119 protein-coding genes and 2 pseudogenes (2 of these 121 cut by a window edge) are annotated in these 115,343 nt (G+C 50.4%); 36 read left to right on the top strand and 85 right to left on the bottom strand.

The genetic code is table 11. The features are described 5' to 3' along the window. The 4 genes and pseudogenes from H8B09_RS01115 to H8B09_RS31165 all read right to left on the bottom strand — a co-directional run. On the bottom strand, positions 1-69 hold the start of the coding sequence (locus tag H8B09_RS01115; RefSeq protein ID WP_191201647.1) for an SDR family oxidoreductase. Its footprint begins 630 nt before the window's first position; the window shows 69 of its 699 coding nt (coding positions 1-69); the start codon lies at positions 67-69; the stop codon falls past the left edge of the window. 13 nt (positions 70-82) lie between these two features. Beyond that, positions 83-1,075, bottom strand: a complete 993-nt coding sequence (locus tag H8B09_RS01110) for an NADP-dependent oxidoreductase (RefSeq protein ID WP_191201646.1) — start codon at positions 1,073-1,075, stop codon at positions 83-85. Positions 1,076-1,169: 94 nt separating this feature from the next. Next, on the bottom strand, positions 1,170-1,748 hold the full coding sequence (locus tag H8B09_RS01105; RefSeq protein ID WP_191201645.1) for a TetR/AcrR family transcriptional regulator: 579 nt from the start codon (positions 1,746-1,748) through the stop codon (positions 1,170-1,172). A 266-nt stretch (positions 1,749-2,014) separates the two neighbouring features. Further along, positions 2,015-2,083: pseudogene (locus H8B09_RS31165) on the bottom strand (hypothetical protein); the annotation flags it as partial. Between the two features lie 273 nt (positions 2,084-2,356). Here H8B09_RS31165 and H8B09_RS01095 point away from each other — a divergent pair. After that, entirely contained in the window at positions 2,357-3,052 is a 696-nt protein-coding gene (locus tag H8B09_RS01095) for a DUF3888 domain-containing protein (protein ID WP_191201644.1), read from the top strand. Between the two features lie 153 nt (positions 3,053-3,205). Here H8B09_RS01095 and H8B09_RS01090 read toward each other — a convergent pair whose 3' ends face one another. The 3 genes from H8B09_RS01090 to H8B09_RS01080 all read right to left on the bottom strand — a co-directional run bounded on the left by H8B09_RS01090 (position 3,206) and on the right by H8B09_RS01080 (position 4,611). Next, positions 3,206-3,478 (bottom strand): barstar family protein, encoded by a 273-nt coding sequence (locus H8B09_RS01090; protein ID WP_191201643.1) that lies wholly within the window; start codon positions 3,476-3,478, stop codon positions 3,206-3,208. Continuing rightward, positions 3,475-3,942, bottom strand: coding sequence for a ribonuclease domain-containing protein (locus H8B09_RS01085; protein ID WP_397376044.1), 468 nt, complete (start codon positions 3,940-3,942; stop codon positions 3,475-3,477). Before H8B09_RS01085 ends, H8B09_RS01090 begins: the two co-directional genes overlap by 4 nt. A gap of 279 nt (positions 3,943-4,221) precedes the next feature. Then, positions 4,222-4,611: a phytoene desaturase family protein gene (locus H8B09_RS01080; RefSeq protein WP_224753385.1), complete on the bottom strand. Its 390-nt coding sequence runs from the start codon at positions 4,609-4,611 to the stop codon at positions 4,222-4,224. Between H8B09_RS01080 and H8B09_RS01075 the strand changes: the two are divergent. From H8B09_RS01075 to H8B09_RS01055, 5 genes and pseudogenes are all read left to right on the top strand, one after another. Further along, positions 4,559-4,801: pseudogene (locus H8B09_RS01075) on the top strand (nitroreductase family protein); the annotation flags it as partial. The gene H8B09_RS01080 and the pseudogene H8B09_RS01075 sit on opposite strands and share 53 nt — an antisense overlap. Positions 4,802-5,095: 294 nt before the next feature. Then, the gene (locus tag H8B09_RS01070) at positions 5,096-5,794 is read left to right on the top strand and encodes a response regulator transcription factor (protein ID WP_191201641.1); all 699 of its coding nucleotides are present in this window, start codon (positions 5,096-5,098) and stop codon (positions 5,792-5,794) included. A 4-nt stretch (positions 5,795-5,798) separates the two neighbouring features. After that, entirely contained in the window at positions 5,799-6,743 is a 945-nt protein-coding gene (locus H8B09_RS01065; protein ID WP_191201640.1) for a sensor histidine kinase, read from the top strand. Positions 6,744-6,818: 75 nt separating this feature from the next. After that, the gene (locus H8B09_RS01060) at positions 6,819-7,742 is read left to right on the top strand and encodes an ABC transporter ATP-binding protein (protein WP_191201639.1); all 924 of its coding nucleotides are present in this window, start codon (positions 6,819-6,821) and stop codon (positions 7,740-7,742) included. Then, the gene (locus tag H8B09_RS01055; RefSeq protein WP_191201638.1) at positions 7,735-8,424 is read left to right on the top strand and encodes an ABC transporter permease; all 690 of its coding nucleotides are present in this window, start codon (positions 7,735-7,737) and stop codon (positions 8,422-8,424) included. The genes H8B09_RS01060 and H8B09_RS01055 overlap by 8 nt, the downstream gene beginning before the upstream one ends. 103 nt (positions 8,425-8,527) lie before the next feature. On the opposite strand, the gene H8B09_RS01050 is transcribed toward H8B09_RS01055, so the two are convergent. From H8B09_RS01050 to H8B09_RS01040, 3 genes are read right to left on the bottom strand one after another with little or no spacing between them, the layout of a single operon-like run. Then, positions 8,528-9,160 carry a DsbA family oxidoreductase gene (locus tag H8B09_RS01050; protein ID WP_191201637.1) on the bottom strand — a complete coding sequence of 211 codons (633 nt, stop codon included), beginning with the start codon at positions 9,158-9,160 and terminating at the stop codon, positions 8,528-8,530. A gap of 48 nt (positions 9,161-9,208) precedes the next feature. Continuing rightward, positions 9,209-9,853, bottom strand: coding sequence for an NAD(P)-dependent oxidoreductase (locus H8B09_RS01045; protein WP_191201636.1), 645 nt, complete (start codon positions 9,851-9,853; stop codon positions 9,209-9,211). Between the two features lie 16 nt (positions 9,854-9,869). Further along, complete coding sequence (locus H8B09_RS01040; RefSeq protein ID WP_191201635.1) at positions 9,870-10,529, bottom strand: SDR family NAD(P)-dependent oxidoreductase; 660 nt, start codon at positions 10,527-10,529, stop codon at positions 9,870-9,872. A 197-nt stretch (positions 10,530-10,726) separates the two neighbouring features. Between H8B09_RS01040 and H8B09_RS01035 the strand changes: the two genes are divergently transcribed. Further along, complete coding sequence (locus tag H8B09_RS01035) at positions 10,727-11,320, top strand: TetR/AcrR family transcriptional regulator (protein WP_191201634.1); 594 nt, start codon at positions 10,727-10,729, stop codon at positions 11,318-11,320. Positions 11,321-11,457: 137 nt separating this feature from the next. Here the strand turns inward: H8B09_RS01035 and H8B09_RS01030 are convergent, their stop codons facing one another. Continuing rightward, positions 11,458-12,027: a TetR/AcrR family transcriptional regulator gene (locus tag H8B09_RS01030; protein ID WP_191201633.1), complete on the bottom strand. Its 570-nt coding sequence runs from the start codon at positions 12,025-12,027 to the stop codon at positions 11,458-11,460. A 149-nt stretch (positions 12,028-12,176) separates the two neighbouring features. Between H8B09_RS01030 and H8B09_RS01025 the strand changes: the two genes are divergently transcribed. Continuing rightward, the gene (locus H8B09_RS01025; protein WP_191201632.1) at positions 12,177-13,106 is read left to right on the top strand and encodes a ketopantoate reductase family protein; all 930 of its coding nucleotides are present in this window, start codon (positions 12,177-12,179) and stop codon (positions 13,104-13,106) included. A 261-nt stretch (positions 13,107-13,367) separates the two neighbouring features. Here the strand turns inward: H8B09_RS01025 and H8B09_RS01020 are convergent, their stop codons facing one another. The 3 genes from H8B09_RS01020 to H8B09_RS01010 form a co-directional block, all read right to left on the bottom strand. Further along, positions 13,368-14,387 carry a carboxymuconolactone decarboxylase family protein gene (locus H8B09_RS01020; RefSeq protein WP_191201631.1) on the bottom strand — a complete coding sequence of 340 codons (1,020 nt, stop codon included), beginning with the start codon at positions 14,385-14,387 and terminating at the stop codon, positions 13,368-13,370. Between the two features lie 23 nt (positions 14,388-14,410). Continuing rightward, positions 14,411-14,836, bottom strand: a complete 426-nt coding sequence (locus H8B09_RS01015; protein WP_191201630.1) for a DUF6220 domain-containing protein — start codon at positions 14,834-14,836, stop codon at positions 14,411-14,413. Positions 14,837-14,949: 113 nt separating this feature from the next. Further along, entirely contained in the window at positions 14,950-15,399 is a 450-nt protein-coding gene (locus H8B09_RS01010; protein WP_224753309.1) for a MarR family winged helix-turn-helix transcriptional regulator, read from the bottom strand. 137 nt (positions 15,400-15,536) lie between these two features. Here H8B09_RS01010 and H8B09_RS01005 point away from each other — a divergent pair, with 137 nt between their 5' ends. The 3 genes from H8B09_RS01005 to H8B09_RS31160 all read left to right on the top strand — a co-directional run bounded on the left by H8B09_RS01005 (position 15,537) and on the right by H8B09_RS31160 (position 18,547). Beyond that, positions 15,537-16,985, top strand: a complete 1,449-nt coding sequence (locus H8B09_RS01005; RefSeq protein ID WP_191201628.1) for an MFS transporter — start codon at positions 15,537-15,539, stop codon at positions 16,983-16,985. Next, positions 16,982-18,073: a saccharopine dehydrogenase family protein gene (locus tag H8B09_RS01000; protein WP_191201627.1), complete on the top strand. Its 1,092-nt coding sequence runs from the start codon at positions 16,982-16,984 to the stop codon at positions 18,071-18,073. The genes H8B09_RS01005 and H8B09_RS01000 overlap by 4 nt, the downstream gene beginning before the upstream one ends. Before the next feature lie 225 nt (positions 18,074-18,298). After that, positions 18,299-18,547: a DUF6597 domain-containing transcriptional factor gene (locus H8B09_RS31160; protein WP_191201626.1), complete on the top strand. Its 249-nt coding sequence runs from the start codon at positions 18,299-18,301 to the stop codon at positions 18,545-18,547. Positions 18,548-18,637: 90 nt separating this feature from the next. On the opposite strand, the gene H8B09_RS00990 is transcribed toward H8B09_RS31160, so the two are convergent. Further along, positions 18,638-19,315, bottom strand: coding sequence for a TetR/AcrR family transcriptional regulator (locus H8B09_RS00990; protein ID WP_191201625.1), 678 nt, complete (start codon positions 19,313-19,315; stop codon positions 18,638-18,640). Positions 19,316-19,477: 162 nt separating this feature from the next. On the opposite strand from H8B09_RS00990, the gene H8B09_RS00985 reads away from it, so the two are divergent. Then, positions 19,478-20,461, top strand: coding sequence for an aldo/keto reductase (locus H8B09_RS00985; RefSeq protein ID WP_191201624.1), 984 nt, complete (start codon positions 19,478-19,480; stop codon positions 20,459-20,461). A 77-nt stretch (positions 20,462-20,538) separates the two neighbouring features. Here the strand turns inward: H8B09_RS00985 and H8B09_RS00980 are convergent, their stop codons facing one another. The 11 genes from H8B09_RS00980 to H8B09_RS00930 all read right to left on the bottom strand — a co-directional run bounded on the left by H8B09_RS00980 (position 20,539) and on the right by H8B09_RS00930 (position 29,383). Then, positions 20,539-21,153, bottom strand: a complete 615-nt coding sequence (locus tag H8B09_RS00980) for an MBL fold metallo-hydrolase (protein WP_224753308.1) — start codon at positions 21,151-21,153, stop codon at positions 20,539-20,541. A 583-nt stretch (positions 21,154-21,736) separates the two neighbouring features. Next, complete coding sequence (locus H8B09_RS00975; RefSeq protein WP_191201623.1) at positions 21,737-22,702, bottom strand: NAD(P)H-binding protein; 966 nt, start codon at positions 22,700-22,702, stop codon at positions 21,737-21,739. 99 nt (positions 22,703-22,801) lie between these two features. Next, positions 22,802-23,323: a TetR/AcrR family transcriptional regulator gene (locus H8B09_RS00970; RefSeq protein ID WP_191201622.1), complete on the bottom strand. Its 522-nt coding sequence runs from the start codon at positions 23,321-23,323 to the stop codon at positions 22,802-22,804. 18 nt (positions 23,324-23,341) lie between these two features. Next, entirely contained in the window at positions 23,342-24,838 is a 1,497-nt protein-coding gene (locus tag H8B09_RS00965; protein ID WP_224753189.1) for a multicopper oxidase family protein, read from the bottom strand. Continuing rightward, entirely contained in the window at positions 24,831-25,400 is a 570-nt protein-coding gene (locus tag H8B09_RS00960; protein WP_191201620.1) for an NAD-dependent epimerase/dehydratase family protein, read from the bottom strand. The genes H8B09_RS00965 and H8B09_RS00960 overlap by 8 nt, the downstream gene beginning before the upstream one ends. A 23-nt stretch (positions 25,401-25,423) precedes the next feature. After that, positions 25,424-26,866, bottom strand: coding sequence for an MFS transporter (locus H8B09_RS00955; RefSeq protein WP_191201619.1), 1,443 nt, complete (start codon positions 26,864-26,866; stop codon positions 25,424-25,426). A gap of 250 nt (positions 26,867-27,116) precedes the next feature. Continuing rightward, positions 27,117-27,638, bottom strand: coding sequence for a TetR/AcrR family transcriptional regulator (locus H8B09_RS00950; protein WP_191201618.1), 522 nt, complete (start codon positions 27,636-27,638; stop codon positions 27,117-27,119). A 255-nt stretch (positions 27,639-27,893) separates the two neighbouring features. Next, the gene (locus H8B09_RS30835; RefSeq protein WP_318152508.1) at positions 27,894-28,136 is read right to left on the bottom strand and encodes an SRPBCC domain-containing protein; all 243 of its coding nucleotides are present in this window, start codon (positions 28,134-28,136) and stop codon (positions 27,894-27,896) included. Beyond that, complete coding sequence (locus H8B09_RS00940) at positions 28,078-28,452, bottom strand: VOC family protein (RefSeq protein WP_191201617.1); 375 nt, start codon at positions 28,450-28,452, stop codon at positions 28,078-28,080. The genes H8B09_RS30835 and H8B09_RS00940 overlap by 59 nt, the downstream gene beginning before the upstream one ends. 46 nt (positions 28,453-28,498) lie before the next feature. Continuing rightward, positions 28,499-29,014 carry an SRPBCC domain-containing protein gene (locus H8B09_RS00935; protein ID WP_191201616.1) on the bottom strand — a complete coding sequence of 172 codons (516 nt, stop codon included), beginning with the start codon at positions 29,012-29,014 and terminating at the stop codon, positions 28,499-28,501. Positions 29,015-29,038: 24 nt separating this feature from the next. Further along, positions 29,039-29,383: an ArsR/SmtB family transcription factor gene (locus H8B09_RS00930; protein WP_191202737.1), complete on the bottom strand. Its 345-nt coding sequence runs from the start codon at positions 29,381-29,383 to the stop codon at positions 29,039-29,041. A 231-nt stretch (positions 29,384-29,614) separates the two neighbouring features. On the opposite strand from H8B09_RS00930, the gene csaA reads away from it, so the two are divergent. After that, positions 29,615-29,944 (top strand): chaperone CsaA, encoded by a 330-nt coding sequence (gene csaA, locus H8B09_RS00925; protein ID WP_191201615.1) that lies wholly within the window; start codon positions 29,615-29,617, stop codon positions 29,942-29,944. A 63-nt stretch (positions 29,945-30,007) separates the two neighbouring features. Here the strand turns inward: csaA and H8B09_RS00920 are convergent, their stop codons facing one another. The 3 genes from H8B09_RS00920 to H8B09_RS00910 all read right to left on the bottom strand — a co-directional run bounded on the left by H8B09_RS00920 (position 30,008) and on the right by H8B09_RS00910 (position 33,492). Next, positions 30,008-31,819 (bottom strand): LamG domain-containing protein, encoded by a 1,812-nt coding sequence (locus H8B09_RS00920; protein WP_191201614.1) that lies wholly within the window; start codon positions 31,817-31,819, stop codon positions 30,008-30,010. Between the two features lie 166 nt (positions 31,820-31,985). Then, positions 31,986-32,822, bottom strand: a complete 837-nt coding sequence (locus H8B09_RS00915) for a 1,4-dihydroxy-6-naphtoate synthase (protein ID WP_191202736.1) — start codon at positions 32,820-32,822, stop codon at positions 31,986-31,988. A 13-nt stretch (positions 32,823-32,835) separates the two neighbouring features. Next, positions 32,836-33,492 carry a futalosine hydrolase gene (locus H8B09_RS00910; RefSeq protein ID WP_397376034.1) on the bottom strand — a complete coding sequence of 219 codons (657 nt, stop codon included), beginning with the start codon at positions 33,490-33,492 and terminating at the stop codon, positions 32,836-32,838. Between the two features lie 416 nt (positions 33,493-33,908). Here H8B09_RS00910 and H8B09_RS00905 point away from each other — a divergent pair, with 416 nt between their 5' ends. Next, positions 33,909-35,141: an aminopeptidase gene (locus H8B09_RS00905; RefSeq protein WP_191201612.1), complete on the top strand. Its 1,233-nt coding sequence runs from the start codon at positions 33,909-33,911 to the stop codon at positions 35,139-35,141. 71 nt (positions 35,142-35,212) lie between these two features. Here the strand turns inward: H8B09_RS00905 and H8B09_RS00900 are convergent, their stop codons facing one another. Continuing rightward, positions 35,213-35,788, bottom strand: a complete 576-nt coding sequence (locus H8B09_RS00900; protein ID WP_191201611.1) for a hypothetical protein — start codon at positions 35,786-35,788, stop codon at positions 35,213-35,215. Positions 35,789-35,900: 112 nt separating this feature from the next. Continuing rightward, the gene (locus H8B09_RS00895) at positions 35,901-37,028 is read right to left on the bottom strand and encodes a kanamycin nucleotidyltransferase C-terminal domain-containing protein (RefSeq protein ID WP_191201610.1); all 1,128 of its coding nucleotides are present in this window, start codon (positions 37,026-37,028) and stop codon (positions 35,901-35,903) included. A gap of 229 nt (positions 37,029-37,257) precedes the next feature. On the opposite strand from H8B09_RS00895, the gene H8B09_RS00890 reads away from it, so the two are divergent. The 3 genes from H8B09_RS00890 (at position 37,258) to H8B09_RS00880 (ending at position 41,157) form a co-directional block, all read left to right on the top strand. Further along, complete coding sequence (locus tag H8B09_RS00890; protein WP_191201609.1) at positions 37,258-38,475, top strand: hypothetical protein; 1,218 nt, start codon at positions 37,258-37,260, stop codon at positions 38,473-38,475. Between the two features lie 249 nt (positions 38,476-38,724). Further along, complete coding sequence (locus tag H8B09_RS00885) at positions 38,725-40,608, top strand: prenyltransferase/squalene oxidase repeat-containing protein (RefSeq protein ID WP_224753187.1); 1,884 nt, start codon at positions 38,725-38,727, stop codon at positions 40,606-40,608. A gap of 219 nt (positions 40,609-40,827) precedes the next feature. Further along, a complete protein-coding gene (locus H8B09_RS00880) occupies positions 40,828-41,157 on the top strand; it encodes a DUF1904 family protein (protein ID WP_191201608.1) in 330 nt (109 codons plus the stop codon). 106 nt (positions 41,158-41,263) lie between these two features. On the opposite strand, the gene H8B09_RS00875 is transcribed toward H8B09_RS00880, so the two are convergent. Both H8B09_RS00875 and H8B09_RS00870 read right to left on the bottom strand, forming a co-directional pair. Continuing rightward, entirely contained in the window at positions 41,264-41,506 is a 243-nt protein-coding gene (locus H8B09_RS00875) for a hypothetical protein (protein ID WP_191201607.1), read from the bottom strand. Between the two features lie 52 nt (positions 41,507-41,558). Beyond that, a complete protein-coding gene (locus H8B09_RS00870) occupies positions 41,559-42,317 on the bottom strand; it encodes a GNAT family N-acetyltransferase (RefSeq protein ID WP_224753306.1) in 759 nt (252 codons plus the stop codon). A 156-nt stretch (positions 42,318-42,473) separates the two neighbouring features. Here H8B09_RS00870 and H8B09_RS00865 point away from each other — a divergent pair, with 156 nt between their 5' ends. Together H8B09_RS00865 and H8B09_RS00860 are read left to right on the top strand one after the other, a co-directional pair. Then, positions 42,474-42,695 carry a hypothetical protein gene (locus H8B09_RS00865; RefSeq protein WP_191201605.1) on the top strand — a complete coding sequence of 74 codons (222 nt, stop codon included), beginning with the start codon at positions 42,474-42,476 and terminating at the stop codon, positions 42,693-42,695. A 116-nt stretch (positions 42,696-42,811) separates the two neighbouring features. Next, the gene (locus H8B09_RS00860) at positions 42,812-43,156 is read left to right on the top strand and encodes a hypothetical protein (RefSeq protein WP_191201604.1); all 345 of its coding nucleotides are present in this window, start codon (positions 42,812-42,814) and stop codon (positions 43,154-43,156) included. Positions 43,157-43,293: 137 nt separating this feature from the next. Here H8B09_RS00860 and H8B09_RS00855 read toward each other — a convergent pair whose 3' ends face one another. Next, complete coding sequence (locus H8B09_RS00855; protein ID WP_191201603.1) at positions 43,294-43,800, bottom strand: ferritin; 507 nt, start codon at positions 43,798-43,800, stop codon at positions 43,294-43,296. 284 nt (positions 43,801-44,084) lie between these two features. Between H8B09_RS00855 and H8B09_RS00850 the strand changes: the two genes are divergently transcribed. Further along, positions 44,085-45,974 carry an LTA synthase family protein gene (locus H8B09_RS00850; protein WP_318152507.1) on the top strand — a complete coding sequence of 630 codons (1,890 nt, stop codon included), beginning with the start codon at positions 44,085-44,087 and terminating at the stop codon, positions 45,972-45,974. A gap of 108 nt (positions 45,975-46,082) precedes the next feature. On the opposite strand, the gene H8B09_RS00845 is transcribed toward H8B09_RS00850, so the two are convergent. Beyond that, positions 46,083-47,534 carry a S41 family peptidase gene (locus H8B09_RS00845; RefSeq protein ID WP_191201601.1) on the bottom strand — a complete coding sequence of 484 codons (1,452 nt, stop codon included), beginning with the start codon at positions 47,532-47,534 and terminating at the stop codon, positions 46,083-46,085. A 59-nt stretch (positions 47,535-47,593) separates the two neighbouring features. Then, positions 47,594-48,583, bottom strand: a complete 990-nt coding sequence (locus H8B09_RS00840; RefSeq protein ID WP_191201600.1) for a Gfo/Idh/MocA family protein — start codon at positions 48,581-48,583, stop codon at positions 47,594-47,596. Between the two features lie 204 nt (positions 48,584-48,787). Here H8B09_RS00840 and H8B09_RS00835 point away from each other — a divergent pair, with 204 nt between their 5' ends. Together H8B09_RS00835 and H8B09_RS00830 are read left to right on the top strand one after the other, a co-directional pair. Further along, entirely contained in the window at positions 48,788-49,915 is a 1,128-nt protein-coding gene (locus tag H8B09_RS00835; RefSeq protein ID WP_191201599.1) for a hypothetical protein, read from the top strand. Positions 49,916-50,020: 105 nt separating this feature from the next. Then, entirely contained in the window at positions 50,021-50,851 is an 831-nt protein-coding gene (locus H8B09_RS00830) for a Cof-type HAD-IIB family hydrolase (RefSeq protein WP_191201598.1), read from the top strand. 264 nt (positions 50,852-51,115) lie between these two features. On the opposite strand, the gene comI is transcribed toward H8B09_RS00830, so the two are convergent. The 14 genes from comI to H8B09_RS00765 all read right to left on the bottom strand — a co-directional run bounded on the left by comI (position 51,116) and on the right by H8B09_RS00765 (position 63,399). Beyond that, positions 51,116-51,211, bottom strand: a complete 96-nt coding sequence (gene comI / locus H8B09_RS30290; protein WP_219930283.1) for a competence inhibitor ComI — start codon at positions 51,209-51,211, stop codon at positions 51,116-51,118. A gap of 92 nt (positions 51,212-51,303) precedes the next feature. Then, on the bottom strand, positions 51,304-51,807 hold the full coding sequence (locus tag H8B09_RS00825; protein ID WP_191201597.1) for a DUF6933 domain-containing protein: 504 nt from the start codon (positions 51,805-51,807) through the stop codon (positions 51,304-51,306). After that, positions 51,794-52,312, bottom strand: a complete 519-nt coding sequence (locus H8B09_RS00820) for a P-loop NTPase family protein (protein WP_191201596.1) — start codon at positions 52,310-52,312, stop codon at positions 51,794-51,796. The genes H8B09_RS00825 and H8B09_RS00820 overlap by 14 nt, the downstream gene beginning before the upstream one ends. Positions 52,313-52,361: 49 nt before the next feature. Further along, positions 52,362-54,845 (bottom strand): ATP-dependent DNA helicase, encoded by a 2,484-nt coding sequence (locus H8B09_RS00815; protein ID WP_318152506.1) that lies wholly within the window; start codon positions 54,843-54,845, stop codon positions 52,362-52,364. A 151-nt stretch (positions 54,846-54,996) separates the two neighbouring features. Then, positions 54,997-55,650: an L-threonylcarbamoyladenylate synthase gene (locus H8B09_RS00810; protein WP_191201595.1), complete on the bottom strand. Its 654-nt coding sequence runs from the start codon at positions 55,648-55,650 to the stop codon at positions 54,997-54,999. Between the two features lie 340 nt (positions 55,651-55,990). Then, complete coding sequence (locus H8B09_RS00805; protein WP_191201594.1) at positions 55,991-56,215, bottom strand: hypothetical protein; 225 nt, start codon at positions 56,213-56,215, stop codon at positions 55,991-55,993. A gap of 27 nt (positions 56,216-56,242) precedes the next feature. Continuing rightward, a complete protein-coding gene (locus H8B09_RS00800) occupies positions 56,243-56,452 on the bottom strand; it encodes a hypothetical protein (RefSeq protein ID WP_191201593.1) in 210 nt (69 codons plus the stop codon). A 27-nt stretch (positions 56,453-56,479) separates the two neighbouring features. Further along, on the bottom strand, positions 56,480-57,166 hold the full coding sequence (locus tag H8B09_RS00795) for a hypothetical protein (RefSeq protein WP_191201592.1): 687 nt from the start codon (positions 57,164-57,166) through the stop codon (positions 56,480-56,482). A 198-nt stretch (positions 57,167-57,364) separates the two neighbouring features. Continuing rightward, positions 57,365-58,450: a sulfate ABC transporter substrate-binding protein gene (locus tag H8B09_RS00790; RefSeq protein ID WP_191201591.1), complete on the bottom strand. Its 1,086-nt coding sequence runs from the start codon at positions 58,448-58,450 to the stop codon at positions 57,365-57,367. Between the two features lie 40 nt (positions 58,451-58,490). Beyond that, the gene (locus H8B09_RS00785) at positions 58,491-59,555 is read right to left on the bottom strand and encodes a sulfate/molybdate ABC transporter ATP-binding protein (protein WP_191201590.1); all 1,065 of its coding nucleotides are present in this window, start codon (positions 59,553-59,555) and stop codon (positions 58,491-58,493) included. Positions 59,556-59,558: 3 nt separating this feature from the next. Then, positions 59,559-60,356: a sulfate ABC transporter permease subunit gene (locus H8B09_RS00780; protein ID WP_191201589.1), complete on the bottom strand. Its 798-nt coding sequence runs from the start codon at positions 60,354-60,356 to the stop codon at positions 59,559-59,561. Then, positions 60,353-61,168, bottom strand: coding sequence for a sulfate ABC transporter permease subunit CysT (gene cysT / locus H8B09_RS00775; protein ID WP_191201588.1), 816 nt, complete (start codon positions 61,166-61,168; stop codon positions 60,353-60,355). Before cysT ends, H8B09_RS00780 begins: the two co-directional genes overlap by 4 nt. A 249-nt stretch (positions 61,169-61,417) precedes the next feature. Then, positions 61,418-62,050, bottom strand: a complete 633-nt coding sequence (locus tag H8B09_RS00770) for a YigZ family protein (protein ID WP_191201587.1) — start codon at positions 62,048-62,050, stop codon at positions 61,418-61,420. Beyond that, a complete protein-coding gene (locus H8B09_RS00765; RefSeq protein WP_191201586.1) occupies positions 62,050-63,399 on the bottom strand; it encodes a glucose-6-phosphate isomerase in 1,350 nt (449 codons plus the stop codon). The genes H8B09_RS00770 and H8B09_RS00765 overlap by 1 nt, the downstream gene beginning before the upstream one ends. Positions 63,400-63,506: 107 nt before the next feature. Here H8B09_RS00765 and H8B09_RS00760 point away from each other — a divergent pair, with 107 nt between their 5' ends. Next, positions 63,507-64,406, top strand: a complete 900-nt coding sequence (locus H8B09_RS00760) for an NAD(P)-dependent oxidoreductase (protein WP_191201585.1) — start codon at positions 63,507-63,509, stop codon at positions 64,404-64,406. A gap of 144 nt (positions 64,407-64,550) precedes the next feature. Here the strand turns inward: H8B09_RS00760 and ppnP are convergent, their stop codons facing one another. The 4 genes from ppnP to H8B09_RS00740 all read right to left on the bottom strand — a co-directional run bounded on the left by ppnP (position 64,551) and on the right by H8B09_RS00740 (position 69,610). Then, positions 64,551-64,868, bottom strand: a complete 318-nt coding sequence (gene ppnP / locus H8B09_RS00755; protein ID WP_191201584.1) for a pyrimidine/purine nucleoside phosphorylase — start codon at positions 64,866-64,868, stop codon at positions 64,551-64,553. A 108-nt stretch (positions 64,869-64,976) separates the two neighbouring features. Then, positions 64,977-66,995: a transketolase gene (gene tkt / locus H8B09_RS00750; RefSeq protein ID WP_191201583.1), complete on the bottom strand. Its 2,019-nt coding sequence runs from the start codon at positions 66,993-66,995 to the stop codon at positions 64,977-64,979. 530 nt (positions 66,996-67,525) lie between these two features. Beyond that, positions 67,526-68,425, bottom strand: coding sequence for a formyltetrahydrofolate deformylase (purU, locus tag H8B09_RS00745; RefSeq protein WP_191201582.1), 900 nt, complete (start codon positions 68,423-68,425; stop codon positions 67,526-67,528). A 57-nt stretch (positions 68,426-68,482) separates the two neighbouring features. Beyond that, a complete protein-coding gene (locus H8B09_RS00740; protein ID WP_191201581.1) occupies positions 68,483-69,610 on the bottom strand; it encodes a deoxyribonuclease IV in 1,128 nt (375 codons plus the stop codon). A gap of 322 nt (positions 69,611-69,932) precedes the next feature. On the opposite strand from H8B09_RS00740, the gene H8B09_RS00735 reads away from it, so the two are divergent. The 3 genes from H8B09_RS00735 to H8B09_RS00725 all read left to right on the top strand — a co-directional run bounded on the left by H8B09_RS00735 (position 69,933) and on the right by H8B09_RS00725 (position 71,889). Next, the gene (locus H8B09_RS00735) at positions 69,933-70,367 is read left to right on the top strand and encodes a DUF2621 family protein (protein WP_191202733.1); all 435 of its coding nucleotides are present in this window, start codon (positions 69,933-69,935) and stop codon (positions 70,365-70,367) included. A 70-nt stretch (positions 70,368-70,437) separates the two neighbouring features. Further along, positions 70,438-70,935 (top strand): LytA/YqiH family protein, encoded by a 498-nt coding sequence (locus H8B09_RS00730; RefSeq protein ID WP_191201580.1) that lies wholly within the window; start codon positions 70,438-70,440, stop codon positions 70,933-70,935. A 48-nt stretch (positions 70,936-70,983) separates the two neighbouring features. Next, entirely contained in the window at positions 70,984-71,889 is a 906-nt protein-coding gene (locus H8B09_RS00725; protein ID WP_191201579.1) for a TIGR01777 family oxidoreductase, read from the top strand. A 94-nt stretch (positions 71,890-71,983) separates the two neighbouring features. Here the strand turns inward: H8B09_RS00725 and H8B09_RS00720 are convergent, their stop codons facing one another. The 25 genes from H8B09_RS00720 to H8B09_RS00600 form a co-directional block, all read right to left on the bottom strand. Beyond that, positions 71,984-73,702, bottom strand: a complete 1,719-nt coding sequence (locus H8B09_RS00720; RefSeq protein ID WP_224753186.1) for a DUF6382 and FHA domain-containing protein — start codon at positions 73,700-73,702, stop codon at positions 71,984-71,986. A gap of 101 nt (positions 73,703-73,803) precedes the next feature. Continuing rightward, positions 73,804-74,286, bottom strand: a complete 483-nt coding sequence (locus H8B09_RS00715; RefSeq protein ID WP_224753185.1) for an A24 family peptidase — start codon at positions 74,284-74,286, stop codon at positions 73,804-73,806. A 72-nt stretch (positions 74,287-74,358) separates the two neighbouring features. Continuing rightward, positions 74,359-75,402 carry a hypothetical protein gene (locus tag H8B09_RS00710; RefSeq protein ID WP_191201576.1) on the bottom strand — a complete coding sequence of 348 codons (1,044 nt, stop codon included), beginning with the start codon at positions 75,400-75,402 and terminating at the stop codon, positions 74,359-74,361. Beyond that, positions 75,368-77,770, bottom strand: coding sequence for a hypothetical protein (locus H8B09_RS00705; protein WP_191201575.1), 2,403 nt, complete (start codon positions 77,768-77,770; stop codon positions 75,368-75,370). Before H8B09_RS00705 ends, H8B09_RS00710 begins: the two co-directional genes overlap by 35 nt. Next, entirely contained in the window at positions 77,697-78,404 is a 708-nt protein-coding gene (locus H8B09_RS00700) for a TadE/TadG family type IV pilus assembly protein (RefSeq protein WP_191201574.1), read from the bottom strand. The genes H8B09_RS00705 and H8B09_RS00700 overlap by 74 nt, the downstream gene beginning before the upstream one ends. A 14-nt stretch (positions 78,405-78,418) precedes the next feature. After that, positions 78,419-78,640: a Flp1 family type IVb pilin gene (locus H8B09_RS00695; protein ID WP_224753184.1), complete on the bottom strand. Its 222-nt coding sequence runs from the start codon at positions 78,638-78,640 to the stop codon at positions 78,419-78,421. Positions 78,641-78,701: 61 nt separating this feature from the next. Beyond that, entirely contained in the window at positions 78,702-79,649 is a 948-nt protein-coding gene (locus H8B09_RS00690; RefSeq protein ID WP_191201573.1) for a type II secretion system F family protein, read from the bottom strand. Positions 79,650-79,689: 40 nt separating this feature from the next. After that, complete coding sequence (locus H8B09_RS00685; RefSeq protein ID WP_318152505.1) at positions 79,690-80,556, bottom strand: type II secretion system F family protein; 867 nt, start codon at positions 80,554-80,556, stop codon at positions 79,690-79,692. Then, positions 80,537-81,811, bottom strand: a complete 1,275-nt coding sequence (locus H8B09_RS00680) for a TadA family conjugal transfer-associated ATPase (RefSeq protein ID WP_191201572.1) — start codon at positions 81,809-81,811, stop codon at positions 80,537-80,539. Before H8B09_RS00680 ends, H8B09_RS00685 begins: the two co-directional genes overlap by 20 nt. After that, positions 81,811-82,986, bottom strand: coding sequence for a hypothetical protein (locus tag H8B09_RS00675; protein WP_191201571.1), 1,176 nt, complete (start codon positions 82,984-82,986; stop codon positions 81,811-81,813). Before H8B09_RS00675 ends, H8B09_RS00680 begins: the two co-directional genes overlap by 1 nt. A gap of 139 nt (positions 82,987-83,125) precedes the next feature. Next, the gene (locus H8B09_RS00670) at positions 83,126-84,067 is read right to left on the bottom strand and encodes an aldose epimerase family protein (RefSeq protein WP_191201570.1); all 942 of its coding nucleotides are present in this window, start codon (positions 84,065-84,067) and stop codon (positions 83,126-83,128) included. Positions 84,068-84,218: 151 nt separating this feature from the next. Continuing rightward, on the bottom strand, positions 84,219-85,862 hold the full coding sequence (locus H8B09_RS00665; protein ID WP_318152504.1) for a DUF3502 domain-containing protein: 1,644 nt from the start codon (positions 85,860-85,862) through the stop codon (positions 84,219-84,221). 76 nt (positions 85,863-85,938) lie between these two features. Beyond that, a complete protein-coding gene (locus H8B09_RS00660) occupies positions 85,939-86,838 on the bottom strand; it encodes a carbohydrate ABC transporter permease (protein ID WP_191201569.1) in 900 nt (299 codons plus the stop codon). Between the two features lie 48 nt (positions 86,839-86,886). Then, positions 86,887-87,789: an ABC transporter permease gene (locus H8B09_RS00655; protein WP_191201568.1), complete on the bottom strand. Its 903-nt coding sequence runs from the start codon at positions 87,787-87,789 to the stop codon at positions 86,887-86,889. A gap of 519 nt (positions 87,790-88,308) precedes the next feature. Then, entirely contained in the window at positions 88,309-89,892 is a 1,584-nt protein-coding gene (locus H8B09_RS00650) for an ABC transporter substrate-binding protein (protein WP_224753183.1), read from the bottom strand. 23 nt (positions 89,893-89,915) lie between these two features. Next, a complete protein-coding gene (locus H8B09_RS00645) occupies positions 89,916-91,706 on the bottom strand; it encodes a sensor histidine kinase (RefSeq protein WP_191201567.1) in 1,791 nt (596 codons plus the stop codon). Beyond that, complete coding sequence (locus H8B09_RS00640) at positions 91,703-93,304, bottom strand: response regulator (protein ID WP_191201566.1); 1,602 nt, start codon at positions 93,302-93,304, stop codon at positions 91,703-91,705. Before H8B09_RS00640 ends, H8B09_RS00645 begins: the two co-directional genes overlap by 4 nt. A 467-nt stretch (positions 93,305-93,771) precedes the next feature. Beyond that, positions 93,772-95,295, bottom strand: coding sequence for a family 43 glycosylhydrolase (locus H8B09_RS00635; RefSeq protein ID WP_191201565.1), 1,524 nt, complete (start codon positions 95,293-95,295; stop codon positions 93,772-93,774). 234 nt (positions 95,296-95,529) lie between these two features. Further along, positions 95,530-96,174 (bottom strand): fructose-6-phosphate aldolase, encoded by a 645-nt coding sequence (gene fsa, locus H8B09_RS00630; protein WP_191201564.1) that lies wholly within the window; start codon positions 96,172-96,174, stop codon positions 95,530-95,532. 41 nt (positions 96,175-96,215) lie between these two features. Next, positions 96,216-96,617, bottom strand: a complete 402-nt coding sequence (ndk, locus tag H8B09_RS00625; RefSeq protein ID WP_191201563.1) for a nucleoside-diphosphate kinase — start codon at positions 96,615-96,617, stop codon at positions 96,216-96,218. A gap of 126 nt (positions 96,618-96,743) precedes the next feature. Beyond that, positions 96,744-97,712 carry a class II fructose-bisphosphatase gene (gene glpX / locus H8B09_RS00620; protein ID WP_191201562.1) on the bottom strand — a complete coding sequence of 323 codons (969 nt, stop codon included), beginning with the start codon at positions 97,710-97,712 and terminating at the stop codon, positions 96,744-96,746. Positions 97,713-97,759: 47 nt separating this feature from the next. Further along, a complete protein-coding gene (locus H8B09_RS00615; RefSeq protein WP_191201561.1) occupies positions 97,760-98,584 on the bottom strand; it encodes a pyruvate, water dikinase regulatory protein in 825 nt (274 codons plus the stop codon). Positions 98,585-98,601: 17 nt separating this feature from the next. Beyond that, positions 98,602-99,213 (bottom strand): helix-turn-helix transcriptional regulator, encoded by a 612-nt coding sequence (locus H8B09_RS00610; RefSeq protein ID WP_191201560.1) that lies wholly within the window; start codon positions 99,211-99,213, stop codon positions 98,602-98,604. A gap of 633 nt (positions 99,214-99,846) precedes the next feature. After that, positions 99,847-101,451, bottom strand: coding sequence for an MDR family MFS transporter (locus H8B09_RS00605; protein WP_191201559.1), 1,605 nt, complete (start codon positions 101,449-101,451; stop codon positions 99,847-99,849). Between the two features lie 42 nt (positions 101,452-101,493). Then, on the bottom strand, positions 101,494-102,099 hold the full coding sequence (locus tag H8B09_RS00600; RefSeq protein ID WP_191201558.1) for a TetR/AcrR family transcriptional regulator: 606 nt from the start codon (positions 102,097-102,099) through the stop codon (positions 101,494-101,496). Between the two features lie 289 nt (positions 102,100-102,388). Between H8B09_RS00600 and H8B09_RS00595 the strand changes: the two genes are divergently transcribed. Further along, on the top strand, positions 102,389-103,279 hold the full coding sequence (locus H8B09_RS00595) for an ABC transporter ATP-binding protein (protein WP_191201557.1): 891 nt from the start codon (positions 102,389-102,391) through the stop codon (positions 103,277-103,279). Beyond that, on the top strand, positions 103,276-104,088 hold the full coding sequence (locus tag H8B09_RS00590) for an ABC transporter permease subunit (RefSeq protein ID WP_191201556.1): 813 nt from the start codon (positions 103,276-103,278) through the stop codon (positions 104,086-104,088). The genes H8B09_RS00595 and H8B09_RS00590 overlap by 4 nt, the downstream gene beginning before the upstream one ends. Positions 104,089-104,341: 253 nt before the next feature. Here the strand turns inward: H8B09_RS00590 and H8B09_RS00585 are convergent, their stop codons facing one another. The 3 genes from H8B09_RS00585 to H8B09_RS00575 form a co-directional block, all read right to left on the bottom strand. Then, a complete protein-coding gene (locus tag H8B09_RS00585) occupies positions 104,342-104,938 on the bottom strand; it encodes a hypothetical protein (RefSeq protein WP_224753182.1) in 597 nt (198 codons plus the stop codon). 169 nt (positions 104,939-105,107) lie between these two features. Next, on the bottom strand, positions 105,108-105,482 hold the full coding sequence (locus H8B09_RS00580) for a VOC family protein (RefSeq protein WP_191201554.1): 375 nt from the start codon (positions 105,480-105,482) through the stop codon (positions 105,108-105,110). Between the two features lie 506 nt (positions 105,483-105,988). Continuing rightward, the gene (locus H8B09_RS00575; protein WP_224753181.1) at positions 105,989-106,708 is read right to left on the bottom strand and encodes an RNA polymerase sigma factor; all 720 of its coding nucleotides are present in this window, start codon (positions 106,706-106,708) and stop codon (positions 105,989-105,991) included. 141 nt (positions 106,709-106,849) lie between these two features. Here H8B09_RS00575 and H8B09_RS00570 point away from each other — a divergent pair, with 141 nt between their 5' ends. After that, positions 106,850-107,407, top strand: a complete 558-nt coding sequence (locus tag H8B09_RS00570; RefSeq protein ID WP_191201553.1) for a DUF2569 domain-containing protein — start codon at positions 106,850-106,852, stop codon at positions 107,405-107,407. A 119-nt stretch (positions 107,408-107,526) separates the two neighbouring features. Here the strand turns inward: H8B09_RS00570 and H8B09_RS00565 are convergent, their stop codons facing one another. Beyond that, on the bottom strand, positions 107,527-109,335 hold the full coding sequence (locus H8B09_RS00565; RefSeq protein WP_191201552.1) for a M3 family oligoendopeptidase: 1,809 nt from the start codon (positions 109,333-109,335) through the stop codon (positions 107,527-107,529). A 226-nt stretch (positions 109,336-109,561) separates the two neighbouring features. On the opposite strand from H8B09_RS00565, the gene H8B09_RS00560 reads away from it, so the two are divergent. Genes H8B09_RS00560 through H8B09_RS00540 form a run of 5 tightly spaced genes read left to right on the top strand, consistent with a single transcriptional unit; the run spans position 109,562 to position 111,857 of the window. Continuing rightward, positions 109,562-109,762: a YycC family protein gene (locus H8B09_RS00560; protein ID WP_191201551.1), complete on the top strand. Its 201-nt coding sequence runs from the start codon at positions 109,562-109,564 to the stop codon at positions 109,760-109,762. Beyond that, the gene (locus H8B09_RS00555; protein ID WP_191201550.1) at positions 109,759-109,989 is read left to right on the top strand and encodes a hypothetical protein; all 231 of its coding nucleotides are present in this window, start codon (positions 109,759-109,761) and stop codon (positions 109,987-109,989) included. Before H8B09_RS00560 ends, H8B09_RS00555 begins: the two co-directional genes overlap by 4 nt. 23 nt (positions 109,990-110,012) lie before the next feature. Continuing rightward, the gene (locus H8B09_RS00550) at positions 110,013-111,017 is read left to right on the top strand and encodes an extracellular solute-binding protein (protein WP_191201549.1); all 1,005 of its coding nucleotides are present in this window, start codon (positions 110,013-110,015) and stop codon (positions 111,015-111,017) included. Beyond that, the gene (locus H8B09_RS00545) at positions 111,010-111,624 is read left to right on the top strand and encodes a carbohydrate ABC transporter permease (RefSeq protein WP_224753180.1); all 615 of its coding nucleotides are present in this window, start codon (positions 111,010-111,012) and stop codon (positions 111,622-111,624) included. The genes H8B09_RS00550 and H8B09_RS00545 overlap by 8 nt, the downstream gene beginning before the upstream one ends. After that, entirely contained in the window at positions 111,606-111,857 is a 252-nt protein-coding gene (locus H8B09_RS00540; RefSeq protein WP_191201547.1) for a hypothetical protein, read from the top strand. The genes H8B09_RS00545 and H8B09_RS00540 overlap by 19 nt, the downstream gene beginning before the upstream one ends. 435 nt (positions 111,858-112,292) lie before the next feature. On the opposite strand, the gene H8B09_RS00535 is transcribed toward H8B09_RS00540, so the two are convergent. Next, a complete protein-coding gene (locus H8B09_RS00535; protein ID WP_191201546.1) occupies positions 112,293-112,976 on the bottom strand; it encodes a DUF2225 domain-containing protein in 684 nt (227 codons plus the stop codon). 21 nt (positions 112,977-112,997) lie between these two features. Beyond that, positions 112,998-113,378, bottom strand: coding sequence for a globin domain-containing protein (locus tag H8B09_RS00530; protein ID WP_191201545.1), 381 nt, complete (start codon positions 113,376-113,378; stop codon positions 112,998-113,000). Between the two features lie 526 nt (positions 113,379-113,904). On the opposite strand from H8B09_RS00530, the gene spoVV reads away from it, so the two are divergent. Further along, on the top strand, positions 113,905-114,963 hold the full coding sequence (gene spoVV / locus H8B09_RS00525) for a dipicolinic acid transporter SpoVV (protein ID WP_191201544.1): 1,059 nt from the start codon (positions 113,905-113,907) through the stop codon (positions 114,961-114,963). Between the two features lie 82 nt (positions 114,964-115,045). Further along, positions 115,046-115,343: the 5' portion of an NAD kinase gene (locus H8B09_RS00520; RefSeq protein ID WP_191202727.1), read on the top strand. It continues 500 nt past the right edge of the window; the window shows 298 of its 798 coding nt (coding positions 1-298); it begins with the start codon at positions 115,046-115,048; the stop codon falls past the right edge of the window.

Raw genomic sequence — 115,343 nt, 5'->3', positions numbered from 1 at the left:
CATAGCAAGTTGGCGGCCTAAACCTCGGTTTGCGCCGGTGACAAATGCGGTTTGTTCAGAAATTTTCATTATAAGATGCTCCTCACTTTATCTTTAATATTAACTTCCCTTTTGCTCTGCCCGATTCTGAGTACTCCATCGCCTTTTGAGCTTCTTCAAAAGGAAAAGTTCGATCGATAACAGGCTTTATTTTCCCTGATTCAATCCATTGGGAAAGGATCTCCAGTTGCCTGCCGTTCGGTTTCATGAACAAGAAGCTGTATTTGACATTGTGTTTTTTCTCTAATTTTGTGATCTTACGGGCAATCAATCGAAATAGATTTGTTTTGACAAAGCCAGCCCTCTCCTCTTCACCGAACCGCGCATTCGGCGGCCCTACTACGGATACGATTTGACCTTGCTTTCTGACAATTTTAAAGGCCTTCTCTAGAGTCTCTCCGCCTTTAGTATCGAAAACGGAATCATAATCTTGTAACAAGGTATCGAATTGTTCTGTTTTGTAATTGATAATTTGATCGGCTCCAAGCGATTCGACCAATTTGGCTCCAGCTTCGCTTGTCGTTGTTGCGACATAAAGTCCCATCGCTTTGGCGAGTTGGATCGCAAACGTACCGACGCCGCCCGATCCAGCTTGAATCAATACCTTCTGTCCGGCCGATAATTTCAATCGTTCATGCAATACTTGATAGGACGTAAGTCCGACCAATGGGATTGACGCTGCTTCCGCAAAGGATAGGTTTTTGGGTTTTTGGGCGATATCGTTTTCATGTACGGAAATATATTCAGCGAAGGCTCCGCCCTTACTTGGCCGTCCGTATATTTCATCGCCTATGTTGAATTTTGTAACCTTCCTTCCCACTTGAATGACAATGCCCGAGAAATCATATCCTAGAACATGCGGCATGTCGTTTTTCATCAGTACGCGTACTTTGCCATCCCGCACTAAGAGATCAAGAGGGTTAATACTTGCCGCATGGATTTCCGCCAACACATCATGATCTCCTACTGCAGGCATTGGAATATCAGCCAACTTAAGCGGGTGTTTTCCGTATTTTTCAATTATCATGGCTTGCATCATGACCCCTCCATTTGCTTCGACTCTTATTGGGAACGATCATTCTAAAAAGGGCAAAAAAAAATTGTTTTTTATCGGGGAACAAATGAATCTGTTATTTTTCTAAAAATTTTATTGATATTTGAGCGATACGGTGAAGTTTCTCTTTTGCAACCGAGGTTCTTGCCATTACCCTTAACCCCACCCATGCATTATGCAGATATTCCGCCAATTCAACAGCCTCATAATCAGTGGTAAATTGACCGTCCCGTTGCCCCCAAGCAATAATGTCCTTGAGAAGCTGCTCTGCAGTAGCGAACGCTTCAGTGGACTTTGTATCCACATCGGCATCTCGTGCTGCCAACTCCACGGCCGAATTCACCATTAAGCATCCTGGAGGCGAGTCCTCTTCTCCCTCAATCATGAGTTCGAAAATAAACTGAAGAGCTTCCACTGCAGTCTTGGAGCGCTTAACTCCTCCTTCAAGAGAGGCGCTAATTTTATTGTCGAAGCGATCCATCGCTTTTAGAAACAACTGATGTTTATCTCCAAATGTGTCGTACAAACTTCTTCGATGGATTCCCATGTGCTCGACCAGATCAGTCATGGACGTCTTCTCGTAGCCCTGTTGCCAGAAGAGTCTCATTGCTTTATCCAATACCGCACTCTCTTCAAACTCTTTGCTCCTGGCCATTTCATTCCCTCCCCGTCATCAATATAGCATATTGAGAACGATCGGTAAAGAATCGAAGGCTTCCTTATCTTTCCGATGCATCTCTAATCATACCCCTTGTATTGTCAGAATAATTATGGCCGTTTCCAATTTAGGTTTCCTCTGAAAATTCGCCGTTACTTGTGATACGGTTCAGCGTATCGGCTATAGAGCGAAATCGAAAGGCACCCTGAGCGGGTGCCTTTGCGTACTTATATAATTCCCTTTTTAGACATGGTTTGAGTTGCTCATTGTAGAAACGTTCCTTTCCGATAACTTTCGAACGCTTCTCTGATTTCTTCTTCCGTATTCATGACGAACGAAGATGAATGTTTCGTTTAACACCAAAAATGGTGCCTTGATGTTTCTCGGACCCGAATTGGGCGTATAGAACACCCTCTTTAATCCATCCGACTTAACATGGATTTTCTTTATTAACTCTGGTACAACACTCTTACTGTTTTCGATTTTAACAAGGCGATTGATTGATATTGCGGGAAGTGACCAAATTTGTATTTTTTTTCAACAAATAGCGCATTAGCTCCGTCAAATTGTTTCGATGAACTTATATTTGAAGAGGAGAAGACAAATTGAAGAAACAATTCCTTGCAGGTGTGTTGTGTGGTGCCTTCTTAATGGTAACAACTTCTGTATTTGCTTCGAGTGTAATCGAAACAACCATTTTCCCAAGTAAAATTACTTTTTTTCTAGCTAATGGAGTCTCCAAAGAGGTACAACTACAGGAAGATGAAGAGGTGCTTAACTATAATAATAAGGCATATGTACCTCTTCGTTTATTCGCTGAGAGCAGTGGTGCTCTTGTAAAATACGCACATGCCTCTTCAGGGTCGGATGATAACAAACAAAAAATAGATATTTACTATGCTGCTGAAGAGACTCTATCAGAGCAAACTTCAAATGCGGTTGGTAATAAGCCACTTGTGGACTCAAGGGAATTACAGCTACAAGATATGCTTGTCGTAAGTCTACTTCCGAATATGCAAGAGAAACTTGTTGAGGCATATTCAGATGTAATTACAGTACCACCAATTATTCATCCGGATTATGTAAACGTGAAGAGTATTGAAAGGGTAGCTGCTTTCCGTGGTTTTGATTTTTTGATCACAATAGACGCTCAACCAATAGTCGGTCCTCATATACCTGTCGGCGAGGATGTTTTTACATATCGGATCTCGGCGGCTGGAGTTGAGCTTAAAAATTATGAACATCTTAGAGGACCCGATAAAGATGACTTCCTCCCTAATTACCAAAATCTTTTGAAGTAATGGCGTGCGTTAGTTCAATAAAACAGCGACAAGTCTAGGACTTTTTCTCGTCCTGGGCTGTCGCTGTTTAACACTTATTTTATGAAGTTTGATTGTTACTACACAGTTAATAATCGTCAATACGATGTCCCGTGTTCGCGCACCTCAGTCTTCTTACCAATCATGCACGTACTCAAAGCTAATGTTATCGAATTGGTCAGAGGCCTCCTTAAAAACTTCCAAGATCGCGGCATAGCGGTCATCGTGCTCCGAATTCGCGATCCATCGGATCTGCAAGGGCAACGGTAAATATCCGGTGACACAATCCCATAGGGCGTCCAAATTATAGCCGTACCAGTCCGGCAAGCCGAGCTCCCGCTTCAGCCATTCATGGACGTTCTCATGACGATCCGCCTCCGACTGTCTCAGTTCAGTGACTTTGCTCATTTCGGGACACTGCCTTCCTTCGTAATATCCGTAAACGACTTGTAATGGTCTGTCGTCATATAAATCAGTCCGTCGTTCGAATAGAGAATTCGGTCCGCTCCGCGCGGCCCTTTCTTATAATTTATGTCCGCTTCATACCATGTCCGGTTTTTGGCCTTTGGCAGCAGTCCTTCCCTGTTCCCGAAGCGGTCGCCTCCGATGCTTTTCCCGGGTGCAACCTTATCCAGATTGCCTTGGGCAGGTACCCAGCCGAGCTGCTCGGCTTCTTTTTTCGTAATGAAATTATCAGGAAGCCGTTGGTGCTTTCGTATATGGTCTGACACTTCCTTAAAGCTGATAAGCGGGGGTTGGGCTTGCTTCTGCCCCTCGGCGAACGATGTAGACGGGGAAGGATTGGCGGCCGAAGAAGGCCCCTCGTCCAGATTCCCGCAGCCGGTCAGCATAATGGCCAGAATGACGATCATCGCGGACAGGAACGAGCACGACTTCCGACCGATTTGTTTCATGAATACGTCAAGCATTTTCTTCCTCATTTCCAAACATGTTTAATTACCGTTCTCATCATAGCATGACATTCGCATAAAGGTCATCTCACACCTAAATAGCATACGTAAGAACATGCAGCGCTGTCGAAGCCAAAGGAGCAGATGGCCGCGAACAAGGTGCTCGAAGGCTTTGAATTTCGGAACGATCTAAAGAACGTTGCCAGCTTAACCCCTTTCGGCGAGTTCGCCGAAGCTGAATTAGAGGTAGCTCATTACCTCCGAAGCAGCTTGTTTAGCACTTGCCATGCCTGCATCGGCGAGCCGTCCTTCCGCACCGACCCAGTCTCCGGCAACGTACAAACCGCGGACTTCCGGCACAGTCGTTCCGGGAGCCGGCCCAGCCCCATGATGGCGAATCGTGCGTGAATCATGAGAGACAAGGACATTCGGCGTGAATCGAATGGCTACAACTTCCCGCTCCCAGCCAGGCTCCAGAAGATCAAGAAGACGGGTGAGCTCCGCTTCATCTGCCTTGCCATCTCTTGCCGATTCGTTGTCGTTATATCTCATGACATGGAGTACGTGCGCGCCGTTATCAAAAGTTGAAGTTGCAAAAATCGATAGCAGCCTTTTTGCCATGCAATTCATGTTGGTAGCCCGTGCGCATGGGTATGATACGAACCCAATGGCAGGCTTTGAGGTAGATCAGGTGGCTAATGCATTTGATCTGGATGAAGAACGCTATGCTCCGGTAATGATGATCTCAATAGGAAATGCCAAGGCAGACGGGTATGAATCCGTACGATTAAGCTCGGACAAGATTACATTCTGGCGTTAACCTCCAAAAGCACATATAAGCTTAAACACCGGTTTGGTTTGGGTCAGATAGATTGAACGTTAAATAGCAGCCCCTTCCACCAAAACGACGAAGGGGGCTTTGCTTTGTGAAAGCAACCCCCCCCCTAAAGATTCCCCATCAACTCCCCGGCAAGTCAGCAATTAAACACAAGTACCCTAAATTGAACAGGGCTATTGCTTTCTCTTTGCTCATAAAAAGTCGAATCATGAACAAGCTGCTCAGCCTCCTTTTTTGGTAAGATGGATAAAAAGGATTGGAAGTGATGAGTGAATTATGACTAGAGCACATCGGATCTTAATCATAGAAGATGACCCTTCCATCGTCGAGATGCTTCGTAACGCCTTGAGCCGCGAAGGCTTCCTGATCGATGCAGCAGCAGATGGCATGGAGGGAATGGCGCTGTTCTCAAACAAGGAGTACGACCTTGTCCTTGTCGATCTGATGCTGCCGGAACTGGACGGTATGGAGGTCATTCGCAGGGTCAGAGAGAGAAGCAAGGTTCCGATTCTCATCATGTCAGCTAAGGACAGGGACATCGATAAGGCGCTGGGCCTCGGATTCGGAGCGGACGATTATATCCAGAAGCCTTTCTCGACGATCGAGCTGACTGCAAGGATGAATGCGGCTATTCGAAGAGCCACGGTGTATTCCAACGCGGAACGACAGGTAGAGCCATCCGCTATCATTGGCGACCTAGAACTAGACTTTGAGAAGTATTCGGTAAAGAAAAAAGGCCACGAAGTACGGCTGACGGCCAAGGAGTTCGATATTTTAAAGCTTTTTGCGACGAATAAAAACCGGGTTTTCACCAAGTCCCAACTCTACGGATTGATCTGGAATGACGATTATATGGGAGACGAGAACGTCATTAACGTTCATATCCGAAGATTAAGAGAGAAGATTGAAGACGATCCTTCCCATCCGACCTACATCAAGACCTTATGGGGAATCGGCTACAAATGGGAGGGCTGATGAGATGAACGTCATCCTTCTCTGCGTTATCGTCATTCTCGCGAGCTTCCTCGCCACACGACTTCGATCGAACGTACGAAGAACCTCTGAGTTGCAGCAAATTCGCAGCAAGTTGGGGAAGATTATGGAGAGCCATTCCCGAGAGAGGCTTCTTCACATGACCCGAGACTCTGAGCTTCAGGCACTCATGACTGGTATCAACGAGTTGCTCGAAAGCAACTTGAAAGTTTCTGCTGAGCATGCAAGAACCCAAATCGCGTCTCGCAAGATGCTTGCGAATGTCTCACACGATCTCAGAACGCCGCTGACGGTCGTTCTCGGGTATGCGGAGACACTTCATATGTGCCCTCCTATCGAGGAGAATGAACGGAACGAGCTGTTAGCCAAGCTCTTCAATAAGACGAAAGAAGCCATCCAATTGATTGATACTTTCTTCGACTTGGCCAAGCTCGAATCCGATGATGTCGATATCCCCCTGAGCCGAATCAACGTTAGCGAGTCCTGCAGACTTAGCATCCTTCAGTTCCATGAACAGATAGAAGATTGCGGACTCGAGGTATCACTCAATATTCCTCCAGGAGATAAGCATGCGCTAGGCAATAATGACGCCTTGAAGCGAGTCTTAGACAACCTGATCTCCAACGCACTCCGTTACGGAGCGGACGGCGGAATCATTGGCCTTACGCTGAGGGAAGAAGAAGGATTCATTCTCATAGAAGTGTGGGATCGGGGCAAAGGAATCGAGAAGGCGCATCAAGATCGTGTATTCGAACGATTATACACGCTGGATGACTCTCGGAATAAGAAGATCCAGGGAAGCGGTCTCGGGCTTGCGATCGCCCGAAGGCTTGCAGAAGGCATGGGCGGATCGATCGAGCTAATCAGTATGCCTTACATGCGAACCGTCTTCTCGCTTCGGTTAAAGAAGTTCAACTTAAGAAACTCGTAAGGAACGAGTAAGGAAAATACGCCATTTCATCCGTTATGATTTGCTTAACAACGTAAGGAAGGGAAGAGGATCACAATGACATACGTTCTGCAGACGCACCGATTAACCAAGACGTTCAAAGGGAAAGAATCCGTATCCGAAGTGAGCATGAGGGTCAAAACGGGGGAAATCTATGGTTTCCTTGGACCAAACGGAGCAGGTAAGACCACGATTATGAAAATGCTGACTAATCTTATCAAACCGACATCCGGGGAGATTGAGCTGTTCGGCGAGAAGTTGACACCAACCTCTTACTCCATGCTAGGCAGGATGGGCTCGATTATCGAATACCCTATTTTCTACGACAAGCTGACTGCCCGAGCCAACCTGGAGCTCCATTGTGAATACATGGGTTATTACAACAAGAGAGCAATTGATGAGGCGTTGGATTTAGTTCAGCTGCGAGGCATCGACGGCAAATCCGTCAAGGACTTCTCGCTCGGAATGAAACAACGCTTGGGCATCGCAAGGGCCATCGTGACGAAGCCGGAATTGCTCATCCTCGACGAACCGATTAACGGGCTGGATCCGATCGGTATCAAGGAGATCCGGCAACTGCTGCGTATCCTCTCCCAAGAATACGGGATCTCCATTCTGATCTCGAGCCACCTCCTTGCGGAGATTGAACAGCTGGCGGATACGATCGGGGTCATCAACCATGGTCGGCTGATTCAGGAAGTCTCTCTCAAGCAGGTCCGCGAGACGAACACCGAATACATTGAATTCCACACGAACGACTGTGTGAAGGCGGCTTACGTACTATCTCATCATCTTAACATCTCGAATATCCGCGTCATCGGGAATGAGACGATTCGGATCTATGACCTCACGACTCCGCTTCCCCAAGTCAATAAGGTTCTTATCTTGAACGACGTAGCCGTGGAGGCGATCCATCAGAAGAACAGCTCTCTGGAAGATTACTTCCTCAGCTTATTGAACGGAGGTGGGCAGAGTGCTTAAGCTAATCCAACTCGAGATAAAAAAATTCAAGATCACCGGTTATGTTATTGGAGCTTTTATCGCGATGGCTTGTATTTTTGGCTTCGTATGCGCAATCTCCTTTGACCCATCGTCAGTTGAGGATCTTTCTGACTTTGAGGCGCTGTTCAGTACAATCGACCTTCTCACAAGAGGCGTATTCATCGTGTTCGCCGCGGTCCTGCTCTCGCGCTTCATTATTGAAGAATACCGGACCAAATCGATCTCCGTGTTGTTCACGTACCCGATTAACCGCAAGAAACTGATAATCGCGAAGCTACTCATTGTGTTCTCGTTCACGTTCATCTCCATCTTGATTGCCGATTCGATCGTCAGCATCCTTATGCTTGTCATCAACCATTATCACGAATTCATACATGAGACGTTAACGAAGGACGTTGTCATCCGGCAAACGATTGCCTTCCTCATGAACGCCATTGCAGCCAGCTTCATGAGTCTAATCCCACTGATCTTCGGAATGAGGAAGTATTCCACAGCGGCGACAGTTGTTGCGTCCATTCTGATTGTCTTTATCGTCTGCAGCAATTCGAACGGCTTCTCCCTTAATTCAATAATCGCTATCCCCATCACCTTGTCATGGATCGGAGCGATTATCGCCTATACATCGTTCCGCAATATCGAGCGCAAGGATATTAACCCGTAACCGCATATTCGTACAAAACCGCCCAAAGCCCGATAAGGATTTTGTGCGGTTAATTGTTCTGCCTATTTCGTTTGAGCTGCCTGACCGTTCACGGTCTTCCAGTCTATTGAGATGCTTGGTTAAGGGCACTTAAGAATACCTCAATTGGTTGTGCACCGGAAATTGCGTATTTTCTATCAATGACAAAGAAAGGTGCTCCTGTTATTCCCAATTGTTTTGCTGTGGCTTCATCTGAACGCACATCGTTAGCATATTTGGATGAATCACGGAGAATTGCCATCGATTCGTCCCTATTCATTCCAACAGATTCTGCAATATCTGCTAATGTATCATGATCGCTTATTAGCTTGGAATCCGTGTAATAAGAATAGAACAGCTTTTCTGATAAATCCTTATCTTTACCAACAGATTTGGCATATTGGGTTAAACGATGAGCATCAAACGTATTGGTGGGCTTCATTTGGTCGAAATTATATACGAGACCCATCATAGCCGCTTGTTGTCCAAGTTCAGCATTTGCTTTTTTCGCTTGCTCGATACTCATACCATATTTCTCAGAGAGCATTTGATGCATATTTTTACCTGAGTACATGGATGCTTGCGGATTAAGTTCAAAGCTTCTATATTCAATAACCACTTCATTCTGATGAGCGAATTGCTCCAGTGCAGACTCTAATCGTCGTTTGCCAATATAACAAAATGGACAAACATAATCCGACCATATCTCGATTTTCATTTTGAATGCTCCTTCACTACAAATTATCAAAAAACCTGGGAAGTGAGCTTATTTGTTATAAATAATAGGCATTTTTCCAATCAATCGGTTGTTACGAGCGGCAGAGTACATGAATTCAGCAACATTTTCTCTAGAAACAGATAATTTAGCCGATTTATCTCCGAATGAATAGTCATAAGATTGCCCTTTGTGTTTAACATTGGGGTTAATAATTCGAACGACTGTCCAATCAAGATTCGATTGTTTAATAACCCCTTCCATTTTCTTCATTTCTGCATGACCGTTTGGAAGGAAAACTTTGGCTAATACACCTGGAAGTATCGTCGAAATGTTTTTCTTATCGTCATCTGATTGCAAAGCTGGTGTGGCAAGTGTAATTAACCTTTTTTTGTTAAGTTTCTTCATCGCCCTAATAATTAGTTCGTGTCCGTCGGCAATCGGCGTGCCTTTAAGCTTTCGTGACATGTCAGACGCTGGTCCCAGTGTGCTGATTACGACATCCGCTTCAGCGACTGCCCTCTCGATGGTTGAAGCATTCGAAAGTTCCCCTTGTACAAGGGTCAAATTGGGATGTTTGAGGCTAATTTTTTTGGGGCTTCTAATATATGCCGTTACGAAATCTCCGTTTTCTAAAGCTAATTGTGTTACAAGCTGTCCAATTGCACCGCTTGCACCGAAAATAGTGATATTCACATTTTTACTCCATTAATTATATTTTATCTTCAGTTATAAACTCTTCAACGCGATCTCTCTTGGAATACATGTCGTACCAAATATCAGCGATTTTATCCTGAACTCCTGAATTCGGTTGCATCCAAATTCCGATCGAAAGGTGACCCGCATAAATACCTTTGTCGGCTAATTCGCTGTTCAAATTAAAGATATAATTACGAAGACCTGAAACTGCAATTCCGACATTCCCCATCCTCGGTACTGGGTGGATTGCAGCGCCTCCAGTCGTAAATAATAGAGCACCGCTTTGCTTATCCAACATTTCCGGCAGCACTTGTCGAACACTGGTTAACGCACCTAGAACATTAAATTGAAATTGGTATAACGCATTTTCTTCTGTTACATCTAGTGATGGCGCTACTGTGTCGATGCTCGGAGTTGGACTGTATTCAAGAACATCAATAAATCCGTATCTCTCTTTAATAGCGGCAAATGCCATCTCAATTTGTTCTTTATTTAATATGTCCGCTTGAAATGAAGCAGCTTCGATTCCCAATTGTTCTAATTCAATAACCAGTTGGTTCAACTTTTCTTCATTTCGAGCAATAAGAGCTACGCGAAAGCCATTTTGTCCGAATTTCTTCGCAATGGACATTCCTAAACCTGCTCCTGCTCCAACAATTGCTATAGTTTTCACTTAATATCTCCCTTTCAATTAGAGTTAATTATCAATAAGATAAATAATGGTCAACGTGTTGTATATTTATCTTTTGTTTATTATGATTAATAAAAGCTTAGCATTCAATGTTTAATAATTTTGATTTTGAGAGATAAAATACAGTTTCAACTCAAATGTCGTATATCTAACAAAAAAATATAAGGGAACGAGTCATAATGAACAAAAAAACTGATTTGCGGGTCATCCGCTCCAAGCATTCGATTAAAAAGGCGTTTATAGAGCTTCTTAATGAGAAGGGATATGAAGGGATTACGATCCAAGATATTGCCGATAAGGCGATGATTAACCGGAATACATTTTACCTTCATTATCAGAACAAACCCGATTTGTTAAATGCGTCTATGGATGAATTATTAGAAGAACTAAATCGTACACTCAATCTTTGTTCGAGCAGCAAATCTCCTGTAAGTGGCTCTATGCTTGAACAACTAATGCAAACAATACTGGAGAAAATTAAGGACAATACTCCCTTTTACAAAGCATTGTTGCTTGATGAGAATAGAATTTATGGTTTTCAATCAAAAATGGAGGAAATAATAAAAAATACAGTGGAAGATGGCTTGGATAGTACACCCCTGAAGATTTCAAAGGAATTATTACTCCAATATATCGCATCTACTTTTATGGGCATTGTAATATGGTGGGTTAAAAATGATTTTTCTTATACGCCAAAGGAACTCGCTTCTCAATTCGGAAAAATTCTAACTCATGGACACTTAAAAGCCGCAGGTATTTCAATCGATGATTAAAGTGATAAATGCTTACGAACAGTAGATGGGAAGATAGAGAAAGCATGAAGGAGCCATCGAATGATAGCTCCTTTATTCGTTGCCTCCGCTCTTCGCTTTACCACTATTTGTGATACGGTTCTCTATATCACGACATTTTACTCATTCTTGACCGTGCCAAAGATGTGAAACGGCGTTATCCCATTTGCGAATAGGCTATCTATCAGCTTGACCAATTCTTCCGACGATAAATCTTTGCCGTTGCGTATCCAAAGGCGAAACAGAGATATTAATGTTGATATGTAAAACTCAATCAGGTAGGGCGTTAAGATATCATTTGTTGGAAGATTCACAATCAATCTCTCAAAGGGAATTTCTCTTTTCAGGCGTTCAACAAAATGAACAGAACCATAGTCACCCAGGAGGGCTTTTAGGACAGAAATATCTTCTGTACTTTCCAAGCATTGAAGCGCATCTTGGAAAGTATGCGTAGAAAGCTCCCTGCTTGCCATTTCCTCGTTAATGGATTTCAAAACCTTCTCTTCAACGTAGTTCAGCAACTCATAAATATCTGTAAAGTATTGATAAAATGTACTGCGGTTATATCCTGACTTGTTGGCAATCTCTTGAATAGATATTTTTTCAATTGGCTTTTGGCTATATAAATCACAGAACACATTTATAAAGGTCTGCCTGGTTTTGTCTGTAATTTCAGGTTGCTTGTTCATCATTTGCCTCCATTTCCGGTTCGATAGACGATCCGACAAATATTAAAAATCTGATGGTTGATGACCGTATAGTGAATCCATACAATATTATCATACAACACGTTGTTTGATCATCAATAAGGATTATCAACTCTTTGGGGGAGTCTAACATGAAAATTTTATTCTTCGGTAGAGGTGTAATATCGACCCAATATGCGTGGGCTTTCGAACAGGCAGGGCATACAGTTGACTTTTACGTTAGAAAGGGGAGGAAAGAAACCTTCGGAAGCAGTATAGAGCTTGAAATGTGGGACGCACGAAGAGGGAAAAAGCTAATAAAAGAAAGCTGGAACGTTAACCTGCATGAGGAGATCCTTCCAAATTATGAACTCATTATTGTGAGCGTCAACACGGAACAACTTCCAGGAGCAGCACGATTCCTATCAACTGCTGCAGGAAATGCCCCTATCCTCATATTCAATAACATTTGGCAAGATTTGAAATCATCGATCGCACCATTGTCTATGAACAATGTTGTCTTTGGCTTCCCCGGAGCAGGAGGCGGCATAGCGGACAATAAGCTTAGGGGCGGCTTTTTGAAAATGGTATTTCTAGAGAAACCACGGGCAGGCACTGAGCATATTAACAACAAGGTCAGAGAACTATTTGAAAGTGCCCAATTTAAAATTAGTTGGATAAAGGATATGCAAAACTGGCTATGGAATCACTTTGCCATGAATGCAGCGATGGAAGCCGAGGTGTTAAAACGGGGAAGTTTTCCAGCGCTCATGAACCATAGTGACTCATTTTCCAATCTTGGGTTGAATATGAGGGAAATGATTCCTGTACTTAAAGCAAGAGGTGCAAAGCTTGATGCCATTTCTCTCCTGCTGACTAAAATTCCACCTGGACTTCTCGGCACACTTTTTAATAAAATTATTTTTGCAAAAGGCAGCTTACCGCGACTTTTTGTGGAATACAACAATAGTAAAGCAGGGTTTGCGGTTCTTGAAGTTGTGAGAGAAGCAAAAAAGGTAAGCATACCTTTGCCACGTCTTACGATGGCATTTGAAAATACTGAATATGCAAAAGAAATTTAAAGAAGCCTTCGATGGCTTTGAGCGTAAGCCGAATCTGCTTCTTGGCCTATGCTATCGGAGGGCGATTACAGCGTATTAGATCGGTTAGTCCTTTCGAGGAACGGTTCACCGTAACGGGCGTATCGGCGAATTTTTAGGGCATCCGATGTTGGATGCCCTTTTACAGTATCATCGGAACCGGCCAGCATCAGTACAACCCACAATTGCCTCGACATTTACTAAGATGAGTTCCTTTTGACGAGGGGAACGCCAGAGATTAAATTATCCAGGTACCGTCAGATGTGCCCCGATTTTTCGAGCAACCGTAAAACTGGCCCAGGCAAGCACATTCAGAAGCTGTCTATCCTCTTTAAAGAAAGCGCGAAATTCATCAATAAGCGTATCATCGATTTGATAAGGTGCAGTCGCAGTCAACAGGCAAAGTCTAGCTGCGGCCCGAGACGGGGCATCGAGTGGTCTTACGACTTGTTCAACCCAGCCCCTGCCTAGTGCGGGTTTAGCTCCATCCCATTCATCTATATATTGCTTAACGACGGAACGTGTTGCATCATCCAGATCAGCTTCCCCCGCCTGATCCGCGGCTGCTGAAAGATTCGCGAATGCCTTGCTGATGACTGGACTGGAGCTCGCCCAAGATAGATCGTCCGGCAATTGAGCATCGCGCAAGAATACGAGAGAATCGCCGATTGTTTTTTTCTTTTTCAAGTTCGATGAGAATAACAAAGCTACAAGCCGTTTTGTAATTTTAGAAATAAATTGGTTTTTCACAGGAATGAGTGACTTATTCGTCAGCAGTACATCAACCATTCGGGTAATGTAGTTGTTGATTACGAGTGTGCCGATGATTTCCGGTGCCTCTTTTGCAGTAAATGGCAGCTCTTGCAAGATGGGGGAATTCGGTACACGCGTCGCGAGCGTCCATTCCACAATGGATCTGAGTTTTCTATCCTGGATTTCCCCGATACGACCACCAAAGATTTGACGTGCCACATCACTCTCTCCTGCGGCCATGAGCATAGTGCTATGCGCATCCATGCAAAACGGGCATTCATTCCCTTTCGCAACCGCCGTGGCAACAGCCTCCTTAATCGCTCTCGGTACAATCCCCACCATTTCCGTCTCTCGTAAAGATGCCCAAACCCCCGCAAGCAATGAGGGAGAGAGGGAGTGCATAACAAACAGGTCCCCCACTAAACCAAAATCCCTTTTGATTTGCTTGAACATGTCAAAAACTATGCCTTCGGCTGCGGAAACGGGCGTTGATCGAATATATTTGATCATGTTGTTCTCCACCTTCCATTCCGTTAGCCGATTGTCTCGACGGTCCGAATCAGAGCCATTGTCCGAAAGAATAAAAAGACGGCGATGACCGGGTGAATCGCAGCGAGCCAGCCTATCTGCTCTGAATAAATTGCGCTGAGAAACATGAGAACGATCATGCCGACCAATGCCGCACATTGCACACGAATTGCCGCAGGATGTTTCTTCACCATTGCAATGATCAACATGATGAGCGGCAGCACGGCAAAAACGTCGGCAAAACGCGAATGTTCCGTCCATCTCGCGGAGTCCGAAAACACGGCCAAACCCGCCAAAAATGCTTGTGCGATCAAACATATCGCGAATACCCAGGCCAGCGTTTTTAAGAACATGGCCGGACCGGACAACCTTTGTTGCATCACTTTTTCCTCTCTAGTATCCAACCGGTTATTCAGTTCGTTCCTGGACATACCATCACGCCCTTCAGATAATTGTAATTACACAACTATTATATTTATACAACTATTTTGTGTCAACAAATAAAAAGAAAGTCCGCCGATTGGCGGACCCTCCTTGGTTCGATTCAAATCCCGTGAAACGTAGTTTGTTTGAAAGCATGCAATAATGCGCGGATTCCGGCTTCGACCCGGTCCATGTCGTCGTCGGGAACTTTCTCCAGAACAGCGTTGCAGACGTGAAGCATTTTGCCATGAAGCTCCTGAAGCATCCCTAAGCCATGCTCGGTCAATTGGATCAAGATCTCCCGTCGATTATCCGGATTCAGGTTGCGGGATACGACTCCGTTCTTAACCAGGGGATCAAGTAAACGGGTCAGCGTCGAAGGTTCGATGCCTAGACGGGCCGCCAAATCTCCATTGCGGTAACTCCCCTTGTCGAGCAACATGACGATGTGCGCTTGGCGGGGCGTCAGCCCTTCCACGAAGGATTTGTCCGAGCTCAGTATTGTCGATTTGACCAGAACCTCATTGATCAGCTCGTTTAAAATGATTGGATCGATACAGGCCACCCCCATCAACGTTTAGCCCCATTGTAGTTGAAAAAGTTGTATCTTTGCAACAATTTCCGAAAGAACCATTGACAACGAGGCCGACATCATTTAATTTGTACTTATACAATTATTGTGTTAATACAAATTAGGAGTGGTGATGGATGAATGTCATTGCAGAAAACAAGCAGGCGCTACCCCAAACCGGAAATGGAAAATGGCTCGCGCTGGCCGCGCTGATGGTCGCGCAATTCATGGTGGTGATCGATATTGTCGGATTGAACGTAGCCCTTCCTTCGATTCAACGTTCGTTGCATTTCTCGAACTCCAGCTTGGAATGGGTGATGAGCGCGTACCAGATCGCGTTTGGCGGTTGCCTGCTGCTCGGGGGTAGGATCGCCGACCTCTTCGGGCGAAAGCGGATGTTCCTGATCGGTGCAGCGGCTTTCGCAACGACTTCGCTCTTGTGTGGTTTGGCCCCGACAGCACTCTCGCTAATCCTTTTCAGGGTAATACAAGGTCTCGCTGCGGCTATTCTGTCGCCGACTTCGCTCTCATCGGTGACCCGAATGTTTCCGGAAGGCCGCGAGCGCAACATCGCGCTCGGCATCTGGGGGGCCGTATTCGGGGCTGGAGGCGCAATCGGCAGCTTACTTAGCGGCTTGATCACGACGACCTTGGGCTGGCAGTGGTTTTTCTTCCTGAATCTCCCGCTCGGCTTTTTTGCGCTGCTGATCGGGCCGAAGCTGCTTCCTGCTGATCCAATCGCCGAGAAGCGGCAAGGGTTCGATATCGCCGGCGCGGCCACCGTTTCGTTGGGCTCCGGTCTGCTTCTTTATGCACTTAGCACAGCTTCAGGATCAGGGTGGAACTGGAACGTCTTCCTTCTTCTCGCCGCAGCTCTGATTCTCTGGGTAAGCTTCATCCTCATTCAAAGAAACGCTTCCTTCCCTCTCGTTCCCAAGGCGGTCATACGGATCGCCACGATGCAGGTCGGCGTCGTTATCGGGATATTGGCCGGATCTTATCATTTCTCCATGTTTTTTCTGCTGACGCTTTATATGCAAGACGTCTTGCATTTATCGGCCATCCAGACATCTCTCGGTTATTTGGCCGCCGCGTTGCCGACGATCGTATGCGCTAATCTGTCATCACGGTTCATTCGGCGCTTCGGGGTAAAGTCAGTGCTGGTTGCCGGGCAATTGCTGGTCATGCTCTCCTTATTCTATTTGTCCCGCATGCATGTTGACGGGACTTACATGTACGATCTATTTCCCGCTCTTCTTGTCGGGGGAATCGGTTGGGGCTTACTCTTCCCATCGATCAATATCATGAGCTTCTCCCGCGTGGAAAAAAGCCAAACCGGCAGCGCCGCCGGCATCATCACCATGAGCGAACAGCTTGGCGGCGCCATCGGCTTAACCTTAGCCGCAACCGTCGCAGCCTCTCGAGCCGCCGATTACGCCCGGACGCACTCGGGCTTCGCCATTCATACGCCGGAAGCGATGACGGCCGGATTCTCGGGAACATTTCAGTTGACTGCTGCTTTAGCTTTGCTGGGTTTCCTGCTCTCCATCCTCTTGATTCCTTCCCGTCGGGAGGAGCAGAAATGATGAAGGATGATATTGTCGTAGTCGGCGGCTATGGGAGGGTAGGGCGCATCATCTGCGAAGAGTTGGCGAACCGATGGCCCGGAAAGGTGGTCGCCGCCGGCAGAAGTTTGGAGAAATCGCAGCGCTACTCTTTAGAGACCTCCGGGAAAGTGAAGTCGATGCAGCTTGATGTCCGCGACATCCCGGAGCCCGGGTTCTTCGAACGAACCCGGCTCGTGATCATGTGCCTGGATCAGACGGACATTTCGTTCGTTCGAGCCTGCTTGGAAAGCGGCACTCGGTACGCCGATATCTCCGCTGATGACGAATTTCTCCAAAAAGTCGAAACGCTGCAAGCCCTCGCGCAGCGCAGTCGGACTGCCGCATGGCTGAGCGTTGGACTGTCCCCTGGCCTTACAAACGTTATGGCGGCGCATGCCCACCACATGATGGATCGTACAGAACGGGTCGACATTTCCATGCTAAGCGGGCTGCGAGATAGCCATGGCAAAGGGGCAATCGAATGGACGGTCGACAACCTCGCTCGCCCCTTTCGGCACACATTCGAAGGCAAGCAGGTCATCCGCCACAATTTCTCAGATGGGCGAACGATTGATTTCGGCCAAGCGTTCGGCCGTTGGAAGGCATATCGCTTCAACTTCTCGGATCAGCACTCACTTGGCCGCACATCAGGCATTGCCAATATTTCTACGAGGCTTTGCTTCGATAGCCGCTTACTGAATCAAAGCTTGTTCGCGCTTCAAGCGACCGGGTTGAATAGGCTGTTACGAAACAAGACCGTGCGCAACGCAACAGTCGGCTTGTTCGCGCGTATCAAGATGGGCCGCGAATTCATCGCCGTGAAGGTAGATGCTTACGGACTGCGCGGAGATAAGGAAGCCCATGTGGAACTGTTCGGCTCTGGAGAGAATGAGGCTGTTATTACGGGGAAGGCTGCAGCTTACGCGGGAAGTCGGCTCTATTGCGAAGCGAATTTGCCGGACGGCGTCTACCACCTTGAGCAGCAGGAGAAGCTCGGTAACCTGGCTTCTGCTTTGCGCGAGTGGGTTTCGATCCAGACTGCAGTAAACGGGAGGTTTGTGGAATAGTCGGCATGAGAAATGGCTCAACGCCTCTAGCCCCTTCGACTCCTAATTTTTTGCCGTCACTTATGGTAAGATTCACCGCGCTGTCTGTAACGGCAAAAAATTAATGGCCATCCTTTTATGGGATGGCCTTTTCATTTGTTGAGCTAGTTTGATCACTCTCCAACTTCCACAAAAATTATCAGTCGCCATTACTTGTGGAAGGGTTCACTACGCTGTCGAAGCAAAATGCCCAATATCTGGTATAACGAAACAAATCCGCCGCACGCGAGAAGGCTCACCCTACCCGACGGCTCGATCGATCTCGTCATTGATCTGTATGATCGTAAAACCCGTATACATAATCGATATGACAGCGAGACAACACTCGCATCTTCCATAATTAGCGGGCCCCACACCGACTATTATATAACGGATTCTTCAAGCGAGCGGTTCATGATTGGTGTGCACTTCAAGCCCGGCGGCGCTGGTTCATGACTGGCGAGGGTGACTAAGACGTTAGTCTTGGGGCACCCTGTTCTATCCGTTTCATTGTGTATTGGTAATCTACCGACCCGGGCCTTCGGATTACCCCCTATATAAGTTCTTGGTAATTTTTTGTGCCAAGTCCTCAATTCTAGGCAACATCTTTAAATCGTCTACTGCTTGAAGTTTCTCAGGTTTGAATAATTGAAGTTTTTTCAACATGTAATAATCATGAAGAGCCTGGGCAAGGGTTAAGTTATTTACCATTAAAAATTTGATATCGAATATCTTTTGCAGTAATTCGTCTTGCTTGATGAAAAGCGTACCATTGATCTTATTAAATATGCCTTCTTGTATTCCTTCATCAAGAAAAACCATTATTTGTTGTTCCCGCAGCCTCAAAGCTTCCCTTAATCGATCATAAATTTCAGGATAAACGCTTTCGAGTTCCACTAAAAAGACATCTGTAATGTATTCAGCAACTAATACGGATCGTTCGAAAAGTTTCTGGAATCGAATACTAAACTTTTGATCTGCATCCAGTGAATCCACCATATGTTCATTAATATAATCGACATAGAAATTCACAACAGTCTGAACAACCTCTTCTTTTGATTGAAAATACTTATATAAAGTAGCCCTGCTTACATCCATAATTTTTGCAATCTCTTCCATGCGCAAGAATTGAAAACCGTTTTTCCTCACATACGGTATTAGTTTCTGTACTAACCTGGTTCTTGCCGCGTTTTGTTTGTCCGTTACTCTGTTTTCTTCGCCCATTTATATGCCCCCCTTATCTTTTTATTCTACCTAATGCCAACTAAAATTAAAACACCACAGTCAAAATAAGCATACAAGACACTTTTTGTATTTTGTGTTTACATTTGATTAAATCGGTGTTACCATAAATTTAGGCTTTAGGATAAGAAAGGAAGATCCATTATGAAAACGAGAACAATGGGAAATAGTGATCTGGTTGTTTCCTCTATTGGTTTAGGTTTGATGGGAATGTCGGGAAGTTATGGTCAAACGGATGATGAACAGTCCATTACAACCATACATCGCGCTCTGGAACTTGGCATTACGTTGCTCGATACCGCCGATATTTATGGTAATGGTCATAATGAGGAATTGCTTGGGAAAGCCCTCAAAGGCCGTAGGACTCAAGCGATCATTGCTACAAAGTTTGCTTTCCTTCCTAATTTTTCGGGAATCAACGGTCATCCGGATTATGTGAAGAAAGCAGTGGATGAAAGCCTTCGTCGATTAGGGACCGAATATATTGATCTGTATTACCAACATCGGGTAGATCCTAATGTTCCGGTTGAAGAAACGGTAGGAGCAATGGCTGATCTAGTTCAAGCTGGGAAAGTTCGTTATCTTGGACTTTCGGAAGCTTCTTCATCTGACATTCGCCGTGCACATGCAGTACACCCCATATCTGTTTTACAAACCGAATATTCTCTTTGGAGCCGGGAAATCGAAGATGAAATACTGCCTACCGTAAGAGAATTAGGAATTACCCATATAGCTTATAGCCCACTGAGTAGAGGATTTATATCCGGAGAACTTCGCAAATTCGAGGATCTGGAAGATAATGACGTACGCAGATATATTCCGCGTTTCCAAGGGGAGAACTTTTCCAAAAATGTGGAACTGGTAGATAAAATTAAAGAAATCGCAGAAGAGAAAAACTGTACTCCTTCTCAATTGGCACTAGCATGGACGATGGCAAATGGTGCTTTGCCAATACCGGGAACTAAGCGGATCAAGTATTTGGAGGAAAATGCAGCTTCCGTTCATGTTGAACTAACGCCTGATGAGTTAATTCGTATAGAATCTGTTAGTCCGAAAAATGTAGTACACGGTGGTCGACTTATCGATGGCGAATCATATCGGAGAAATTTGAAGAAAGTAAATGACTGACTGTACGCTTGATTGAGATAGTACGTACAAAAAGCGAAATCGAAGGGCGCCCGACCAAGTGCCCCCCTCTTACGATTCTATTCATACTGCATAGTAACGACGCCAGCATATTGTTCAAGGCTTTCCTTGGACACGTTCAACGTCTTTACGTCTGTCGTCCGTGTCCCGGCAGCCTCGAGGAATTTGTCCACCTTAGCGAAGAAGATCCTTCCGATAATTCCCAATGCCTTCGTGCTATAATGCATCGGAATCGCTACGGTCGCATGCAATTGACGCATCACTTGAGCGGCTTCCGCCCCAGCGAGCGTCGCCCTTCCTCCTACGGGCACGATAAGTACGTCCACTTTGCCGATTTCTTTGACTTGTTCTTCTGTAAGCAGATGCCCCAGATCCCCGCAATGGCAGATCGTCAGTCCATCCATCCGAAAGCGGAAAACAATATTGGGCCCTCTTTTCTTGCCGTTCACCTTATCGTGGAAAGTCTTGAACCCACTAATGCTCACATCGCCGCGACTGTATTCTTTCGGCTCGTTCACTAGCAAGTAATCACCCGATGCGGCGTTAACTTTATTGTGATCGCCATGATTGTTCGTAACCACGACAATATCCGAATCAACCGGAACCGGCATGCGATAGCCAAGAAACTTAAAGTAGGGATCGATGAGAATCCTCGTTCCGGCATCCGAAGTCAGCAGAAAAGAAGACCATAACAGGATAGGAAGTGATGATATCGTGTTTGATTTGGAGGCTGAACGCTTTATCGCCGCTATCGTAACAAAAGCGAACTATGTCAGGATTTAATGAATCTACCAATCGGTCTAGAACGCGAACAGCCCCAACCGAACAGCGTCTTCAAAGAGGATATGCTTCTGATGGCTTTAAGCAGCGATTCCTATTCCTTTCAAAAAAGACGAGCGCGGCTATTCCCCCGAGATGTTTTTGGAACAGATTCGTTTGACCTTCCACTTGTATCCGTGAGTATTCATGTTCGTTTATTTGTTCGTTAGTCATCAAGTTTTGGAATGATTTTCTTTCAGAAAAAGCGGCAGCCTTGAACAAAAAAAGTCCAAGACTGCCGCTTTTTTTATAGTCCCGCTAAATCTCGCCGCACCAAGTTTCGTCGTTACTTATGATACGGTTCAGCTTAACGGGTCTATCGGCGAAATTTTTAAGGCACCCAATCTGGTGCCTTGCTATTCTGTATAGACTTATTATAGCGACGACTCAGCGTTTTGGTCTGAAAATTTATTGCACATTACCCGAGCGCTTAGGCAATCATTTATTTGCTCTCTGCAGTGCTTTTATCGTTGAGGCGATCCCTTCATGGAATGGTGTTGCCACGACCGGGCCGATGGAACGTTCGTACTTGTCTCGGCTTAATGTTAGCGGTTCTTCGGTCAAGTAAAGCATCTCAACGACTTCTTTCATGACGGGCAAGCCGATTCCGAGCAGGGACAAGCCCAGCTTCTTCAACGGAATGACCGGTCTGACACTGCCGCTCGCCGATTGCGCAATCTTCACGATCTCTCGTCCGGCGATCATTCCGGCGCCCGGAATATGCCAATTCTGCTCGTAGGCGAAGTCTCTACCGGCCAATTCGACAATCATGGCCGCCGCATCCGGCAAATAGACGAACTCGCGAGGAATATGCATATTCCCAATATAAAATGCCAATTTGCCGGCCGCGATCGCCTCCAGGGTCGAGCCCAAATAAGAAGCTTCGTTGGCCGTAGGTCCGTAATAATCCGGCAATCGAGCGATCAAAACCTTGGCCTTGTTCCACCGCTTGTTGAACAACATTCTTTCGTAATCTAGGCGGGCTTTACCTTTGCGAGTATGCGGCTCTTTGGGATGCTCCTCGGTTACGAGGTCGGATTGTCTCCTGCCGTACGGATATATACCGTCAATTGCGACGACTCGGACAGCCATGCGCTCGGCCGCCTCCATCACCGACTCGCCCAGCGGAATCAACTTGCTGGTCATTTCATGATAGGGAACATTCGCGCAATGGAACCATACATCAGCTCCACCTGCTTGAGAAGTGATATCTTCGGGTCGCATAGCGTCCCCTACGGCAAGCGTCAGATGCTCGGGGTTGCCTAACCGACTCGCGAACTGCTCTAATTTCTGACGCGATCGCCCGAATGCAATGGTATCGATCCCGCGTCTCACCAGTTCTTCCGTAATTGCGGCGCCCGTTCCGCCGGTTGCTCCAATGACCATTGCTTTTGTTATCGTCATCTTTATCTCGACCTTCCTATGCAATATTTGTGATTGATTAATCACTAACCTGACGCTGCACTTTATAGATTTGCTGTCAATAAGGATTACTTTTGGCCCTTAGGCCTCCTTCAATTCCGGCATCTCGATTGCCTTCGCAATATTACACAGCATCCCTCGGGCAAGGAACAGCATCGTCCTCTCTTCGGGATTCGGAAGCTTAGCTTGACGGAAAGCCTCGAGCAACATCTTTCGCACTTCCCCAAATCCATACCGCATGGCATTTTGAATGGCTTCTTCCTGCATCGTCTGCGCCTGCATCTGCAGGAGCACTTCGTTGTGATAGCTATCGGCGACTTGCTCGTAGGCTGTGATCAGTTCGGACTCCAGGAGCTCCGAAGATGCAGAATCAACTACTTCACGGAAGGACGCGATGATCCGCGACCAGGATACCTCAAGCGCCGATAGAAGCAGCTCTTCTTTAGACTGGAAGAAGTGGAATACGTAAGGCTGCGAGATTTGCACCCGCTTCGCAATCTGTGACGTGGTCGCTCTGTAATAGCCGATTTCTGCAAATACTTCAATAGCTGCAGAGGTAATGTCGGCCTGGCGATTGGCGAATGACTTGGCATCTCTCGTCACGAATTTGGCTCCTCTGCTTTAAAGGTCGGGTAGATTGCCTGATCGGGTTCCGACCCGGTATGGCGTCGTAACGCCTTCGTAATTCAGCATCATGCTCATCCCCATCGAGGCATGCTTGAGATTGTGGCAATGCACCATCCAGAGGCCGGGGTTATTAGCTTCCAGGTATATCTCATAGGTCTCTCCCTTCTTCGTTAAGAGCGTATCCAGATACACCGGACTGCCTCGCAAAGCAATGCCGTTCTTGCTCAATACGCGGAACACATGTCCATGAAGGTGAAACGGATGGTCACCTCCGCCTGTGTTGGAGACAGTGATGCGCACATGTTCCCCTTCCTTGACTATCATTGGGGGAATGTCCGTAAAGGCTTTGCCGTTAATCGATTTGACGAAAAGCGTCTGCCCTAGGTTAAGCTCGAAATGTCGATCCGGTTGAACTTGCAGATCAGCATCGTTAGGCAGCGGAGTGCCATAATCGATGAACGAGAACACTTCCCCGTTTTCCGAATGCTGCGGCTCGCTTCCGCTGCCGATTGCAATCGGCAAGCTGTTGGCCGTAGGACTGCTGATAATGACTTTGCCCGTCCTCGGAACTTGAATGAGCAGATCGTAGCGCTGACCCGCTCCGATCGGAACGATCGTTCGTTCCAGCAGTCCGGGTTCATGCAACTCGTGGCCATCCATGGCCACAACCCGGAAAGGTGCCCCGTCGACATTGAATTCCATCGTTTCATTACCCGCATTAATCAGCCTAAGCCTGACCTGTTCGCCTGGTTTGCCTGGGACGGCTAGACCCTTCGTGCTTCCATTCAACAGTATGGAGGATCCCAGTTGTTGATAAAGCGCGGTCGCCTCCATTATCGGAGAACCGGATTCGGATGCTGCTTTGGCTTCGACAATCAGCGCACCCAGCAGTCCCTTGCTTACCTGGATTGAACTCATCTGGTGGGAATGGTACCAATAAGTGCCCGGAGTCGTCGGTGCGATGAACGTGTAGGTAAACTGACCGCCCGGAGCAACGGCATCTTGCGTCACTCCCGCGATGCCGTCCTGCGAACACGGAACCGCAATCCCATGCCAATGGATCGAAACGCCATCCTCGATGTCCTTGTTATGAAGGGTAATGACCACTTTATCGCCCTCCGTCACGCGAAGCTCCGGCCCCGGCGAAGAACCATTGAAGGTCCAAGCCTTAACTGTCTTGCCGTTATCCGGCTTAACTGTCGTCTGTTCTGCTATCAGATCGAAGTTGCGAATGGGGGCTGTTGATTCCGGTGCCGTTAGCGAATCGCAAGATACCCCGCCTTCTGAAGAAGAACCCTCCATGCCGGCCATGTGCTCCATATGCTCCATCCCCGCCATATCACCCATCGTATGGTGAGCCATATTCATCTCTACCGGCTTCTGAAGCCGCATTTGCGAGAAATAGGTGATTGCCGCCGCACCTATCAGAAGCGCCAATGCCACAGGAATTCCGATATAAACCAGCCTCTTTACCTTTTTCCTTCTAGTCAAGAAGCATACCTCCTTGCCATTTTTGTTTGGCGGCATCCTCTACGTACAAATAGTCTCTTCTAACAGATGGATCGACGAGCTTCTTGATCGGTTTTCCTTGAACGATTTTACGAAGCGCATAATGAATGATCGTGTTGGAAATGCCCTCGCCATACAGCTCTGGAATGGAGATTCTCATAGCCTTTTTATCCGGAGAGCTTAGAGCTTCCTCGGCTGGCAAATAAACGCCTTCGAGAATAACCGTTCTAGCTCCGGTCACGGCAGAGACTCTCTTCACCGCTTCCAGCATCATCCGCACCTTCTCCGGCTTATCATCGTAGGTCAAGCAGACTCCGCAGAAGATCACATCAACTCCTTGCGCTGCCGCAAGCAGCTCGCCCTGGTTTCCGGCATCTCCATGTACGGTCTGTAGAAGCGATGAAGATGAGAAAGTCTCCCCCAGCGCCTCCAGCTTCTGCTTAGAACCGGAATAGGCAACGACTGCGAAATTTGAACCAATTAATTGCTTGATCAATGCTCTTCCCCAACCGTTACCTGCTCTCACTACCATTGCTTTTACCACTTAGACCGCTCCTTTGTAATTGATTAATCACTAACTTTGTAAATCGAAGATGGACGTACAATCGCAAGAACCACGATCGCGCCGATTATGGCGAACCCGGCTGCGCCAAGGTATACCCAGGAGAATCCGCCAGTTAACGCTTTTGCTTCAGCTACCCCTTTTCCCATTAGATGGTCGATGCGAGACGACGCCGTAGTTGTCAGTACCGCGAGTCCAATTGCGCCGCCGATTTGTTGGCTCGTATTAATCAAGCCGCTTGCAAGCCCTGCTTCTCCGTCGGTTACACCATGCACGGACAACTCCGTTCCGGAGACGAAGGCACCGCCTAATCCGATCCCTATCAAGATGGATGGCCCAAGCAGATCAATGGTGAACGAAGCGTCGCTCGGCGATAAAGACAGCCAGATCAGCCCGCCGGCCAGCAGGATGAGCGATGCAGCCAGCGTATTGCGTGTACCGACGCTTTTGATTATTGCGGGAACGGCACCAGCGATCAAGACCAATGCGCCGGCCAGCGGGAGCTGAGTGAGTCCTGCTTTTAACGCGTCGTAATGAAGAACTTGCTGCATGTAAACCGAGAGCGCGAAGAACAGTCCTGTTGTCGCTCCCCCGATGAGGAGCATAGCCAGATTGCCGCCCGCAACCGACTTGTTGCGGAAAATTCCTAACGGCATAAGTGGGTTCGAAGAGCGCTTCTCGATAAAGATAAACGATCCAAGCAGTACAATCGCGAGGCCTATGAGAAGCAGCGTCTGAGGAGCTGCCCAACCGACCTGCTCCGTACCAGAAAGCGCAGCTACGAGCGCTACAATGCCAGCCGTTACCGTAGCTGAGCCCGGTAAATCAAGACTTACACGTTCTCCGAGTGAGTCTTTCGCGATAAGGATGGGAACTGCCGCCAGAACCAAAGCGGCTACAGGGACATTCACATAGAACACGGATGACCAGCCAAGAGAAGCTGTCAGTACGCCGCCTAACAGAACACCTGCAGCACTGCCGATGCCCGCGACCGCGCCCCAGATGCCGAGCGCCTTCGCCCGATCACGCGGATCTGCGAACAACTTGGTGACAAGAGCAAGCGCGGCCGGTGCCAGCAATGCGGCTGATGCGCCTTGAACCGCTCTCGCGGTGAGCAGCCAGGCTCCCGAGGTCGCAAGACCTGCTGCGGCTGATGCCAGCGCGAATCCGGCGACTCCTAGCATGAACGTTTTTCGATGCCCCATTCGGTCCGATAATCTTCCTCCGAGAAGCAGCAGTCCCCCGAATGGAAGCACATAGGCGGTAATAACCCAGCTTAGCGTATTCGTGCTTAGGTGAAGCTCCGAGCCGAGCGAGGGAAGTGCGATGTTAACGATCGATGCGTCCAGCACCACTAGGAATTGCGCGAGCGCCAGCGCGATCAGCGCCCACCACCGATAAGATATCGCGCGAGGACTCGTAATTGCCGTTTGAACCGTTGAACTCATTTTAATCTCCTCCTGTTATTGATTGATCAATCACAATCAAGTAAATTTTTTTTGAACCTACAAGCAACCCGATTGTGATTATCCGGTCCAATCTTTTTGCCGGATTTGTCCAATTGCTTCAATAAGTAAAAACGACTTGGTCACCCCGCATTTCGTTTGGTTAGTGATTGATCAATCACTACTTTGTTGAAACTAATATAGCACATGGTTAGTAATTGATCAATCACTTTTGTGAAAAATTTTCCTCCTCTCATCCCTTCATTAGTTCGGGCATGTTTAGAGCGAGGGCTACATTACATAACACTCCACGGGCGAGGAACAGCATCGTCCGCTCTTCGGACTTCTCGATACCCGCTTCACGGAACGCCGTTAATACCATTTCTCGGACTTCCTTAAAGCCGTCCTGCATCGTATTCCGGATCGCTTCTTCCCGCATAGTCTGCGCCTGCATCTGCAAGAGTATCTCATTCTGGTGCTTCGCCTGAATGTTCTCATACTCGCGAATGAGCGTTATCTCCAGCAATTCCGGGGATGTCGTATCCACAACCTTACGGAACGATTCGATCACTCTGGACCATGAGACCTCCAACGCATTTAACAGCAGTTGCTCCTTCGTCGAGAAAAATCGGAATACGTAAGGCTGCGAAATGTTTGCCCGTTCTGCCACTTGTACCGTCGTTGCTCTGTAGTAACCCACCTCCGCAAAAACTTCAATCGCCGCGGAAAGAATGTCTGATCTTCGATTAACGGACGTTGCATCTGATTTAGCCATTTCTAGACTCCTCCTGCTGATAGTGATTGATCAATAATATGGTCAGTATACATCGGTTACCTGAGCTGTGCAACAGCATATACACTTATATTTCGCCGTCACTTATGGTACGGTTCTCCGCGATTAATCTTTAACCCGCCATTCGTCTTGTACGCCTGATCTTCCTCACAAGAAAAAAGCATTACCGTGAGCAGCCCCCTGCAAAGGGGCATGCCTCCTGATAACGCTCTAACAAATCGCTTCACACACACTTCGTTACTGAGTCTCCACCAAATACTGTTCCAACTGATCGAATGTCCCTCCGAAGCCTTGCTGCATGGATTCCAACATGCCTTCAAAGAAGCTTCGCTCCTCATCGGAAGCGTTGAACGGTTGGCTGCGGATGGTCATTTTGGTCGTACCGTCATGATTGTCCGTGAAAATAACTTCGTTATGAACATTATTTCGTTTCCATGACTGCGAAGTAGTTCTCTTCGTCGTCTGCGAAGTTGAACACACGGCCAGACGGAAGATTCACGATATCGCCGACTTTCACGTTTTTATTCTTCAAATCACTGTACAGCGAGTCGAAGCTGTCGGAGAAGAACATGAGAGATGGCGTTCCGAGATTCATGCCTGGGTTCATCTTCGCAACAGTCTCTTTGCTATGAAGGATGATCGTCGTCGCTGCGCCCTTCGGTGCAATCTCGATCCAACGCATTTCGCCCATGTTTACTTCGTTCACCACTTCGAATCCAGCTTTCTCCGTCCAGAAATCGCGACATGCGTCTTGGTTATTAACGTACAGCATAATTTGTCCAACTTTATTGATCATGGTTAGATACACTCCCTTGATAGACAGGTTTATTCAGATTTACTATTTACTTCACCGAATCCAAACGTTCGCTCAATCGGTTCCAAGTCTCCGTAATGCCTTGCAGCATACCCATATCGAGCACCGTTTGCAACGCTTCAGCCGAAGCATATACCCCGCGGTTAATGAGCTTCGTGCTGCCGCCAAGATCAACGAATTCAAGCGTTACTTGAGTCGATGGCAGTTGTTCGTTCACATTGCCCTCTGCATCTGAGAAAAAGTCCGTGTACACAATCTTCTCCGGTTCATCAATTTCGCCGTATATAGCTTTACCCCAAGATTCCATGCCGAAGAAATCGCCTTGGTTCTTATCGACGCACTTCATGCAATAATGCCATACGCCGCCTGGACGAAAATCAACATTGCACACCGGAAGCTCCCAGCCCCTCGGTCCCCACCAGTGTTTCAAATGTTCCGCTTCTTTAAACATTCGGAACACAAGCTCGCGCGGCGCGTTGAACTCCCGCTCCAGTACCAGAACCCGATCATTCTCTACCGTAGATACAATCGCTTGATTTGTCATTGTGTTGGCCTCCCAAGGCTCAATTTATTGGTTATCCTTGCTCTGCAGTTCGCGCAAGTAGTTGTCTAAATTATCGAAACGCTCTTCCCAGACGTGACGGAACGATTTCACCCATGACTGAAATGTTAGGAATGGTTCTGACCGCAGCTTATATATTCGTCGATTCGCGTCCGCCGTTACTTCCACCACTCCGCTATCGCTGAGCACCTTCAGATGCTTCGAAGCTTGAGGCTGGCGCAGCCCTAACCGATCCGCGATTTCTCCTACTGTCAGAGGGCCTTCTCGCAATAACTCCACGATCTGCATCCGATTCGGCTCAGCCAAGGCGCTTAGTGCTGCCATATCAATCCCTGGATTGCCGCCTGACATGTTGTTCACCTCGTTAGATTAAGAATGGTCGTGTAATCATCCCCTTCTTCATGAGGATTAACTTCTTATGGTTATAATATACCTCATAGGGAATATTCCTGTAAAGGTATATTTAAAAATCTTTTCCCCTCAGATTTGGTTCAAACCGTATCAACCAGCACTCTTTCATAGCTTTGCAGACAAACATTATAGTAAGATAACGAGAATGAAGAATGAATGGAGTGACTCAACATGGCAACGATCGAAGACTTTTTGAACCTGGACATCCGTATCGGTACGATTATCGAGGCAGAGCCTTTTCCAGAAGCGCGCAAGCCTGCAATTAAACTAACGATCGATTTTGGCGATCTCGGCATTAAGCAGTCATCCGCTCAGATCACGCACAGATATACGCCCGAGCAATTGATCGGCACGCAGGTAGCAGCCGTCGTTAATTTCCCCGTCCGACGCATTGCTGGCTTCAAATCCGAGGTACTCGTCATTGGCGGCGTTCCGGAGGAAGGCGACGTTGTGCTGCTGCGGCCGGATGTGCCGGTGAGCAATGGAACCCCCATCGCATAGAGAGTGCGGTGCACGGTGAAGAGGGCTATCCGTCCGTGGACAGCCCTCTTTGACATGTACATTTTAGACCAATATATTAGCATCCGTATGAGATTCGATTTCAGCTGCAGGTGTAAGGTGGTTAACGATCTCATGCAGAACTATCAGCCCCGCCGCCTCAGCTTCACGCGCATCATGCAGCAAACGCAGCGCCTCCGACCTCAATTGAGGTTCGGCCGTATCTGCGCCATGCGGGAACGGGAACAGTTCTCTTAGGCCCACCCATGCCCGATAACTGCACATATATACATCTGCCGCCTTCAACATCAGCTGCTGAAGCGTGATGTCCTGAATGGACATGCAGTGTGTAATGGCCGATTGCATGAAGAATGGTGCTAAATACTGCCTCGACGACGTAATCCACAGCAGGTTATAGCTCGTATCGAATGGCGGTGCCGAGCCTGTCTCGAATGCCTCGATCCAGGCATCAATAGCAGCTATGCCATTGCGACGGGATGAGCCCTCCATGCCAACATTCTCAATATGCTGAATACCTAACGCTAATGCCGTACGCAACGTTTTCCGATAGCTCGCATCCTCTTCCTGTGTGTAACGTGTTACACCCAAATGCGGCTTTTCTTCCCTCTCCTTTAGGACGAGCACGAACATCTCTGGATTAATGGGTTGTCCTTGCAGCGGCCGCCTGCCGAAATCATCATAAGCAAGCTCTCCGCCTTCACGCGCATGAATATCATGAATATTCAATAGCTGACGTTTGTCATCGTAGCCATATATAAGGCCATGCTCATAGTTATCGAGATTCCAGCCGATTGCGGCATAGCCGCGCTGAATACTGTCTCCGACCATTAGCAGTGCTCTGTCGATCGTATCGTCCGCCCAGTCTCCACCATAGATGTTCGCCGTGAGCACGTCCATGTCATAGCCCAGATTGTCGAGTGCAGACCGCAGCAGACTGCCATCCCCGAACACATCCATCGGTACGATCTGCTTTGCCCCTGTGTTAATGGCGAAAGCTTGTCCTGTATAAACCAATACCTGCGGCAGCGTTATCGGCTTATTCGAATATTGCATAACGCCATACAATGCGAAGGCAAGCGAGTTATAGCAATCATTCCAGTTAAAGGTTTGACGCTCGAGCAGCTTCCGCACAGGTCCCCGCTTCCTTGCCGACCTTTTCTGACGCGGCGCCTCCAGCGAAACAGGCACAAGGTTCGGATCGCCCTCGTAACCATGTTCGGTATATAGTTCCGAAATCTCTTGTTCGAGCAGGACCCGGTTATAGATCCGAATATCGTCAATCGCACCATTGAACCAGAATCGCGGCTCATCCGAGTTCTTTTTCCCGATATAGATAGGTTCCTCATCATTAGGCTTGAAAGTACCTGTCTGGCAGTCATTCAGCTCTCCGTTCACGTAAAGTTTATGATCACTGCCATCATAGCTAGCTGCCACATGATACCATACACCGGGTTGGATCGGATATTTGCCGACCGCATCTTGTCCGCCCATCATTCGGTGCCAGACGAATCTATCGCCTTTGGTGCTCAATTGGAACACTCGCCGCGATCTATCTGCTTGAAGGCCATGGTCGTCCTGTGAAATAATCGCGTTGCTCCATCCCTTGAACGCGACGTTCTGATCATACTTCACCCAGACGGAAACCGAAAATGCATCCGGGTTGAGCGACAGCGGAGGGTCCAGTACAATATGTTCACCTTGACCTGAGAAAACATAAGCGCGGTTATCTTCACCGAATCGATTCGCCGCCGCTACGACTGTACCCTCTGCTTGCGAATGTCTGCCTTGCCCACTCGTATCCTCCGTACTCCCGTTAAACAAATATTCGGCGGTTAGTCCTACTCGCAACTGACTCAAACAAGCTTCCCCCTTCGTTTGAAATCGCAGTTATATCTCCTATAATCTTCCTATTAAATATACCATATTAAGTGCTGGTTCATATGCAAAAAAAGACCAAACCTGCCCCCACCGAATGAGTTGGGGATGCAGGTTTGGTCTATTGGCATTAACTGTGGCCCGTATGTTACAGCAGCTTCTCCGGATCGATGTGCGGAACAAGTCCCTCATCTGCCGCACGGCCGAGCAGCGCTCGGATCGCGCCGAAGCCGTCCTCGCCTAGATTGCGGGTAAACTCATTCACATACAGCTCAATATGCTGCTTCGCAACGTCAGGAGACATCTCCTGCGCGTGACACATGACATACTCGCTTGATGCTTCAGGATGCGCCCAAGCGTACTCAACGGAAGCACGAACCCAGTTCGTAATCGCGTCGCGGTCCAACGAGCGCTTCACAATGATCGCGCCGAGCGGAATGGGAAGGCCTGTATCTGCTTCCCACCAGCTGCCAAGATCCTGCATTAGCGTAAGTCCGTAGTTCTGGTACGTAAACCGCGCTTCATGAATAACGAGGCCTGCGTCGATCTTCCCATCGCGTACAGCCGGCATGATCTCATGGAACGGCATCACGATAATATTCAAGCTGCTGCCCCCACCTGGCACATGGTCTGCCGCCCACAAGCGGAACAGCATATAAGCGGTCGAGCGGTCGCTCGGCACTGCAACTGTACGGCCAGCGAGCTTCGCCGGATCCGTATTGCCGCCGTTGGTCAGCACAAGCGGCCCGCAGCCGCGGCCAAGCGCGCCGCCACAAGGAATTAGCGCATATTCGTCAAGCACATAAGGAAGCGCTGCGTAAGAGATTTTGAGTACCTCTGGCCCTTCGCCTTTTGCTGCCCATTTGTTCGTAATATCGATATCCGCGTACGTTACATTCAAGCTTGGCGCACCCTCTACTAAGCCATGCGCCCAAGCATGGAACACGAATGTATCGTTCGGACATGGGGAATAAGCAATGTTCATCGTCGTCATAATGCTAGAATACCTCCTTCAATACAGAAACCGCTTGTGCCAATCGGCCAAGCGCCTCTCCGATTCGCCATGCGGATTTATCTCTCGGGCCTACCCGATTCGAGATCGCACGCAGCTCGAGTACAGGAACGCCTGCCAATTGCGCAGCCGCTGCAACACCGTAGCCTTCCATCCCTTCGGAAGCCGCTCCCGGCACACGAGCAGCCAGCCGAGCAGCCTGCTCTGCAGAGCCAGTCGCCGTCGAGACGGTCAACGCTTGTCCTGCACATGCACGCATGTCTGCCGTTAATAGTGCTTCCGTCAAACGGTGCGCCAGCCCCTCGTCCACTGCCACGCGAGCAGAGCCGAAGCCAAGCTCGTCCACGCTAAGAAACCGCTCGCCATCCGGCGTCTCTGCGCCAAGATCAGCAGCGGTAATGCCTGTCGATACGACAATATCGCCGATGTCGGCTTGTCCGTCGAAGCCGCCGCCGATGCCCGCGCTGATGACGAGCCGATAGCTGCCAGCAGCTGTTGTCAATGCTGTCGCCGTGCTTGCCGCAATGATCGCGGGACCAACGCCGCCAGCGATAACAACGAATCGCTCATCGCCTTCCAGACCGCGCAATACCGCATCTCGTTCCGCTTCAACTGCGGTTACGATCAAAATTTTGTTGCCCATCATTCCATCTCCCGTTGCTTGCGTCTACATGCTGAGTTTACATGAATGCGACGGATGAGACAAGAAACGACGTAGGTAGACACCAGTTACTTACAGTCGGGTACAGCCCTAACGGCGCGACTATTTGATCCCCAGCTACGAACGTATCACTGACTGCGGTTATCGTTTCGAGGACAGTCGATAGTCGGGAACACGAATATGCAGCAACAGTGGTTCAATCGCATGATTAGCGCAATTTACCATATACTATGGTAGGCTAACGCTTGTTCAACACATCACGACCTTCATCCGTTCGCTTGTTGCCGCCATTCGCGTTACAATAAGACTATCGGCAATTAGACGATACATACAGATCTCTTAATTAGCAGAGTGACTTTGAGCTCCACTCAAAGATCCAGATGTCAGGAGGAATACGAATGCCAGTTACATCACAGCAATTAGACAAATACGCGGAGCTGATCGTCAAGGTCGGCGTCAACATTCAGCAAGGACAGGATCTATTCGTTACCTGCTCGATTGAACTCGTAGAGCTGGGCAGACAGATCGCCGCGCAGGCTTATGCAGCAGGCGCATCCAACGTTCATATCGATTGGACGGACGACGTTACCGCTCGATTGAAATATGAGAAGGCGGCAGATGAAGTATTCAACGTATATCCGGAGTACGAGAAGCTTAAGCGCAATACGTTCGTCGATCGCGGAGCCGCATTCGTCGCCGTCGTATCGGCAAGCCCGGATCTGTTGAAAGGCATCAACCCTGCCCGAATCGCAGCGTTCCAGAAAGCGTCCGGCGAAGGACTCAAGCATTACCGCCGCGCCATTCAATCCGACCAGAACAGCTGGACGGTCGTCGCTGGCGCTTCCCAGGCTTGGGCTGCCAAGGTGTTCCCGGATGCATCGCCTGATGAAGCAGTCGATAAGCTGTGGACGGCGATCTTCGAATCCGTGCGCCTGAATACGCCGGACCCCGTTGCAGCTTGGCAGACACACAACGAGAACCTGCATGCGAAGGTCCATATTCTTAATGAGCGCAAATATCGCAAGCTCCACTATCGTGCTCCAGGCACCGATCTCACGATCGAGCTGCCGGATAAACATCTGTGGGTTGGCGCGGCAAGCGAGAACAAGAACGATATTCCGTTCATGGCGAATATGCCAACGGAAGAAGTGTTCACCGCTCCTTATAAGAATGGCGTGAACGGCTATGTATCCAGCACGAAGCCGCTCAGCTACGGCGGCAACATTATCGACGGTTTCAAAATCACGTTCGAGAACGGCCGTATTGTAAAGGTTGAAGCCGAGCAAGGGCAGGACATTCTGCAAGGTCTCGTCGATACGGACGAAGGCTCCCACTACTTGGGCGAAGTGGCGCTTGTGCCTCATCAGTCGCCGATCTCGAACTCGAACATCCTGTTCTACAACACGTTGTTCGACGAGAACGCATCGAACCATCTCGCAATCGGCAGCGGCTATGCCTTCAACGTCGAAGGCGGCAAAACGATGTCGCCGGAAGAACTCGAAGCAGCCGGCGTCAATACGAGCATTTCGCATGTCGACTTCATGATCGGCTCGGCCGAGATGGACATCGACGGCATCCGCGATGACGGTACAGTTGAGCCTGTGTTCCGCAGAGGCAACTGGGCGTTCTAAATTCGATAAGACAAAAACAGCGACAACCCGGGACAATAACGTCCAAGGTTGCCGCTGTTCTACAGTTAGGCTTAAACCTTAATTACATTTTTGTAGAATTCATCGTTTACATCTATAGAATCAGCGGAAATCCAAGCATAATTGGAAATGCCCAGCTTCTCCGCAATCTGATATGCACTAGGGGTCTCCATCGCGAAAATAACTTCCTCATCCTTTGTGAATAGAGATTCTAAGTCAGCTGCCTCATTACCAGCCTCTTCAACGAGTTTCCTGACAACCTTCAAGTCGAATATTTCGTCCGCAGGGGCTCGTAATTGTCCACTGTCGTACATCTCAGCTAACTCTTCTTCTGTTAAACCAAAGTCCTCCATGTTGTCCCAAGAGCAGTCAAATTTAAAAACTAGCTCCGATTGCTTGAAAATGGACATATTCCAACCATGGTCTTCCGCGTATACATAATGGACAAGCAAACCTTGATTAGATTCAGTAATGGCGTCTGACGGAACGAATTGATCTCCTAAGATAACAAACGTTGTCCATTGATTAGCTTTTTCAAATACAAATCCTTCTTCTCCTGCACGATTGATAAGTCCGATTGCTTCTTCTACGCTGCCCAACAAATGATAGCTCTGGCTAAATTCACTCATTCTGTTGCTCCTCAGAATTATTAGGCATAATCAATATGTATATAATTGCCTAACCAAATAATAATTGGATCAACTTGCCTTCTCAACTACAAAGTCGCATTCTAAATCCTTTTTATGAAAAGCTATTCCTCCCCCTCAAATAGCTCTCGAACTCCCCAACATCTGCAAATCGATTGATCCGAACCCCCTTCGATCGCAGTAGCTCTTCCAGTTGTTCGCTAAGGCGTTCCGTCGCTCGCTGCAAAGGGGTCATATCTTGTGGGTTAAGGCAGGCAATCAGCTCTGGGAGATCCAGCTGCATATAAGCCTGTTGAACGGTCGAAGTGCTTACCAGGCTGCTATTCCATTGTCCCGTCCCCGCATATGCAATGAAGTGGGCAATCTCCTCCTGCACATGAACAGCAGCGAAATAAGCCGTATCGTAATCATTCGTCTCGCACGCCGTGATGATTTTGTCCAGCACCCCTTTAAACTCTTCATAGATGCCTTTCATCCTCGTCTCGTAGGAAGGCTCTGTATGGTGCCGTGCCTTCTGCTCCAGCACAAGACTTGCCGTCTCCGCTACCAATTCCTCACAAGCTGTCACCATCTCGGCGCTGGAACGGCTCCGCATGATCGTCTGCATGAGCGGCATTAGTCGAATGGGTTTAAGCGGCAGTCGGATGATTTGCTCCATGTTCCTTCCGAACCCCTTCGTGTAATATGTCCGGTTAAGCAGAGCAAGGCTTTGCAGCACCTTCGTAAGCACGCTGCTGGCTTCTATCCGATAAGAAGTGATTGATTCGGTATTTCCAGCGCGAGTCATTCGGTACAGATGGGGATATACCTTCTCCAGCTCCGATTCCGCCTTCTGAATCATAGTGAGTTCTTGTTCAACCGCCTGCATTGAACTTGTCTTCTCACGCAGCTTCATGAATTGTTCGAGATCCGTATCGGATCGAACGTACAGCAGCTTGCAGTCCGCGATGATTGTCGTCTGCGGCTCCTGAAACGATGCCATTCGTTCAGCCCGCTCCCAGCTTATCGGCCAGAAGTCAAAGCTTATATCGTCCACAATAAACTGTAGGCTTGCTTGATAACCTCTTGGTGAGGCAGGAATGAAGAAGAAATCCAAGTCCGAACGCTTCGTTGCGGTTCCCTGCGCATAAGAACCGTAGTAAGCCGCAATTGCAATATCTTCAGCGAAGGCTTGTTTTATATGATCGATGAGAGCATCGGCAACTTTAAATACGTCCAACATCGTTGTAAGTCCCCCTTAATTGTAAGCTTGTAGGCTATCTCCATCTTACAATTGCCCCCATAAATTTAGTATGTAAAAAACAATTATATGTAAATGCGCAATTTTAAGCTGAATTAAAGGCTATGTTCATCCCCTGTTCATATTGACAGGGTAAATTAAGGATGTTCATGAACCCGTTTCCTGTGTTGGTTAACCAGTCACTCCATTTCCACACGAAAGGCGGTAGACAATGAAATCTCGTTCCGCAACCATTCGTCGCTACGGAAAAACGCTTAGTGCGTTAGTTCTCAGTCTCACGCTTACGGGGGGCCTCGCTGCAACGAGCAGCGTATTCGCAGCCTCTGACGACTCAACAACCTCTACGACTCAACAGGCAGGCAAGTCAGGCAAAGGCATGTTCGGCAATTCCGGCAAACGCGGCGGCGGTCAAGGTCATGAGGCACATGGCTTCCAAACGGCAGCTATCGAGCAAAAGATCGCAGACTATCTGAAGCTCAGTCTTGCTGATCTGCGCGAGAAGCAGCAAACGCAGTCGCTCGCTGAAATCGCAGCTTCTCTGAATATTAACCGCGACACGCTTAAGGCGCAGCTCGTTGCATGGATTGAAGCCGCTCTGCCGGCTGGTTCGTCGACGTCGACATCCTCGAACCAAGACAAGCCTGCAATCGATGCATCCACTATCGCAGACAAAATGCTCGACTCGAAGGGGGCTGCCTTCAAGGGCGGCGACTTCAGGGGCAAAGGCGGCGGCAGAGCGGGCTTCGGCTTCGGTATTGCAGCCGACGAGCTTGCGAGTTTGATCGGCATTACGGCCGATCAGCTCAAAGAAGAGCAAGAAGCCGGCAAGACTGCAGCGGAAATCGCTGAAGCAAACGGCGTTACGCGCGAAGCGCTGAAGGCGAAGCTCGTAGCTTGGTTGGATGAGCACAAGTCTACTGCACCTGCCGCAAGTACAGATACAACAACAACCGATACGAAGAAACAGCCAGCTTGGGATTCTTCCGCAATCGCTGACCAAATTCTCGACAACGGCCCACGCCAAGGCGGCGGACATGGTCGTGAATTCGGAGGCGGTCACGGCGGCTTCGGCTTCGCTTATGACTCCGCAGCGATTGCATCGGCGCTCGGCGTGACCGAAGACGAACTGAAGACTGCACGCCAGTCTGGCAAGTCCATCGCTGACGTTGCTGTCGACAAGGGCATCGCCGTCGATAAGGTCGAGCAAGCGATCGTTGGTTCGCTTACAGCAAAGCTCGATTCTGAGCTCAGCAGCGGCAAGATCACGCAAGAGCAATATGACAAACAAGCAGGCCAACTCTCTGCAATCGCAGAGAAGATTGTGAATCGCTCAAAGCCTGCCGGCGATAAAGCCGGCAGGCAGCAAGAGAAACGCGGACATAAAGCGAATAGCGCTGCCGACTCCGCGAGCACCGATACCTCAGCGTAATGAAGTCGCTCTCGTTACTCTGGTGTGGATGCATGCTCGACACATAGGACGAAGCCCCGGACCACTGGTCTGGGGCTTTGTTATTTGTTGTAAGCAACCTGCGATTTCACTGGCTTCATATTCGTAGTCGGACCAACTTACTACATGCACTTTCGCAAGCTTCTTAGTCGAGGTCTCCCTACACCGACTTTCCATCTCAAGCGCCGCATATATATTGCAAATAGAGCGACGAATAGGAGGTCGGCATTAATGGATTGGCAAGCAATTAACAATCGGATCAATCGGATGACGGAGCAGCTGCAAGCCATGCAATCGCCGGACGGCTCGTGGCGGATGTGCATCGATTGCGGCACGATGAGCGACTGTTATTTTCTAACTACTTTACGGTTGTTAGATGTTCGAGACGAGCCGCTTATCCGCTCATTAGCCGATCGAATTATATCCCGCCGCGAGGCGGAAGGCTCGTGGAAGCTGTTCCCTGATGAGCATGAAGGCAGCCTCGACGCAACAACCGAGGCGCTGCTTGCGCTGATGATCTCCGGCCTCTATCAAGACGGCGACCCGATCATCGACGAAGCGAAGCAGTTTATCCGATCGCGCGGCGGCTTGAACAAGGTGCAGTCATTGCTTACTCAAACGCTGCTCTGCGTGACCGGACAGGCGGAGTGGCCTCAGTCATTCCGTATCCCCCTCAATGCGATGTTCTCGAAGGACGGCCCGCTGCCGAGCTTGTTCCAGATGTCCGGTCATGCCCGTGTCCATCTTGTGCCGATCATTATGATGGCGAACAAACGGTTCTCGTTGCGCACCGCACATACGCCAGATCTGTCCAGCTTGTTCCTCGGCGGAAGCCGTCGCTTCCATAACGATGCCTCCATTATCGGTGTATTGAACGGCTTATTCGGATCACTAATCGGATTGCTGTCGCCAGACGATGACAGCCTCTATCGTCAAGCAGAATCATTCCTTCTTGAACGGATCGAGCCTGACGGCACGCTTCTCACTTACTCCACTGCAACTGTGCTCATGCTGCTTGCCCTCGTCTCGCTTGGCCGCTCTCCATCCGACCCTATCATCAACGAAGGCATTCGCGGCACACGAACGCTGCTGTGCAGCGAACCTCCGATGGTCCAGATTGCAACCCCGACGGTGTGGGATACCGGTATGCTCGCCTATGCGCTTGGCAAAGCCGGCCTCCCATCATCCCACGACGCGATGCAGCGCGCCGCCCGTTACCTGCGGCTCCGCCAGCATACCCGCTACGGTGACTGGGCTATACGTGCGCCGGACACAGCGCCAGGCGGCTGGGGCTTCTCGAACGTCAGCACCCGCTATCCCGACTGCGACAGTACGGCAGCGGCGCTCCGTGCGTTCGTGACGGACCCATCAGCCGCTCAGCCGCATAAACCTGCCTCGATCGCTGCAGAAGATTGGGACCGCGGCCTTCATTGGCTCGTCGCCATGCGCAACGACGACGGCGGTTGGCCCGCTTTCGAACGGAACGGCAAGCCGCTGCCAGTCGGACTATTCAATTACTCCGGCACAGCCGATATTGTGAACGACCTATCCCATGCGGACCTTACTTCCCGCGTGCTTCATTTTCTAGGCGAGGATCTTGGCATGACGACCAAGCAGCAGTGGATCGACCGTTCAGCCCGCTGGGTATTGTCCCAGCAAGAGAAGGATGGCAGCTGGTACGGAAGATGGGGCATTACGTATACACACGGTACTGGCACCGTTGTACTTGGATTAACAGCAGTCGGCATAAAACCTGACCACCCTGCCATCACCAAAGCCGTCCGTTGGCTGCTCTCCGTCCAGAATGAGGATGGCGGCTGGGGCGAGTCGTGTTACAGCGACCAGCAGCGCCATTACATTCCGCTCGGCAGCAGCACGCCGTCACAGACGGCATGGGCGCTTGATGGGCTCATTGCCGCGCTGCCCGCCCCAACGAAGGAGCTGGAGCGCGGCGTCAACGCGCTGCTCCATTCTCTCGATGTGCAGCCAGCGCAGTTGAACCGCTACCCGACAGGTGCCGGTCTGGCTGGTATGGTGTACGTGCACTATGAGAGCAACAACTGGATCTGGCCGTTGCTTACCCTTGCCCGTTTACGTCACAAATTCCACACATAGGGCATACACCGCGCACTGGGGCTAGCCGCCCCTCGCACTCATATGATGCATCTCTGCATCTTATCTCGCTCACGGCGGGCTGCCCGCCCCCATATGATGCAGTTCTGCATCTTATCCCACACACTGACATGCTATAATGAAGCCATTCCGGGCGCGCGGAATGGCTTCTTCTTCAGTTGCCGCACTAGCCGCCCTATTCGAGAGGAGCTAACAGAAGTTATGCCGCATTTACTATTTCGAGGAATTGCTCCTGAGCAGCTTCGTGAAGCAGCTCAACCCCTTGCCGAGGAGCTTGCCGTTATATGCGATTGTGGAACTGACAACTTTACGATGGACTGCCTGCATACGACGTCCGTATTCGGTGGAACGGGGGATCGTTCTTTCCCATTCGTAGAAGTCGCTTGGTTCGAACGCGGCAGCGAAGCTCGCGGCCAATTCGCGTCTGCCGTCACCGCTCAGCTAGCCAAGCTCGGCTTGACCGAGATCGAAGTTGCGTTCCGAACCTATCGTGAGGACAGCTACTACATAGATGGGCAGCCCTGCGGCTAAACACAGCAAGTGCTGCCTCACCATCTAACGCCTCACCCTACGACAAAGCGGTCCTCAGCAGCGCTTCACGCGCCTCTGAGGACCGCTTTCATTTTGCCCACAAGCATCATCTGCTCGATCGAATCAATAAGTACACAATCAGCCCGATAATCGGGAAGAAGAATATCAATGCCGCAACGCCTAGCGCGAACAGCGGCTCATTCCCCTTACGTATCGCGTCCCGATAGGCCCATACGATCGAGATGATATGAAACACGAAGAATAACAAGCTAATAAGCACAAAGAACAATACGATCCCAATTCCGATTCCGCTCACCGCCGACGCACCTGCCCCTCCATCCACTAACATTACGTATACCTCTTCTCATATGTATTCCATATGTAAGGGTTATACGCCAGAATCAGGAAAGAGTTGCAGCCGACTTCAAACGATACCAGTACCGATAGGCGTCAGTAAACCCAACTTTGCTATACAGACGAACTGCTGGTGCATTGTCTTGAACAACCGCAAGATAAGCTTCCGATGCGCCGCTCAGTTTCGCCCACTTGAGCAAATTCAGCACAAGCTGCTCCCCATATCCTTGATTCCGATAAGCCGGCGAAGTCACAATGCTGTACAGTCCGGTGTATCCGTCCTCCAATACGGCATAGCCGCAAGCAACGTCTTGATCTCCTTCATACAAAATAACAAAGCATGCCGGCTTCTCGATCCGCGCCAGCATCTGCTGCATGATCGCCATATCCATCTTGCTGCTGCCGCTCATCTCGGCATAACGAGCCAGCCACCTAGCCGTCGGCTGCATCGTCATCTCCACCGTCTGCTTCGCAGGCTCCGCCACCTGCCCGAGCGAGCAGGTTAATACCGCCGTTGCTCCTTCCTTCTCATAACCGTTGACCGACAGCTGTTGGTCGAGAAGCGACAGTCTTGGCTCATCCGTCATTTTGAAAATCGAAGGCAACCCCTGCATCGCATACATCCGCTCGACCGCACCGATCTTGCCCGCCCAATCATTCTGATCACCAGCTATATCATGCAGCGGATATACAGCATTCGCCCGTTTCGTAAAGCCGCTCGCAAAGCATACTTTCCAGCCGTCATAATCAACGGTATGCAGCGCCGGCCAAGCATTCATCATCATTTGTTCCACCTTCGATTGCATCTTCAATTGCCTCATCCTCCGTGTTTGCTGATGAATATAATATACAACTATATGAATAAATATTCAACACCTAAAGGATGGCTTTTGTCCCCCTTGACCTGCGCTGCAAGACATGCTAATGTTCCATTATTAAGACGTTGACAAAGGAGTGCCCCTATGAGCGAACATATCGAACCAACAACAGAAGCAACGCAAGAAACAGCAGCAGCTGAGACGAAGAAGATGTCGCAGGCCGAGAAAGCGAAGGCGCTGCTCGCACAGAAGAAGCAAGGCAAGAATGGCGGCCAGCAGCAGCATCAAGGTACCGGCGGCGTTAACGCGATGAAGAGCCAGAATAATGCCAAACCGCAGAACCATCGGAGAAAAATGGGTGTGTAGCGTAAAGCTTCACGCCTTTTTTCTTTCTATAGCCCGATATCCCTATTTGCGTGCAGCAGTGATCGTGCTATAATGTAAGCGCTGACAATACTTCCGACGAGGGGGCTTGAGGAAGAATGCGTGTAGCGCCGAATTCTATTCGTAATTTGTATGACTTTGAGGTCGAACGGGATATTTTATTTTTCAAGGTCAACAGGCAGGGGCTTGTTAGCTTCCATGGGGTTAATTACAATCTTAAGAAACCTATGACCCGTGAGCAGCTGACGAAGCTGACGAAGGAAGGTACTTTCGCCGAGGTGGCATCGAACTGTTATGTCAATCTGCTGAAGGTGCTGGCAATGAACGAAGATAGTGTTTGCCTAGGTGCAGCTTCGACGGGTGCGAAGAACCTTCCGCTCACGAAGCGCCAGCTGCAAGGGCTGAAGTCGAGAATGATGGCGTCCCGCCGCGTTCCGTCCTAACCCGATGAAGCGCACATAACCGCATCGCTTCACAATAAAAAGCTGCTCCACAGGACTCATGAATCCATGACCTGTGGGCAGCTTTTTTCAATATCTTCAAATTTCAGTAACTTCTTAGCGATTTGGGCGTATTACTATTATTCACCTGCAGGAGGCGTAAAGCTGCGAGCTGCGAATGCTTCATCCATCGTGTAGAACGCATTGCTGTCTTTGTCGATCCGCTTCAGCTTCTGAATAATGCTATCGAACAGAGCTTCTTCTTCAACCTGCTCGTCGATGAACCATTTCAGGAAGCCGATCGTCGCATGCTCGCGGTCATTCCAGGCAAGGTCGGACAAGTGGTAGAACCGCTGCGTGTTCACCTGCTCATGATGGTAACCGTCCTCGAACGCTTCGAGAATCGAGCTGTAGTCGTTTTTCGGTGCGCCAAGCGCGTCCAGCGTCGCGCGTTTACCGCGGTCGTTAAGGAACTTATAAATTTTCATCGCATGGAACCGTTCTTCCTCGGCTTGTACGATGAAGAAATTAGCGAATCCGTCAAGGTTCTCTCCAGAACAATAAGCAGCCATAGCCAAGTAGACGTGCGCCGAGTAGAATTCGAAGTTCATTTGCTCATTAAGTGCTTTATATAACTCGTCTTTCATGGTAAATCAGCTCCTTCCAATCTTTTCTTGCGCTTGCTTGAACCTAGTATAGTATACGCCAACAGCAGTCGACAATGAAAAATGCCACAAATCAGACAAAATTCATAGATGAAGAGAAGTGTTATCATTGCTTCATAAATGATAAATTTAGTTAGGCTAAGTAACCAAGTTTTTAGTCCATTTACAATTCCGTGCCTTATTGGGAGTTTATAAATATTGACATGAGTACGCGGAGTTGTAAAATACACTATAGACATTTGGCAAAGAGCAAGGAGTGCATACAAGTGGCCTTATTGAATCGGATACTGCATCGAAGGTTTTTTTATTTTACCGTCCTCATACTGATCAAGAGCATCATCGCTTGGTTTGTTGTATTCAACGAAGGACCGTCGATTATGACGCTGGTTACGGAAATTCCGTTCTTCTGGGCCGTGTTCTGCATTATTGAATGGTTGGCGGGCAAAAGAAAGCTGCTGTACTATATGATTACGAACCTGCTGTTGACCCTGCTATACTTTACCGTACTCATGTACTACAAGTATTATGGCGTCATCGTCACGTATCATGCAATCGCTCAGGCAGACAAGGTAACGAAAGTCGGCAACAGCACATATTCGCTGCTTGATCCTTATTATTTGCTTATTTTCATCGATGTTATCGTTCTGGCCATTCTCGTGTACAGACCAAAGTACAAGTCGGTTCGTCATTCGATCGGCATGAAGCCAGTCAACCGCAAGGTGCTCACGTACGTATTCGTCTTCTCCGTGGGTCTGTGCCTGTTCAACATCTGGCCGAACCGTGCCAGCATGAATGAGAACAAGCAAGCGGAAGAAATGGGCATTCTCAACTATGAGGTGTACACGATCTTCGCCGATACGAGCGAGGACCTGGAAGTCGTCGATAAGTCAGAAATTACACAAGCTGCGATCGACGAGCTGAAAGGTGTAGCACCATCGCTGAATCCGCAGTACTATGGCGCCGCCAAAGGCAAAAACTTGATCATTCTTCAAATGGAGTCGTTCCAAGACTTCCTTATCGGACTGAAGATTGATGGTCAAGAAGTAACGCCGAACATGAACAAGCTTGTTAACGAAACATTCCACTTCAATCATTTCTATACGATGGTTGGCCAAGGTACAACATCAGATGCTGAGTACGTCGTCAATACGTCGATGTATGTGCCGAAGCACGAAGCAGCCACCGAACATTTTGTAGATAAGGCGCTGCCAAGCTTGCCGAAGCTGATGCAGGCTAACGGCTATACAACGGCAACATTCCATACGAACAGCGTAGAGTTCTGGAATCGCAAAGAGCTGTACCCATCCATTGGTTGGGAGAAATATTATGACCAGTCGTTCTTCGGCGACGATGACCATGTTGCATTCGGTGCATCCGATGCCATCCTGTACGAGAAAGCGCTGGCGAAACTGACGGAGATGGATCAGAGCGAGCAGCCGTTCTACGCTCAAGTGATTTCGATGAGCGCTCACCATCCGTTTGATATTCCCGAAGAGAAATACCATATGACGCTTCCGACTGAGCTGGAAGGTACGCTTGTAGGCAACTATCTACATGCGCAGAACTATGCGGACTATGAGCTCGGCAAGTTCCTCGATGGACTGAAGAGCAGCGGTTTATGGGATGACAGTGTCATCATGTTCTATGGCGATCACCAAGGCTTGTCCCTCTACTCGCTGAAGAACAACGAGAAAGAAATGCTTAAGAATCTGCTTGGACACGAGTATGGTTATACCGATATGTTCAAAATTCCGCTCGTCATTCACGCCCCTGGCGTAACGTATCAATCGACGATCGAGAAGACAGGCGGCGAGATCGATATCGCGCCAACGGCTGTTAACCTTCTCGGTATTTCCTATGGAGACCAGATTCATTTCGGTCAAGACTTGCTGAACAATGAATCCAACGTTCTGCCGATGCGGCATTTCCTGCCGACAGGTTCGATCGTAACGGATTCCACCATGTTCCTTACTGGCAAAGCCTTCGAGGACGGTACAGACTACAAGCTTGAAGACAGCACAGAAACAACAGAGAACACAGCGAATGAGCAGCAATACTTGAATGGTCTTCGCTTGCTGCAGCTGTCGGACAGCTATATCAAGCAGTTGCCTGATAAGTCGACAACGACCCTCATTACGAAGTCTGGCGTGGAATAATCCTTTATTTTCTTCAAAAATGCGAAACGGCGGTGCAGATCTAGTCTGCGCCGCCGTTTTTGTTTGAATGCCGTGTAGGCTATAGGTGTGTAAAGGCTGACCGATCGGTTACTTGCTGCTGCTCGTCCCTTTAGCGATAAGTCCTTTCAGCAGCTCGGTTCCCTTCTGCTCCTGATAGTCCTCTTTCTTCAGCTTCTCCCGCAGACGCTCCATCAGCTTGTTCATCGTGCTGTCAGCCGTTTCACCATTTGCTGGCTCGATTCCCTCCGCCTTCTGCAATCGGATGACCGCTGACTTCGTCGCTTCGTCATAGACGCCTGCAGAAGCCCCTGCAGGATCGTAGCCGAGCGCTGCCAGCATCTGCTGCAGCGTCTTCACAGAATCACCGTAGTCGCCCAGCTTCATGACCGTGCCCGACGGCAGCGCCGACAGCTCCGTGTAGGCTGGCAATGACACCTTAACGTCTGGCTCAACACCTTTGCCGTTAATCCAGTTGCCCTTAGGCGTTCGCCACTGCGCTTCTGTGAGGCTAAGCACCGACAAGTCCTTGAACTGGCTGAACCGCTGTACAACGCCTTTACCGTACGTCGTCTCCCCAACGATCGTTGCCCCAGCCGACTCCTTCAGAGCAGCCGTAAGCACCTCTGCAGCGCTCGCTGAATGGCGATTCGTCAGCACAACGATCGGCAGCTTCCATTCAGCCGCCTGTTTAGACTTGTACGTCTGTGTGCTTCGCTCTTCCTTGGATACAACTTGAAGGATCGTCTTTCCTTTCGGTATAAGCTGATCTGCGATCGTAATGGTCGGTACAAGCAGACCGCCCGGGTTGCTGCGAACGTCGAGCAGAAGGCCTTTCATTCCCTGCTTCGTGAGATCATCGATTGCCGTTTTGAATTGATCGGCCGTCTTCTGAGCGAATCGTGAAATAACGACATAACCGATACCATCCGGCTTCATTTCGTACGATACGGTCATTACCGGAATTGCAGCGCGCGTCATCGTCACCGTGATTGGCTCCGTCTGCTTCGGACGCGTTACCGTAATGCTGACCTTCGAGCCGATCTCGCCGCGAAGGAGCTCGATAAGCTTATCCAAGCTGACCCCTTTGACAGTCGCGCCCTCGACAGCTGTCAGTATATCCTCTGCTTTGAGGCCTGCCTTCTCAGCAGGTGAATCTTTAATGACTGTATCGATAATAAAGACATTGTCTTCTTCTCGAAGCTGGATGCCGATGCCGACAACCTCGCTCTCATAGTTCTGCACATAGGCTTCGCCGGAATCGCCGATCAGGTACTTGGAATATTTGTCGTTAAGCGACTTTACCATACCTTCCGTTGCCCCATCGATAAGATCCTTTGGCTCTGCGCCGTTCAAGTACTCACGCATAATTTCATTGTAGGAGGCCGACAAGTTGGTGAACGTTGCCTCCTTCAGAATGGGATTGCGCTCCTTCACCCATAAGACCCCGCCTGCGAAGCCTGCTCCACCAGCCAACACAGCTCCTAGCAGACAGATGACCGCGAAGCGTTGACGCGCAATTTGTGATGCGAATATTTTCATTGGCCTAACCAGCTTTCTTCTCGATCTGTTCTCGATGATACGAAGGGAATACGACGATATTAGCGGTCAAGCACGACTCGCGTACGTGTACGAGCCGATTGCAGGCATGCATCAACGAGCTTCATGTTTGCGATTGCATCCTCAGGCGGATATGGATAGGGTGACTCGCCGAATACCGCCTGTGCAAAATGATCCGCTTGCAGCGTGTAGTTATTATAACCCTCGAACGGTCCTTCGGCACGCGAGCCGTCGTTCGTATGTACGATGAGTGGATCTGCGTCCGTGAACGCACCCTTCAATTCAATTCGGCCATTGGTGCCGAGAATCTCTATCCCTTGGCGATAAGCCGCCCACATGCCGCAATCGAACGTAAGCGCTACACCGCCTGCGAATTCGATCAAACCAGATGCCTGCATATCAACGCCGTCGTGCTGGTCTGAGAAGAACGCATGAACGGTCGCCGCCTCAGGCTCAGATCCGATAATCCAGCGTGCCGCACTAAGCGGATATACGCCAACATCATAGATCGAGCCGCCGCCCCACTCCTGGCGATAACGCACATTGCCTGCATCACCCGCGTTATTGAACGTAAAGCAGCCGTTAACGGCCCGCAACTCGCCGATCTCCCCAGATGCAAGAATCTCCTTCACACGTGCCACACGGGGGTGCAGACGATACATGAACGCCTCTGCGAACAATACGCCGGCCTTCTTGCATGCTTCGACCATTTCGATCGTTTCTTCGGCATTAAGCGCTGCTGGCTTCTCGCATAGCACATGCTTGCCAGCTTCTGCCGCCTTGATTGTCCATTCCTTATGTAGATGATTCGGCAGCGGAATATATACCGCATCGATATCGGGATCAGCCAGCAGTTCCTCATACGAGCCATATGCCTTCGGAATGTTCAGCTTCGCTGCCGTTTCCTGCGCTTTCTCAATGCCCCGACTTGCGATTGCCGTTACCTCGCCACGCTCCGATTTCTGAATCGCGGGAATAACGCTATTCACTGCAATATAAGCACAGCCAAGCACGCCCCAACGCAATTTCATCGCTTTCTCACTACCTCTCCTGTATGAATAAATCCGGTGCAGCTGCCGGATGAAGCCAATGGCTCATTCTGCCACATCGATAGAGCTGTACTCATTATAAAGGACAATCGTTCGATATAAAAATTGTGAACGAATCGTTCACCACATCATGCAGTATCTTCCAGTTATAATGTCGTTAATAACCTTAATCAGAGGTGATTATCCATGCATTCTGCGGATGCACGAAACCCATTCACGAGCCCCTCTTATTCACGCGGCAGCCTGCTTCTATTCATTGTTATAGCCGCATGCATCTACACCATCGATATGCTGCTTGTCCGCATTGTACCGCACACTTCATCGGAACTGTCTGATCGCTGGCTTATTGGCGCGATATGCTTCGATTACGTTGTCGTTGTGCCGCTGCTGTATTATGCGCTTGTAAGCCGGAAACGCTGGCATCGCTGGGCTGCTTGGAAGCCTATTATTCCAGTTGCAGCACTTGGCGGCCTTATCATTCTTGCCGCTCTTCCTTCACACTTACGGGGTGCCGTCATCGTCGCAGAAGCGCTTCTGCTTCCGATTGAGGTTCTGTTCCTGACCATAGAGCTTCGTATGGCGCTGTCTGTCTGTCGCTCAGTTAGACGCTTGAGGCGTGAAGGCATTCCATTCCCGGAAGCGCTGCAGGCTTCGTTAAGCTCGGGCAAGCTTGCTGCTTACATTCGTCACGATGTAATGGTGTTCTATTATCTGTTTGCTTCATGGCGGAAGCGGATTGGAAAGGCTGTTCAATCGCCGCTCGCGGCACGGGAATCAGCTTCATTAGCTGCGCCAAGTGATCAGAAGTTCACTTATCATCGCAATACCTCCCTGTTTCTGTTCGCTGCCATGCTGACCAAAGTGCTCGTCATTGAGAGCATCGTCGTTCATCTGTTCGTCCGAATGCTGAATGAGTATGCAGCATGGATCATGACCGCCGGCTCGCTCTGGATCATCGCCCTGCTCTGGGCGGATTGCCGCCGCTCTGTACTGGAGCCCATTCGTCTGACACAAGATGGCTTAGTCCTTCGGTACGGCTTGAGGCTGAATGGTGATCTTCCTTATTCCGCTATTGCCGATGTTCAGAGCGGCATGGATCTTCAGCCGACGAAGGAAGAGCGCAAGCGGTCCGCTGTTGCGCCAATGGTGACACCTAACGTAATAATTACGATGAGGAGCACCGTGACGTTAGAGGGACTTCTATGCCAACCCCATGAAGTTCATACGGTCTACATCGCCGTTGACGATCCGACTGATTTCGTCGAAGCACTTCGCAAACGACTGTCGGCGGGTTCCGTCAGACAGGATGATTGACCCTATTCGTTCCACCTCTTTCAGAGAAACACTATTGCTGTAAGCGCAACACATGCGCTACAATCTCCGTAACCGCAACAAACAGAGAGGGAGAAACCGTTCACGATGTACAAACTCATTGCAATCGATATTGACGATACGCTGCTCAACGATGAATTGGTTGTTACCGAAGGAACGAAGCAAGCGATGGCTGCTGCCATCGAGCAAGGGGTTCTCGTAACGCTGGCAACAGGCCGCATGTACGCTTCTGCTCGCAAGATCGCGAATCAGATTGGCTTGAACGTACCGATCATTACGTACCAAGGCTCACTCATCAAGACGCTTATCGACGGCGAAGTGCTCTATGAACGCAGCGTTCCAACCGATGATGCGAAGCTGTTGAACGAATACTGCCTGAAGCACGGCCTGCATCTCCAGCTGTATGTCGACGATGTTCTGTATGTGCGCGAGGATAATGACAAAGCGAAGATGTACTCCAATTTGTCCAAAATCCCATACGTCGTTGCATCCGACTTCGACGCGCTGCTGAACGAGCCGCAGACCAAAATGCTCATCATCGACGATCCGGATCTGCTCGATCGGGTAGCCGAAGAGCTGAAGCCTCTCATCGGCGAACGCGTGCACATTACGAAGTCGAAGCCGCATTACTTGGAATTCACACATAAAGAAGGAACGAAAGGTCACGCGCTTCGCTTCCTGGCTGAACATATCGGCAGCACCTCCGAACATGCGATTGCTATTGGCGATGCTTGGAACGACCGCGAGATGATCGTGGAAGCGGGACTTGGCGTTGCGATGGGCAATGCATTGCCGGCATTGAAGGAAATCGCTAACTACGTGACGCTCACGAATAACGAGGAAGGCGTCCGTCATGTTATTGAGAAATTCGTTTTGAACGCCGCTTCCGCTTCTTCACCTACGGTTGTTCACTCCTAGAATAAGAAAGCCGGTCCCAGGAGGACCGGCTTTCTAGCAAGGGCAAGGCTTCTTTGTAAAATTTAAGGTGTGTGAGCCGCATAGTCTATGCGTATCGGATTCAGCACACACCTGGTTCACTTCTTTTTCCAATTATGCTATCATATCAGTAAAGAAGCCGAGTGCTGCGAACACCCGGCTTAACAATTGGCTTGGATGGGTTATCCCTTCTAAAGTTGCTCAGGAAAGAGCCCACCTTCGGCGGAGAACCTTGGGGTGGGTTTTTTACTTTCTCTTGTTGTTGGAATTGATGTAGGTTAAAAGTGCAAGGATAAACGATCCGAACAGAAACATGATCGTTAACGCATCCTTAACTTCCATGGCATCACCTCCTTTCGAAGGGAAACCATGACCACCCAAGATTCAATTGTCCTCTATATTGTACCATCATCTTCCACTTGAATCATCATACCCTAGGTCGTGTATCTGTGCTTGAGTGCATGAGTAAATACCTCAATCGGTTCCTTGTAATCGATTGGTTTATAAATCATTCTATTGTTCCATTTATGTCTTTCATCCGTGTCATCGAATCCTTCTTTGTCAATTTCGAGGGATTTCATAATGAGCATAATTTCATTGGATGTGCTGATCACGCTTCTGCTATCCGTTTTGGCAATGATCGATTCCGTGCATTCGTCTATGTAGGACTGAATCAGATGAGCTGGCAGATCTTCTTTCACTAGATAATCGCTAAGGCAATTCACGACTAACTCTCTGAGCTTATGACTCTGTCCTGTTCTTATGCCGGTTACGGTCAGACTCAGTCTAGATAGATCATTCATAAATACATAATGCTTCTTCCGATATAAAGTAAAAATGTTTACATGCCAGCACATAAGCAAGTCTAAGTGTTCATTCAGATCCGGCTGAACCTTAAGATCCTTTAAGGTATCTTTCGTTGCTTTAAAAATAATCATGATGGATTGTACCTCCTTCTCTTCTCAGAAATCCCCTCGAATCCTTGATTCGAACAATCTTCGAATGATACGGCCGCAACCTTGAATCGAATTCCTCCCGGCTTTGCTCGAAATCTCTCGTCCACCTATACATATTGCGCAGCATATTCCAATCCGACTTATAGCTGCACTTCTCGATGCCCAACTGCTGCTTGATATAGCGTGCGAAAATGCGATACTTCCTCTTCCATAATGGCGGGTCTAATACAATGATCGTATCGGCCATTTCATAGAGGCATCGATACGACGAGCGGTCGACACCTTCGAATATCCAGCCGCCGCTGCGGTCAATATCCGCGATAACCGCCTGCTGTTCTTCCGGTGTCCGCTTGATGCGCCCCTCAACCGTCTGATGATGCACAACGTTATCCAGTTCATGCCACGGAATATTCAACTGTTCCGATAACTGCCTTGCCATAGTCGTCTTGCCGCTTGCTACAATGCCGATGATAAAAATTTTCCGCATTTCGTGACGTCCTCCTCGATCAGCTTCAGCCAGCATGTAACGGTCAAGATCAGTTGAGGCTATTAACCCGAATCACCGTATAGCCGCGCCATTCCGCAGGCAGCAGCCGATTATAAGGCTGCGCCAAATAACGGTCGTCGATCAACAGCAGCCTGCCATAATCCTTCTCCGAGCGGATTAATCGTCCGCCCGCCTGCAATACCTTGTTCATTCCGGGATAGACATAAGCATAGTCGAAGCCGCTTCGTTCCGAGCGCTCGCAATAATCGCGTATCATATCCCGTTCCAGCCCTACCTGCGGCAGTCCTACGCCAACGACGGCCACACCGGTCAACCTATCCCCGACAAGGTCAACGCCTTCGGAGAAAATGCCGCCCATAACAGCGAAGCCAACAAGCGACTCCGTGCTGCCCGCTTGGAACGAAGCAAGGAACGACTCGCGCTCCTCCTCGCTCATAACGCCAGTTTGCACAATGGTTCGAATGGATAACGCAGTCGGTTCGGATGCGAGCAGCGACATGAACGGCTCGTACACATGGTTCATGTAATCATAGGAAGGGAAGAACATAAGTGAATTGCCTGCCTGCGCGCTAACCATCTCATACAGCGCCCTCGCAATGGGTTGATAGCTTCGGTCACGATCCCGGTATCTCGTCGAGAGCGGCATAATCTTAACCTCCAGCTGCTCATGCGAGAACGGGGACGGAACAGACAACGAGTAGTCCTGTTCATTATCGCCGCCAAGCATATCGATGTAGTAAGGCATTGGCGACAGCGTCGCGGAGAAGAAAATCTGCGAGCGGAATCCTTTGCCCGCCTGGCGCAGCAGATGCGACGGATCCAGACAAAACAGCTTGAGCCGTACTTCGCTCTTCCAATGCTCCACAATCGTAACGTAACGCTCATCGTACAACTTCGCGATACGGGTCAGCTGCTGGGCCGCATAATACGTGTCCAGCAGCAGCGCCGCGGCCTCAGGCCCTGCGGCTGACGCTCCGTCGGAAGAGGATGCCAATTCTTGCGCAGCCTCATCTGCGAACGATTCTATAAGCGTGATAAGATCCGCCGGCATCGCCTGCGACACCGCTTGTCCATTGCCGAGCGTAGTCCATGACACTGGCATATTCGCCCTTTCTGGAGCAGACCCATCCCCATTGTCCGCGAATAAATCCCCACCGCCTATCTCCGCGGTCTCTACTGCACGAGCACCATCGCCGTCTTGCGACAAGCTTTTGCGCAGCTCAAGCAGCCAGTCATTCACCGCTTTCGCTGCTTTATGTACACCTGTATTCACACTCTTGTATGCGCGCGTCAGCTGCAAATAAGCATCTTTATTCATAGCTGCCGAGTACATCTCACGACCTCTATCGACCAGGTTATGCGCCTCGTCAACAAGCACCGCTGTCTGCTTCTTGCGCTCCTCGAACATCCGTTTCAGACTGATCCGCGGATCAAAAATATAGTTGTAATCGCCGATAATCGCATCCGATGCATAAGCGGCATCAAGCGACATCTCGAATGGGCATACCCGATGCTTGTGCGCATACTGCTCAATGACGGTTCGCGTCATCATCGTCTCATTGCCCAGCATATCGAGAAGCGCGTCGTTAATGCGGTCATAATAACCTTCCGCATACGGACAATGCTCCTTGGAGCAGCGCACTTCTTCTTGGAAGCAGATTTTGTCCTTCGCCGTGAGCGTAACGCTGTGCATATGCAGACCGCTCTCCTGCATGAGACGGAACGCATCCTCTGCCGCTGTCCTCGTAATCGTCTTGGCAGTCAAATAGAACAGATGCGCAAGCCGTTCCTCGCCAATCGCCTTCACCGCCGGAAACAACGTCGACATCGTCTTGCCGATCCCCGTCGGCGCCTTCGCGAACAGCTTAGCTCCATCCGTCACCGCTTGATAGACAGCGCCTGCGAACTTACGTTGACCTTCCCTATACTGGGCAAAAGGAAACGCCAGCGCCTTCGCGCTCGCAAGCTTCCGCTCCGTATGCTGAATCAGCATGCGTGCATAAGGCGCGTACAGGCGCACTGCGTCCAACACCGTGTCACGCAGCATACTGCTGTCGAGCACCCTCACGAATGCGCGCCGTTCGTCTGTCGTCGTGCTCACATATGTGAGCCGAACCCGCATCTCATCCAATTGACGATCAAGAGCATAGATGTACGCATAACAAATCGCCTGTGCCCAATGGACAACAGGCGCCATATCTCCGTCCTCTGGCAGCGTCCCTGCCGTTGACTTGATCTCATCAATCATGACGCCTTCATCTGTATGCAGCAAGCCGTCACATCGGCCTTCGATGAGAAAGCGGACGCCCTCATAATCCAGCCCCGTCTTAAGCTCATACTCTCGCTCATCTTGAGGGCCGTATTCCGTTTGAAGCGATTGATGTATTCTCGTTCCTTCTGCCAGCGCAGCAGCAGAGCGAAAGCCGGATACGATATCACCGCTTCGGTATGCATATTCAACCAGTTGTCGGACGGACAGCTGAACAGACGGTAAAATATAGGCGTTCTCCACGTTGATACACAGCTCCTAACGGCAGCCTGCCAGAACATTCGTTCCTCTTATTGTAGCATGCCGCCACCCTTATGTGCACATCCTCTACCCGCTCTGGTTGCAAAAGAGGAGGCTGTTCCAATGAACAGCCTCCAGGATTCAACCCAATGACCTATACAATTTCCTTGAAAATCGGCGCGATTGCGTTCAACTGTGCTGCCGTTACATCGCCATATCGTGTAATACGTGGTTCGGTGCCGCTCAGATCGATAATTGTGCTGGACTTCGTCGTGCCCTGCGCCTCGCCTTTCAGAACATAATCGACCTTATCGCCCACTTGGCGCAGCGACAGATCCAGATCGACAAGCACGCCGTCCGCTTGGCCCGACAGATTCGCCGACGTCATCGCGACCGGCATATTCGTATACTTCATCATACCGCGCCATACCGGATTGCTGAGGCAGCCAAGCGATACCGTTGCGCCTCCGCATACCATACGGTCAGAGATCGTGGACTTTCTTGGCAGAATCATGTTGAGCGGCCCTGGCCAGAACGCCTCCGCGAAAGCTTGCACAAGTCCAGGGTCCGGTGCATCGGCATATTCTTTCCATTCGTCCGGCTCCAGGAAGAACAATGTCAGCGCGGAAGTCGCAGGACGGTTCTTAATGGCGAAAGCCCGCTCAATCGCTTCATCCTTCCAAGGGTTCAACGTCAATGCCAGGTTCGTATCGCTCGGCGCAATGACAATCCCTCCATTAACAATACATTCTGCAGCTGTACGGAAACTTGCTTCGTTAGCCTCTAATACTTTCGATTGAGCATTCATGATGATTCACTCCCCTTCTCATTTGCTGCTGTATATCCAAATTAACATCCGTTACCAGAGGAAGCCAATATATGCTATCTATCTTTTTATAGAAAGAAACTATAATGTACGGTTATGTTATTCAATATGATGTTAAGCTCTACATTTCTCAATGCTGCTGCTCTGCCAAACCAAATCCTTCGCGCAGGCGAATGCACAGACTTGTCCACACTTATGGAATAAAGACGAACTCCCCAATAAGCATGTACCGCGCTGCTTGCTGGGGAGTTATATTTATTTACTATCAATCTTAATAATCCTTCAGTCGGGGCCTTGGGCTATTGACCGAACTCAATCGCTGCTAAGCTCCTGGAATAATGACAGACTCTACAAAGCCGAGCACAACATATTCCGCATCGCCATCAGACTTCCGTATGGTCGCATACGACTGCTGTATGGCTTCCAAGACTCCCGTAACAACAACAGCTGCCGTGGATAGGATCACTGTCTCCCCAATGTGGCCCAGCAGTAATTTGTAGATAGCCGTACCCGATTGAGCCGCCAAGTTGTTAATCTCAATGCCCATCCGAATACCTCCCTTCTGATGTACTAGTTAGATCGGGTTCTGGTGCACGTATGCGATATTGACGAAGGGGATGTTGAGATTGTAGAAGACGCCCGAGTCTTCGAACGATACCGTCGCATAGTCGCTGCCCACCTGCGTCAATGTGCCGATGACGGACAGCTGTCCGTAAGCAATCGTAACGACCGTCACCTCATTGCCCAACAAATTACTCAACTGTCCTGATAATGTCATCCCCATGACCGCACGCTCCTTTCAGTCCCAGCCTCACTCTATCGAAGGCGTGCCAATGACTTCAACATTGGTAATAAAATAATACGGGATCGTCATCGTCGTACCGGTCTGCGTGTTGAATTGAAGTTGTAGGTCACTCAGCGAAGAGACAGTGCCGATCGCACCTCCGGTCGGCTGCCCTGTCGTTGTGATGACGAGCGTCTGACCGAAGTTAAGCGCGTCGGTCAATACAGCAATAAGCTCGGAGTAGTCACGTTCTCCTCCTGCGCCTGTCGGCCCAGCTGGTCCTACTGGACCTTGCGGCCCTGCCGCTCCTTGAGGTCCCGCTGCACCGGCAGCGCCTGCTGGACCCTGTAGACCTTGTGGTCCTTGTGGTCCTGCCGCACCAGCTGCACCCGCTGGCCACACCAGTCCCATCGGACCTGCTGGTCCGACTGGACCCACAGTTCCCGCTACCCCTGCCGCGCCAGCTGCACCCGCTGCACCAGCAGACCCTATAGCGCCCGCCGCCCCCGCAGCACCTACCACAGTCTGTTGGAATGGAATAAGCGTTTTGCAATGACGGATGATTCGAACACAACGTCTAACCCGGTGTTTCGTCATCCTTTTTCTCCGATGCGCCTTGGCTCGTCCGCATGCCAGCACTTTACTGCCGCTCCGCCTCATTTGCCGTTTGCGGCTTCTCGATCGATTGCGCAGCTGAGTTCCTATTATGGTCACGCTTACTCTCCTCCACTTGTGTATGCTGTTTCACATTGAACGACTTCTATAAGATATGGAAACAGTTGGCCGGTTGAATAGATCAATGACAAGTAGGCTATCCCCCGATTTTGTGAACAGCACACAAAAAAGCTTCGATGCGGCAGCCTGCCGAACATCGAAGCTTTATGTTGTATATAACCCATTGCTGATGCAAACCTAGATTCCCGCCAATACCTGATACCATACGCCCTTCTTGGAATAAAGCGTATCGCGTACATTTTTCCAGCCGCCCAAGTATTCAATATCGAACAAGCCTTTCGGCTGTTCGAACTGATCCTTAACCTTTGCAGCCGTCTTCTCATTCACCGGACGGAAACCGTATTCTGCGAAGATCTCCTGCGCTTCTTCGGACACTAAGTAGTCGACGAATGCTTGTGCCGCCTCTTCAACACCGTGCTTCTTGGCGTTCTTATTAACAACAGCAGCCGGATTCTCGATCAGAATCGTGTCATCCGGAATAACGATCGTATACGGCACACCTTGCCGAATCCGTGCGCGAAGCTCGTTCTCATACGTTACAATAACGTCGCCAACGCCATATTCGAATGCGGCCATCGATGCCCGGCCGCTCTTATCGAGCGACTCTACATTATGATGGATGCTCTTCAAATACTGCTTCGCATATTCAGCGTCTTTGGTGCCTGTTTCCCGTTCCGCCTTCTTGAGACCCGCGCCATAGATCGCGTTAATATCCCATTGTGCGCCGCCTGACGTCTTCGGATTCGGGTATAGCACCTTCACGCCTTTGTTCGTCAAATCGTCCCAGCCTTTAATGCCAAGCGGATTGCCCTCACGCGTTCCGAGGACAACGACGGAGTCGGTAATCATCCCTTTGTACGCGTTGTCTGCCCAATTATCATTGATAAGTCCGGCTTTCTGGATTTTCTCGATATCGGTTGACATCGCAAGAGCCGCAACATCCGCATCGAAGCCGCCGATTATCGATCTCGCTTGTGTACCCGACGCTTCATACGATTCCTGGAACACAATCTTCTGTCCTGTTTTCTGCTTCCACTGCTCCTGGAACTTCGGCAGCAGCTCTCCGAAAGCATCCTTCACGACTGAGTAAGCACCGATAACGAGCGTGATGTCGCCTTTATTCTGTCCGTTCTGCTCCCCTTCTGCGTTCGTGTTCGTCTCAGAACCACTACCGCAGGCGGTCAGCAGAAGGAGTATGCTGATTCCCGTCAATACGATCTGCACCCGTTGACGGGCAGCTTTGTTAGCTATCCATTTCCACATGAATATTGCCCCTGACCGCATTCTAGTAAACCGAGCCGGATTAGATGAAAATCGGCATCGGATCTTCTTTCAGCTTGTTCTCCATAATCCAGCTGTCATTGTCGTTGAACATATACGCGCGATGAACGAGTACGCTTAGCGCGTCGCCTGGATGAAGCACTTCCTTCTCCAACGAACGGTACGTAATCAACTTCGCATTGCCTGCCTCGATCTCAACCATCCACTCGCTGCCGCGGAAATGCAGCTGCTTCACGCGACCCTCCATCGCAGCGGATGCAAGGCCAATCTCGCCTGGCTTGCCGATCTCGATATATTCCGGACGGATAAGCGCCTTCGTGCCGTGCCAAGCCGCAGCTTCCTCGAAGCCGCGGATCGAACCGATGTTCTCGATAATCGTCGATTCACCAATGAATCCGGCCACGAATGGCGTCTCTGGACTTTTATAAATATCCCAAGGCGTGCCCTTCTGCTCCAGGCGGCCCTTGTTAATAATCATGATCTCGTCGGCAACCTCAATGGCTTCCTCTTGATCATGCGTAACGAAGATCGACGTAATGCCTACGCGCTCAATCAGGTCTTTGAGCCAAGCGCGCAGCTCCGAACGAATCTTCGCGTCAATTGCAGCGAAAGGCTCATCAAGCAGCAGCAACTGCGGCTCTGGCGCAAGCGCACGAGCGAATGCAACACGCTGGCGTTGTCCGCCAGAGAGCTGGTGCGGATAACGATGTTCGAAGCCGAGCAGTCCCGTCAGTTCAACAAGCTCCATGACGCGCTTCTTGATTTGCTCTTTGGACTGTTTCTTAATTTTGAGTCCAAACGCGATATTATCGAACACTGTCATATGCTTGAACAGCGCATAGTTCTGGAATACGAAGCCAATGCCGCGCTCTTGCGGAGGCAGATCGTTCACGCGTTGTCCGAGAAACTCGATATCGCCGGACGTTGGCGTTTCCAGGCCTGCGAGCATACGCAGAATCGACGTTTTACCGCCGCCGCTTGGACCAAGAAGACCGATCAGATGGCCTTTCTCAATCGTAAAGCTGACATCGCGTACTGCGTGAAAATCGCCAAACTGCTTATTTAAATTCCGCACCTCGATATGCATCGTCTAATGCACTTCCTTTCGTTTCTTCGCCCATTCCATGAGCAAAAGCAATCCGACGGAGAAAGCTGCCAATACGAGTGCAACGCCGTTGGCTGCTGTTACATTAAAGTTCTCAACGTCCTGATAGACGAGCGTTGTCGCCGTCTGAGTCTTATTAATAATATTGCCTGAAACGACCAGCACTGCCCCGAATTCACCGAAACATCGTGCGACCGTCAGAACAACACCGTAGATGACGCCCCAGCGAATGGCCGGCCAAGTGACCTTCCAGAACGTGTACCACGAGTACGCTCCTAGCGTCGAGGCCGCTTCCTCCTGGGAACTGCCAATCTCCTGAAGCACCGGCATGATCTCGCGAACCATCATCGGGAACGTCACGAATAAAGTGGCGATAACCATCCCTGGGAATGCGTAAACAATGCTGATGCCCGCATCATTAAGCAACGAGCCCAATGCCGTGTTTGGTCCAAGCAGCAGGACGATCATAAGACCGCCAATGATTGGCGATACGGCAAACGGCAGATCCAGAATGCTGTTAAGCAGCTGCTTCAGCTTGCCCGGCATCCATTCTGCCCGGACGAGATAGAGCGACAGCATAACCCCGAACAACGTGTTGATGATCGTGACAACGATCGTGATAAGTCCGGTCATCATAAGCGCATGCAGCGCTTCAGGTCGGCTCAGCGCATCGGAGAAGCCGCCCCAGCCATCCCCCATAGCGCCGGTAAAGATACGAATTAACGGTATAATTATAAGAATAATAAAAATGATATAAGTGATCGGAATCCATAATTTCTTCATTTGGCGCTCCTCCTCGCTTGAACTCTGCTAACGATCCACAGAATGAGGAAGGAGAAGGTTAACAACAAAATGGAAACCGCCGCTGCTCCTTGCGAGTTGTCGCTCTCGATTTCACCATAAATATAAACGGAAGCGATGAGCGTCTTACCCGGGATGTTGCCAGCTACCAGTACGACTGCGCCAAACTCAGCGAGCGCACGAGAGAATGCAAGCATGCCGCCGCTCAATACGCCTGGCAATAAAGATGGAAAGATAATTCGAATAAACGTCTTAGCTTTCGTCGCGCCCATCGTGTAAGCTGCTTCTTCCTCCGATTTGTCCAGCTCCTCTAGAAGCGGCTGTACGGCACGGATGACGAACGGGAACGTAACGAATACCATTGCAACAACGATTGCAGGCTCATGGAACACAATCTCGAAGCCTAGCTTCTCAGCAAGCGATCCAACCACACTGTTCGGTCCAAGCAGCAGCAGAATCATTAATCCGCCTACTGCGGTCGGCAATGCGAACGGCAGATCGACAAGGCTGTTAAGCAGCCGGCGTCCAGCGAACTTGTAACGGTTCAACGTCCAGCCAATCATTGTGCCTATAAGAATATTGATGATCGCTGCTATAATAGCCAGCTTGACGGTTAACAGCACAGCCTTCCATGCAAGTGGATCGGATATGCTTTCGTAGAATGGTGTCCATCCCAGCGAGAATGATTGCGTGTAAATGCCAATAATCGGGATCACGATTAACATGATGAAGTAGAGCATAACTGTACTTCGGAAACCGAAGCTCCACCATCGGCTGCGGAACTTTAAATTCATATCAGTGGACAGACCTCCAAACCATCGGCTCGAGCCGTAGGACAACGTAGCTTGCCTTGCTTGATATACAATTCCTATTAAAGTACTTGGTATTCTTAATTTAGCAGACGTAAAGGCACCCCGTCAATGCTTTATGTAGAAAATTGATACGTTACATTAGAAATAGTCATATATGTAGAAAAAGAGCCGCTCCATCCGATTGTTATCGAAAATGGAACGGCTCTTCCGCACCCTGTTACTTGCTTATCGTTATTCGCCGTCGATTCGGTAGACTGCCTCGCCTTTCATGATGACGGCCTGCCCTTGCGTCAGATCCGTCACCCATGCGATGAACGAATCGGCTTCATCATCAACTGGCAGGCAGGTCACGGTCACGCGATCGGTAAAATCAGTTCCCTCAACGCGCAGCTCGCGGCCGCGGAACTCATTCTCCAGCTTCCCGTACCACGTGTAATCAACGTCAACGATTACTTCGCGGTGAAGCACATATTCAATCGCTTCGCCTGCCTCTGTGGCAGCAACAGCGCCATCTGCATAGGCACGAATGAGGCCGCCAGCGCCGAGCAGAATGCCGCCGAAATAGCGGGTGACGACGATGGCTACATTTTTGAGACCCTGATTCTTGATGACCTCGAGAATGGGCTTACCTGCAGTGCCGCTAGGCTCACCGTCATCCGATGCCTTCTGAATCTCGTCGCGTTCGCCAATCACATAGGCCGAGCAGTTGTGCGTCGCCTGCCGATGAAGCTTCTTGATCCGTTCAATGAAGGCGATCGCCTCCTCCTCGGAGGCGACCGGCGTGCCATACCCGATAAAACGCGACTTGCGGATGACGATTTCCTTGTCGCCCTCGCGTCTTAGCGTTCGATATCTAGGCAGCATTACAGACGAGCTTCCAGCTCCGCTTTTTCTTTCTCGTAGCCAGGCTTGCCGAGCAGTGCGAACATGTTCTTCTTGTAAGCTTCAACGCCCGGTTGGTCGAACGGATTCACGCCCAGCAGGTAGCCGCTGATGCCGCAAGCTTTCTCGAAGAAGTATACCAGGTAGCCGAACGTGTATGGCGTCATGTCGGCGATGTTAACAATCAGGTTCGGCACTTGACCGTCCGTGTGAGCAAGCAGTGTGCCTTCGAACGCTTTTTTGTTAACGAAATCAAGCGTTTTGCCTTCGAGGAAGTTCAGACCGTCAAGGTCTTCTGCATCGCGCTGAATCGTAATGTGCTCCGCGACTTCCTTCACTTGGATAACCGTCTCGAAGATGTTGCGGTTGCCCTCTTGGATGAATTGGCCCATCGAATGCAGGTCTGTCGAGAAGTCAACAGATGCTGGATAGATGCCTTTGTAGTCTTTGCCTTCGCTCTCGCCGAACAGCTGTTTCCACCATTCCGATACGAAGTGAAGCGATGGCTCGTAGTTCACGAGAATTTCCGTTGCTTTGCCTTTGCGATACAGGGCGTTACGAACAGCTGCGTATTGATAAGCTTCGTTCTCAGCCAGGTTCGGGTTGCTGTATTCAGCGGATGCATCAGCTGCGCCTTTCATCATCGCATCAACGTCGATGCCAGCAACTGCGATTGGCAGGAGGCCTACAGCCGTCAGCACGGAATAGCGTCCGCCCACGTCGTCTGGAATGATGAACGACTCGTAGCCTTCAGCCGTTGCCAGCGTCTTCAGTGCGCCTTTTGCTTTGTCCGTCGTAGCATAGATGCGTGTGCGAGCTTCTTCTTTGCCGTATTTCTTCTCGAGTGCGTCTTTGAAGATACGGAAAGCGATTGCCGGCTCCGTCGTCGTACCCGATTTGGAGATGACGTTGATCGACCAGTTACGGCCTTCAAGCAGCTGCAGAAGGTGCGTTACATAAGTCGAGCTGATGTTGTTGCCTGCGAAGAAAATTTGCGGCGTTTTGCGGTTAGCGTCCGTCTGAACGTTGTAGAACGAGTTCGACAGCATTTCGATCGCTGCGCGAGCGCCGAGGTACGAACCGCCGATACCGATAACGATCAGTACTTCGGAATCGGATTGAATCTTCGAAGCCGCTTGTTTGATGCGTGCGAATTCTTCTTTGTCATATGCCGTAGGAAGGTCGATCCAACCAAGGTAGTCGGAACCTGCGCCCGTACCGTTATGAAGCTGCTCATGCGCCAGTTTCACTTGGCTTGTCAGGTAATCAACCTCGTGCTGGCCGACGAACGTCAATGCTTTGCTGTAATCAAATTGAACTGTTTTACTCATCAGTATTGCCTCCCTAAAATCATGATTTGAGGATTATGTTACAATACAAGGTGAAGATTTATTGTTTAAAGCAAGCAAAACGATTATAGAAAGCAGGTGTTATTGCTATGACAACATCCATTGGTTTTATCGGCCTTGGCACGATGGGCTACGCTATGGCAGCCAACCTGCTGAGCAAAGGCTTCGAAGTGACCGTCTATAACCGCACCGCCGCTAAGGCGGAGCAGCTTCGCGAGCTTGGTGCAGCGATTGCTGCAACCCCGGCTGAAGCTGCCCGCGGTCGTTCGATCGTCATTACGATGGTCAGCAACGACGATTCGATCCGCGACGTTTATGATGGCGAGACAGGCATTTTCTCCGCCGTATCCGAAGGTACGGTAATCGTCGACAGCAGCACGATTTCACCCGATCTGGCACGTCGTCTAGCAGCAGATGCGGCTGACCGTGGAGCTGTCTTCCTCGATGCTCCGGTCACGGGCAGCAAGCCTGCAGCCGAAGCTGGCATGCTTGTATTCATGGTCGGAGGCAGCGCCAAGGCGGCGCTTGCCGTGGAACCTGTCCTGCTCGCAATGGGACGGAAGGTCATTCCGATGGGACCAAGCGGCAGCGGTGCCGTTGCGAAGCTGGCCCACAATACAGTCGTCGGCATTAATACCGCAGCGCTGATGGAGGGCTTCGCCATTGCTGCCAAAGGCGGCATTGACGGCGGCTCCTTCCTTGAGCTCATCCAGTCTGGCGGTGCTGCGAGCAAAGCAGCTGAGCTGAAGGGCAGCAAGCTGCTCGATCAAGACTACAGCGTGCAGTTCGCGCTTGAGCTAATGCTCAAGGACTTGCGGCTGTCGTCGGTTCTGTCCGATAAGCTTGGTGTTCCAACGCCTCTGCTTGAAGCAGCCAAGAGCCTGTACCAAGTCGGCGACACAGCCGGTCATGGCCAGCTTGATCTGTCAGCCGTTGCGAAAGTATACGAGCAGTGGATCGGACGAGCTATTGGCGAAGCCAAATCATGAAGTAAATGAAGTTCCGCAAAGTGAAAGTCTTATATGGTTAACGAGAAGGCCGCATGCGACAAGCATGCGGCCTTCTCGTCCGCTGTCGAATTCGACTCATGCGTCTTCCTCCACTAGCGCCGTACCAAGCTCAGCTGCTCATTCTTACTCGTGGATATAAGAGCAGATATAATCGGTAACTGTTGCGATTTGAAGCTTGAATTTCGTATTAGCAGGTACGGTGAACTCGCCCTTGCCTTGAATATGTAACCATTCTGTCTCGCCTGGCAGCAGCACCTTCAGGTCGCCCGCCTGGATCTCCATAATTTCGATGCAGTCTGTACCGAACTCATAGTCGCCTGGCATCATAATGCCGAGCGTCTTCTTCGTGCCATCTGCAAAAATAACAGCGCGGCTCGTTACTTTGCCATCGAAATACACGTTTGCTTCTTTTACTACCGATACATTATCGAACTGAGACATTAGTCAACTCTCCCTTGCATGAATGAAATAAGAGGTCGATCAACACGCACTATAAGAAAGCAAAGGCGCGGCGCGGATAGCGCTGCGCCTTATGCTTAAGCCGTGTGACTATTTCAACAGACCTTTAACTTTGCTGACAACATTCTCAACCGTGAAGCCGTACTCTTTGATGACGCGGTCGCCAGGAGCGGATGCGCCAAACGTGTTGATGCCGAGTACTGCGCCTTGGTCGCCGACGAAACGATCCCAACCGAACGGATGAGCCATCTCGATTGCTAGACGAGCTTTAACATTCGGCAGCAATACGGAGTCTTTGTACTCCTGCGATTGCTTGTCGAACAGATCCCAGCTCGGCATGCTGATAACGCGAACTTGGATACCTTCTGCAGCCAGCGCTTGTTGAGCCGCTACAGCCAGTTGAACTTCGGAACCCGTTGCGATGATTTGTGCAACTGGTTGGCCGTTCGCTGCTTCGGAGATAACGTAAGCGCCTTTTTTGATGCCTTCGCGCGCTTTATCAGCCGTACCTTCGAGTACAGGCAGGTTTTGACGCGACAGCACGAGCGCAACTGGGTTCGATTTGTTCTCTACCGAGTAAGCCCAAGCAGCGGACGTCTCGTTAGCGTCAGCCGGACGGATAACCGTCAGGTCAGGGATGATGCGCAGCGATGCAAGCTGCTCGATTGGTTCGTGCGTAGGGCCGTCTTCGCCGACTGCGATCGAGTCGTGCGTCAGTACATACGTTACTGGCAGCTTCATCAGTGCCGACAGACGAACTGCTGGACGCAGGTAGTCGGTGAATACGAAGAACGTACCGCCGTATACTTTGAGACCGCCATGCAGCGTGATGCCGTTCATTGCAGCAGCCATACCGAACTCACGAATACCGAAGTAAATGTTTCGGCCGTCGTATTGACCTGCTTTGTACACCGGCAATCCTTTAAGATGCGTCATCGTCGAACTTTCGAGGTCAGCGGAACCGCCCACGAAGCTCGGAATGTTCTTAGCCAGGCCGTTCAGAGCGTTGCCGGAAGCAACACGCGTCGACAGCGGCTTGTCTTCCGTCGTGTAAGCCGGAAGGTCAGCGTCCCAACCTGCTGGCAGATCGCCGGCAATTGCCGTTTCGAACTGTGCAGCGAGTTCTGGGTTAGCTTCTTTATATTGTGCAAAAGCAGCGTCCCAAGCAGCGTTTGCTTTCTCGCCTGCTTGCTTCACTTCGCCAAAGTGTGCCGATACTTCAGCAGGAACCGTGAACGGCTCATGCTCCCAGTTGTAGAACTGTTTCGTCAGAACTGTCTCGTCCGGACCGAGTGGGGAACCGTGCGGGCCTGCATGGCCGCCTTTGCCGCCTTTATTCGGGCTGCCGTAGCCGATAACCGTCTTCACTTCAATCAGCGTTGGCTTGGAAGCTTCCGCTTGTGCTGCCGAGATTGCTTTGGAGATTGCCTCCAGATCGTTGCCGTCTTCTACGCGCAGCACTTGCCAGCCGTAGCTTTCGAAACGCTTCTGAACGAGCTCCGAGCTCGACAAGTTCAGCTCGCCGTCGAGCGTGATGTCGTTCGAATCGAACAGTACAACAAGCTTTCCGAGCTTCAAGTGGCCTGCGAGAGAAGCCGCTTCATGGGAGATGCCTTCCATGAGGTCGCCGTCGCCGCAAATGGAATACGTATAGTGATCAACGACTTTAAAGCCGTCTTTATTGTAAGTAGCGCCGAGTTGTGCTTCCGCCATCGCCATGCCGACAGCCATTGCAAAGCCTTGACCGAGCGGACCCGTCGTAGCGTCAACGCCTGCCGTGTGGCCGAACTCTGGGTGACCAGGTGTCTTGGAACCCCATTGACGGAAGTTTTTGATCTCTTCGATCGACAGACCGTAGCCGGACAGATGAAGAAGGCTGTAAAGCAGCATCGAACCATGGCCTGCGGACAGGACGAAACGGTCCCGGTTAATCCAGGATGGATTCGAAGGATTGTGTACCATCGTTTTTGCGAACAATTGGTAGCCCATTGGCGCTGCACCCATCGGCATGCCCGGGTGGCCCGATTTCGATTTTTCGATCGCGTCGATCGCCAGCGTGCGAATCGTGTCGATCGAAAGCTGATCGATGGACTTTTGCGTAACTGTCATTGCTAAATTCCTCCTATTTGCCCTTTATAATGCCTTTATTATCTCTCTGTATGGATAATGCGCGCTTGTACTAGCGTGCGCAATGGCTTTGAAATATTGTACCACTCTCCAAGGTGCATTACCATATCTAAATACGGTGCGGGGCGATTACGATATCCGATGCCATTCATAAAAATATATTATACAGACGAGCAAATTCAAGCTTAAACCGAACGTTCATCGGAAAATAATAAAAAACTTTCGTAAAGTTCGATAATTACCAACCTTGACAGATGCACACAAAATGGCTCTATTGGCAGCGGCGTCTGTGTAAAATTTAGTGCCGTTCCAATAGAGCCTTGGATATGTGAACAGGCTGCCGGGCAGTATGCTGCCTCGGCAGTACCAGCCAATATTAGCGTTGCCAGACGCAGCATGAATTAATCGTCTTTATGAAGGTACTGTTGCAAAATGACATACGAACGAGCAAAAGGCTGTCCAGAAGTCATTATCGGAGAATGACGTTCGGGACAGCCTTGTTTATAACCCTTTTAGTTAAACACTACCGTCTTGTTCTGATGCACGAGAAGTCTGTCCTCGATGTGCCATTTAACAGCACGAGCAAGGACGACTCGCTCAATCGTACGGCCGATGCGCTTCAAGTTGTCAACGTTGTCGCGATGCGTTACACGCTGCACGTCCTGATCGATAATCGGGCCGCCGTCGAGCTCTTCCGTCACATAATGCGCCGTTGCGCCGATAATCTTCACACCGCGCTGATATGCTTGATGATACGGCTTGCCTCCGACGAACGCCGGCAAGAACGAGTGGTGAATGTTAATGATACGATTCGGGAACTGCTCGATGAACTTCTGCGGGATGATCTGCATGTATCGCGCAAGCACGATGAGATCGATTTTGTCCGCAACAAGCTCCATCTGCTTGCGTTCCGCTTCCGGCTTCGAATCAGCCGTAACCGGGATATGATGATACGGAATGCCGAAGCCTTCGACCAGGCCGCGCATATCGTTATGATTACTCACAACCATCGCAATCTCTGCATCCAAGTCGCCCGCCTGCCACTGCCAGAGCAGCTCGAGCAGACAGTGGTCTTCCTTCGATACGAAGATCGCGATCCGTTTCTTGCGGCTTGCGCGGAATGTGTGCCATTTCATCTCGAAACGGTCTGCCACCCGTGTGAAGTCCTCTTGAAGAATCGGAAGCTCGCGCTCCATATCGTTCAAATCAAACTCAAAGCGGATGAAGAACATGCCGCCTTCCGGATCCATCGTATACTGATCCGATTGCACAATGTTCGCGCCGTGCTCATGCAAGAAATGCGACACAGCCGCGACGATGCCCGGTCGATCCGGGCAGGAAATCAGCATCCGAGCGCGCTTGCTTGTGTCGCTGCGCTGCTGGGACTGCTGAGGTTGATAAGGTTGTTGCATAGCGAACCATTCATCCTCTCGCTCACACTTACTAATTCAATATTTGCAAGCTAGGCATTACGCATTAACGAGCGCTGCCTTGCCTGCGAACCAACCGATCAGACGGTGGTTGATATGCTCCTCGGACAGTTCCGGGAACACGCTGTGTTCCATAATAAGATCATACAGACGATCCATCGGCTCGCGCGGATCCGCTTTCTTAGCCTTAGCGTCATTCTTCAGTACATCCCACACGTTCAAAACGTATGGACGAGCCTCGATCGACATGTCGGAGAAGAAGCGCTGCAGACGCTCTACATCGTCGAAGTACGATGCGCCGAAACGTTCAGCCGCATCGCCGCGAAGCAATGCGATTTCCGCTTCATACATCGGACGCTCTTTCTTGTCGTCTTTGCCGATCCATGGCGTCTCCAGAATGAATGGACGGCCAGCCAGCGCCTCGTGATGAACAACATTGCGAATGCCTTCATAACCGATCCAGCCAGCGCCAACAGGAGCATGGCGGTCTTTGCCCGCGCCGCGAGGATTCTTGCTGTCGTTCAAGTGAACGACAGCGATTCGATTCAAGCCGACAATGCGATCGAACTCAGCGAGCACGCCATCCAGATCATTGACGATATCGTAACCAGCATCATGAATGTGGCACGTATCCATGCAGACCGTCAGACGCTCGTTGTCGCGAACTTTATCGATGATCGCAGCAATCTCATCGAAGCTGCGGCCGATCTCCGTCCCTTTGCCCGCCATCGTCTCAAGCGCGATGTTGACCTTCGTCTCCTTCGTGCCTTCGAGCACGAGGTTAAGGCCTGCAGCAATCCGATTGATGCCGTACTCCGCATCCTTGTCCGTATAAGCACCAGGGTGAAGTACGATATTGCTTACGCCGAGGTAGTCCGTGCGGCGAATTTCCTCTTGAAGAAAGTTGACGGCGAGCTCGAACGTATCGTCCTTGTAAGAGCCAAGGTTAACGATGTACGGCGCATGCACGACGATCTCGTCGATATTCGCCTTGCGCATAGCTGCGCGTCCTTCTTCAATATATAATGTGTCAATCGGCTTGCGCCGGGTGTTTTGCGGTGCACCTGTGTAAATCATGAATGAGCTGGAGCCGTAGGATACCGCTTCTTCAGCAGCCGTAAGCAGTCCTTTGTCAGAAAATGAAACATGGGAGCCTATTTTCAACATTGAGATTGTACGCCCCTTTCTTAAATATAAGACTATATAAGTTACATACGTAATACGTAAGCTTACCACATAAGAATTTATAAGCTTCCCAATCATCAGGAAAGATTTAAATTCTTATTGGCGATAAAGCCTACCTCTAACCGCGGTCGCTCAACCTCGAATGGCTTCGATTGAGGTTTACTCATATTTCTCCGGAATGAAACGCACAGCGCCGTATAAAGAACGGCACAGCCGTTTCACCTTGAATCACCCCTTATTGTACAAGCAATATCGAAATAAATCTAGGAATACGGTATAATTCATCAAGAGGTGAATGCTAACCATGAATGGACAAGGCTGGTTCATGTATTTCATTATTTTCTGGGTCGTCGTCATGATCGGATTCATGTCGATCGGCGGCTTTATGATGTTCCGCAAATTTCTTAAAGTACTGCCCAAGCGAGACGGCAAATCGAAGCTCGATTGGCAAAATTATTGGGTCGACCGCAGCCGCGGCATGTGGAGCGACGATTCCAAATCGTTCTTAGAAGAACTCGTGTCGCCGGTGCCAAGCGCTTTCCGCGATATTGCACGGCATTCGATTGCTGCACGAATCGCACAGGTTGCCATTGAGAAAGGCGACCCGGAAGTATCGCGCGATCACTGCATCGAAGGCTATATCCGGGCAACGCCGAAGCGAGATTATCGAAGCCTCGTCAGCTTCCTGAATAAACGGGGAATCGACTATTCTGCCTTCACGCATCTGCTGAACAAGTAAGGCTTGCGATTAATCCGGGCCGCAGCAGGGTAATACATACTGAAATCGAACGGCCAGGAGGTACAACCACATGAACGTATTGAATCAGCAAAGAAAAAGCCGCACCGTGCGCACGATTGCAGCATCCATCCTACTAGCAGCGCTTATGACGACTGCAGCCTGCGGCGATAAATCCAAATCACTGAACAACGGCAGCAGCGTGGAAAGCTCCGCGAATGGCAGCGAATCGACAGGCGTCGCAGAGACAGGCACTGCAGACTCGGATTCCGATACGGAATCAAGCGATAGCGATCAATCAACTCAAGCGGGCAGCGGCGCAGAAGATGCAACTTCCGCTTCGAATAATGAAGTGAAGCAAACGACGGGCACCTATAACGGATTAGCAGACTCCCACTCTGCGGAGATTACGACAGAGGAAGGCGTATTCGTCTATCAATTGACGGAACAGTCGGAGGCACAAGCATCCGCTATCCCTAGCAATTCGAAAGTTAAGATCGAATATACCGAGCAATCGAGCGGTGACAGCAGCACTCGTCAGTTGACGAAGATCGAGGCTGTCAAGGAATAAGAATAGAATCGAGTAAGATCACCTATCTTGTCGGGAGCGTGTATACGGATGCGAATCGCAGTAACAGGCGGGACCGGCTATATCGGGAACGCACTCGTCGATGCACTCGTTGCCCGGGGCGATGAGGTCGTCATCATTACACGACGCGTCCCGCAGATCGAGAAGCAGCGACCGGATGCCGCTTATGCATCTTGGGAAGAAGCAGCATTGCCTGGGCAGATCGGGCACATTGATGCCATTGTTAATCTAGCAGGCGAATCCATCAACCAGCGGTGGACAGCAGCAAGCAAAGCGCGCATTATCGAATCTCGAGTGCGGGCAGCCGCTGGAACGGCCGCACTCATCGAAGCACAGCATGAGAAGCCTCGTGTTGTCGTACAAGCGTCCGGCATTTCCGTATACGGCTCCTCCGAGACAGGTGTATTCGATGAGACGAGTCTCCCGCAGCCGAGTGCAGACGATTTTCTCGCACAGGTCGTGCTGAAGTGGGAAGAAGCGGCTAAGGCGATCGAGGCGGAGCGTGTGGTCAGGCTTCGAATCGGTGTCGTTATTGATGGCAAAGGCGGCGCATTCCCGCTTATGGCACTGCCGTACAAGCTGTTCGTCGGCGGACGGATTGGCAGCGGACGTCAATGGCTCCCATGGATTCACCTTGAGGATATGGTACGGCTGATCCTATTCAGCCTCGATACCGAAGGGCTATCTGGCACCATTAACGCCTGCGCTCCTGAGGCGGTCACGAATGAGCAATTCGGACGTGCCATCTCTAGAGCCTTCAAGCGTCCCCATTGGTTTCCGATCCCGGCATTCGTGTTCAAGACGGCTCTAGGCGAAATGTCCTCCCTGCTGTTGAAAGGCCAGCACGTTGTGCCGCGCCAGGCTTTGGAGGCAGGGTTCCGTTACCGCTATCCGACCGTAGATGAAGCGATGCAAGCCATTGCACGACAATCCTAATTCGATCCCATGCACAAGCACCGTTGAATGATAGGCCGACTTCACGAGCGCCTATTCATTCAACGGTGCTTTTTCTAAACATATCCCCCCTCCACTACCCTACCTGCCGAACCGTATAGACGGGACCCGCATTTCCGGCAAGCTGAAGCGTGTCGCCATTGTTCAGCTTATAGCTTTTGTACGCGATCATGGGGCTGCCATTAAGCGTCGTCCCATTGCGCGACCCCATATCTTTCACGTTATAACCGTCTCCAGAACGGTCAAACTCAACATGAACACGCGATATGCCGGGATGATCGTCTGCAACGTTTGCTTTCTCTGAGAACCTTCCAATTACAAACGCCGCTGCCTCTGCTTGATCGATTGGCAGTGTATATTGTTCTCGCTTGCCGTTCAGGACTCGTTCGATTTCCCATCTTGTCTGTCCCTTCAACCTATCTGTCATCCTATCGGATTGATCAACTGCACTGCCGCCCATCCACACTGTAACTGCGGCAGCTGTCGATGATGTTACGTTAGATGCGCTGCTCTCAGCTCCTCTTCCGTGCGTCACGACTGGGTACCCATTTGCTGACCGCTTCTCTGCAATCGTGGCAGAATCAACCCGATTCGGCTCCCCGTGTTCATTTCTTCGCTCCAACAGCTGTGAATCCGGCCAATAATGAAGCTCTGATGAAACGCCTTCCCGACCACTTTGAATAGCACCCGATAACTGATCTTTCGGCTGTCCTAATATATCATTGGTCCTTTGACGGCGAAGCAGGAAGAAGAGCACTGCAGCAACACAGAGAGTAGCACCAGATGCTAGCATAAGGCTGCCGGACGAGGGATGATCGGCATATGTATACCGCCATACGAGAGCAGTCGCAATTGCAGAGCCGCCTATCATCAGCCATTTGTTACGAGATTGCTGCTCCGACCCAGCTCCTTGCTCATCATCTGCTTCCAATGTGCTCAACTTTAGTTCATGCGGTTGCTGCGTCCCAAAGACTGTTTGATCATAAGAAGATTCCGATTGCTGCTGAGATATAACAATAGCCTGTTCATCCCCGTAGGAATAATCTCCTGACTGATAGATTTGGTTTGATTCATTGGATAGAACCGACGGTGATTGCTGTTTCGCATCGCCTTTATTAACACTTGATGATGGTACAGCGGCATTCGACGTCTTCCAGTCAATCGGTCTCTCCCTTCGGCTGTTAGTGGAGGAATCGGCTGTTGCTGCCTTTAGATGTTCTTTGCTATCTCCGCCTATCAATTGAAGCAGTGTCCGTATTAAAGATGGACGTACACTGCGGCTGTCGTTGACTTGCCTTAGAATCGATTGCAAACCATCCCCATCCAGTTGTTGAACATGAGCGGCAAGACGCATGATTAGCGGTAAGAACGCCATCAGCTCATCCGCCGCCTGTTCTTTATTGCGAAACGGAACATACAAGAGCGACACATCATCCCAACGTTCCCCTACGAAGATATACATCTCGTCGAGCATGCAGCACTCCGGTCTTAGCAGATAGGATTTGCAGGCGTCGATCGCTTCCGTAATGGCGAGCAGGCACATATAAAATTGCTGCATCGTTATCGCTTGAAGCTGCAGTTGATGGGATAACATTCTTCGGCCCTCGATGCTGTACCGGAACGTTACGCATCCGTCGATCTCAATCCATTCAACGGGCAGCAGAAACGGCACTTGATTGCTGCGCAGCATTTGCAATTCCATCGTATCGAGCTCTTCACGCGTAATTGGCTGTTCGCGGTCAAGAATCAATTCATGCCCTCGATTCATAGCGAAATCCACTCGAAATGGCCCCATTCGTTCCCCTCTTTCCTTTGCTGAATCTATATAAAGCCAATTGCAGCCTCATAGTACGTGTTGCTTCGTGATCAAAAGCGTACCTTACTGAGAATGACCTCTTATAGCATCAACCAGCATGTTAAAGCTGCAGGAGCAACCGCAAGCATGAATGGAAATCGCACAGGTCTTCGTCTCTGCCGCTGACCATCGTGATGCAAGAACGGTTCCCGACTCAGAAGACGAGATGGCCATTCCCAAATCCAGCAAGCGGCCATTAGCAGCAGCCCAATCACTCCCGCGTACAAAATGGAATAGAGCATTACATTTAACACCTGCTGGATGCCGAGCCAAGCCCCCAATGCGCCAAACAGCTTCACATCGCCTGCTCCGATCCCTCTGGCTGCATACATGGCAAGCATCGGTGCAAGCCCAGCGGCTGTACCGATCAGCGCTGCCAACAGTCCTCCTATTCCCGATAAAATTGCTCCATATAAGAGGGCGGTGATGAATGCTGCTGCACACAGCATGTTTGGTATTCGCATGCTTCGGATATCGGTCAGCAATGCACAGCCAATAAGAACTGCTGCTCCACAATAAGCCAATGATTCACCCTCTCTCTATTGCCAGTTATCTATTAGTGCGTGATCAAAAGCGAACTTATTGAACGACCTCTATCATGACTTTATTTTCTCCACTGCTAGTGTTCTACCCGCAGAACTACCACCAGCCGCCGTTACATCCAAACGCCATATCCCCGGTGTCGTATTGCCGGAGACCAGCCATGTCCACTGTAAATAACCATTTGCATCCGACGAAGCGGTTCCCACATTCTTCGCTTGGCTGTACCCGCTCTTATATCGAATGGATAACTTCAATTCGGTATTCGGATTCGTCCGGACGACAACAGTTGCTTTGCGGCCGGGATGAACAGGGTCTGGCTGAACGGATATGATCTGAATCGGTATCGCATCGTTGCTTGCGGTATAGTGCGCCGGTATCGGATCTGGCTGCCATGCACGCTCTACCGCTTTCTCCCGAAGGACAAAGGACTTATTGCTGATCGGAATGCGAATCGGAAATTGGTACTCCGCTACAAGTTCCACGTAAGCATTGTTTCCGCCTGACAATGAGGGGAGCACTGCGTTGTGGAGCGACAACCGCTCCGGTTGAAGCACCGCTTGATCAGCCAATTCGCGAAGCACAGGTGTCAGTAAGGAGCGTCCCGCTGTCGAGATCGCGAAGTCCTCAATCGAATCCCAATCGCCGCGCAGCGCAGCAGAGGACAACTTCCCTATCGGTTCGGGCAGCTTGGAGGCCGCATCGGCGGCAATCTCCCTCCAACCGGACAATTTCTCAGCTGAGGGTGCTGTCTCCGATCCAGCTGATGAACCAGTTGATGAGGAGGAAGAGGTTTGAGACGAACCCTTCTGTTCAAGCGAATCGCTTGCTAATTGTATCGGTTTCCAATGCGTCGCCACTTGCTTGGCAAGCTGAACAGAAGAGGATTGCAGGCCCATCTGTACGGATGTCGTACGAATAAGAAGGACGACCGCAATGACGAACATGAGAAACAACGGAACGATGATCGAAGCCTCCAGCGCAATGCTGCCCGCTTCCCGATCCTGCAGCTGTTTGTCTCTGCATCGATTGTTCTCTCGAGGATATATTCGTAGATAGAGTTGCTCAATATGCAGCGCCAACCAGCTTCGTTGTCTCATATCGATTGCCTACCACCTTTCCTTGCAGCAGCCCAAACCTCCCCAGCACTTTCATCGCACCGGGCAGAAACAACAGCTTCATCGAAACATCCGCCGAAGCCGACACCGCTGCCGGCGTTAGTGAAAGATCAGTCCCTGTATTGGTCTCGATAACGGCAGCGATACGTGATAGCCGTTTGTCGCCCCCGCCATGAAGCAGCATAAACAAACGCAAGTAATCTGAATATCGAATGTCCACCGCAGCAAACTTGGTTAGCTTCGTTGAACCCTTCTCCATCAAATCTTTCATATCCATCGCAGCATTCCGGGCCGCATATAGCAGGGCACCTGAAAGCACCAGCAGCGGATGCCCAAGCGAACGGCACTCTATGAAGCCCTCCGTTAGCCTGATTGCGAACCGCAGTCCGAAAATCTCGGCCATAGCGGCCGCAACATTGGCACCCGGCTTGTCAAAGCCATACAAAATGTATTCCGCTTCTTGATTGCCGAACGCTGTGGCATGTCCAATTGTCTCGCTAACGTTATTGCCTCCTGCGGTCATCTTCAGCTGCGACTGATAGGATTGAAAGCGATGGAACACATATTCACCCGTGTAGAGCGTGTCCCGTGTTCCCGCCAGCATATCAGCCAGCCCGTTGAATAACGCGCCCATCATGGAAACTGAACTCTCACGCTGACCTTCGACATCATCTTCCCATTGTGCAGCAGCCTCTACGGCTTCATCAGCGGCGGTATTAAACAAACGGTTCGCATCATATCGCGCTGCCACTTGCTTATATCGCTCAGTCTCATCCGTTGTCATGTCATCTGTCGTACCGGAAGACATCATTCGTTTGGTGTCATTCATAATGGACTTCGCTTCTGCTTCTTCCCGTTTACGCTGTCTATCTGCCGCATCCGCTGCACGAATGAGCTGCTCACGCTGTGTAATGATAGCTGCCGGAGACAAATACCGCTGCGCAAAAATGTTATACGCCTGCTGGATTCTTGCAGCTTCCGCTGACAGAGCCGAAGCGTCTCCGCCACTCCCAGCGCTTGCCACCTCCGCACTGGCTGCGAACGTATCTGCCGCAGCCGCTACAGCTTTCAAATCCTCCGCTTGCTGTTCAATTTCCTTGCGAAATGAAGTAAACCATCGATCTTCCCATACCAGCTGCTCCGAGGACTTTCTGAGCTGGTGCACTGTTTCTGCATGATCGGATGTCTCACTGTCTGCGGCTTCCGATTGGTCTGAGACGCGATCATAGCCTGCGGCAACTGAACTCTCTGCTTGTGCAACAGCTGTTCGAATATCCCGGTTATGAGCTTCCGCTTGTGCGATCTGATCAATAACCGACTGCGCAAGCCGCGGCAGCTCAGATAGCGCATCCGAAGTGCTCATATGGATGTTGTCAGCCAACGTCCACATGTTGTTCAAATAGGCACTTATTTGATAGCGAAGAGACTGACGCTGCTGCTCCATCGAGGAAATCTCATCTTTGAGTGCCTGCTTCTCTTTAGTAGTTAGGTTCGATCCAGCGGCTAGCCGCACCTCGGCATTGGCAATGGATGAAGATAAGCTGTCCGCCGACTGCTCCCACCCCTCATATGAAGCAAAATTCGATGCAAGCGATGCCGCTTCATCGCCAGTCATGCTACCAGATGCAAGCTGCGCAAGATCACGCATCCGATCCAGTGCCGTCAGTGCGGCTTTCTGACGCTTGTCATACAGCTTCCCGGTTTGCGCAAGCGCTTCGGAGGTGGTAGACGTTTCCTTCATCAGCTTCGACATCGACGTAAATCGCGACCCCATATCGATCATGAAATCAACAGGGGCTTTGATTTTCATTTCCTCCAGAATCTGACGACCCAGTACATCGTATCTTCCCAAATAAGCAGCCGTCTCTACTGTGTAACGGTCAACGCTGGGAATCATCGGCCGATATCCAAGATCGCCGCCGTCATATTCAAGCGTTCCACGCAAGCTCTTCTCAAATATCGTCTCGCCTGGCGTTCCGCCTCTGGCGAACAAACCGTATCGCTCATATAAGGCGGCGTCATAGGCAGATAGTACGGAACGAGCTGCAGTACGCACAGCATGCTCCGTCAATGTATGGAAGGAGGCAATGCGCGCATAATCGATGAGCACCGTGCTAAGCAGCAATATCATTGCTATTACAACAATGAAGAACACCGTAACGGCTCCTTCGCTGCGGCGAAGCAGACGTCTAACGAACATACGGAACGTGTGCTGCCGTCTACGAACCTGTGATCTGCCTGCTTTCCCCTGAGCCAATTCCTCGCTTCCCCCCTGTTCATCGCTTCGGCTGTGGAGACTGCTCCATTGTTTGCGCAAGTACTCTTCCCGCTTCTTTCTTCTTGCTCGCACTGCTTCCACCCTCGCCTGAGCCCAGCTTACTCGTATAATAGCGAACAAGATCGACCGTCCGGATAAACTCAACAGGATCCACAATAATAGAAGAGGCCAACGAAGCCTGCTCGTAATGGTCATCCAATCGGCGGAGTACATTCGATTCCATCGGCGTTCGAAGCGCAGTTTCGACGAATCGGCTTGTCAGTTTCCTGGTATACCGATTCTCGCCGAACAACACTCCTTCTAGATGTTGCGTCGTTCGCATCAGTTTATTTTCCACAAGCGAGTTTGTATGGTTATCGGCCTTATTGCTCCCACTGGAAGATGAGCTGCCGATTGGCACCATCGCGTCGGCATCATCTGACTCCCCTAATCCGAACAAGGACTGTACAAGCTCATCGTCCTTAATCCGCCAATACAGCCCGTCATATTCACCTTCTCCCGCAAGACCCGTACGTATATTGCGATAGCTGTTATCCCACAGGAATGCAGTCTGCTCCGATGTGACGGAAGCGGCGCCGTAGAGCACCGCTTTCTCATAGATGTAGCACACGAACAGAATGACGATGACGATAATCATAAGAAGGATCGGGAAGACGAGTGTCGCCTCCAGCGTAAAACTGCCTGATTCGTTGTGCAGTAGCTTCATGCGCCTCCGCATGATTAGGAGAATACTTTTTGCGTTTCCGTGTCAGCCGATCCCATTAGGCTCTCGATAAGTTCACTGATTTTATCTTTAAAGATCAGTACGACAGTCACAATAACGGCAATTATCAAGATAATCTCGACCGTACCTAAACCTTCCTCCGACTTCATCAGCCGCGCATTCCTTGCATTCCACTTAGCGCCTAGCCTCATTCCCCATTCGACTAACTTACCCGTCATTACAATCAACCCTCTCCATCTTGATTCGTAATTCCAAATTGAGCGACCAGCACTATAAATTCTATAAATTCATCACGAGTACAGCCGGTGTCCCTATTGCAATGAGCAGCAGGAAGAAGATGCCGACCATCGGAAAAAGAAGCTTCGACGAAGCCTCCTCGCCGCGCATGCGCGCAGTCGCTTTGCGCTTCTCCCAGAGCGAGAATGACAATTCGCGAAGCGCCAGCGCGAACTGTTCACCTCCCTTCCGATAATGAAGCAGCATAACGGTCGCAAACATCGATACCTCTTGCACGGCGCACCGTTTACTGAATGCCTCGATCGCATTGGCGAACGAGACACCGTTCTCAAGCGCATGCACCATTCGGAGCCATTCCTCCTGAAGCGGCAGTTCAAGCACCGACGTCTCCCGTTTACGCTGCTGCGACTGCACAAGCCGCGTTTTCATTGCGATAGACTGCGCATCCACACATCTTGCAATGGCGCGCTGAACCGTCTCTCCCGCTCCGACGAGGAGCATCAGCTTGCCGAGCAAATCAGGCAGCGCCATTACAATGTCCTGACGCCTCCGCTCTAATTGAATGGCTGGGGCACGCAGCTTGGACACTGGCAGCAGAATGCCGATCAGCGTCCCGAGCCACAGCATCACATTCTCATGAGCCATCGCTGCGAGGAGCGCAATTCCTGTCCAAGACGCCCAGCCAATACCGATTATGTTGGCTGCGAACTTCTCCGTGTCCGCATACTGCCAGCTGCTGCCCCTGAGCACGACAAGCTTGCCATGAAGGCTAGCTAACGGTAACTGCAACTTTACGAGCAGACCGGTTCGGCGCGCTGCTTCAAGCGGCGCATAGATCAGCCATCGATCCTGCAAAGATAAAGTTGACTTCGCTCCTATCCCCGCGCTTGAAGATCTTCGCTCCGCCTGATCCTTCTTCCAGACCAGCAGTACAGCGATGCACCACAGCAACCCGCTGCCCGCCGCCAACAGCAGTGCCCAATTTATCATAACGACCCACTCTCCGTGTCCTTGATCGCTGCCTGAATGACTACATCCGAATGGTCATGATCTTGTTAATAAAATAGCCGCAGCATGCAAATCCACCAAGCAAGCTTGTAAGCAGCACATATCCCATTGGCCGGTTGTAAAGAGGCATCATATAATCGGCCGCCATAAGATTGAGACCCGCAACAAAAACAAACGGAGCTGCAATAATGATGCGAGATTCAAACTTCTTCTGTGCCATCATGACGGCAATCTCCTGCTGGGTGTCCAGCTTCTCGCCGATTACCTGCGCTGTCCGCCGCATCACTTCAACCAGATCGCCGCCTGTTCGCTTGCATGTCGAGAACACATCCACGAACTGTGTCAAATCTTCCAGCTTCGCGCGCTCCGCGAACTGCCGCAGACCATTCTCGAGCGAGTCGCCGTTCATCATCCGATGCCGGATCACGGCAAATTCACGAACGATATCCGCTGAGCCGCCAGGATAAAGCATCTGTAGATCGGCTTCTGCTGCAACGAATGCATTCTCAACGGAACGCCCCGCCGCAAGCGAGGAAGTTACGCTGTACAGGGCTTCCTTAAACTGCAGCTGCAGACGACCACGCCGCTTCGCAAGCAGACTCGCCCGATAATACCGAGGCAGTACGACACCGATAGTCGCCAGAACGACGGCTGCTCCAAATGACTGATAGAACTCATAGAACAACACGAATGCGAAGCTCATTCCTACCCCCATCGTGCCAGCAAATTGCCGAGGCGAAAGTCTGTATACCGTATAGTCGGTCATCCTCTGATCATCTCGCGACGTTGGAAAATGCCACCCCAGCCACTCCGCCATGCTGTATAAAGACATCTTCTGTCCTTTGGTGCGCCCTTCTTTCTGCTGCTGCTTAACCATGATGGATGCCACTGGACTCTTCCGCACCCCCTTGAACGCTGCTGCCAGGCAATGGCCCCATGCCGGACATTCGCCACTTATGATCGCGCTGCAGCGTTCTTCCCGTCGGCTCTAAACCGCCGATAATGATCCCATCACGCTCGCCTCGCTCCACAAACTGATAGAGCGGCGAGAGCTCGACTTCGCCGTCCTTCATGCCAACCACCTCACAAATCTCCGTCATTCGGCGCGTTCGATCCCGAAGCCGTGCTAGATGGACGATGATATCGATGCCTGAAGCGATCTGCTGGCGGATGACAGGCAGCGGCAGCGCCGCTGCGCTTAGGGCCATCGTCTCCAGCCGTGAGACCATATCTCGGGCGCTGTTGGCATGCCCTGTCGACATCGACCCGTCATGTCCGGTGTTCATCGCCTGCAGCATATCGAGCGCTTCAGCTCCCCGTACCTCGCCGACTATAATCCGATTCGGCCGCATACGCAGCGATGCCCGAATAAGCTCGCGAATCGAGATTTCGCCTTTGCCTTCAGTCGTTGCATTGCGCGTTTCGAGCGGGACAAGATTCGGAATGGTGCGAATTTGCAACTCTGCGGAATCCTCGATCGTAACGACACGCTCATCCGACGGGATGAATCGGGACATCGCATTGAGCAGCGTCGTCTTGCCGGACCCCGTCCCGCCGCTGACGAACACATTGTATTTGGCAGTGACCAATTGCTGCAGCAATACAGCAGCTTCAGCGGGTAATGCGCCTAACCGAATGAGCGATTCAATGTCCAAAGGCTGATTCGGGAACTTCCGAATCGTCAGGGATGGTCCGCACAATGCGACAGGCGGAAGCACGACATTCACACGTGACCCGTCCTTCAAGCGAGCGTCTACGATCGGATTCGACTCATTGACGGTCCGATTGACGCTGGCGACAATCGCTTGAATCATATCGTGAAGCCGCTCCTCGCTCTCGAACGCTGTCGGCCAGCGAGTAAGTCGCCCTTTCCGTTCGACGAAAATATGCTGGTGACCGTTGATCATAATCTCCGTCACTTCCGGATCGTCAACGAGCGGCTGCAGCACATCGAGTCCGCGGAAGGAGTGAAATACGCGCCGCACGAGTGCAGCTTTATCCGAAGCCGTCACCTGCTTGCCGGCGCACCACTCGAATACCACTTGCTCCGAAGCTTGACGAAGCCGTTCGTCAGAGATCGAGCCATTCATATCGATTCGTTGCCTTACAGCCTCCTTCAATGCAAGCACCAGCTGTTCCGTCATCACATCACGTGCTCCTTCGCGCCAAGACCAACTGCCGCAAGCACACGTTCCGACGCACCACGCAGACGCGATGATGGCAGCAAGCGTCCGCCGTCACGCATGCGCCATGTCTCGATGAACGGGAGTTCAATGACAGCAGCATGCGCACGTGTACCACGGTTTCTCTCCGTTTGACCAAGCGGCTGATTCGCTCCCTCAGCCGTCCTCTCCCCTCGGCGAACGGTAATCATATGCTGCTCAACCTGCCGAAACGGTTCACCCCGCTTGCTTCGCGCATAGGAGAGAAACCGCTCCTTCTTGCGATTAGCAGCCAGCGAGTTCTCTTCCAAATAGATCAGTTGGCTGCAGCGTTCGAATACAGCCATATGAAGCTCACTCGCCATGCCATCCAAGTCGATTACAACGAGCTCATAAAGCCCGCTTCGTGCGATCGTTTCAATCATCTGGAGAGCGGTTGCAGCGGTAAGCGATATCCGATCCTCCGGATTACGGCAAGGTTCAAAGTAGTCGAAACGTAATAATGCATCCGTACGGCAGAAGCCGGGCAATCGAGAAGCCGCCTGCTCTGGGTCGCTTTGCAGCGTATATAGAAGCTGTGCGAAACCATCCATCCCGCCATCGGACTCCCCATGTCCACCACCAAGCCATAGATCCGTTCCGTTCCAAACCTCTAAGTTCAAATAAAAGGTGCGGCAGCCCGTCAATGCCGCCTGATGCGCCAAATGAATCGACAGCGTCGTCTTGCCGACTCCGCCAGACGCCGAGCAAACAACCGCAACGCTGGCGCCTTCGCCAGGATCAGCAAGCCGTCTTGGCATGGACTGCTCAGCATAGATGGCATGCAGCGCATGAAACAATTGCGGCAGCGGCTGCAGCCGCTTCACCGCCCTTGTTTCGGGCTGGACAGACTCGCCGGGACCCTCGCACAGCGCGGCCGCGGGAATAGCCGGCCATTCGCCGGAAGCCGCAAGCTCCGCGCGCATTGCCCCGTCCGCCGCAACCATATCGGCGGGGAAGCCGCTGCGCAAATAATGGCGGAGCGCTGCGCTGTTCGTGAACGCGGTCAGCTGCCATCTCTCCGCCAGCGGCGGCGAATCTCTTACGAACTGTGCGACGCGATGCACATACTCTACATCCGTTGATGCGAATACGAGTTGAATCGGTTGCTCGAACATGACTGCTCCTTCCTTCGCAACGCACAAAAAAGCACCGCCAGATGACGCCGGCTAAGGCGTTATCTGACGGTGCTTCCGTCACGTTCAATAATGAAATATTTGCCAATAATTTATCATACCCGCCAAATGCTCGTCAACCCTATTTATTAAGATGCCCTGGCTCCATCTCTCCCGGTTGAAGCTTCATCGACCATTCATATGCGTCTCCAGGAGCAATGAATGGCGCGCTCCCGTTCTCCACTGCACGAGCCAGCGAATCATAATAACCGATCGAAGGCTCCGGCGTAATGACATTGCGATCATTAAACATCCCCTCATCGATCCACACGCCGAAGTATGGAACCTGCTGCGGATCCACCTCGAGACGCAGCCAGTTCCCACTGCCTAGAGCGAGCAGCCTGCACCAGCCCTCCTCCCGCTTAGAAGGAGCGTAATACTTATGTCCGTCTCCACTTACAGCAGCGCTAATCAACGACAGTTCATCCCATCGATATCGCTCGCCCGTCTGATGATGAAGCTCTCCGAACACACATAAGGCATCCTCCGTAGATGTCGGAAGCTCAAGCTGCGTCGGCTCTTCAACAGCGAATTGCGGATGCGGCACCCATAGGAACGGCATTGACTGTTCCCCAAGATTGACTACGCGGTAATCCATCCGTACGATACCCTCATCTGCAAACGAAATCGTCCGCGACAGCTCATATGGCAGCGCAGCGCCGTTTACCGAGCAGCATACGGAGTCCGCTCCCAGCGAAGCCTCCCAAGACAAAGACCACACTTCTCCGTGATCGGGCAGCGATACAACCACCGCATCCTCCAGCTCAATCGAGCATGCATCAATCGTCGGAAAGCACTCATCCCAACCGCTCATATCCAATTGCCCGAAGGACAAACCATCCGCCTGCTTGAGCTTGAGCTCGCGCTCGCCGGCATCAAGCAGCCACTCCTTGCCTGTAGGCTTATAGGACAATGACACAATCTTGGCGCCTAATTGCGGAATGAGTTCCACTCGAACAAGCTCAGACTCTAGCACCACAGACGACCATCCTTGATACGTAGAAGCCACTATTCGTACATTCATATGTTCCCCACCTTTCAGCAGCACAATAACATGCATGATCCCTACTATCTTCTACCTACTACCATACTCACTTACTCTCCAGCATCCCGCTCTCTCTCTAAAATAAAAACCGTCCCCGCCATGACTGGCGAGAGACGGCCGCAACTACGATTTACCCTTTAGCGGCGAGGAATGCCGAAGCTTGCGTCTCAAGCTCCGTCTTCACTTTGTCTACGCCTGCTGCTTTCATTTTGGAAACGAGCGCATCGAACGATGCATCTACGTCCTTGACCGAACCAACAGCGAACGGCAGGAAGTATTGCGTCGAGACGTTCTTCAAATTCGCGATCTCCGTCTTCACATTATCCGAGTTGAACGAGAAACCGAGATACGGGATTTGAATCAAATAATCTTTGACCTTATTATTCAGATCGATGTAAGAATCCGTCCAGCTTACGCTTGGTTTCAAGAAATCTTTGTTCACGAACCAGAAGCCTGCTGCGTCTGGCGGGTACGTGTTATCGGCTGCTGCAACGCCTTCTGGCAGGCCAAGCTTGCCGTCGGAAGTGAGCACGTAGTTCTTGCCTTCGATGCCGTAGTAGTCCGTCATGACATACGATTCGTCCTGCATGAGCAGATCCAGCGCTTCCAGCGCGCGCTCTGGGTTCTTCGAACCAGCAGCGATTGCGACGCCGTTGTTCAACCAGCTGTTAGCAGGCGCATGACCCGACGGCGAGAGAACCGGCATAATGTACGTGTCGATGCCTTTCTCCTTACACGAAGCAAGCGTAGCTTGAATATCGATCGAGTTGCCGAAAGCGACGCCTGCTTTATTCTCGCAGAAGTTGTCTTTCGAGCGAACTTTGTTCGAATACGGATTCTTGTTTACATATCCCGCATCGTACCATTGTTTCATGATGCCTGCAGCGTATTTGAATGCGCCTTGTACCGGCTCGTCGGTGATGCTGAGCACTTTGCCCGATTGATCCTCGAGATCCATATAGTTGCCGACGCCGGACGGATCGCCGGAATCGCCGGGAGCGCCCGCATAAGCGAATTTCTCCGATACCAACGCACCGAATGGCGCAGGCAAATCATATTGGGAATCCAAGTTCAGCGGCGTCATGTTCGGGTAGTCTTTCTTAATCTCTGCAAAATACGGCTCCAGCTCCGACAGCTTCGTCGGATTCGTCAGACCCGCCTTGTCCATGACATCCTTGCGAAGAACGATTACGTTAACCTTGCGGTCAGGCGTCGTCGTTGGAATCATGTACTGCTTGCCTTGCACTTGGGCAGCCTTGTAAGCTGATGCGTCCTGCTTAGCATAGTACTTCGGCATATATTTCTGAAGCAGATCCGTCGTGATCTCTTTGAAGGAGCCTTTGTTCGCTTCTTGCACGTAGAAGTTCCAGTCTGCCGTGAAGACGAAGTCGACATCTTCACCCGCTGCAAGGATCAGCGGATACTTGGAAGCGATATCGCCCCAACCGATATAGTTGATCTCGAGCGTTGCATTAATGTCCTTCTGCAGCTTCTCATTCAGCGCAGCCATCACTTCCGGCATGCCTTTCGGCGCTTCGCCGAGCAGGTAGCCAACGAGCTTCACTGCCTTGGAATGGTCAATACCCGTATCTGCCGGAGCGGTCGACGAGTCTTTATCTGTCGAAGCTGTGTCCGTCTTCGAATCTGTTGCCTTAGTCGTATCTGTCGTACTGCTCGTTTCTTTGTCTTTACTGCTGCCGCAAGCGGCGAGCGTGAACGTCAGAATAACGGACAACGCCAGCATTAACCACATTCTTTTTCTGTTTCCTTTCACTTGAATCCCTCCCTTTTGTAGTGGCCAAGCCTAGCAAGCACATCTATATAAATCCCGAATGATTGCGGAACTTATATCAACCTTTCACAGCGCCGATCGTGACGCCGCTGACAAAATACTTCTGTACGAACGGGAAAACAATTAGAATCGGTCCTGTTGCGATAACGGTCATCGCCAGCTTGAACGTCTCCTTCGGAGCATCTAAGTTCGTCACATGCTGCGACATGGCGGAGGATAGATTGACCGACGACAGCATTTTGTACAGCAAATATTGCAATGGAATGAGCGGGTCCTTCGTCGTGAACATCATCGCGGTCCACCAGTCGTTCCAATAGGCCAAAGCGGTAAACACCCCGATCGAAGCAAGTGCTGGCTTGCTGAGCGGCAGAATCATTTGGAGAAAAATCCGAAGATCTCCCGCTCCATCGATTCTCGCTGATTCAATCAGCGGCTCCGGTACGGAGGACGAAATAAAGCTGCGCAGGATGAGAATGTACATGACGTTGAACATCGGAACCAAGATGAGCACGGCATACGTATTGCTCAGGTGCAGATTGCGGCTCAACCAGATGTAGTAAGGCGCGAGACCGCCGCTGAACAACGTCGTGAAGAATAGGAAGAACGCCAGCTTGTTGCGGTGCTTGAGCTCTTTGCGCCCCAGCACATAAGCGGCCATCGTCGAGCAGAAAAGCGACAGCGCCGTGCCGATTACAGCAATGAGAATCGATACCTTGTAAGCGGAGAGCACATCGCCCGGGTAGCGGAATATGAACTTGAACGCATCGAGCGAGAAATCGCGAGGCCAGAACCAGTACCCATCGCTGATGACCGAACTCTCGGAGGAGAATGCGCCTGCCAGCAGAACCACGAATGGTATGAGGCAAATAAGAGCGATGATCGAAACGACGGTATAAGCAACGGCCGTGAATACGGGAGCGGAATTGAGCTTGCGATTGTCAGCAGTTGAACTGCTCATGGTTACACCAGCTTTCTGTGGGAAATGAAGGGGCCGCTAACGCTCGTTCTAGAAGAGCGCGTGGTCCCTGTCGTATTTGCGAACAAGCCAGTTGGCCGTAAGGATAATGATCAGCGTCAGCACCGATTGGTACACCCCAACCGACGATGCCATACCGAAGTCAGCGGAGCCCATCAAGGAACGGAACGCTAACGTATCGATAATATCTGTGGCGTCCATAAGCAGCCCGTTGTTGCCGATGAGCTGGTAGAACATATCGAACTCGCCTCGCATAATGCGGCCAAGCCCCAGCAGAATGAGAATAATCATCGTTGGCTTCAGCAGCGGAAGCGTAATGCGCATGATGCGCTGGAACCGTGTTGCTCCGTCGATCGTCGCTGCTTCATAGATTTCTTGGTCGATCCCGACGATTGCAGCGAGGTACAAGATGCTGCCGTAACCGACCCATTTCCACACATACAAGAAAGGAAGCAGGAAGTACCAGTAGCTCGTATTGGAGTAAATATCGATGCCTTCCATGCCGAAGTAATGCAGGATTTTGTTCACGATCCCGTACTCGTAATTGAAGAAATTGTAGACGAATGCAGAGACGGTAACCCACGAGATAAAGTAAGGCAGGAACATAAGCGTCTGGCTTACCTTCTTGAAGAATTTGCTGCGAATCTCCGACATGAACACTGCCGCGATAATCGAAAACACCGTATAACAGCCGAGAAAAATGACGTTGTACACGATCGTGTTGCGAGTGACGAGCCATGCTTTTCCCGATGCGAAGAAATAGTGGAAATTATCGAACCCGACCCATTTGCTGAAGAACATGCCGCCTGTACGGGTGTAGGATTCGAATGCCATCACAATGCCCGCCATCGGAATGTAAGCGAATACGATAAAGTAGACGGCAACCGGCAGAAACATCATGTAGAGCATCCAATGCCTGCGAATATCTTTCATGCAACAACCTCCGTAACCATTCTCTAGTAGTGCGTGCAGCCTCTAGTAGTAACCTCTAGCAGTACCTCTAGTAACTATGCTGTAATCGTACTGGAATCGAGGGCGGCTTCCCACACGGCTATATTACGTTTATCTTTGATAATCCAAGCTTGGGGTGAGTAATTTGGACACCTGACAAAAAACCTTTCAGAAAGGGGGAGTCACAGCACCGCTGCTTACAAGCATCGTTGCTCTTACGGTTGCAGGCGTGCTTATTTGTTCTGATTGGCCCCTTCCGCAAATGTAAGGGTTGCATAAGTGCTTATTGGTTACGTATCGCTTACATTTGGTCCGTTTGCGCCACAATAGCCACGCCCACAACCGTTACGCACTCAAAACAGACATTTTGGATGGAGTAGCCACTTTGGTAACCGTTAAGGGTGAAGGAGAACAGCCGACGAATGATTGACCATTGGCCAAAATAAAAAGCCCGCCCGGATTTTCAGCCCGGACAGGCCTCAACTTCAACTTCAACTACCGTTATCGTTTGCTCTGACGAGCTAGATACTCGTCCCCTTGCTTCTGCACTTCCGTCTTTACCTTGTCAATGCCAGCCTTCTTCAGATGGACGCTCAGTGTATCGAGGGCCGCATCCACATTATCCACCGCTCCGATATAGATCGATTGCGCATACTGCGTGGACACGTTCTTCATATTAGCGATCTCCGACTTCACCTCAGCGGAATTGAAGAAGAAGTTACGGTATGGAACGGCTTCCACCAGCGGTCTAATTTGTTCTTGCAGCGCCGTATAGGAGTCTGTCCAATTAGCCATCGGCTTGAATAGGTTCTTATTCACGAACCAGAAGCCTGCGGCATCCGGGGGATACGTGTTTGTTTCTGATGTGACTCCTTCCGGCAGACCGATACGCCCGTCTGGCGTGAACACATAATTGATGCCCTCGATCCCGTAATAAGCCAAGTACGCATACGAAGGGTCGTCCATCAGCAGATCCAAGGCCTCCATCGCTCGCTCGGGATTCTTAGAAGATGACGCAATTGCCGCCCCATTGTTCAGCAAACTTACCTTCGATGCCTTGCCGGAAGGATACAGCAGAGGGAATGGATAAATATCGATGCCCTGCTCCTTGCAGGTCATAAACACATTCTGCGTATCGATCGAATTGCCGAATGCAATGCCCGATTTGCCATTGCAGAAGTTGTCCTTCGAACGAATACTGTTCGCATACGGGTTCCGATTGATATAACCCTTGTCATACCAATCCTTCATGATCCGGGCAGCTTCTTTCTGATAGCCGAGCATCGGCTCTTCAATCATGCTGTGCATCGTACCAGTAGGGTCTTCCATATCAACGGCGACGCCCTCTGCAAGCGGATCGCCCGAATCGATTGGCGCGCTGGACCAAGCAAACTTCTCGGACAGAAGGTAGCTGAACGGAACAGGCAGATCGTAACGAGAATCGAGATTGAGCGGCGTCATTCCCGGGTAGCTCTTCTTGATCTCTGCAAGATAAGGTTCGATCTCAGAGAACTTGGTAATCCCCGTCATTCCCGCCTTCTCCATGACATCCTTGCGGAACAGCGCTACATTGACCATCGTATCCGGCGAGGATGTCGGGATCATATAAGGCGTGCCGTTCACTTTGGCTGCTTCCAGCGCCTCGGGCGGCATGTTCTTCATATGCCGAGGCATATATTTCTCCAGCAGCTCGCGGCTAAGCGGATAGAGCGAACCTCGGGTCGCTTCCGAGACATAGTAGATCCATTCTGCTGCAAAAATAAAATCAACGTCCTGCCCGCTTGCGAGCACTAGCGGATATTTCGAAGCGGCATCGCCCCAACCGATATAATTAAGCTCGATCGTCGCATTGATATCTCTCTTGAGCTTCTCATTAATCGCTTGAAGCACCTGCGGCATCCCCTTAGGCGCTTCTCCGATCAAATACCCGACCAACTTGACTTCCTTCTCATGATTCGGATCGATCGGAGTGGCATCCTTCTCATTGCCGCCGCAAGCCGTCGTCCCAACAATAATCAGAATGAACACGAGCATCAGAACGCCTCGCAGCCTTGTCTGATTCATAGCCAGCCCTATTCGATTCATGACCTGCCTCCTCCTTCCTTCCGTCATTCCTCTCTCCGTTCAGGCAGTCGCAGCACGACACGTGTCCCTTCGCCTTCCGTGCTGTAATATTTCAAGCCGTATTGCAAGCCGTATGACAGCTGCAGCCGCTCTTCGATATTGCGGACGCCATAGCCGCCCCGCGTGCCTTCCCCTTCCGGAAGATGCAGAATAGCGGCGAGCCGCTCCTCGTCCATGCCGACGCCATCGTCTGCGATTTCGATGAGCAGATCGCCTTTGTCCGTCCATGCGGACACGCGAACTTCACCTTCTTCGCTGTCCTTCTCCATAATGCCATGCAGAATCGCATTCTCTACGAGAGGCTGGAGCAGAATCTTCGGCAGTTGGCAGTCGTACAGCTCTCGCGGCACCTCGAACTCCAGACGGACGCTGTCATCGAACCGCATATTTTGAATCCGGACATACGCTTCGATATGTTTCAGCTCGTTCTCTAGTGACACATACTCCTTGCCGTTGGACAAGCTGAGCCGATAGAAAACAGTCAGTTCGTCGACGACCCGCTTAATATCACGCGCGCCGGATTCGATAGCAAGGACGTTGATCAGCTCCAGTGTGTTGTAGAGAAAATGCGGGTTGATCTGCGCCTGAAGCGCCTTCAACTCCTTGTCCTTCACTTCTTGACCAAGAGAGGATCGCTCCTCGATCAGTCCTGAGATGTTCTGGACCATCGTGTTGAAATTATGAGTCAGCTCCCCGATCTCGTCCTCGTTCACCGGCAGAGGCGCCAGCTGAAAATGTCCATGCTTCACTTTGCGGACATGAACAATCAAACGACGAATTCGCCTCGTCGCAGACTCTGCCACGAAGAAAGAGAGCGGCAGCATTAACGGCACGATGAACAAGAAGATCGAGATAATCCGATTTCTCGCCTTGACCGTCGATTCGAGAATATCGGAATAAGGCACGACCAACGCTACTTTCATATCGGTGTGCGGAATCGCCTGAACACCAAGCAAATGTCGGCTGCCGCTTATCGTATAATGATCGTTATAATACGTATCCACCGCATTGGATGCGGAATACAGCGTTTTGACGTTCTTCACAAGCTGATCCGAATACTCGAATCGATCCGAGCTTCCGAGAAAATCGCCTTCGTCGTTGAACAAGAAAGCCGACGCATTCGGCGTCAAGATCGCATGGTTGAGCACGGATTCCATCGCATCCTGCTTCACCCTTGCCCGGACGATACCAACGAACTCACGGACATCGTGATCGTTAGGTATTTTGCGCAGAACCGTCAGTTCCCGACTGTCAGCGTTCGCATCCAGCTTGCTCGAAGGCAGCCAAGCGACAACCCCGTTCGTCTGGGCAAAATGAACATACCACGGCTGCGCCTCGACCTTCTCCATATTCAGAAACTCTTCATTCTCCGTTGCGCCAGCAAGGCCTTGGTTCATATAGATCTGGATCGTCTTGATGTCATCGTTGTATCGGAATTGATTAATCAATCTGGACAGCTGCAGCGCATCCATATGCCAGAGATCAATGTTCTGATAAGGCGTAGAATCTGCTCCAACCGCTTTCTGGACAAGATCGTTGTAAGCGATGAAGTTCAATACTTCCGTAATAGCCTCGGATTTGTATTCCAGATACGCTTTTGTCTCGTCGAGTATTTTGTGGCTGGAATATACCGCCGCATCTTTATTCTCGCGCTGCGTAGAGTTGATGTGAATGAACAGAAGCAGCACGAACGGAATGAGGATGACGAGCACGTAAGTCGCGAACAGCTTGTAACGGATGCTTAGGTAAACGGGCCGTATAAACCTTAATCTCATCGAATGGCACGCTCCCTATATTCGGAAGGGGTGCAGCCCGCTTTGCGTTTGAAGAAAATCGTAAAGTAATTCGAATCGGAGATGCCGACCCGCATCGCCACCTCAATGATCTTCACCTTCGGATCGCTTAGAAGTTCCTTCGCCTTGTCGACTCTCGTATCCATGATGTATTCCTTGATCGTCTGTTTGTGATGCTTCTTGAAGCAGGCGCATAGATACGTCTCGCTGAGCTGAACGTGATCGGCAATGGCACGAATCGTAAACCCTCTCTCGTGAAAATGAGCATGGATATAGCGAGTGATCTCACGAATCTTACCGCTTCCCGCGCTCGCCATCTCTTCATCCGACTTCGCCATCGAATCGAGAAAGGAGAGCACATACTGCTCCAGCGCATCGAGGCTTGGAATACGATCAATCTCTTTCCACATATAGCGCCGCTCCGTGTCCTCGGAAATCTCGGCAAGGCCAAGCTGAACCGCCGTTTCCATCGCTGCTGCGAGCAGTTGGAAATACGTATCCTTCAGTCTCATAATGTCCAGATCCATCTGCTTCCGTGCATATGCGGTCCACTCATGAACGATTCGCTTCGCTTCGTCAACCTGCCCAACTCGAAGATGATCACGGAGGAGGCGAACCTCCTCCCAATTCATCACAACAGGCGCGTGACTGCGGAGGGCGTCCGGGAAGATTGGCTTCGCCCCGCTTCCATAATATTGATAGGCGCAAGCTTGGTAAGCAAGGCGATAAGACTCCGGTATGTTCGAGCGCGAGGATATCGGGTTGCCGACTCCCATTCGCAGATCGATGGAAGGTCCCGCGAGTGCCCGAAGCTCCGCTAGAAGCTCTTCAATGACGGCCCGTCCATCCGTGTATGCACTTCCGTACGTCCCTGGCATAACAAGCACAAGCAGATTGTTGGAGTCGAAGCCAGCGAGCGCCCGAAGCTCCTGGAAACGCGTATGACCCGAGATCGTCTCTAATATTCGCTGCTGCGTGATTCCAGCATCCTCGGAGAGGTCCGACGGATTCCAATATAAGCTCGACGCGACAACCGTGAACGGCCCATCCATGGGGAGCAGGAACGTCTCCCGGCTTTTCAGCGCAGGGACGACGTTCGGAGAATCCGGGTCGGAGATGAGCCTACGGACCATCTCTTGTCGCAGATAGGGCAAACTGCGGTCGAACCCTTCTTGGAGCTTCTGCTCCTCCTCCTTGCGCTTCTGCTCTTCGCGGCGCAACCAGACTGCCTGTTCGACTGCATCACGGACTTCGTTCAAATTAACGGGTTTATCGATATAAGTAAACGCTTTCAATTGTATGGCGGATTTCAAATATTCTTTGTCCGAGAAGCCGCTTAAGAAAATCAATTGGCAGTCTGGATCCGTCTTTCTATACGCTTGAGCAAATTCGATGCCGCTCATCTTCGGCATGCGGATGTCACATAGAATGATATCCGGCTGCAGCGCCTCCGCAATCTCCAACGCTTGCAGACCATTGCGCGCTGTCTCTACTTCACCGATTCCGACCGCATCCCAAGGAATATAGTTCTGCAGCAGTTCTCTCGTACGCCGCTCGTCGTCTACGATTAACAGTTTCAAGCGAATCCCCCCTGCGTATCGAGCTCTATGATGAATGATCGCGTCGCGTATACGATGTTGTGTGCTGCACACGCGCATGACTTCGTCACCTCATTATAGAAGATCGATTTCGCTCTGCATACGGGGTAAACCTATGAATTTCTTAGTTTTCTGTAAGTGGAGGGGGGATAAGTTTGGTTCTCCCATTTGTATATCGTATGGTGCTCGGTTCGGAGTGTTCGGCTCACTAGATTGGCAGTGGAGGGGATTAAGGGCGCTTTACAGCTCTTAATGGCTTCTGCCCCGAGTTTCGGGACGTTTAAGAGTAGTTCAACCATCCTTCATTCAAGCATGCGACTGTTGGAGCAGAAGGTTGTGAGGTATTTAAGGGCTAAAAATAGTTGATGTAACGCGTTAACCATCAATCAAAAACAGTCGGGCAGAGATCACCTCTGCCCGACTGTCTGTCGCGGAGCTATTGTACAAGTTTAGTTCTTCGTAAACGACCAGTCGTCCACGCGCACCCAATTGCCAGCATTGGCTACGGAATAAACGCCGATCTGCGCGCTGCCATTCGTCACTTGGATATTCGGAATCGTCACCTGCGTCCAGTTGCCGATCGACGAATTGATCGCGGCATCGAGCTCCGAACCACCGTAATTTTTCACAAAAATCTGAGCCGTCGATTGTCCGCCGCTGCTCTTCACCCATACCTTCAACGTATATGTTCCGTTCGCAAGGCCTGTTATGTTCTGATAACGGCTTGCGCTGTAGGCCGTTGCTAGATATTGCGTAGCCGACCATCTGCCGCTGTGCGCTCCGCCGGATACATTGGCGTTCGGGATATCCGTGACGTTATCCCAAGTCAACCAACCAGCCAGATCATTCTGATCGACGCGGTCTGCCTCGTAGCTTGGATTCATGACATAGTTATTGCCGCTGCCTACGCTCCACGTCCCTGCTGCCGCATCGAGATTGAACTGGCTGAGCGAATTCATTCTCGGCGCCGTTCCAGTGAAAGAAAGCGGCATCCACTGATTGTAGCCGATTCCGTTGCCTGCAAAATCACTCCAACGGTCTCCGCCGAACAGAATCGTCGTTCCCGATGTTCCTGTCACTTTAATAAACATCGAGGTTTGCGATACATGTGAGAAGTCAGCCGATGTTCCACTCATGACGAACTCGCCAGAATATGCACCTTGAATGGAGCTCGACGTTACGCAATACGTCTGCGATGCATTCCATCCGTGAAGATCAGAGGAACAGAGGTAATACAAGGAATTGTAGTGGAACATCGCATTGCCTTCGCGTCCGCCCGCGCTGCTGTTATATACGTTCACCGCAGGCTCGATGTTCAGATAATCAGAGGCACGAAGCTGCGAGACATAGAGATGGCTTCTGCCGTTCGCGTTACTGAATACTAAGTAGGCTTTGCCATCATCATCGACGAAGGTAGACTGGTCACCCGACATGTTATTCACGACGTTGGTAATCGTAGTCTGTACATGGTGAAAGGTAAACGTTCCCGTAGGCGAACTGCTCGTTGCGAACGCAACTCCACCTCCTGCAGGTCCCGCATATTGTGTGATCAGCACATACTTCTGCGTATTCGCGTTGTACACGACACCTAGTCTGCCGAGCCAATCAGCATCCCAAGTAGAGCCGTCTGTGGCACCTGTAATGACATTGCCTCTGAACGTCCAATTCACAAGGTCGGTAGAAGAATAGCAGGTTACAGCCGCGAAGCTGGTATCGCTGTTCTTCGCGCTTGGGTTGTTATAGTACGTAACCGCGCCATTGTATTTGACGCCGTACCAATAATACGTGCTGCCGACCTTAAGAATATTGCCGCCTTGCGAATAGATCGGGTTGCCGGATGTGTCCTTCCAGAACACATCATTGTTCAGCGTCTGGCTTGCCGCGCTTGCGGTTTGCGTTCCTATGAACGGCAATGCGACTACAGCTAATAGAACCAAACTTTGCAGCATCGACAACCATTTGAATCTTCTCATCAATGTTAACACCCTCTCTTCATTCTGAATGGTAGTTGATCCAATATTCGTTCCGAACTCCTTCCCTATAGATTTGATTCCTCGTCTATTGTAAAACGCTTACAATCGCGAGAGTAGCAGGCTACTTTACGATTTACTTAGAGAATCTATTATTGGTGCGCAGCACAAAAACACGGCCAGACAGCGCCCTATAGGCGTCATCTGGCCGTGTAATGTCTATTATTTAGGAAAGGGTTATTGCTTCATTTTGCCCCAGTCGGCAAGGAACTTCTCGATCCCGATATCTGTCAGCGGATGCTTCCACAGCGAAGGCAGCAACGAGCCTGGAATCGTGCCGATGTGTGCGCCTGCGATTGCAGCCTGCTCCACATGGGCAATGCCACGAATGCTTGCCACGATAATTTCCGACTTATAGCCATAGTTATCAATGACCGTACGCAGCTCGCGAATGAGCTTCATGCCTTCAACGCCGATGTCGTCGAGACGGCCAACGAAAGGACTAATGTAAGTAGCGCCAGCTTTGGCCGCCATGAGACCTTGCGCAACGGAGAAGATAAGCGTCACATTCGTCTTGATGCCATTCTGCGTCAATTCGTGGCATGCATACAGCCCATCTTCCGTCATCGGCAGCTTGATGACAACATTCGGCGCCCACTGTGCAATCTCGTAAGCTTCCTTCAGCATGTCCTCCGCCTTCGTACCGATAACCTCCGCGCTTACAGGACCCGAGACGATCGAGCAAATCTCTTGAATAACCGTCTTGAAATCCCGGCCTTCCTTGGCAATCAGCGACGGATTCGTCGTTACCCCATCCGCCAAGCCCAGTTTAGCAATTCGTTTGATTTCATCCACATTCGCCGTATCGAGAAAGAACTTCATCCAATAACCCTCCCATGGTTATATTCAATTACAGTCGCGTACTACTTTCCGAAGAAATTCGTAATTTCCCGCTCTGCGCTTTCGTCCGAATCGGAGCCATGAACAATGTTGCTCGAAACATCCAGCGCATAGTCAGCGCGGATCGTACCTGGTGCGGCTTCAGACGGATTCGTGCGGCCGATAAGCGACCGAGCGTTCTTAACAGCGTCCTGCCCTTCCCATACCATTGCGAACACCGGGCCAGACATAATAAAATCGATCAGCTCTTCGAAGAACGGTTTTCCCTTATGCTCAACATAATGTTTCTCCGCCAACTCACGGTCAATATTCATCATCTTCGCATTCGTCAGCTTGAGGCCCTTACGCTCAAACCGCGTCATAATAACACCGATCAAATTACGCCCAACACCATCTGGTTTAACCATTACGAAAGTACGGTTCATCTCCATCAGCTCCAATTGAAGTTTTGTAGGTAAGGTTAAGTCCATTATATTCCAAAGAAAGGAGGACGGGGTGTAACGAACATCATAATTGTCGACGTTAATTTGAACATTCGGTGTCAGACGCGATTAGATTGAGCGAAGCAGCGGCTTATTAGGTAAATAGTGGAGCGATTTCACAAAACGAACCGTGCGCGTCTTCGCTCGCATCACGATCGAATGCGTCTCTGCCCGCTGCCCTTCTGTATACCGAACGCCGCCGAGAAACTCGCCTGGCGTTACGCCTGTTGCAGCGAAGATAACATCCTCTGTGCCGACCATATCATCTACGGTCAGCAGCTTGCGAGGGTCGCTTAAACCCATCGAGATGCAGCGTTCGAACTGTTCCTCATTCTCAGGCATCAGGCGACCTTGAAGCTCGCCGCCCAAGCATTTCAGCGCTGCCGCTGCAAGCACACCTTCCGGTGCGCCGCCGGAACCGACGTATAGATCGATTCCCGCTTCCGGGAACGCTGGCGCAATGGCCCCCGCAACGTCGCCGTCGCTCAGGAACTTAATCCGAACGCCCGTGCTGCGCAGGTCCTTGATCATCGTTGCATGACGCTCGCGATCAAGAATGACAACCGTCAAATCTGAGATTGGCTTGCCAAGCGCAAGCGCCGCTTTCTCCACCGTTGTATGAATCGGATCGTTTAAGCTCAGCTTGCCCGCTAGCGCAGGACCTACCGCCAGCTTCTCCATGTACATGTCCGGCGCATGCAGCAATTGACCTTTGTTTGCTACAGCCAGTACGGACATCGCATTATTGAGCCCTTTGGCAACAATCTCGGTCCCTTCGAGCGGATCAACAGCAACGTCGACTTCATGGCCTTGCATGCTGCCTACTTCTTCACCAATGTACAGCATCGGCGCTTCATCCATCTCGCCTTCCCCGATGACGACCGTACCGCGAATGGATACGGTATCGAACATCGAACGCATGGCCTCAGTTGCGGCGCCGTCTGCCGAATTCTTATCGCCTCGGCCCATCCAAGGTGCAGCAGCCAACGCTGCAAGCTCTGTTACCCTTACCAATTCAAGCGCAAGCTCACGCTCCATCTCGAATCCCTCCGGCAAATGTTATTAGTTTCCAAACGAGTGCTAATTCATTCCATTTCGTTCAACATGCCGATTATAATGCCTGCCGTTTCTTCAATCGCACGGTTCGTGACATCGATAATCGGACAACCCAGCTGCTCCATCAACCCTTGCGCATACGCCACTTCGGATTGAATCCGCTCGTACGATGCGTAAGCGGCTGCTGGCGGGAGTCCTAGCGATTTAAGGCGCTCAGCGCGAACCTCCTGCATCCGCTCCGGCTGCATTGTCAAGCCGACGATCAGCTTGCCCGGCTCGGAACGCAGCTCCATCGGCGGCTTCACCTCAGGGAGCAGCGGGAGATTAGCGACCTTGTACCCTTTGTGCGATAGAAAAATGCTAAGCGGCGTCTTCGAGGTTCGAGATACGCCAACGAGCACGATCTGCGCCTCCGACAGCCCTCTTGCATCCTTGCCATCGTCGTAACGGACGGCGAACTCAATGGCTTCCATCCGCCTGAAGTAATTCGCGTCCATTGAATGCAGCAAGCCAGGCTGCCGCTTCGGGAACGCTCCGAACGAATCAATATAAGCCTGCATCATCGGTCCCATCACATCGACGGCACGTACGCCCCGCTTTACCGTCTCTTCGCGCATCATCTCGCGTAGCTCCGGCTGGACGAGCGTGTAGGCAATAAAGCCGCCGTACTGCACCGCTTCATTCACGATCGAGACGATCTCATCTTCGGATCGCAAATGCCCGTACCGCTTAATGCGGACACCATCGGATGCGAACTGGCGGAGCGTCGCCTTCGCTACTGCCTCTGCCGTTTCACCGACAGCATCCGAGCATACGATAATCATTCCTTGCGTCTGCCATTCAGAATCTCGCATTGCGTACGCCGCTCCTCCTATTCCGTGTCCGCCGTCAGCTCAGCGACGAGGTGCACAACATTCGACTTTGTTATCCATCCAACGATATCTGGCTCACCGTTGTCATCTGGCACGATGACGGGGAGACAATCGATCTGATGGGTGAGCATCTTGCGGATGGCGTCAGCGACGGCGTCCTCCGGCCTAGCGGTAACAATATTCGGATAGCGGGTCATCACCATGCTGACGGGAATGGTCCCTGCGGACGGATTGCCCAGCGTAACCTTGAGCAGATCCTTCGGCGTTACAATCCCGACGAACTTCTGCTTCGCATTCACGATGAGCAGCGTGTCCGCGTTTGCCATATACAGCGTCACGACCGCATCATGCACCGAGTAGGTTTCGGGCACGCTGACCGGTACGCCTTGTACTTGTCCAACTGTTAGCTGCTGGAACCGGCTGAGCGATGTGTTGTCTGTGCGGTAGGCATTGCCGATCGAATAGCCGACCTTCGGCTTCGCATCGAGCATGCCAAGCATAACCAGCAGCGACAAGTCCGATCGCAACGTCGGGCGGCTGACGCCAAGCATCTCCGCCAGCTGCTCGCCCGTAATCGGCGCGTGCTGTTTCACGAGCTGCACCAGTTCCAATTGTCTTGCTGAGAGATTAATGAAGCTCTCCCCCTCTCTGCACCATTATGTATCTCGTTGTTTCTTTAAGTTGCATTTAATATATCACATTGATCCAATAGTGTGTAATAAATAATATTAATGAGATGTCATAAATAAACTGATAGATCGCTCTACCCACCCAAACCCTCCCTGCAAGGGAGGGCCCCAAAGGTCGTAAGCGTATGCTCCCGATGTGGTTTCCTTGCGGAAACCTTTACCTCTGGACTCCTCACAAGGACGCGGCTTTGACTACTTGAGAACGTGTGCCCGCTCTTGCCGCCTAAGCGGCAAAGCTGATTGTTCGCTGTATCTAGGTACGGTCAGTCGTCTGCAAACTTTGTTCGTACGTGTTCACCAGTCACCGCCGATTGATGTTCCTTCGATCACTCGCAACACATTTATATATCTTGAACCCTGAAGCGGATTGTAGCGGAACAAAGGCGTGTAAAGATACTGCGTGCTTGGATGCGAGTGCACACAAAAACCGTCGCTCCAGTATTTGCGTAATGGATTGACGGTTTTTGTGATTTTAAATATGAGTCATAATTCCTGAATTAATAGTCCTGAATCGCTTTTGGATAATAGCTCTCGTTCCATTGACTGTTTGCAGTCTTACTTACTCAATTTAACCTGACCTGCTTCTACATTCCCTGCAGCTGCTGCGCCGCTATCGCGTTGAATGCGCTTGTTGCCGACCAGCAATGCGACGAGAATACCTAGCGCAATGAAGATAAGTCCCGATAAACCAACCGTCGTGAATGCCTTCGACCATGCCAACTGAATGTAATGAACAATATCGGCCTTCAAGTCTTCTGGCAGCTGAGCCCGATCTGGTGCAACGATAACACTGTACAGGTCATTGCCGCTGTCTTGAATGCCCTTCACAACATCCACTACCGCGCCATTGCCCTTCGCCTGCTCCTCTGCTGCCAGCGAATCGACGTTTGACTTGAGCGAGTGGTTCATCACAACGCTCAGAATCGTCATGCCGATCGTGCCCCCGATGGAACGGAAGAACGTTGCAGCAGACGTAACTGTTCCGAGCCGCTCTTTGTCGTACTCGTTCTGTACGGCAATCATCAACGTTGGCATAACAAGGCCCATGCCAAGGCCAAGAATGACCATATAGATGTAAGCCGTCCATTCCGACGATTCAAGGCCAAGCGTACTAATCAAATAGAAACCGCCTGTCGAGATGATCATACCGGCAGTGAGTACCGTCCGATACGGCACCCGAAGCAGCAGCTGGCCGCCAATAACGCTGGAGACGATAAGCGCAATCATCATCGGCGTCATCGTCGAACCTGCTCTCGTTGGGCTAACGCCAAGAATGCCCTGCATGTAGAGCGGCACGAACATAATGGCGCCGAACATGCCGAGACCAAGCAGGAAGCCCAAAGCATTCGTCACTGCGAAGACGCGGTTGCGGAACAGCGACAGATCAAGCACAGGCTCCTTCGCTTTGCTCTCTGCATAGAGGAACAGCAGAATGAATACAATCGCGCCGCCGAACACCCAATAGCTCGTTGCGGACGCCCATTCGAATTTATCTCCTGCGAATGTAAGGCCGAGCAGCAGGAGCACTAGTCCCGGAACTAACGTCAATATGCCGAAGTAGTCGATATTCGCCTTGCCTTTGTGTTTGACTGTTTCATTTTTCATACCGATAAAAATAAGGACCGCACACAAAATACCAAACGGCAGATTCATCAAGAAGATCCAATGCCAGCTAATGTGGTCAACGATGACGCCGCCGATGAATGGACCAATAACCGAGCTCAGCGCGAAAATAGCACCAAACACGCCTTGCCACTTCGCACGTTGTTCAGCCGTGAAGATATCGCCAACTATCGTCTGCGACAGCGGCATCAACATGCCTCCGCCAATCCCTTGGACTGCGCGGAATATAACGAGCATCTCCATAGTGTGCGCAGTGGCACACAATGCGGAGCCGACCGCGAAAATAATGGCGCCGATAAGATAGAGCAGCCGCCTGCCGTACATATCGGACATTTTGCCGACGATGGGCACGACGACTGTAGATGTAATGAGATAAGCAGTCGTTACCCATGCAAAAATCTCAAAGCCTTGCAAATCTGCAATGATGGTAGGCATCGCCGTACCGACAATGGTCTGTTCCAGCGCGCTGAAGAACATACCAAGAATAAGGCCGAGCAGTACCAGCCTCGTGTTGATAGATGGATTGTTCACTGCCATCCTCCCGCTTCACTAATGAATTGTCTCGTATAATTGCTACGATCAGGATCGTCCAGGCTCCTCGCCGCGAATGCCGTAGAAGAACAGATTGATAATCTCCTCCATAAATTCGCCGCTTCTGCCGCTCTGGTGCGCTAACTCCAACAGTGTGTGCGACTGCTGCTTAAGCATGCCGATGTAAGCCATAATCGTCGAGGTCGACATCGACTCCGCTATCTCGCCCTTCTTCTTGCCCTCTTCAATAATGCGTACAAGCATCGGCGCCGCCTGCTCCCGGTACAGCACTTCGATGTAGCTGGCAAGCTCCGGATCGGAAGTGAGCATCTGCTGAAACATCGCCGGCGAATACGTCTCGAACGTCTCTTTATCCAACTTGATCGTGTATTGAACAATTTCCTTCAGCGTCGGATTGCCGTTCATAAACTGCTCGAATCGGGCATAATTCGAGTTCATGTACTTTCTGATCGATTCACGAACAAGCGCATCCTTATTGCCAAAATAGTTATAGATCGTGACCTGAGAAACATCCGCCGCCGCTGCAATATCTGCAATCCGAATATTCCGCGGTTCGCAGGTTCGGAGCATCTCCAATACCGTGTTCATGATCTTCTCTTTAATCGCAGACTTTCGTCTCTCGAATCCGTTCATTATGCCCTCCTATCTGCCTGATCTCGGAGGTTATGAAATACAAGCTTATCTATATTTCATAATCCATTGACTTCTTCAATTGCTAAAACTATCATATGTTATGAAATAAAACAATAAAATATTTCATATCTAGAACATTCTAGTGCATGTTAGAAAGTGCGTTTTCAGCACCAAGAAGGTTGGATCAAGCGGGGAATGAGGATCGGAGCGTAAGTGTTGTGCTACATGAGAACCGGAAGTCACTGCTTACTTTTTGAACTACATTACGGATGTGGGAGGCGGCAGGAGTATGCTAATCGTTGAGGGTCTGACGAAGCAGTTCGCCAGCGGACGAGGCATTGTAGACGTTTCGTTCACGGTGAAGCAAGGTGAAGTGTTCGGCTTTCTAGGACCGAACGGCGCAGGCAAATCAACGACGATTCGGCACATTATGGGCTTCATGAAGCCAGACCGCGGCCGCGCCACGATTAATGGCCTGGATTGCTGGAAGGAGCAAGGTGCTGTGCAGCGGATGGTCGGTTATCTGCCCGGTGAGATTGCCTTCATTGAAGGGATGACAGGCAGAAGCTTTCTCTCGTTTATAGCTGCCATGCAGCGGGGCGATTCATCCGACAAGCGAGCTCGATTAATCGAAAGGCTGCAGTTCGACGACACGACACCGATTCGCAAAATGTCCAAGGGCATGAAACAGAAGGTTGGCATCGTCGCCGCGTTCATGCACGATCCTGCCCTGGTCATTCTGGACGAGCCAACGTCCGGCCTTGATCCACTCATGCAGCAGACGTTCATCGATCTGGTGCTCGAGGAGAAAGCGAAAGGAACGACCTTCCTGATGTCCTATCACAGCTTCCCAGAGATCGAGCGGACTTGCGACCGCGCCGCGATCATCAAGGACGGCCGTATCGTCGCCGTCAACGACATTCATGAGCTTCAATCGCTGCAGCGCAAGCTTGTTGTCATCGTGTTCGAGCGTGCGGAGGATGCGGAGCATTTTGCTCAGAATGGTCAGATTCCAGTTGAGTCTCGCGATGATCGCTCGGTTACGGTTGCCGTACAGGGTAATTATAATGAACTGATTCAGGAAGCCTCGAAGTATCACATACGTTCCCTCGATATTACCGCCCAGAATCTCGAGCAGGTCTTCATGCATTACTATGATCGGAGGGATAACGCACGATGAATGCGCCGCTGTTCAAGCAAATGATGAGGACCAATATGAAAGGCATCAGCAACTATGCCTTCGGCTCGGCTTTCTATATTCTGCTTATGTTCTGGCTCTATCCCGGTATGGCCGCGAATACGGACGCGCTTAATGATCTGCTTAAATCGATGCCGGAAGGCGTCGTTAATGCGTTCAACATTCAAGGCGGCTTCGGCAGCATGGAGGCTTTTATCTCCGGCGAATATTACGGACTCATTCTTCCGATTCTTCTCTCAATCTTCTCGCTCATGGTTTCGATTGCGCTGCTGGCTAGACTAGTCGATCAGGGTTCGATGGCTTATCTGCTCTCCACGCCTACGACTCGACGACATGTCGCAACGACGCAGGCTGCTGTGGTGGCGGTCGGGCTGTTGATCATTATGTTGGTCACTACGGCGTCAGGATTTCTTGGCAACGCTTGGTTCATCGGCGACAAATTCGAGTTCGACGGCTCCCGCTTCATTCGGCTCAACCTTGTAGCATGGATGCTGTTCACGGCGGTAGGCGGCATCTCATTCCTTATCTCTGCGGTTATGAACGATGAGAAGAAGGCGCTTGGCACTTCGGGCACGATCGTATTCGGCATGTTCGGGCTTGATATGATCGCCAAGGTGAGCGACAGCGTCGAGTGGCTGAAGTATGTATCGATCTTCTCGCTGTACAGGCCGGGCGCGATTGCGGCGGGTGGCGGAGACCCGGTGGTGGCATCGGTCGTTCTGCTGCTAATTGGTCTGGCATGTTACGTCGGGGGCATTATTGCCTTCAGTCGGCGGGATTTGCCTTTGTGACGGACGACCTAATCGGAGGTCACTGCGTAAATGAATATTTCTTACGATCGCTGTTGTGTCCAGGTTGTTCTGATTACATAGGTTCAGAAAAGGAAACAACCCGGACACAAAGGCGAACGCTGACGCTTCTCCAGAAACATTCATTCACTTCGTTTATCGATTAGGGATCGCCGAACAAAGGCAAAAAATATATTAAACTTGGAACAGCAGAGGGTTTTGATTTCCCTCTGCTGTTCTGTGATTAGTTAGTTAATTACTTAAAAGCTCGGGGGGAGAAGGTGACGACCCATTTGCCGTTTTGATGTTCCAGCGTGAGAGATAACTCTTTGGAGAATGAAATAGCTTCTGTCGATTCATCATTTATGTAATCAAGGAGAGATACTTGAACGGGTTGGGAGATGTCTATCTCTTCGCCTTCAATGCCCAGGGCAGCATATAGGAGCAGTTCATTATCGCTAATATCTAATGAATCGTAGTCGATGCTGCTCAGAATTTCCTTGCGAACGGGATCGCCGTAGTCCAATAGAATCGGGAAGTTTTGTTTGGAGACGGATTTGGCCGCTTGGAATAAGGAGGCTTCCTTTTCTTGCAGGATGGATAGATGATCGACCACAGACAACGTCGAATTGACCGTTTCCTGAAGCTTCTCAATCTGCTCGTCCTTCTCCTTCAACTGCTGCTTCAAGGAAATTATTTCATTTTGCAAATCGGAGAGTTCTTCGCTAGGTTTGGCGCTAGGTGCTTCAATGTTGCTTGGTGCTGGTGCTGCGACAGGCTCTGATTGATCACAACCAACTAATACAGCAGTAAAGATAAATAGGATTACTATGATTCGTCCACATCTCTTCAAGGTAGACACCCCCGCCTTATCGGTTTATGACACTCTTAATTTCAAACGAGTTGAAAAAGACAAAGGTTTCATTTTTTACCAATTCACACATAAGATAACCCCATTAAAGATCACGATTCAAGTGGCCTTCTCATGGGGCTTTCGCTGTAGTGTGATCTCACACTACTTACTAATTCACCACGCCATACAGATTGCCGTCAGGGTCGATTAGCGAGAAACCCTGAATGCCGTCGTGATCATGAATATCTCCGACGTTAGCCCCCTTCTCCTGAAGTAAACGATGAACCCCCTGTACATCCTTCGTGTGGAAGATGTAATATTGGCCGACTCCGTAATCATTGCGCGAGAATCTTGGTTGCTTGATGTCATAGGCTTGCACGAGGCAGAACGTAATCTTCTCATCGTTCATCATCATAACAGCGGCTTTGGGCTCATCGTAGAACGTCACTTCAAACCCGAGCATTGTCGTGTACCATTCGGTAGAACGCTTCAAATCGCTGACCGGGACGCAAATCCCGACGCCGTAGAACGGTGTTTTCCCCATCACGATGTACCTCTCTTATCCGCTAGTTGGGTTAAGCCTCTAATGAACGACGCAGCGTTCTATTAGATACGCTAAGTCCTGCCCGAAGTGCAAAAAGAAGTTTGTACGAAAAATCGTACAAACTGGCAGGCATGTGTCTTCTATTGCGATGACTTTGTATGAAAAATCGTACAAATAGGCTGGCATTAGTCCTCTATTGCTATGATTTGTACGAAAAATCGTACAAGCAGGCAAGCATGTGTCTTCTATTGCGGTGCTTTGTACGAAATATCGTACAAACTGGCAAGCATTGGTCTTCTATTGCGGTGATTTGTACGAAATATCGTACAAGCGGGCTAGTTTTGGTCTTCTTTGCGATGACTTTGTACGAAAAATCGTACAAGCTGGCGAGCATTGGTCTTCTATTGCGGTGATTTGTACGAAAAACCACTTAAACCATGTTCTGCATCTCATGGAGCTCCGAGCTCGAGGTGAGGTAGCACGAGTGTTAACTACCCAAAAATTCACTAAATTCCCGGTTCCGTAATCATAAACCGATTGCCATCGGGATCCTCCATATAGAAGGCAAGCCTGCCATTGACCGTCATTAGCTTGCTGATGATAATCTTCTGTTTAACGAGAGCAAGATAGGCGGTGCATATCGCCTTAGCGTCTCGCCGTTTGAAAGCATCTACGAGCTTGTCGAGGTCAAAGTGCCCGTGATGATCTGGTCCGCACAGGTCCTCCGGCCGGCTTATCGGCTCTTGTCCCGCTGCAGCCAACTGCGCCAGCTTCTTCAGTCTGACACGTGCCCGTCCAAGCGTCACCTGAATGGTGCCTTCTGCAGAACGCAGAAATTCAGCCGTCTCTCTGGCGGTGAAGGCGAACACATCCATCAGCAGCACAATAACCATCGCTCGCGGGGATAACCGATGCGCCAGCGTTTCAAGCAGTTCTCTTGCAGTCAGGCTGTCATCCGCCGCAGCATGTGAAGCTAACGCCTCATCTGATACATGGAGATGACGCTTATCGGATTTCAACTTGTCCTTCCAAGCATTGCTTGCAATTCGGTAGATATAAGCATTCGAGATTGTTCGTGACCTATTGCTCTCACATGCACGCACGATCCGAAGCAGCACTTCTTGCGCGAGATCTTCAGTCTCCCAACGATCAGCTGTAATGTTGAGGCAATACCGATAAGCCTGCTGTTTCAAACGCTCATAATCGAGAGGCATCTCCATCACCATTAAAAGAATTCTCCTTCGAGACATGTTTTTTATCAAAGTTTAATCTATAATTGGAAGGATTTTCTTATGTAAGATCGAATATCTATCATCGCCAAACCATAATATCCATATAATTCTATCTTAATGAAGGATGTGTCGGCAATGTCTAATCCAACGAATAACACAGACAATCAGCCTAGCTTCGGAGGATTCTCAGAGGTTAATGCCAATGAATCTGCCGTCTCTCGTCAGATTTCGGGCCTTGGCGGATGGCTCATACTTATCCAGATCGGCCTTATCTACTCCCTGCTGAGCGATATCATTCAGGTTATCGGCAATGGCATCTTCAATTCAACAACATGGGATAAGCTCACCGATTCGGCTTCAGCCTCCTACGATTCACTATGGAAGCCAATTCTCATTACGCAGCTTGCTTTCTACTCTGTGTTCACCCTGTTTGTTCTGTTCACGCTCATCTCTTTCTATCGGAAGAAGCAGTATTTGCCGAAGCTGATGATCACGTACTATGCGGTTTCGTTCCTTTTCTCTGCCATCAACTTCATTCTTGTTATGCAAATCGATAATCTCGATACGGCAACTGACGTGCCGATCACCCAAACAAGTCTCGTTACCGGTCTCGTGATCAGCGCCATTATTTCGGGTCTCTGGATCGGCTATTTCATCCGTTCTAAGCGGGTTCGCAATACGTTCATCAACTAACACCTCTTCGCCAGCTCCAAAAGCACAGCAAAGCAAGGGCCGCTCTCGTTCGATACGAAAGCGGCCCTTGCTCGTCGTCGTTCATGTTATAGCATATGCAGCACTCTGCTGGTATGTCCCTACCGAGCAGCCGTCATGGACAAAAATTGTTCCACATCCTCTGTCGTCAACGCTACCGCATCACGCCAGAAGTCTGGCTGCTCCAGATCGACACCCAGATGTTTACGTGCAAGCTCCTCTACTGTCATCCGGCCCGTGTCACGCAGCAGTGCAACGTACCGGTCTGCGAATGCAGGACCTTCCTGCTGCGCACGCGCATAGATGCCACTGCTGAACAAGAAGCCAAACGTGTACGGGAAATTGTAGAACGGCACATCCGTCAGGTAAAAATGCAGCTTCGACGCCCAGAAGCTCGGATGTACCGCTCCAAGCTGATCCGAGAACGCCTCGCGCTGCGCGGTTTCCATCAGCTCAGACAACTCTTCTGCCGTAACAAGCCCCTCGCGGCGCTTGGCATAGAAACGCGTCTCGAACAGGAAGCGAGCATGAATGTTCATGAAGAATGCGACTGCACGCTGGATCTTATCCTCCAGCAGCGCCAGCTTCTCCTCTGCGTCATCCGTCAGCTTCACAGCAGCATCAGAGACGAGCATCTCCGCGAATGTCGATGCCGTCTCTGCAACGTTCATCGCATAGTCCTGTGCAAGCGGCGGCAGATCGTTCATCACATGCTGGTGATAAGCATGCCCCAGCTCATGCGCGAGCGTCGATACGTTCGATGCCGTACCGGAATACGTCATGAAGATACGTGTTTGCTCCGACTTCGGCAGCGAAGTGCAGAAGCCGCCTGGACGTTTGCCAGCACGATCCTCCGCCTCAATCCATCCATCGCGGAACGCCATCTGTGCGAAGTCCGCCATCTCCGGACTGAATTGACGGAAACGCTCAACAATGAAGTCTGCTGCCTCATCATATGGAACGGTCTTCGTCGCGCTGCCGATCGGCGCTTCAACGTCGTGCCAATCCAGCTTCTCGATGCCGAGCAGCTCTGCCTTGCGCTTCAAGTAACGAACCAGTTGCGGTTTGCCTTCTTCAACGGCAGTCCACATGGCGTTCAGTGTCGCTTCGGTCATCCGGTTGATCGCCAGCGGCTCCTTCAGCACATTCGACCAGCCGCGGCGTTCATACAGCTTCAGACGGAAGCCCGAGAGTCGATTGAGCGAATCCGCTGTCAGCTCGCCTAGATCGGTCCATTCGCGTTCCCATTCAGCCATCGCCGTCTCACGAACGACACGATCGCCAGCGGAGAGACGGTTATGCATTTGTCCCGCAGACAAAATACGCTCAGAACCGTCCTGCTCCTTCACGATGAACTTCGCCCTCGAAACGATTGTATTGTACAGTTCGCCCCAACCATGATAACCGTCAACGGCCAGATCGCCGGCCAGCGCCTCAAGCTCCGGCGCCATCTTTTCTTTCGTTGCTTCACGGCGCTCCGCAAGTGCAAAAGCCGCGCTTCCTGCAGGACCCTCGGTCAACCATGTCGTCCACACGTCATCCGCTACCGCTGCGATTCTCGCATCGAATTTCGTAAGTGCGCCAAGCATGCGGGCGGCGATTGTTTTAACCCGATCGTTGAGGCCATTCGCAGCCCCGTCCTTCATGTTCTGCGCCATGAGACAAGCAACGAACGAATCCGATTCTCGCAGCCGAAGCGTAATGGATTGAATCGCCTCCGTCCATGCCGTTAACAGCGCTTGAGTCTGGAACGCATCCTGCTCACCGCTCGTCTCCGCTTCGTTAAGCGACTTGGTTAACGCCTCAATGTCCCGCTCCATCCCAGCCAGCTCTTCTTTGAAAGCCTTGGAACTGGAGCCTCCCGGATAGATGGTTTCAAGCTCCCATGTCATTGGATATGTATGACTCATTCTCTATTCCACCTCTCGCCACAAGTATTCTAGTTTGCGCTATTGCAGTATGCAGTGTATAACTTTATTATATCCGATGTGCCGTGCGCTCTGCACATTCGCAATCATGGGTTAAAAACGAAGCAAATTACTTTAAAGCGGATGCTTACGATGCAAGCAATTTGCTCACAAGCAGCAGTATCGAAGATGATAGTTTTAGCAAATTACTTTTAGGAGGTATTCTCATATGTCTCGACCTTTACAGATTTCTGCAGAAACGGCGATTAAGCTGTCTGAACAACTCAAGGTGCCCGTCGAGCATCTCATGCATATGCCCCGTCATATTCTGCTGCAAAAGATGGCCGAGCTGGCCAATACACCAGCTCCAGCCCAGACTGAAACACCATCGCAATCCGGCCAATCTACTGAGGAGCCGAAAGCGGAATGATTCCGTTCGATCGCACATGGCCATATGACATCATTCGCGGCGATGTTTATGTATCGGATTGCCCGTTCTGCGATGCGAGCAATGTATTAGTGCCATTAAAGCCGTCCGAGATGCCGGATATCCGAGACGGCAAGAAGAAGCTGCTCGTCTTCCCCTGCTGCCATGGCAGGGTGACTGTTCTGAACGTCGATGGCGATTATCTGCTGACCGACACCAAGCTTCGATAGAACAGCCAAACCAATAATGACCCTTGTACCCCTCCAACATTAGCGGAGCGGATGCATGGGTCATTTTTCATATCAACCGGAACATTCAGCGTGCGTATACATACCGCGAGCTGCTTGGTTCAGAGAAAGATACCAGGCTTGCAGCAATCAAAGAGCAGGATAAACAAAAAACGCTCATCAAACTCATCGTTCCTTATCAATCTGCAGAGTTCGCAAGCATCATTACAAAATATGAACAAGACAATCCGCAAATAAAAATTAGCGTCTCCTACTTCCGCAAGAATGTAGAGGAGTTTAATCCAACCGACTATAGCAGCTACGTCAGCGCTTCAATCCTTTCTGGCGAGCAATCGTGGGACATTCTGTCTACGCAATATCTTCCGTATCGAACACTAGCAGAGAGGGAAGCCTTAGCGAGTCTTGATTCCATCTCGGATGCGTTATGGCATTCCGTTGAGGATCAATACCTGCCTAATATTCTCGAGGCCAGCTCAATTGACGGCAATCATTACATTCTTCCAACAAAGATCAGTATGAATGTTGTCATAGCCAATCGGAAAGCTGCTGAATCACTCCATCCATCAACGTACAGCTGGAATGACCTCATCGATGCTTCCAAGTCGTTCCGCTATGCATCGAATCAGAAGCCGTGGTGGTTTCAATCATCAGGTTTTAACTTCAATTCGGTATTTGAACCCGTCTTCAGTTCTTTGGAACCGTCTCTTCGAACCGAAGCTGCCAACAAGAATAAAATCATGTACTTGGCTAAGTATGCCGAACAGGACAATATCATGTTCAAGGACACCTACACTAAACTAGAGCAGCAGGACGATATGACGGAATCGAAGAAGCAAGTCATTCAATCCTTGCGATCAATTGTCGAGCAATTAAATAGCGTCTACTACTTCGGTTCCAATATTATCGATGCACTTTACGATACAACGAAACAATATATTGAGGGGATGACTGATGAGCAGGCCGCTGTTCAGACGATCCTGGATAAGCTGTGGCTCTATGAGAATGAATAGTCGAACAAGAAACAACTTAACAGGACTATTGCTGCTAGCTCCGCACCTAGCGGGGCTTTCCCTATTCTTCCTCATCCCCTTCCTATGGGTGCTGGGCAGAAGCCTTAACGGCTCTCAAGGAATCGGAATAACCAACTATCTTAAATTATGGTCCAATGAGGCGTTCCTATTAGCGGTCAAGAATACGATTGTGCTTACCGGCATTACGGTACCTGTGCTGCTTATTGTCTCCTTGTCAGTGGCGCTATTAGCGAAACGATATTTGAGATCCGGCCATTATGTGCTGCATACCTTTGTACTGAATTACGCAATCCCGACAGCTTCTATTGCTTACATCTGGTCACTCCTTTACGGTAACCACGGCTGGGTGAATGAAGGCTTGTCCTACCTTCACCTATCGTCGCCAATCAATTGGCTGGATGGACGGGCGCTCTACATTCCGATCGTAAGTTTATTTATTTTCAAATACACAGCTTATCCCGCTATTATCCTATACGGAGGACTCAGCTCGCTCCCTCCATCGATATTTGAAGCCGCGTCGGTGGATGCGCTACGAGCATTCAACGGTTCCGCTATATTACGCTGCCGATGCTCATTCCCGAGCTGATATTCGCGGCGATGCTTGGCTTCTTCTTCAACTTCAAAATTTATAAAGAGGCCTATGCATTATTCGGCTCGTATCCTCCCAAGTCGGTATATATCGTCCAGCATTATATGAGCAATCATTTCTACAAAATGAACATGGATCAGCTATCGACTGCCGCATCCATTATGACTGTTGCACTATCCTTGATAATCATCGCGATGATTCGTATGAATCGCAAAGTGTTCTTCCCATAACATCGTCAACGCTGACAAGGAGACGCCTCCTGCCAAGCTTCGAGTGGTACAGGAACCCTCTCTCTCCCTAACGGATGATCAGCTTGTGATGGTCTCTACCGCTGCGAAGCATATGAGCAGTGATTAGAACAAGGTGTCTGTAGTGGACTGGCGGTATGGTCTGAGTCCGGGCTGGCGGTTGTGATGCTGTTTATTTTGTTCAAAATCAATCATTTCGAGCTCTAACAGTTGCTATTGTGCTTATGTGATCATTTTTCAAATGAAAATGTGCCCCGGAACTGCAATAACCCCGGATGCAATCGTTAAGGAAGCAATTGCTTTGAATTCCGCATCAATAGCCACTGTGAGAACCGTTAGATTTACATTCAACGACAAAGGACCTCAGTCTCCACTGCAAGTGGGTACTGAGGTCCTTCTATATAGTGCGTGCATCGATTAAGCAGTCTCGTTCGCCACCATAGAGCCTTGTTCGGAACGAATAAGCTGCCATTGATCACGGCACGCTTTAATCATCGCCGAATCCACGATCCGTTTGTCGTTAACGACACGAGAGAACCAGCGGACGGCATCATTCGCGTTCCCCGTCCGGCGATTCAATTCGCCAATCAGATACATCAATCTTGCATCATTGAGCGAAGCGCCTACCGTCTCATAGACGCGAATATACGCATCAAGCGCAAAACGCATGAAGCGGATCTCCTGCTCTTCGTTCTTCAATTCACGGTACAGCCATGCTATATGATGCAGAATAGATGCCGTGACCCTTGCCGATTCATCGATAATCTGCGCGCACAGCAGCGCCAGCTTGTACGTCTCGAGAGCTTGTCCGCAGGTCCGTTCTCCGCTGTAATCGCGCTTGCGCCACTGCTTCCCTATCTGCTCCCAATAATTCGAGCGTTGTTTATCTGACAGCTTGCTTGTGCTGTTCTCCGTAGAGGCGAACCCACACTCCGGACATACACGTACGACATAATATTCAGGGTTAATTCCATCCTTGTAATAACCGCAAAAATCGGAGTCCGTCTTGTGCTGACGTTTGAAGCTTGGTCTTACGCGTGATGTTGTAAAATTCGTATCACAGCAAGAACAGCTCACCTTTGATAAATATAACGGCTCCATATGTCCCACGTCTCCTTGTCATCATTGTTCTGTATTAACAAAATGATGCGCAGGTCCGCTTAGCCTCTCCAGTACGACGTCTCTTAGTTCTTCCGGCAAGCCGACCTCCTCCAGCGCTTCGCGCATGCAACCAAGCCATGCCCCTGCATGCGCCACTGTAATCGGAAACGGCATATGCCGCGCTCGCATCATCGGATGCCCGTATTCATCGGAATACAGCTGCGGTCCCCCAAAGAATTGCGTTAGGAACAGCACCTGCTTCTCCATCACGGGGCGTATATCCTCCGGGAATAAAGGACTAAGTAACGGATCTTGCTGTACCTTCGGGTAGAAGGCTTCGACGACTCGCCGTACTCCGGCCGCTTCTCCAATCGCTTCATAAATCGTTATATAAGACTTCATCGTCATCCTCCGCTCAAAAGTTTAGTTCTTTTGAATCATTTCTATAAGACTATACATGAAAGTTTTGATCTGTAATCCATGATTGACAATTCATGTCTAAAGTCCCAGTTCCGCCTTGTGTCATGCCATAAACTAGACCGGACATTACTATTATTGCACATACAAAAAAATGCCCGCAAGCGCGGGCATCGGTCGGATAGGAGTTTAGGTCAGGTCAGCTTTCGTAATCTTCTTCCCCCGGAGCTAATAACGACTCACGAATGACATAAACGAAAGCGCATACAAGGATACCAGCAATTACACTCACCATTGAGCATCCCCTCCAAGCAATCCTGAATTAACTTCATTGTAGCACATCCTTTTGCGAATAGCATCCCATCTTGCAAGCGTTTTCGAAATAAATTTTTATAATTATCTGTCAATTTAAAAGTCATCTTTTTGCGCCTTTCCGCATATAGCTCAAGGAGGAGTTTGGACGGGCTGAATTGACTACCCTTCATGCAACCGGAAGGAGGACAACCCCTTTATGCTGCGAGCTTGGCTTCGGCCTGATGCTGCAATTGCCTGGGCAACCATAGGACTATGTCTGCTGCTTATTGCTTTCCCCGCAGAAGCGCTCCACTCATCCGCCCGCGGCTTAGCGGTCTGGTGGGAGGTGCTTTTTCCCGCGCTCTTCCCGTTCTTCGTACTCTCTGAGGTATTGCTCGGGTTCGGCATTGTCCACTTTCTCGGGACGCTGCTGGATCCGTTCATGCGGCCGCTGTTCCGTATTCCCGGATCGGGAGGTTTCGTCGTTGCGATGGGATATGTGTCTGGTTACCCAGTTGGCGCAAGACTCACTGCGAAGCTGCGCGAGCAAGAGCTCGTTACAAGAACCGAAGGCGAGCGGTTGGTCGCCTTCACGACGACTTCTGATCCGATCTTCCTAATCGGAGCCGTATCCATCGGTTTCTTCCACCGCGTTGACTTGGCACCGATCCTTGCCGTCGCTCATTACGGAAGCGGTCTGCTCGTTGGGTTGCTGATGCGGTATCACGGTAGGAAAGAACCGATGAGCGAGCCTACTGTTCAGGCTGAGCAACGCGGCAGCCGTCTTGTTCAAGCGCTTCAGGCGATGCATAAAGCGCGGCTTCAAGACGGCCGTCCGTTCGGCCGTCTGCTGCAGGATTCCGTTCAATCCGCCCTTCGTCTTATGATCGTCGTAGGCGGCTTAGTCGTTTTCTTCTCCACTACGATGGAGATGCTGCGACAGTCTGGCGCCATCCATGCGCTTACGGATCTGCTTCAGCTTCTGTTCGGACTCATTGGTCTGCCGAAGCCACTAACCGACGCCGTCGTATTCGGCTTATTCGAAGTAACGCTTGGCTCCCGTTCTGCAGGCACTGCAGGCGGTGTACTCATGCATCAAGCCGCTATAGCGGCTTGGGTGCTATCTTGGGCGGGCTTATCGGTTCATGCGCAGGTCGCGAGTATATTGAGCAGCACTGGACTTCGCTACAGACCATTCGTCATCGCAAGGCTCATTCACAGCCTGCTAGCTGCACTCCTAGTCTATGCGCTATGGGGAATGATTGGCCCTCGCTAAGCGGCGTGACGTTGTCAAGGCGGCCATTTTCAGCTATGATCTAAACAGTTAAGCTGAAGAGTGCGGAAGGAGCTGCTTTACCATTTTAAACTATACAGTATTAGATCGCGGGGACGAGCTGTCGCGCTCGCTCGCAGCCAAATTCCACGAGTTGGCAGCGAATCGAGGAATGATGCGCAACGACGAATCACCCAGCGTTATTATATCGATCGGCGGTGATGGTACGCTGCTGCAAGCCTTCCACACCTACTCCCATCGTGCCGATACCGTATCGTTCGTTGGCGTTCACACTGGACATCTTGGCTTCTACGCAGACTGGAAAGCCGATGAGCTCGAGGAGCTTGTGGAAGTCATGGCCGAGAAAGATCCTCGCATCGTCA

It is taken from the genome of Paenibacillus terricola (assembly GCF_014779765.1).
Classification (GTDB): Bacteria; Bacillota; Bacilli; order Paenibacillales; family Paenibacillaceae; genus Paenibacillus_T; species Paenibacillus_T terricola.
The sequence above is the reverse complement of the archived record's forward strand: the minus strand, read 5'-3'. Positions and strand labels throughout refer to the sequence as shown.

Bases quoted from the DNA above. Each gene is read 5' to 3' on its own strand.
- H8B09_RS01005 (WP_191201628.1), top strand. From the start codon at position 15,537: ATGAATGTCATTGCAGAAAACAAGCAGGCGCTACCCCAAACCGGAAAT.
- H8B09_RS00635 (WP_191201565.1), bottom strand. From the start codon at position 95,295: ATGAGAAGATTCAAATGGTTGTCGATGCTGCAAAGTTTGGTTCTATTA.
- H8B09_RS00805 (WP_191201594.1), bottom strand. From the start codon at position 56,215: ATGGGCATTGAGATTAACAACTTGGCGGCTCAATCGGGTACGGCTATC.
- H8B09_RS00900 (WP_191201611.1), bottom strand. From the start codon at position 35,788: ATGAGTGAATTTAGCCAGAGCTATCATTTGTTGGGCAGCGTAGAAGAA.
- H8B09_RS00880 (WP_191201608.1), top strand. From the start codon at position 40,828: ATGCCGCATTTACTATTTCGAGGAATTGCTCCTGAGCAGCTTCGTGAA.
- ppnP (WP_191201584.1), bottom strand. From the start codon at position 64,868: ATGTCTCAGTTCGATAATGTATCGGTAGTAAAAGAAGCAAACGTGTAT.
- H8B09_RS00645 (WP_191201567.1), bottom strand. From the start codon at position 91,706: ATGAGATTAAGGTTTATACGGCCCGTTTACCTAAGCATCCGTTACAAG.
- H8B09_RS00810 (WP_191201595.1), bottom strand. From the start codon at position 55,650: ATGAATGCTCAATCGAAAGTATTAGAGGCTAACGAAGCAAGTTTCCGT.
- H8B09_RS00905 (WP_191201612.1), top strand. From the start codon at position 33,909: ATGCCAGTTACATCACAGCAATTAGACAAATACGCGGAGCTGATCGTC.
- H8B09_RS00560 (WP_191201551.1), top strand. From the start codon at position 109,562: ATGTCTCGACCTTTACAGATTTCTGCAGAAACGGCGATTAAGCTGTCT.
- H8B09_RS00740 (WP_191201581.1), bottom strand. From the start codon at position 69,610: ATGTTGAAAATAGGCTCCCATGTTTCATTTTCTGACAAAGGACTGCTT.
- H8B09_RS00780 (WP_191201589.1), bottom strand. From the start codon at position 60,356: ATGAAGAAATTATGGATTCCGATCACTTATATCATTTTTATTATTCTT.
- H8B09_RS00835 (WP_191201599.1), top strand. From the start codon at position 48,788: ATGCATTCTGCGGATGCACGAAACCCATTCACGAGCCCCTCTTATTCA.
- H8B09_RS31160 (WP_191201626.1), top strand. From the start codon at position 18,299: ATGCCCAATATCTGGTATAACGAAACAAATCCGCCGCACGCGAGAAGG.
- H8B09_RS00915 (WP_191202736.1), bottom strand. From the start codon at position 32,822: ATGAACATTGCTTATTCCCCATGTCCGAACGATACATTCGTGTTCCAT.
- H8B09_RS00870 (WP_224753306.1), bottom strand. From the start codon at position 42,317: ATGCAATCGAAGGTGGAACAAATGATGATGAATGCTTGGCCGGCGCTG.
- H8B09_RS00890 (WP_191201609.1), top strand. From the start codon at position 37,258: ATGAAATCTCGTTCCGCAACCATTCGTCGCTACGGAAAAACGCTTAGT.
- H8B09_RS00940 (WP_191201617.1), bottom strand. From the start codon at position 28,452: ATGATCAATAAAGTTGGACAAATTATGCTGTACGTTAATAACCAAGAC.
- H8B09_RS00840 (WP_191201600.1), bottom strand. From the start codon at position 48,583: ATGAAATTGCGTTGGGGCGTGCTTGGCTGTGCTTATATTGCAGTGAAT.
- H8B09_RS00800 (WP_191201593.1), bottom strand. From the start codon at position 56,452: ATGGGGATGACATTATCAGGACAGTTGAGTAATTTGTTGGGCAATGAG.
- H8B09_RS00700 (WP_191201574.1), bottom strand. From the start codon at position 78,404: ATGAAGCTACTGCACAACGAATCAGGCAGTTTTACGCTGGAGGCGACA.
- H8B09_RS00555 (WP_191201550.1), top strand. From the start codon at position 109,759: ATGATTCCGTTCGATCGCACATGGCCATATGACATCATTCGCGGCGAT.
- H8B09_RS00865 (WP_191201605.1), top strand. From the start codon at position 42,474: ATGAGCGAACATATCGAACCAACAACAGAAGCAACGCAAGAAACAGCA.
- H8B09_RS00605 (WP_191201559.1), bottom strand. From the start codon at position 101,451: ATGGCAGTGAACAATCCATCTATCAACACGAGGCTGGTACTGCTCGGC.
- H8B09_RS00895 (WP_191201610.1), bottom strand. From the start codon at position 37,028: ATGTTGGACGTATTTAAAGTTGCCGATGCTCTCATCGATCATATAAAA.
- H8B09_RS00720 (WP_224753186.1), bottom strand. From the start codon at position 73,702: ATGGGGCCATTTCGAGTGGATTTCGCTATGAATCGAGGGCATGAATTG.
- H8B09_RS00650 (WP_224753183.1), bottom strand. From the start codon at position 89,892: ATGAATCGAATAGGGCTGGCTATGAATCAGACAAGGCTGCGAGGCGTT.
- H8B09_RS00910 (WP_397376034.1), bottom strand. From the start codon at position 33,492: ATGGGCAACAAAATTTTGATCGTAACCGCAGTTGAAGCGGAACGAGAT.
- H8B09_RS00545 (WP_224753180.1), top strand. From the start codon at position 111,010: ATGAATAGTCGAACAAGAAACAACTTAACAGGACTATTGCTGCTAGCT.
- H8B09_RS01020 (WP_191201631.1), bottom strand. From the start codon at position 14,387: ATGATCAAATATATTCGATCAACGCCCGTTTCCGCAGCCGAAGGCATA.
- H8B09_RS00975 (WP_191201623.1), bottom strand. From the start codon at position 22,702: ATGACGATAACAAAAGCAATGGTCATTGGAGCAACCGGCGGAACGGGC.
- H8B09_RS00825 (WP_191201597.1), bottom strand. From the start codon at position 51,807: ATGATTATTTTTAAAGCAACGAAAGATACCTTAAAGGATCTTAAGGTT.
- H8B09_RS01065 (WP_191201640.1), top strand. From the start codon at position 5,799: ATGAACGTCATCCTTCTCTGCGTTATCGTCATTCTCGCGAGCTTCCTC.
- H8B09_RS00725 (WP_191201579.1), top strand. From the start codon at position 70,984: ATGCGAATCGCAGTAACAGGCGGGACCGGCTATATCGGGAACGCACTC.
- H8B09_RS00565 (WP_191201552.1), bottom strand. From the start codon at position 109,335: ATGAGTCATACATATCCAATGACATGGGAGCTTGAAACCATCTATCCG.
- H8B09_RS01035 (WP_191201634.1), top strand. From the start codon at position 10,727: ATGAACAAAAAAACTGATTTGCGGGTCATCCGCTCCAAGCATTCGATT.
- H8B09_RS01070 (WP_191201641.1), top strand. From the start codon at position 5,096: ATGACTAGAGCACATCGGATCTTAATCATAGAAGATGACCCTTCCATC.
- H8B09_RS00990 (WP_191201625.1), bottom strand. From the start codon at position 19,315: ATGGGCGAAGAAAACAGAGTAACGGACAAACAAAACGCGGCAAGAACC.
- H8B09_RS00790 (WP_191201591.1), bottom strand. From the start codon at position 58,450: ATGTGGAAATGGATAGCTAACAAAGCTGCCCGTCAACGGGTGCAGATC.
- H8B09_RS01000 (WP_191201627.1), top strand. From the start codon at position 16,982: ATGATGAAGGATGATATTGTCGTAGTCGGCGGCTATGGGAGGGTAGGG.
- H8B09_RS01030 (WP_191201633.1), bottom strand. From the start codon at position 12,027: ATGAACAAGCAACCTGAAATTACAGACAAAACCAGGCAGACCTTTATA.
- H8B09_RS00655 (WP_191201568.1), bottom strand. From the start codon at position 87,789: ATGAAAGATATTCGCAGGCATTGGATGCTCTACATGATGTTTCTGCCG.
- H8B09_RS00735 (WP_191202733.1), top strand. From the start codon at position 69,933: ATGAATGGACAAGGCTGGTTCATGTATTTCATTATTTTCTGGGTCGTC.
- H8B09_RS01050 (WP_191201637.1), bottom strand. From the start codon at position 9,160: ATGAAAATCGAGATATGGTCGGATTATGTTTGTCCATTTTGTTATATT.
- H8B09_RS00950 (WP_191201618.1), bottom strand. From the start codon at position 27,638: ATGGCTAAATCAGATGCAACGTCCGTTAATCGAAGATCAGACATTCTT.
- H8B09_RS01025 (WP_191201632.1), top strand. From the start codon at position 12,177: ATGAAAATTTTATTCTTCGGTAGAGGTGTAATATCGACCCAATATGCG.
- H8B09_RS00770 (WP_191201587.1), bottom strand. From the start codon at position 62,050: ATGCTGCCTAGATATCGAACGCTAAGACGCGAGGGCGACAAGGAAATC.
- comI (WP_219930283.1), bottom strand. From the start codon at position 51,211: ATGGAAGTTAAGGATGCGTTAACGATCATGTTTCTGTTCGGATCGTTT.
- H8B09_RS00540 (WP_191201547.1), top strand. From the start codon at position 111,606: ATGCTCATTCCCGAGCTGATATTCGCGGCGATGCTTGGCTTCTTCTTC.
- H8B09_RS00530 (WP_191201545.1), bottom strand. From the start codon at position 113,378: ATGAAGTCTTATATAACGATTTATGAAGCGATTGGAGAAGCGGCCGGA.
- glpX (WP_191201562.1), bottom strand. From the start codon at position 97,712: ATGGAGCGTGAGCTTGCGCTTGAATTGGTAAGGGTAACAGAGCTTGCA.
- H8B09_RS01110 (WP_191201646.1), bottom strand. From the start codon at position 1,075: ATGCAAGCCATGATAATTGAAAAATACGGAAAACACCCGCTTAAGTTG.
- H8B09_RS01105 (WP_191201645.1), bottom strand. From the start codon at position 1,748: ATGGCCAGGAGCAAAGAGTTTGAAGAGAGTGCGGTATTGGATAAAGCA.
- spoVV (WP_191201544.1), top strand. From the start codon at position 113,905: ATGCTGCGAGCTTGGCTTCGGCCTGATGCTGCAATTGCCTGGGCAACC.
- H8B09_RS00930 (WP_191202737.1), bottom strand. From the start codon at position 29,383: ATGTCAGGCGGCAATCCAGGGATTGATATGGCAGCACTAAGCGCCTTG.
- H8B09_RS01015 (WP_191201630.1), bottom strand. From the start codon at position 14,836: ATGTCCAGGAACGAACTGAATAACCGGTTGGATACTAGAGAGGAAAAA.
- H8B09_RS00765 (WP_191201586.1), bottom strand. From the start codon at position 63,399: ATGAGTAAAACAGTTCAATTTGATTACAGCAAAGCATTGACGTTCGTC.
- H8B09_RS00590 (WP_191201556.1), top strand. From the start codon at position 103,276: ATGAATGCGCCGCTGTTCAAGCAAATGATGAGGACCAATATGAAAGGC.
- H8B09_RS00760 (WP_191201585.1), top strand. From the start codon at position 63,507: ATGACAACATCCATTGGTTTTATCGGCCTTGGCACGATGGGCTACGCT.
- H8B09_RS00575 (WP_224753181.1), bottom strand. From the start codon at position 106,708: ATGGTGATGGAGATGCCTCTCGATTATGAGCGTTTGAAACAGCAGGCT.
- H8B09_RS00690 (WP_191201573.1), bottom strand. From the start codon at position 79,649: ATGATAAATTGGGCACTGCTGTTGGCGGCGGGCAGCGGGTTGCTGTGG.
- H8B09_RS00710 (WP_191201576.1), bottom strand. From the start codon at position 75,402: ATGAGACAACGAAGCTGGTTGGCGCTGCATATTGAGCAACTCTATCTA.
- purU (WP_191201582.1), bottom strand. From the start codon at position 68,425: ATGCAACAACCTTATCAACCTCAGCAGTCCCAGCAGCGCAGCGACACA.
- tkt (WP_191201583.1), bottom strand. From the start codon at position 66,995: ATGACAGTTACGCAAAAGTCCATCGATCAGCTTTCGATCGACACGATT.
- H8B09_RS00955 (WP_191201619.1), bottom strand. From the start codon at position 26,866: ATGAGTTCAACGGTTCAAACGGCAATTACGAGTCCTCGCGCGATATCT.
- cysT (WP_191201588.1), bottom strand. From the start codon at position 61,168: ATGAATTTAAAGTTCCGCAGCCGATGGTGGAGCTTCGGTTTCCGAAGT.
- H8B09_RS01060 (WP_191201639.1), top strand. From the start codon at position 6,819: ATGACATACGTTCTGCAGACGCACCGATTAACCAAGACGTTCAAAGGG.
- H8B09_RS00570 (WP_191201553.1), top strand. From the start codon at position 106,850: ATGTCTAATCCAACGAATAACACAGACAATCAGCCTAGCTTCGGAGGA.
- H8B09_RS00845 (WP_191201601.1), bottom strand. From the start codon at position 47,534: ATGAAAATATTCGCATCACAAATTGCGCGTCAACGCTTCGCGGTCATC.
- H8B09_RS00875 (WP_191201607.1), bottom strand. From the start codon at position 41,506: ATGTTAGTGGATGGAGGGGCAGGTGCGTCGGCGGTGAGCGGAATCGGA.
- H8B09_RS00660 (WP_191201569.1), bottom strand. From the start codon at position 86,838: ATGAGCAGTTCAACTGCTGACAATCGCAAGCTCAATTCCGCTCCCGTA.
- H8B09_RS00595 (WP_191201557.1), top strand. From the start codon at position 102,389: ATGCTAATCGTTGAGGGTCTGACGAAGCAGTTCGCCAGCGGACGAGGC.
- H8B09_RS00855 (WP_191201603.1), bottom strand. From the start codon at position 43,800: ATGAAAGACGAGTTATATAAAGCACTTAATGAGCAAATGAACTTCGAA.
- H8B09_RS00580 (WP_191201554.1), bottom strand. From the start codon at position 105,482: ATGGGGAAAACACCGTTCTACGGCGTCGGGATTTGCGTCCCGGTCAGC.
- H8B09_RS00830 (WP_191201598.1), top strand. From the start codon at position 50,021: ATGTACAAACTCATTGCAATCGATATTGACGATACGCTGCTCAACGAT.
- H8B09_RS00785 (WP_191201590.1), bottom strand. From the start codon at position 59,555: ATGCATATCGAGGTGCGGAATTTAAATAAGCAGTTTGGCGATTTTCAC.
- csaA (WP_191201615.1), top strand. From the start codon at position 29,615: ATGGCAACGATCGAAGACTTTTTGAACCTGGACATCCGTATCGGTACG.
- H8B09_RS00935 (WP_191201616.1), bottom strand. From the start codon at position 29,014: ATGACAAATCAAGCGATTGTATCTACGGTAGAGAATGATCGGGTTCTG.
- H8B09_RS00730 (WP_191201580.1), top strand. From the start codon at position 70,438: ATGAACGTATTGAATCAGCAAAGAAAAAGCCGCACCGTGCGCACGATT.
- H8B09_RS01085 (WP_397376044.1), bottom strand. From the start codon at position 3,942: ATGATCGTCATTCTGGCCATTATGCTGACCGGCTGCGGGAATCTGGAC.
- fsa (WP_191201564.1), bottom strand. From the start codon at position 96,174: ATGAAGTTCTTTCTCGATACGGCGAATGTGGATGAAATCAAACGAATT.
- H8B09_RS01090 (WP_191201643.1), bottom strand. From the start codon at position 3,478: ATGAGCAAAGTCACTGAACTGAGACAGTCGGAGGCGGATCGTCATGAG.
- H8B09_RS00535 (WP_191201546.1), bottom strand. From the start codon at position 112,976: ATGGAGCCGTTATATTTATCAAAGGTGAGCTGTTCTTGCTGTGATACG.
- H8B09_RS00695 (WP_224753184.1), bottom strand. From the start codon at position 78,640: ATGACGGGTAAGTTAGTCGAATGGGGAATGAGGCTAGGCGCTAAGTGG.
- H8B09_RS00885 (WP_224753187.1), top strand. From the start codon at position 38,725: ATGGATTGGCAAGCAATTAACAATCGGATCAATCGGATGACGGAGCAG.
- H8B09_RS01010 (WP_224753309.1), bottom strand. From the start codon at position 15,399: ATGGGGGTGGCCTGTATCGATCCAATCATTTTAAACGAGCTGATCAAT.
- H8B09_RS00860 (WP_191201604.1), top strand. From the start codon at position 42,812: ATGCGTGTAGCGCCGAATTCTATTCGTAATTTGTATGACTTTGAGGTC.
- H8B09_RS01080 (WP_224753385.1), bottom strand. From the start codon at position 4,611: ATGAATTGCATGGCAAAAAGGCTGCTATCGATTTTTGCAACTTCAACT.
- H8B09_RS00985 (WP_191201624.1), top strand. From the start codon at position 19,478: ATGAAAACGAGAACAATGGGAAATAGTGATCTGGTTGTTTCCTCTATT.
- ndk (WP_191201563.1), bottom strand. From the start codon at position 96,617: ATGAACCGTACTTTCGTAATGGTTAAACCAGATGGTGTTGGGCGTAAT.
- H8B09_RS00675 (WP_191201571.1), bottom strand. From the start codon at position 82,986: ATGTTCGAGCAACCGATTCAACTCGTATTCGCATCAACGGATGTAGAG.
- H8B09_RS00600 (WP_191201558.1), bottom strand. From the start codon at position 102,099: ATGAACGGATTCGAGAGACGAAAGTCTGCGATTAAAGAGAAGATCATG.
- H8B09_RS00615 (WP_191201561.1), bottom strand. From the start codon at position 98,584: ATGCGAGATTCTGAATGGCAGACGCAAGGAATGATTATCGTATGCTCG.
- H8B09_RS00670 (WP_191201570.1), bottom strand. From the start codon at position 84,067: ATGAATGTACGAATAGTGGCTTCTACGTATCAAGGATGGTCGTCTGTG.
- H8B09_RS00680 (WP_191201572.1), bottom strand. From the start codon at position 81,811: ATGACGGAACAGCTGGTGCTTGCATTGAAGGAGGCTGTAAGGCAACGA.
- H8B09_RS00820 (WP_191201596.1), bottom strand. From the start codon at position 52,312: ATGCGGAAAATTTTTATCATCGGCATTGTAGCAAGCGGCAAGACGACT.